Source organism: Planococcus maritimus (genome assembly GCF_001687625.2).
Taxonomy (GTDB): domain Bacteria; phylum Bacillota; class Bacilli; order Bacillales_A; family Planococcaceae; genus Planococcus; species Planococcus maritimus.
In genome coordinates, this window is sequence record NZ_CP016538.2 from 1,885,338 (window position 1) to 2,000,680 (window position 115,343).

108 protein-coding genes and 2 pseudogenes (2 of these 110 cut by a window edge) are annotated in these 115,343 nt (G+C 47.2%); 6 read left to right on the forward strand and 104 right to left on the reverse strand.

Translation table 11 applies throughout. The features are described from left to right. A protein-coding gene (locus BBI11_RS09530) for a hypothetical protein (RefSeq protein ID WP_068462733.1) crosses the window boundary here: on the forward strand, window positions 1–317 show its 3' portion. The gene continues 100 nt to the left of window position 1, outside the view; only the last 317 of its 417 coding nucleotides appear in the window; the start codon falls outside the window, past its left edge; it ends in the stop codon at window positions 315–317. Between the two features lie 58 nt (window positions 318–375). On the opposite strand, the gene BBI11_RS09535 is transcribed toward BBI11_RS09530, so the two are convergent. The 4 genes and pseudogenes from BBI11_RS09535 to BBI11_RS09545 form a co-directional block, all read right to left on the reverse strand. Continuing rightward, the gene (locus BBI11_RS09535; protein ID WP_068462735.1) at window positions 376–1,851 is read right to left on the reverse strand and encodes a flotillin family protein; all 1,476 of its coding nucleotides are present in this window, start codon (window positions 1,849–1,851) and stop codon (window positions 376–378) included. Between the two features lie 107 nt (window positions 1,852–1,958). Beyond that, a complete protein-coding gene (locus BBI11_RS16365; protein WP_156889058.1) occupies window positions 1,959–2,138 on the reverse strand; it encodes a hypothetical protein in 180 nt (59 codons plus the stop codon). 415 nt (window positions 2,139–2,553) lie between these two features. Then, complete coding sequence (locus BBI11_RS09540) at window positions 2,554–2,760, reverse strand: DUF3886 domain-containing protein (protein WP_068462738.1); 207 nt, start codon at window positions 2,758–2,760, stop codon at window positions 2,554–2,556. Between the two features lie 12 nt (window positions 2,761–2,772). After that, window positions 2,773–3,956 (reverse strand): annotated as a pseudogene (locus BBI11_RS09545) (acetyl-CoA C-acetyltransferase). 74 nt (window positions 3,957–4,030) lie between these two features. Here BBI11_RS09545 and BBI11_RS09550 point away from each other — a divergent pair. Then, window positions 4,031–4,930, forward strand: a complete 900-nt coding sequence (locus BBI11_RS09550; RefSeq protein WP_068462739.1) for a hydroxymethylglutaryl-CoA lyase — start codon at window positions 4,031–4,033, stop codon at window positions 4,928–4,930. A 12-nt stretch (window positions 4,931–4,942) separates the two neighbouring features. Continuing rightward, on the forward strand, window positions 4,943–5,902 hold the full coding sequence (locus BBI11_RS09555; RefSeq protein WP_068462742.1) for an alpha/beta hydrolase: 960 nt from the start codon (window positions 4,943–4,945) through the stop codon (window positions 5,900–5,902). Between the two features lie 88 nt (window positions 5,903–5,990). Here the strand turns inward: BBI11_RS09555 and BBI11_RS09560 are convergent, their stop codons facing one another. The 5 genes from BBI11_RS09560 to yneA form a co-directional block, all read right to left on the reverse strand. Next, window positions 5,991–6,224: a YneF family protein gene (locus BBI11_RS09560; RefSeq protein ID WP_058380516.1), complete on the reverse strand. Its 234-nt coding sequence runs from the start codon at window positions 6,222–6,224 to the stop codon at window positions 5,991–5,993. Between the two features lie 306 nt (window positions 6,225–6,530). Next, complete coding sequence (gene tkt / locus BBI11_RS09565; RefSeq protein ID WP_068462744.1) at window positions 6,531–8,531, reverse strand: transketolase; 2,001 nt, start codon at window positions 8,529–8,531, stop codon at window positions 6,531–6,533. Between the two features lie 85 nt (window positions 8,532–8,616). Continuing rightward, entirely contained in the window at window positions 8,617–8,850 is a 234-nt protein-coding gene (locus BBI11_RS09570) for a DUF896 domain-containing protein (protein WP_068462747.1), read from the reverse strand. Window positions 8,851–8,908: 58 nt separating this feature from the next. Then, complete coding sequence (locus BBI11_RS09575) at window positions 8,909–9,562, reverse strand: YneB family resolvase-like protein (RefSeq protein ID WP_068462749.1); 654 nt, start codon at window positions 9,560–9,562, stop codon at window positions 8,909–8,911. Beyond that, window positions 9,559–9,876, reverse strand: a complete 318-nt coding sequence (yneA, locus tag BBI11_RS09580) for a cell division suppressor protein YneA (RefSeq protein WP_068462752.1) — start codon at window positions 9,874–9,876, stop codon at window positions 9,559–9,561. Before yneA ends, BBI11_RS09575 begins: the two co-directional genes overlap by 4 nt. Before the next feature lie 167 nt (window positions 9,877–10,043). Here yneA and lexA point away from each other — a divergent pair, with 167 nt between their 5' ends. After that, window positions 10,044–10,664, forward strand: coding sequence for a transcriptional repressor LexA (lexA, locus tag BBI11_RS09585; protein ID WP_068462754.1), 621 nt, complete (start codon window positions 10,044–10,046; stop codon window positions 10,662–10,664). 154 nt (window positions 10,665–10,818) lie between these two features. On the opposite strand, the gene BBI11_RS09590 is transcribed toward lexA, so the two are convergent. From BBI11_RS09590 to BBI11_RS09610, 5 genes are all read right to left on the reverse strand, one after another. Next, entirely contained in the window at window positions 10,819–11,022 is a 204-nt protein-coding gene (locus BBI11_RS09590) for a hypothetical protein (protein ID WP_068462756.1), read from the reverse strand. A 60-nt stretch (window positions 11,023–11,082) separates the two neighbouring features. Next, window positions 11,083–11,616, reverse strand: coding sequence for a hypothetical protein (locus BBI11_RS09595; protein WP_068462758.1), 534 nt, complete (start codon window positions 11,614–11,616; stop codon window positions 11,083–11,085). Window positions 11,617–11,807: 191 nt separating this feature from the next. Further along, window positions 11,808–13,142, reverse strand: coding sequence for a type I glutamate--ammonia ligase (gene glnA, locus BBI11_RS09600; RefSeq protein WP_068462760.1), 1,335 nt, complete (start codon window positions 13,140–13,142; stop codon window positions 11,808–11,810). Window positions 13,143–13,179: 37 nt separating this feature from the next. Next, the gene (locus tag BBI11_RS09605) at window positions 13,180–13,566 is read right to left on the reverse strand and encodes a MerR family transcriptional regulator (protein ID WP_068462762.1); all 387 of its coding nucleotides are present in this window, start codon (window positions 13,564–13,566) and stop codon (window positions 13,180–13,182) included. A 114-nt stretch (window positions 13,567–13,680) separates the two neighbouring features. Continuing rightward, window positions 13,681–14,901 (reverse strand): methionine gamma-lyase family protein, encoded by a 1,221-nt coding sequence (locus tag BBI11_RS09610; protein WP_418312515.1) that lies wholly within the window; start codon window positions 14,899–14,901, stop codon window positions 13,681–13,683. A 122-nt stretch (window positions 14,902–15,023) separates the two neighbouring features. Here BBI11_RS09610 and BBI11_RS09615 point away from each other — a divergent pair, with 122 nt between their 5' ends. Next, window positions 15,024–15,632 (forward strand): trimeric intracellular cation channel family protein, encoded by a 609-nt coding sequence (locus BBI11_RS09615; protein ID WP_058380504.1) that lies wholly within the window; start codon window positions 15,024–15,026, stop codon window positions 15,630–15,632. A gap of 38 nt (window positions 15,633–15,670) precedes the next feature. Here BBI11_RS09615 and BBI11_RS09620 read toward each other — a convergent pair whose 3' ends face one another. The 80 genes and pseudogenes from BBI11_RS09620 to BBI11_RS10020 all read right to left on the reverse strand — a co-directional run bounded on the left by BBI11_RS09620 (window position 15,671) and on the right by BBI11_RS10020 (window position 104,219). Next, window positions 15,671–15,967: a rhodanese-like domain-containing protein gene (locus BBI11_RS09620; protein ID WP_068462765.1), complete on the reverse strand. Its 297-nt coding sequence runs from the start codon at window positions 15,965–15,967 to the stop codon at window positions 15,671–15,673. 29 nt (window positions 15,968–15,996) lie between these two features. Next, window positions 15,997–16,221, reverse strand: coding sequence for an RNA chaperone Hfq (gene hfq, locus BBI11_RS09625; RefSeq protein ID WP_058380502.1), 225 nt, complete (start codon window positions 16,219–16,221; stop codon window positions 15,997–15,999). An 18-nt stretch (window positions 16,222–16,239) separates the two neighbouring features. After that, window positions 16,240–17,184 carry a tRNA (adenosine(37)-N6)-dimethylallyltransferase MiaA gene (gene miaA / locus BBI11_RS09630; RefSeq protein ID WP_068462767.1) on the reverse strand — a complete coding sequence of 315 codons (945 nt, stop codon included), beginning with the start codon at window positions 17,182–17,184 and terminating at the stop codon, window positions 16,240–16,242. Then, window positions 17,177–18,097, reverse strand: coding sequence for an alpha/beta fold hydrolase (locus tag BBI11_RS09635; RefSeq protein ID WP_068462769.1), 921 nt, complete (start codon window positions 18,095–18,097; stop codon window positions 17,177–17,179). Before BBI11_RS09635 ends, miaA begins: the two co-directional genes overlap by 8 nt. 80 nt (window positions 18,098–18,177) lie before the next feature. Then, window positions 18,178–20,025 (reverse strand): DNA mismatch repair endonuclease MutL, encoded by a 1,848-nt coding sequence (gene mutL, locus BBI11_RS09640; protein ID WP_068462772.1) that lies wholly within the window; start codon window positions 20,023–20,025, stop codon window positions 18,178–18,180. Window positions 20,026–20,029: 4 nt separating this feature from the next. Then, window positions 20,030–22,555 carry a DNA mismatch repair protein MutS gene (gene mutS / locus BBI11_RS09645; RefSeq protein WP_068462774.1) on the reverse strand — a complete coding sequence of 842 codons (2,526 nt, stop codon included), beginning with the start codon at window positions 22,553–22,555 and terminating at the stop codon, window positions 20,030–20,032. Between the two features lie 408 nt (window positions 22,556–22,963). Continuing rightward, a complete protein-coding gene (locus BBI11_RS09650; protein ID WP_068462776.1) occupies window positions 22,964–23,392 on the reverse strand; it encodes a YlbF/YmcA family competence regulator in 429 nt (142 codons plus the stop codon). 233 nt (window positions 23,393–23,625) lie between these two features. Continuing rightward, window positions 23,626–24,423: a TIGR00282 family metallophosphoesterase gene (locus tag BBI11_RS09655; RefSeq protein WP_068465719.1), complete on the reverse strand. Its 798-nt coding sequence runs from the start codon at window positions 24,421–24,423 to the stop codon at window positions 23,626–23,628. A gap of 67 nt (window positions 24,424–24,490) precedes the next feature. Further along, complete coding sequence (gene rny / locus BBI11_RS09660; protein WP_068462777.1) at window positions 24,491–26,050, reverse strand: ribonuclease Y; 1,560 nt, start codon at window positions 26,048–26,050, stop codon at window positions 24,491–24,493. 227 nt (window positions 26,051–26,277) lie between these two features. Then, complete coding sequence (gene recA, locus BBI11_RS09665; RefSeq protein ID WP_068462779.1) at window positions 26,278–27,345, reverse strand: recombinase RecA; 1,068 nt, start codon at window positions 27,343–27,345, stop codon at window positions 26,278–26,280. Between the two features lie 175 nt (window positions 27,346–27,520). Beyond that, the gene (locus tag BBI11_RS09670) at window positions 27,521–28,774 is read right to left on the reverse strand and encodes a competence/damage-inducible protein A (RefSeq protein ID WP_068462781.1); all 1,254 of its coding nucleotides are present in this window, start codon (window positions 28,772–28,774) and stop codon (window positions 27,521–27,523) included. Window positions 28,775–28,798: 24 nt separating this feature from the next. Continuing rightward, the gene (gene pgsA, locus BBI11_RS09675) at window positions 28,799–29,377 is read right to left on the reverse strand and encodes a CDP-diacylglycerol--glycerol-3-phosphate 3-phosphatidyltransferase (RefSeq protein WP_068462783.1); all 579 of its coding nucleotides are present in this window, start codon (window positions 29,375–29,377) and stop codon (window positions 28,799–28,801) included. A 49-nt stretch (window positions 29,378–29,426) separates the two neighbouring features. Further along, window positions 29,427–30,290, reverse strand: a complete 864-nt coding sequence (locus BBI11_RS09680; RefSeq protein ID WP_068462785.1) for a helix-turn-helix domain-containing protein — start codon at window positions 30,288–30,290, stop codon at window positions 29,427–29,429. Between the two features lie 17 nt (window positions 30,291–30,307). Beyond that, complete coding sequence (locus BBI11_RS09685; RefSeq protein WP_068462786.1) at window positions 30,308–31,108, reverse strand: YmfK family protein; 801 nt, start codon at window positions 31,106–31,108, stop codon at window positions 30,308–30,310. A gap of 87 nt (window positions 31,109–31,195) precedes the next feature. Then, window positions 31,196–31,915 (reverse strand): elongation factor P 5-aminopentanone reductase, encoded by a 720-nt coding sequence (gene ymfI, locus BBI11_RS09690; protein WP_068462789.1) that lies wholly within the window; start codon window positions 31,913–31,915, stop codon window positions 31,196–31,198. Continuing rightward, window positions 31,912–33,213 (reverse strand): EF-P 5-aminopentanol modification-associated protein YfmH, encoded by a 1,302-nt coding sequence (gene yfmH / locus BBI11_RS09695; protein WP_068462790.1) that lies wholly within the window; start codon window positions 33,211–33,213, stop codon window positions 31,912–31,914. The genes ymfI and yfmH overlap by 4 nt, the downstream gene beginning before the upstream one ends. Next, window positions 33,206–34,480 carry an EF-P 5-aminopentanol modification-associated protein YfmF gene (gene yfmF, locus BBI11_RS09700; RefSeq protein WP_068462792.1) on the reverse strand — a complete coding sequence of 425 codons (1,275 nt, stop codon included), beginning with the start codon at window positions 34,478–34,480 and terminating at the stop codon, window positions 33,206–33,208. The genes yfmH and yfmF overlap by 8 nt, the downstream gene beginning before the upstream one ends. A gap of 267 nt (window positions 34,481–34,747) precedes the next feature. Then, complete coding sequence (locus BBI11_RS09705) at window positions 34,748–35,707, reverse strand: ABC transporter permease (RefSeq protein ID WP_068462794.1); 960 nt, start codon at window positions 35,705–35,707, stop codon at window positions 34,748–34,750. 1 nt (window position 35,708) lies between these two features. Next, window positions 35,709–36,758: an ABC transporter permease gene (locus BBI11_RS09710; RefSeq protein WP_068462796.1), complete on the reverse strand. Its 1,050-nt coding sequence runs from the start codon at window positions 36,756–36,758 to the stop codon at window positions 35,709–35,711. Then, window positions 36,748–38,289 carry an ABC transporter ATP-binding protein gene (locus BBI11_RS09715; protein WP_068462798.1) on the reverse strand — a complete coding sequence of 514 codons (1,542 nt, stop codon included), beginning with the start codon at window positions 38,287–38,289 and terminating at the stop codon, window positions 36,748–36,750. The genes BBI11_RS09710 and BBI11_RS09715 overlap by 11 nt, the downstream gene beginning before the upstream one ends. A gap of 166 nt (window positions 38,290–38,455) precedes the next feature. Next, window positions 38,456–39,535: a BMP family lipoprotein gene (locus BBI11_RS09720; protein WP_068462799.1), complete on the reverse strand. Its 1,080-nt coding sequence runs from the start codon at window positions 39,533–39,535 to the stop codon at window positions 38,456–38,458. Window positions 39,536–39,581: 46 nt separating this feature from the next. Then, window positions 39,582–40,310 (reverse strand): GntR family transcriptional regulator, encoded by a 729-nt coding sequence (locus tag BBI11_RS09725; protein ID WP_068462801.1) that lies wholly within the window; start codon window positions 40,308–40,310, stop codon window positions 39,582–39,584. 176 nt (window positions 40,311–40,486) lie between these two features. After that, window positions 40,487–42,796 (reverse strand): FtsK/SpoIIIE family DNA translocase, encoded by a 2,310-nt coding sequence (locus BBI11_RS09730; protein ID WP_237150257.1) that lies wholly within the window; start codon window positions 42,794–42,796, stop codon window positions 40,487–40,489. Between the two features lie 185 nt (window positions 42,797–42,981). After that, a complete protein-coding gene (locus BBI11_RS09735) occupies window positions 42,982–44,649 on the reverse strand; it encodes a ribonuclease J (protein WP_068462805.1) in 1,668 nt (555 codons plus the stop codon). 247 nt (window positions 44,650–44,896) lie between these two features. Then, the gene (locus BBI11_RS09740) at window positions 44,897–45,907 is read right to left on the reverse strand and encodes an aspartate-semialdehyde dehydrogenase (RefSeq protein ID WP_068465721.1); all 1,011 of its coding nucleotides are present in this window, start codon (window positions 45,905–45,907) and stop codon (window positions 44,897–44,899) included. Between the two features lie 106 nt (window positions 45,908–46,013). Beyond that, window positions 46,014–47,225 (reverse strand): M16 family metallopeptidase, encoded by a 1,212-nt coding sequence (locus BBI11_RS09745; RefSeq protein WP_068462807.1) that lies wholly within the window; start codon window positions 47,223–47,225, stop codon window positions 46,014–46,016. 75 nt (window positions 47,226–47,300) lie between these two features. Further along, window positions 47,301–49,409 carry a polyribonucleotide nucleotidyltransferase gene (pnp, locus tag BBI11_RS09750; protein WP_068462809.1) on the reverse strand — a complete coding sequence of 703 codons (2,109 nt, stop codon included), beginning with the start codon at window positions 49,407–49,409 and terminating at the stop codon, window positions 47,301–47,303. A 140-nt stretch (window positions 49,410–49,549) separates the two neighbouring features. Continuing rightward, complete coding sequence (rpsO, locus tag BBI11_RS09755; protein WP_068462811.1) at window positions 49,550–49,819, reverse strand: 30S ribosomal protein S15; 270 nt, start codon at window positions 49,817–49,819, stop codon at window positions 49,550–49,552. Between the two features lie 134 nt (window positions 49,820–49,953). Continuing rightward, entirely contained in the window at window positions 49,954–50,895 is a 942-nt protein-coding gene (gene ribF, locus BBI11_RS09760; protein WP_068462813.1) for a riboflavin biosynthesis protein RibF, read from the reverse strand. Window position 50,896: 1 nt separating this feature from the next. Then, window positions 50,897–51,826: a tRNA pseudouridine(55) synthase TruB gene (truB, locus tag BBI11_RS09765; RefSeq protein WP_068462815.1), complete on the reverse strand. Its 930-nt coding sequence runs from the start codon at window positions 51,824–51,826 to the stop codon at window positions 50,897–50,899. Between the two features lie 92 nt (window positions 51,827–51,918). Continuing rightward, entirely contained in the window at window positions 51,919–52,272 is a 354-nt protein-coding gene (gene rbfA / locus BBI11_RS09770; protein ID WP_068462817.1) for a 30S ribosome-binding factor RbfA, read from the reverse strand. Window positions 52,273–52,290: 18 nt separating this feature from the next. After that, the gene (locus BBI11_RS09775; protein ID WP_068462819.1) at window positions 52,291–52,569 is read right to left on the reverse strand and encodes a DUF503 domain-containing protein; all 279 of its coding nucleotides are present in this window, start codon (window positions 52,567–52,569) and stop codon (window positions 52,291–52,293) included. Then, complete coding sequence (infB, locus tag BBI11_RS09780) at window positions 52,566–54,866, reverse strand: translation initiation factor IF-2 (RefSeq protein ID WP_068462821.1); 2,301 nt, start codon at window positions 54,864–54,866, stop codon at window positions 52,566–52,568. The genes BBI11_RS09775 and infB overlap by 4 nt, the downstream gene beginning before the upstream one ends. Before the next feature lie 14 nt (window positions 54,867–54,880). Further along, the gene (locus BBI11_RS09785) at window positions 54,881–55,189 is read right to left on the reverse strand and encodes a YlxQ family RNA-binding protein (RefSeq protein ID WP_058380471.1); all 309 of its coding nucleotides are present in this window, start codon (window positions 55,187–55,189) and stop codon (window positions 54,881–54,883) included. Further along, window positions 55,186–55,467, reverse strand: coding sequence for an RNase P modulator RnpM (gene rnpM / locus BBI11_RS09790; RefSeq protein ID WP_068462823.1), 282 nt, complete (start codon window positions 55,465–55,467; stop codon window positions 55,186–55,188). The genes BBI11_RS09785 and rnpM overlap by 4 nt, the downstream gene beginning before the upstream one ends. Before the next feature lie 19 nt (window positions 55,468–55,486). Beyond that, complete coding sequence (nusA, locus tag BBI11_RS09795) at window positions 55,487–56,614, reverse strand: transcription termination factor NusA (protein ID WP_068462826.1); 1,128 nt, start codon at window positions 56,612–56,614, stop codon at window positions 55,487–55,489. 25 nt (window positions 56,615–56,639) lie between these two features. Further along, window positions 56,640–57,119 carry a ribosome maturation factor RimP gene (gene rimP, locus BBI11_RS09800; RefSeq protein ID WP_068462828.1) on the reverse strand — a complete coding sequence of 160 codons (480 nt, stop codon included), beginning with the start codon at window positions 57,117–57,119 and terminating at the stop codon, window positions 56,640–56,642. 126 nt (window positions 57,120–57,245) lie between these two features. Further along, window positions 57,246–61,553 (reverse strand): PolC-type DNA polymerase III, encoded by a 4,308-nt coding sequence (locus tag BBI11_RS09805; RefSeq protein ID WP_068462830.1) that lies wholly within the window; start codon window positions 61,551–61,553, stop codon window positions 57,246–57,248. An 80-nt stretch (window positions 61,554–61,633) separates the two neighbouring features. Beyond that, entirely contained in the window at window positions 61,634–63,337 is a 1,704-nt protein-coding gene (locus BBI11_RS09810) for a proline--tRNA ligase (RefSeq protein ID WP_068462832.1), read from the reverse strand. 86 nt (window positions 63,338–63,423) lie between these two features. After that, a complete protein-coding gene (rseP, locus tag BBI11_RS09815) occupies window positions 63,424–64,683 on the reverse strand; it encodes an RIP metalloprotease RseP (RefSeq protein WP_068462835.1) in 1,260 nt (419 codons plus the stop codon). A gap of 44 nt (window positions 64,684–64,727) precedes the next feature. Next, complete coding sequence (gene dxr / locus BBI11_RS09820) at window positions 64,728–65,870, reverse strand: 1-deoxy-D-xylulose-5-phosphate reductoisomerase (protein ID WP_068462837.1); 1,143 nt, start codon at window positions 65,868–65,870, stop codon at window positions 64,728–64,730. 18 nt (window positions 65,871–65,888) lie between these two features. Beyond that, window positions 65,889–66,680, reverse strand: a complete 792-nt coding sequence (locus BBI11_RS09825) for a phosphatidate cytidylyltransferase (RefSeq protein ID WP_068462839.1) — start codon at window positions 66,678–66,680, stop codon at window positions 65,889–65,891. Next, the gene (locus tag BBI11_RS09830; RefSeq protein ID WP_068462841.1) at window positions 66,677–67,471 is read right to left on the reverse strand and encodes an undecaprenyl pyrophosphate synthase; all 795 of its coding nucleotides are present in this window, start codon (window positions 67,469–67,471) and stop codon (window positions 66,677–66,679) included. Before BBI11_RS09830 ends, BBI11_RS09825 begins: the two co-directional genes overlap by 4 nt. Before the next feature lie 152 nt (window positions 67,472–67,623). Continuing rightward, on the reverse strand, window positions 67,624–68,181 hold the full coding sequence (gene frr / locus BBI11_RS09835) for a ribosome recycling factor (protein ID WP_068462843.1): 558 nt from the start codon (window positions 68,179–68,181) through the stop codon (window positions 67,624–67,626). Beyond that, window positions 68,181–68,906 carry a UMP kinase gene (gene pyrH, locus BBI11_RS09840; protein WP_068462845.1) on the reverse strand — a complete coding sequence of 242 codons (726 nt, stop codon included), beginning with the start codon at window positions 68,904–68,906 and terminating at the stop codon, window positions 68,181–68,183. Before pyrH ends, frr begins: the two co-directional genes overlap by 1 nt. 79 nt (window positions 68,907–68,985) lie before the next feature. Then, window positions 68,986–69,870 (reverse strand): translation elongation factor Ts, encoded by an 885-nt coding sequence (gene tsf / locus BBI11_RS09845; RefSeq protein WP_068462847.1) that lies wholly within the window; start codon window positions 69,868–69,870, stop codon window positions 68,986–68,988. A gap of 88 nt (window positions 69,871–69,958) precedes the next feature. After that, entirely contained in the window at window positions 69,959–70,675 is a 717-nt protein-coding gene (gene rpsB, locus BBI11_RS09850; protein ID WP_068462849.1) for a 30S ribosomal protein S2, read from the reverse strand. Between the two features lie 584 nt (window positions 70,676–71,259). Continuing rightward, a complete protein-coding gene (gene codY, locus BBI11_RS09860; RefSeq protein ID WP_058380457.1) occupies window positions 71,260–72,039 on the reverse strand; it encodes a GTP-sensing pleiotropic transcriptional regulator CodY in 780 nt (259 codons plus the stop codon). A 95-nt stretch (window positions 72,040–72,134) separates the two neighbouring features. Further along, the gene (gene hslU, locus BBI11_RS09865; RefSeq protein ID WP_068462854.1) at window positions 72,135–73,532 is read right to left on the reverse strand and encodes an ATP-dependent protease ATPase subunit HslU; all 1,398 of its coding nucleotides are present in this window, start codon (window positions 73,530–73,532) and stop codon (window positions 72,135–72,137) included. Next, window positions 73,529–74,077, reverse strand: coding sequence for an ATP-dependent protease subunit HslV (hslV, locus tag BBI11_RS09870; RefSeq protein WP_068462856.1), 549 nt, complete (start codon window positions 74,075–74,077; stop codon window positions 73,529–73,531). Before hslV ends, hslU begins: the two co-directional genes overlap by 4 nt. A 16-nt stretch (window positions 74,078–74,093) precedes the next feature. Further along, complete coding sequence (xerC, locus tag BBI11_RS09875; RefSeq protein ID WP_068462859.1) at window positions 74,094–74,987, reverse strand: tyrosine recombinase XerC; 894 nt, start codon at window positions 74,985–74,987, stop codon at window positions 74,094–74,096. Between the two features lie 69 nt (window positions 74,988–75,056). Then, window positions 75,057–76,367 carry an FADH(2)-oxidizing methylenetetrahydrofolate--tRNA-(uracil(54)-C(5))-methyltransferase TrmFO gene (gene trmFO / locus BBI11_RS09880; RefSeq protein WP_068462860.1) on the reverse strand — a complete coding sequence of 437 codons (1,311 nt, stop codon included), beginning with the start codon at window positions 76,365–76,367 and terminating at the stop codon, window positions 75,057–75,059. A 21-nt stretch (window positions 76,368–76,388) separates the two neighbouring features. After that, on the reverse strand, window positions 76,389–78,458 hold the full coding sequence (topA, locus tag BBI11_RS09885) for a type I DNA topoisomerase (RefSeq protein WP_068462863.1): 2,070 nt from the start codon (window positions 78,456–78,458) through the stop codon (window positions 76,389–76,391). 109 nt (window positions 78,459–78,567) lie between these two features. After that, on the reverse strand, window positions 78,568–79,455 hold the full coding sequence (gene dprA, locus BBI11_RS09890) for a DNA-processing protein DprA (protein ID WP_068462866.1): 888 nt from the start codon (window positions 79,453–79,455) through the stop codon (window positions 78,568–78,570). An 83-nt stretch (window positions 79,456–79,538) separates the two neighbouring features. Then, window positions 79,539–80,285: a hypothetical protein gene (locus tag BBI11_RS09895; RefSeq protein ID WP_068462868.1), complete on the reverse strand. Its 747-nt coding sequence runs from the start codon at window positions 80,283–80,285 to the stop codon at window positions 79,539–79,541. 153 nt (window positions 80,286–80,438) lie between these two features. Next, window positions 80,439–81,341 (reverse strand): succinate--CoA ligase subunit alpha, encoded by a 903-nt coding sequence (gene sucD, locus BBI11_RS09900; RefSeq protein ID WP_068462870.1) that lies wholly within the window; start codon window positions 81,339–81,341, stop codon window positions 80,439–80,441. A gap of 18 nt (window positions 81,342–81,359) precedes the next feature. Continuing rightward, on the reverse strand, window positions 81,360–82,520 hold the full coding sequence (gene sucC / locus BBI11_RS09905) for an ADP-forming succinate--CoA ligase subunit beta (RefSeq protein ID WP_058383573.1): 1,161 nt from the start codon (window positions 82,518–82,520) through the stop codon (window positions 81,360–81,362). Window positions 82,521–82,647: 127 nt separating this feature from the next. After that, entirely contained in the window at window positions 82,648–83,412 is a 765-nt protein-coding gene (locus tag BBI11_RS09910) for a ribonuclease HII (RefSeq protein WP_068462872.1), read from the reverse strand. A gap of 55 nt (window positions 83,413–83,467) precedes the next feature. Continuing rightward, window positions 83,468–84,343: a ribosome biogenesis GTPase YlqF gene (gene ylqF, locus BBI11_RS09915; RefSeq protein WP_068462874.1), complete on the reverse strand. Its 876-nt coding sequence runs from the start codon at window positions 84,341–84,343 to the stop codon at window positions 83,468–83,470. An 11-nt stretch (window positions 84,344–84,354) separates the two neighbouring features. Next, the gene (lepB, locus tag BBI11_RS09920) at window positions 84,355–84,912 is read right to left on the reverse strand and encodes a signal peptidase I (protein WP_068462876.1); all 558 of its coding nucleotides are present in this window, start codon (window positions 84,910–84,912) and stop codon (window positions 84,355–84,357) included. Window positions 84,913–85,096: 184 nt separating this feature from the next. Then, entirely contained in the window at window positions 85,097–85,441 is a 345-nt protein-coding gene (gene rplS, locus BBI11_RS09925) for a 50S ribosomal protein L19 (protein ID WP_068462878.1), read from the reverse strand. Between the two features lie 136 nt (window positions 85,442–85,577). Continuing rightward, entirely contained in the window at window positions 85,578–86,306 is a 729-nt protein-coding gene (trmD, locus tag BBI11_RS09930; RefSeq protein ID WP_068465724.1) for a tRNA (guanosine(37)-N1)-methyltransferase TrmD, read from the reverse strand. Beyond that, window positions 86,306–86,820 (reverse strand): annotated as a pseudogene (gene rimM / locus BBI11_RS09935) (ribosome maturation factor RimM). The gene trmD and the pseudogene rimM overlap by 1 nt, the downstream one beginning before the upstream one ends. A gap of 64 nt (window positions 86,821–86,884) precedes the next feature. Further along, window positions 86,885–87,118, reverse strand: a complete 234-nt coding sequence (locus BBI11_RS09940; protein ID WP_068462879.1) for a KH domain-containing protein — start codon at window positions 87,116–87,118, stop codon at window positions 86,885–86,887. Window positions 87,119–87,130: 12 nt separating this feature from the next. Then, window positions 87,131–87,403, reverse strand: coding sequence for a 30S ribosomal protein S16 (gene rpsP / locus BBI11_RS09945; protein WP_058383567.1), 273 nt, complete (start codon window positions 87,401–87,403; stop codon window positions 87,131–87,133). Window positions 87,404–87,495: 92 nt separating this feature from the next. After that, complete coding sequence (gene ffh, locus BBI11_RS09950) at window positions 87,496–88,854, reverse strand: signal recognition particle protein (protein ID WP_068462881.1); 1,359 nt, start codon at window positions 88,852–88,854, stop codon at window positions 87,496–87,498. A 13-nt stretch (window positions 88,855–88,867) separates the two neighbouring features. Further along, a complete protein-coding gene (locus BBI11_RS09955; protein ID WP_058383565.1) occupies window positions 88,868–89,191 on the reverse strand; it encodes a putative DNA-binding protein in 324 nt (107 codons plus the stop codon). Between the two features lie 67 nt (window positions 89,192–89,258). After that, window positions 89,259–90,275, reverse strand: a complete 1,017-nt coding sequence (ftsY, locus tag BBI11_RS09960) for a signal recognition particle-docking protein FtsY (RefSeq protein ID WP_068462883.1) — start codon at window positions 90,273–90,275, stop codon at window positions 89,259–89,261. An 11-nt stretch (window positions 90,276–90,286) separates the two neighbouring features. Next, a complete protein-coding gene (smc, locus tag BBI11_RS09965) occupies window positions 90,287–93,835 on the reverse strand; it encodes a chromosome segregation protein SMC (RefSeq protein ID WP_068462884.1) in 3,549 nt (1,182 codons plus the stop codon). Window positions 93,836–93,837: 2 nt separating this feature from the next. Continuing rightward, complete coding sequence (rnc, locus tag BBI11_RS09970; RefSeq protein WP_068462886.1) at window positions 93,838–94,593, reverse strand: ribonuclease III; 756 nt, start codon at window positions 94,591–94,593, stop codon at window positions 93,838–93,840. 139 nt (window positions 94,594–94,732) lie between these two features. Continuing rightward, complete coding sequence (locus BBI11_RS09975; protein ID WP_068462888.1) at window positions 94,733–94,969, reverse strand: acyl carrier protein; 237 nt, start codon at window positions 94,967–94,969, stop codon at window positions 94,733–94,735. A gap of 40 nt (window positions 94,970–95,009) precedes the next feature. Then, window positions 95,010–95,756, reverse strand: coding sequence for a 3-oxoacyl-[acyl-carrier-protein] reductase (gene fabG, locus BBI11_RS09980; protein ID WP_068462890.1), 747 nt, complete (start codon window positions 95,754–95,756; stop codon window positions 95,010–95,012). Beyond that, a complete protein-coding gene (fabD, locus tag BBI11_RS09985; protein ID WP_068462892.1) occupies window positions 95,753–96,691 on the reverse strand; it encodes an ACP S-malonyltransferase in 939 nt (312 codons plus the stop codon). The genes fabG and fabD overlap by 4 nt, the downstream gene beginning before the upstream one ends. Continuing rightward, on the reverse strand, window positions 96,688–97,680 hold the full coding sequence (plsX, locus tag BBI11_RS09990) for a phosphate acyltransferase PlsX (protein ID WP_068462893.1): 993 nt from the start codon (window positions 97,678–97,680) through the stop codon (window positions 96,688–96,690). Before plsX ends, fabD begins: the two co-directional genes overlap by 4 nt. Next, on the reverse strand, window positions 97,677–98,261 hold the full coding sequence (fapR, locus tag BBI11_RS09995) for a transcription factor FapR (protein WP_068462895.1): 585 nt from the start codon (window positions 98,259–98,261) through the stop codon (window positions 97,677–97,679). Before fapR ends, plsX begins: the two co-directional genes overlap by 4 nt. An 89-nt stretch (window positions 98,262–98,350) precedes the next feature. Next, a complete protein-coding gene (gene recG, locus BBI11_RS10000) occupies window positions 98,351–100,393 on the reverse strand; it encodes an ATP-dependent DNA helicase RecG (RefSeq protein WP_068465726.1) in 2,043 nt (680 codons plus the stop codon). Beyond that, window positions 100,383–101,282, reverse strand: a complete 900-nt coding sequence (sdaAA, locus tag BBI11_RS10005; RefSeq protein ID WP_068462897.1) for an L-serine ammonia-lyase, iron-sulfur-dependent, subunit alpha — start codon at window positions 101,280–101,282, stop codon at window positions 100,383–100,385. The genes recG and sdaAA overlap by 11 nt, the downstream gene beginning before the upstream one ends. Window positions 101,283–101,298: 16 nt before the next feature. Continuing rightward, window positions 101,299–101,961: an L-serine ammonia-lyase, iron-sulfur-dependent subunit beta gene (gene sdaAB, locus BBI11_RS10010; RefSeq protein ID WP_068462899.1), complete on the reverse strand. Its 663-nt coding sequence runs from the start codon at window positions 101,959–101,961 to the stop codon at window positions 101,299–101,301. 224 nt (window positions 101,962–102,185) lie between these two features. Then, window positions 102,186–103,838: a DAK2 domain-containing protein gene (locus tag BBI11_RS10015; RefSeq protein ID WP_068462901.1), complete on the reverse strand. Its 1,653-nt coding sequence runs from the start codon at window positions 103,836–103,838 to the stop codon at window positions 102,186–102,188. A gap of 18 nt (window positions 103,839–103,856) precedes the next feature. Then, complete coding sequence (locus BBI11_RS10020; protein WP_058383552.1) at window positions 103,857–104,219, reverse strand: Asp23/Gls24 family envelope stress response protein; 363 nt, start codon at window positions 104,217–104,219, stop codon at window positions 103,857–103,859. A gap of 220 nt (window positions 104,220–104,439) precedes the next feature. Between BBI11_RS10020 and rpmB the strand changes: the two genes are divergently transcribed. Further along, window positions 104,440–104,628: a 50S ribosomal protein L28 gene (gene rpmB / locus BBI11_RS10025; protein WP_058383551.1), complete on the forward strand. Its 189-nt coding sequence runs from the start codon at window positions 104,440–104,442 to the stop codon at window positions 104,626–104,628. A 57-nt stretch (window positions 104,629–104,685) separates the two neighbouring features. Here the strand turns inward: rpmB and BBI11_RS10030 are convergent, their stop codons facing one another. The 10 genes in view from BBI11_RS10030 to coaBC are tightly spaced (at most 32 nt apart) and all read right to left on the reverse strand, a layout consistent with a single transcriptional unit that may run on beyond the window. Further along, window positions 104,686–105,324 (reverse strand): thiamine diphosphokinase, encoded by a 639-nt coding sequence (locus tag BBI11_RS10030; protein WP_068462904.1) that lies wholly within the window; start codon window positions 105,322–105,324, stop codon window positions 104,686–104,688. Further along, window positions 105,321–105,986, reverse strand: a complete 666-nt coding sequence (gene rpe, locus BBI11_RS10035; protein ID WP_068462906.1) for a ribulose-phosphate 3-epimerase — start codon at window positions 105,984–105,986, stop codon at window positions 105,321–105,323. The genes BBI11_RS10030 and rpe overlap by 4 nt, the downstream gene beginning before the upstream one ends. Then, complete coding sequence (gene rsgA / locus BBI11_RS10040; protein WP_068462908.1) at window positions 105,979–106,875, reverse strand: ribosome small subunit-dependent GTPase A; 897 nt, start codon at window positions 106,873–106,875, stop codon at window positions 105,979–105,981. Before rsgA ends, rpe begins: the two co-directional genes overlap by 8 nt. A gap of 32 nt (window positions 106,876–106,907) precedes the next feature. Then, a complete protein-coding gene (pknB, locus tag BBI11_RS10045) occupies window positions 106,908–108,884 on the reverse strand; it encodes a Stk1 family PASTA domain-containing Ser/Thr kinase (RefSeq protein WP_068462909.1) in 1,977 nt (658 codons plus the stop codon). Between the two features lie 2 nt (window positions 108,885–108,886). Beyond that, window positions 108,887–109,636 (reverse strand): Stp1/IreP family PP2C-type Ser/Thr phosphatase, encoded by a 750-nt coding sequence (locus tag BBI11_RS10050; protein ID WP_335645507.1) that lies wholly within the window; start codon window positions 109,634–109,636, stop codon window positions 108,887–108,889. Window positions 109,637–109,654: 18 nt separating this feature from the next. Beyond that, on the reverse strand, window positions 109,655–111,010 hold the full coding sequence (rsmB, locus tag BBI11_RS10055; protein ID WP_068462912.1) for a 16S rRNA (cytosine(967)-C(5))-methyltransferase RsmB: 1,356 nt from the start codon (window positions 111,008–111,010) through the stop codon (window positions 109,655–109,657). Then, window positions 111,007–111,939, reverse strand: a complete 933-nt coding sequence (gene fmt / locus BBI11_RS10060; RefSeq protein ID WP_068462914.1) for a methionyl-tRNA formyltransferase — start codon at window positions 111,937–111,939, stop codon at window positions 111,007–111,009. The genes rsmB and fmt overlap by 4 nt, the downstream gene beginning before the upstream one ends. Then, a complete protein-coding gene (gene def / locus BBI11_RS10065) occupies window positions 111,936–112,442 on the reverse strand; it encodes a peptide deformylase (RefSeq protein ID WP_068462916.1) in 507 nt (168 codons plus the stop codon). Before def ends, fmt begins: the two co-directional genes overlap by 4 nt. A gap of 18 nt (window positions 112,443–112,460) precedes the next feature. Then, window positions 112,461–114,857 (reverse strand): primosomal protein N', encoded by a 2,397-nt coding sequence (gene priA, locus BBI11_RS10070; RefSeq protein ID WP_068462918.1) that lies wholly within the window; start codon window positions 114,855–114,857, stop codon window positions 112,461–112,463. After that, window positions 114,854–115,343, reverse strand: partial view of a bifunctional phosphopantothenoylcysteine decarboxylase/phosphopantothenate--cysteine ligase CoaBC gene (gene coaBC / locus BBI11_RS10075; protein WP_068462920.1) — the 3' portion only. 710 nt of this gene lie beyond the right edge of the window; 490 of the gene's 1,200 nt are visible here — the last part of the coding sequence; its start codon lies off the right edge, out of view — the gene reads right to left on this strand; its stop codon occupies window positions 114,854–114,856. Before coaBC ends, priA begins: the two co-directional genes overlap by 4 nt.

Sequence of the window (115,343 nt, forward strand, 5' to 3'; positions counted from 1 at the left end):
GATCCCTTGGACAGGAGTTTAAAAATCATAAGCTGGCATGGGAAACGGAAGACAGCTGGCTGCTTGCAGACGCCCCGGAAAAAATCACACGCATGCCGGATGGCTATCAACGTTTCGAAATTTCAGAGCCTGTGTTCGCTTCTTTACGCTTATTGGCGGAAACTCAGCCCAAGGAACTTCATACCTTGACGCCTTTTTCTACAAATCGGACGTGTGAAACTTTTAACGAACAGCATCCGCAAGCGACAAAAGAATTTCACTTCAACGATGTTGCAAAAAGCCTCAAACAGATTGTCAAAGATATTATGACGGTCTAAACTTGTCCACAAAAAAGACGGAGAACCTTTTGGGTTCTCCGTCTTTTTTATGTGGCTGTTATAGTTGTTCCGGGTCTTCTTTTGGCACATCGTCTACAGCTTGATTGCTCACTTGCGGGCTGAGCGGTTCAATGGCTTGCTGTTTTTTAGATGTGTAGGATTTTAGCATTTCGGCAATATCGATACCTGTCATTTCCTTCAATGGCTCCTGCATATCAACCATTGTCTGGGTAACGCTTCTGCCAAACGATGGGACACCTTGGCCGTTGCCTGAATCGATAATTTTCACAGAGTCGATATTATTAAGCGGCTGTGCCACTTTTTCCGCAAATACCGGCAACATGTCAATCAGTTTTTCCGCAATGATGACGTCGCCATGCTCTTCCATAGCTTCCGCGAGCAATTTGCGGGATTCCGCTTCCGCTTTACCGCGTTCGCGGATGACTTCCGCTTCGGCAGCCCCTTCATCGCGTTTGATCTTCGCTTTTGCTTCCCCGTCGATGACAGAACGTCTCGCTTCCGCTTCAGCCGTTCGTGTCGTTTCGTAATAGCTCGCATCGGCTTTCGTTTTGCGCACTTTGCTTTCCTCTTCTTCGAGGCGCACGGCCCGTTCACGTTCCATGAACTGCATATTCAATTCTTCTTCTTGGATTTCCATCGCGAGTTTTGCCTTTTCCAGTTCATACGATTGCTCGGACTTGGCACGTGCGCGTTCGGTTTCTTCCTTGAAGGCCGCATCTTTCAAGTCTTTTGATTTACGGGATTCAGCAATGGAAATTTGGCGCTTGTACTCTTCTTCTTTCGCTTCCTGATCGGTTTGCGCACGGTGAATGCGGGTTTCCCGCTCTGTATTTGCCTCTGCGATTTCCGCTTGTTTGCGGACTTCAGCGATTCGCGGGCGACCCAGGTTCTCGAGGTAACCGTTGTCTTCATCGGCATCCCGAAGATCCGTGAGCCCGAGTGAAGTAATTTTAAAGCCCATTAAGTCAAGTTGCTTTTGAGCAATTTCCTGAACATCTGTGTTGAATTTCTCTCGATCGCTATTGATGTCCTCCACGGTCATCTTCGACAGGATGGCACGCAAATTACTGCCGAGCACCTCGATGATCTCACGTTCTATTTCATCTTGCTTTTTTCCGAGGAATTGCTCGGCATAATTAGCGATGCCGTTTAAGGTGTCTGCTACTTTGACCATCGCAACAGCATCAGCAACAATTGGCACCCCAGCGTTTGTGTAAACGCGCGGTGTCGACAGCTTTAACTGGAACGAGGTCAGATTGACAGGTGTCGAAGTCTGGAAGCGTCTTAGCAAATAACCGCCCCCGCGGATGATCTTCATGGAACGCCCTTCGTCATCGGTGAAAATATTTGTATCTTTCTTCGGATCTCCAAGTTTCGGCCCCGTAATGATTAAGGCTTCGTTCGATTTGGCGGTACGGTAGCGGATCTTCATCCAGAAGAAATACCCAGCACCTGCAATAGCCGCCAAAATCAGTATGACAATCAATATTGAAATAATTCCAATCGACTCCATCTTATCCCATCCTTTTCCCTAAATTGTATGTTCCCTTCTCTATTATATACGGATGGATCAGCCAGATGTTTCAAAAAAAGGGAAACTATATCCATTCAATTCACAATTTAATCTGCCATGACTTTAATTAATGAAAAAACGACTGATAATATCGTTAATACGAGCACGAAATAACCGAAATGAATAAGCGTCTTTGTGTGTGGGGCGACTGGCTTTTGTTCAATTGGTGATGGATTTGGCTCTAGTTCAAGTTCTGGGCTTGCGGGCACTTCTTCAGCTTTCATCATCTACTCCTCCTGCAGTTAAATTTAAAGAAATATTCGCTGATGGTTCGTGATAGTTTATGGATCTTTATCTATTATATCAATTGTCGGTAAATGGAATATAAAAATTTATTGGTAAATATTAGCTTTACCAGTAAACAGCGACTGTCCTTTCTCGCATTTTTTGATAAGATAGAATAAATGGATATTTATTGGCAATGGATGACGTTCTGTGAGAGGAGAAGAAAGGCCATGAAACTGATTGATGATTTGGCAGGGGCAATTTACGATGTCTTGAGTTTGATGTGATGGGGATTTAGTTATCTTGCTGCTGGGGCTATTCTCGTGGGTGCCCCAGTGTATCTCGTCTCTTTTTTGTTCGAATGGCTATATTGAATGACGAACCCCCTGTCACGAAATGTGACAGGGGGTTTTGCCTTCAGTATTTTTTTCCTGATTCATGACGCTCCAGCAGTTCCGCAAAGGACATGTTTTTTTCGCGTTCTTTGCGTTCAAACTGTCGTTGCGCTTCTTTTTCCTCTTCAATTTTTTGCTGGTCTTTTATAAGCTCTTTTTTCGTGGATTGCAGTTTCGCTAGCTGGTCTTCTGAAAACAAGCCATTTTCATTGATTTTCTCTTTCGCCATTGCTATCTCTCCTTATGGCCGTTTGACAATTGTGGCAACACCTTGGCCACCGCCGATGCACAATGTCGCAAGGCCTGTCTTGGCATCGCGTTTCTTCATTTCATGAAGCAGTGTCACGAAAATACGGGTTCCACTCGCGCCGATCGGATGCCCGATGGCAATAGCCCCGCCGTTGACATTAAGCTTATCATGATCAAATTTCAATTCACGGTCGACCGCAATCGATTGTGCGGCAAATGCTTCGTTTGCTTCGATCAAATCGATCTCATCAAGCGTCATGCCGGCTTTTTTCAATGCATTTTTCACTGCCTGCACAGGGCCGATGCCCATGACAGCAGGATCGACACCCGCATTGCCGTTTGCAGAGATGACAGCAAGTGGCTCAATGCCAAGCTGCTCGGCCTTCTCTTTCGTCATGACGATTACGGCTGCCGCACCGTCATTGATGCCCGATGCGTTGCCAGCAGTAACTGAACCGTCTTTCTTGAATGCAGGACGCAACTTCGCAAGTTTTTCTTCAGTTGAAGAAGCCTTGACGTATTCATCCGTTTTAAAGATAACTGGATCGCCTTTGCGCTGTGGAATTTCCACTGGCACGATTTCCTCGTTAAAACGACCGCTCTCGATAGCCGCTGAAGCCCGGGCTTGTGAACGTGCCGCAAAGCGGTCTTGGTCTTCACGCGAAATGTCATAACGGTCGCAAAGGTTCTCAGCTGTCACGCCCATATGATAATCATTGAAAGCACACGTCAGACCGTCATGGACCATACTATCGACCACTTTCTGGTCGCCCATGCGGTAGCCATCTCTTGCACCTTCTAGTAAGTATGGCGCGCGGCTCATGTTTTCCATGCCGCCAGCTACGACGATTTCCGCATCTCCCGCAAAAATCGCTTGATACGCCAAGTGGATTGATTTCAACCCAGACCCGCATACTTTATTGATGGTCATCGCCGGCACCGTTTCCGGAAGGCCTGCTTGGATGGAAGCTTGACGCGCCGGATTCTGGCCTAGTCCCGCTTGCAAGACATTGCCCATGATGACTTCCGATACTTGATCGCCCGCCACCCCTGCGCGCGATAAGGCTTCTTTAATAACGATGGCTCCGAGGTCAGTTGCCGGCACATCTTTTAGCGCCCCTGGAATGATCCAACTGCAGTTCTGACAGCGCTTGCAATTACAATTTCCTGTGACATTTCTTATGTCCCCCTTGTCTGCTTCTTGCTCTTTTATCCCCTCTATCGCTACAATAAAGCTAAGGGGGGATAGTATGTTTAGTTTACCAAAAACCGCTACAATTATCGAGGTCGGGCCGCGTGATGGCCTGCAAAATGAAGCTCGAATCGTCAATACCGAGGACAAACTTGACTTTATCAAAGCCTTACAGCAATCAGGTATTCAGGAAATGGAGCTGACCTCATTCGTATCACCAAAATGGGTGCCGCAAATGGCTGATGCACGGGATATCGTTGCCGGCGCGAAAAAGACCGGGCGGCAGTTTGTCTTGACGCCAAACGAACGAGGCATCAACTCCGCGATGGAAGCTGGTGCTGAGTCAATCGCTGTCTTTGTCGGCGTGTCCAATTCATTCAATAAAAAAAACATCAACAAGACGACAGACCAATCAATGGAAACTTTAAAACCATTGATTATAAAAGCGAAACAAGACGGCGTATTTGTCCGTGCCTGTATTTCAACGGCATTTCACTGTCCGTTCGAAGGAAAAATCGACCCACAGAAGACAATCGATTTATGCCAACAATTCGTTGATTGGGGAGTCGATGAATTGAGCGTTGCCGATACGATTGGCCTCGCGAACCCGCAGGAAAGCCATGAGTTGTTCAGCCGATTGAAAAAACAATTTCCAGATGTTTTGATCGCTGCGCATTTCCATGATACGAGACGCATGGCACTTGCTAATGCATATGCTGCTTTGCTTGCTGGCATCGATCGCTTCGACTCCTCAGCAGGCGGTCTTGGCGGCTGCCCGTTTGCACCGGGTGCGACCGGTAATGTCGCAAGTGAAGATCTTATCCATATGTTCCATCGCATGGGTATCGATACGGGCGTCGATCTTGACGAGCTTTGTAAAGCGATTGCGCTAATCGAGCCCCATGTATCCAACGAGCTGCAAACGGGTATGTATACTTTGTATAAAAACAGAAAATGAGGTATGTGGGCCATGAAAAAACGATTCTTAGTGGCGACCGCCATTGTTTCTAGCACATTGACCGCTTCTTTTGCCGCATTGGGTTTTGCCACCAGCAACCGTCTGATGTATGTAAAGAATAAAGACGCAGCCTTGGTTTTGGAAAGGGAAACAAACGCCAAACGCTACGATGAAACTTGGTATGCCAAGGTAAAGAAAAGTGAACAATGGATTGAATCTGCCAATGGCTATCCGATCAAAGCGATTTTCCTGGAGCCACACACCACAAATCGTTACGTCATCATTTGCCATGGCGTCACGGAAAGCAAAATGAATTCGTTTAAATATGTCCGCATGTTCGAACGCCTCGGGTTTAACTCGGTCGTCTATGACCACCGCCGGCACGGAGAATCCGGCGGCAAGACGACGAGCTTCGGCCATTACGAGAAGCTGGATTTGCAAGCAGTCGTGAAAGCATTGAAAGTCCATGCCGGGCCTTCTTTGTTCTTTGGCATACACGGGGAATCGATGGGCGCCGCGACGACGCTTCTGTATGCTGGAATGGAAGACTCAGCGGACTTTTATATTTCCGACTGCGCCTATTCCGATAGCAGCGAACAGATTTTACACGTCATGCGCACAACAACGCCGATTCGTACATCATTGGCTTTGCGCCTTGCGAATGTGTTCCTGAAACTGCGGGACGGCTATTCCATCACGACCGTGTCGCCCCGGGAAGTCGTGAAGAACATCATGAAGCCTGTGCTATTCATTCACAGCCTACCAGATGAGTTCGTCTTGCCAGAAATGACGAAGGAATTATTCGAATTGAAACAAGGTCCCAAAGAGCTGAAATTATTCGAACAGGGCGAACACGCTCAATCATTCAATAAAAATCCTGACGAATATGAAGGAATGGTTAGAGAGTTCTTGACGGCGCATGACCTGTTGGCACCGAAACCTCTTGTAGGCGTTCCACAAATCCCCAGCTGACTTAAAGGCCAAAAAAGAACCACCGTTCATAAGCGAACGGTGGTTCTTCTTGTATTCATCACCTATGGGCGAATAATTGCATAAGCGTTTATTTTTTGCCCGGTTTTGTCGAGGCTTTGTTCATTTGAGCCATCATTTGGTTGATTTTCTTTTGAGATGGTTTTTGTCCCATTTGCATCATCATAATCCGCAGCATCTCTTCGTTGATCGGCGGGTTGTCTTGCAAATATTTCATCATGTATCGACGAGCGATAAAGAATCCAAGTGCAACACCTGCGAGTAAAGCCACAATAACGATAACAATCCAGATCCATGTATCCATACAAATTACCTCCTTCGTGTTGCCAATTAAATCATGCACCAAAAAGGATTATACTATAAATTTCAAGACGTGACCATATGAACGGCATGAAATTTACAGAGAAACAAAGACTATTCTTTATCCCATCATAAGTGGCGACGGCATTGCCCATGCTGGGGACATTGCCAGCCCAATTGGCAAAAAACCAAATCCCTAACAAGAGTAGATGGAAATTCACACATAGAAAAGCCGACAGAAAATAATTCTGTCGGCTTTCACTCTTTCGTGACTAGCATTCAATGGTCATGAATCAAATCAAGCAAGTGATTACCCGTTGATCAATTGTTTCACTTTGGATGCTACATTTTCAGGGGTGAAACCAAATTCTTCCATGATTTTCTCACCAGGAGCGCTTGCGCCAAAGTGATCGATTGCAAGAATATCGCCTTCAAATCCTGTATAGCGGTCCCAACCGAATGATGAGCCCATTTCGATAGCAAGACGTTTTGTGATGTGTTTTGGCAAGACGGATTCTTTGTACGCCTTGTCTTGTTGTTCGAAGCGATCCCATGATGGCATCGATACAACAGACACCGAAATGCCTTGTTCTTTCAATTGCTTCTGCGCTTCTACTGCTAGGCTAACTTCGGATCCAGTCGCAAGAAGCAAGGCTTGTGCGTCATCTGCAGGAGATACAACGTAAGCACCTTTCTCAACGCCTTGTTCCGCTTTTTCACCTGTCGTTTCAAGGACCGGCAAGTTTTGGCGGGACAATACGAGCAAGGTCGGCTTGTCTTTAGATGTAAGCGCCAAACGCCATGCCGCTTTTGTTTCGTTCGCGTCAGCTGGGCGGATAATGCCCAAGTTTGGCATAGCGCGTAGTGAAGCAAGCTGTTCAATCGGTTCATGCGTCGGGCCATCTTCTCCAACTGCTACACTGTCATGTGTGAACACATAGGTAACTGGAAGACCCATCAAAGCGCCTAAACGGATAGCTGGACGGACGTAGTCACTGAACACGAAGAATGTACCGCCGAAGACATGCAAACCGCCATGAAGCGCCATGCCGTTAAGGGCAGCGCCCATTGCGAATTCGCGAACGCCAAACCAGATATTGCGCGCTTCTGGATGTTCAGCATCAAAGTCTCCGCCATCTTTAATATTTGTTTTATTGGATCCTGCAAGATCAGCACTTCCGCCGAAGAACGAAGGAACCGTTTTGGCAATGGCATTTACCATTTCGCCAGATGAAGCACGCGTCGCTTGTTTTTTGCCGACTTCGTATTGCGGGAACTGTGAATCGAAATCTTCCGGCAAGTCACCACGGATCGCAGATTGTAGCTGTGAAGCAAGTTCTGGGTGTTGCTCTTCGTACTGCTTGTACAACTCATTCCAAGCAGTTTCTGCTTTCACGCCCAGTGTCTCTGTCGCTTCTTTGAAAGTCTCATAGACTTCTTCAGGCACATGAAAATCTTCTTCGAATGTCCATTGATAATACTCTTTCGTCAATTTCATTTCATCTTCGCCTAGCGGGGCACCGTGCGAGTCCGCTTTACCGGATTTGTTCGGTGAACCGTAACCGATAACAGTCTTGACTTCCACCAATGTCGGCTTGTCCGTCGATTGTTTTGCTTGTGCGATTTTTGCAGACAAGTCGTCCATGTCGTTTCCGTCGTCTACGCGGAGGTAGTTCCAGCCATACGACTCGAAACGTTTTTGAATGTTCTCTGAGAAACTCATCGACAAATCGCCATCTAATGAAATATCGTTGCTGTCGTATAAGACGACCAATTTATCCAATTGAAGGTGACCAGCAAGCGAAATCGCTTCACCAGCTACGCCTTCCATCAAATCACCGTCTCCGCAAAGTGCGAATGTGTGGTGGTCGATGATGTCGAGCCCTTCTTTATTGTATGTAGCTGCTAAATGGCGTTCTGCCATTGCCATGCCGACTGCCATGCCGATCCCTTGGCCAAGCGGGCCAGTAGTCGCTTCAACGCCAACTGTGTGCTTGTATTCAGGATGCCCCGGTGTTTTCGAATCCCATTGGCGGAAGTTCTTAATTTCCTCCATCGGCAATCCATAGCCGCTCAGGTGAAGCAGGCTGTAAAGCAGCATTGATCCATGACCTGCTGATAGCACGAAACGATCACGGTTGAACCAGTTCGGATTGCTTGGGTTATGGTTCATATGTTTTGTCCAGAGTGTATACGCCATTGGAGCGGCGCCCATTGGAAGTCCCGGATGACCGGAGTTTGCTTTTTCAATAGCATCGATAGAAAGTGTACGAATGGTATTCACTGCAAGTTGATCTACATGATTTGACATAGTGACATCCTCTCTGAAACTAAATTTAATCCTATTCTAGTTTAGTCAACAATAGGCGAGAATACAACGAAAAAGAGAATAAGTATTAATTCAAATACTTATTCTCCCGTTTATTTTTGATTTTATCTGGTGTAACGTCTTTTCCTTCCGGATCGATGACGGTAACATTTTCGATTGTGCCACGCATCGACTTGCGGAAACTTTGCAGATATTCTTGACGCAATGCCGATTGTTCTTTTGCCTCTTCTTGAGTCAGCCCGTCACGCTTAGACTTTTTGGATAGTTCATTGATACGTCCAATCTTATCTGGAGATAGCATATAAAGTCCCCCTTCCTACTGCTTCATGGTACAAAAAAAGGCGGGACTGTGCAAGGTTTCAGCTTTCTTTCATTTGCTGATACTCGCGGAAGCGGCGATGCACCGTCGCTTTGCTCGCTTGATAGCCGAAGCCTTGTAGCGTAACGGCGATTTCATGGAAGGTCAAGCCACTAGCTTTCAAGCTGACGATTTGGTCTACAGGCAAGTCAAGCCGTTCACGTCCGTCTGGGTTGCCTTTTCCTTTTAAGTTGCGTTCTGGTTTATAGCCATTTTCCACCGCTCTCTTCATGCCACGCTTGATTTTGGCATTATGAATTTTGCGCTGATACTCTTCAACGACAGCCAGGATTTCCAGTACCATATCGTCCATATCGTTCAAGGCAATGGGTCCGTGATCGGATAAAGTATAAACATCCACTTCGTATTTTTTCATGACGTGCAATAAAGCAATGCGGGCGTGGCCCCTGCCTAAACGTGTCTCGTCTTGAATGAAAACAGCATCGACCTTTTCATTTTTGACTTGGTTGAGCATTTCAAGAAGTCCTTCCCGGTCCATCTCGTAGCCGCTATATTGGTCGCTATAAACCTCTTCGACTAGATAGCCTTGCTCGAATGCAAATGACAATAATTCTTCTTCCTGCCGTTCAAGTGAAGTTTCTTGCTCGTCTTTAGTGGTACTAACACGGCAGTAAACTAAAGCCTTTTTCTTCATTCTGCATCACCTGCATAGTATTTCGTTTCATCTGGAGAAAAGTTCAGCTGATCGGCAGGAATCTTCAATGATTGCCCTGCCACGATTTTCGTTGTCTTCATATTGTTCACTTCCATAATTTCTTCAATCCAATCATGATGGGGAGTTTCACCACTGAAAGATTCAGCTAGTTCCCATAGCGTATCACCTTTTTCGACTTGAAGCTCGCCCAACTGCTGTTTTTGTACATTATGGCTAATCACCGCGTAAAACGTAAACACCACTATGAGTGAGAAAAAGAAAACCAAATATGAGTTCTGTCGAAAGAATGTCATCAAAACCGCCTCCTATAGAATATTCGTTCGGAATGTATGTTCTCATATTAAAGCGAACAGGCGTTTCTTGTCAAGATTAAATTCGAACCTATGTTTGCATTTCAATGCCCGAGTTGCTATACTATAGATAGTTAATCTTGAATAAATCCTATAAAGAGGTGAAACTGGTGAAAAAAGTATCTAAGCGTCAGGAAGACATCCTGAATTTCATAAAAGATGAAGTCCGTGCAAAAGGCTATCCGCCATCCGTTCGTGAAATCGGCGAAGCGGTCGGTCTTGCATCCAGTTCGACTGTTCACGGCCATCTAGCGAGACTCGAAAGTAAAGGCTTGATCCGCCGTGACCCAACTAAACCAAGAGCCATCGAAATTATCGGCTCCGAAGAAGCGCTGATTGATAAGAGCCCGGTCCTTCATGTACCGCTCATCGGGAAAGTTACAGCCGGAATGCCGATCACTGCGATCGAAAACGTTGAAGAATATTTCCCACTGCCGCAAACATACGGCACGGAAGAAGACCATATTTTCATGCTTGAAATCATGGGCGAAAGCATGATTGAAGCCGGTATTTTAAATGGTGATTACGTTGTAGTCAAACAACAGCAAACGGCAAACAATGGTGATATCGTTGTTGCCATGACAGAAGAAAATGAAGCGACAGTTAAACGGTTCTTCCGTGAAGACAACTACTTCCGGTTGCAGCCTGAAAATTCATCGATGGACCCGATTATCGTTGACCAGGTAAGCATTCTTGGGAAAGTCGTCGGCGTCTACCGTCAAATTCATTAAACACTCAGCTTCAATTCAAAAAACGATAGAAAAAAGGAGGAAAGCATGACTTCCTCCTTTTTTCTATCGTTTTTCATGTTTTATAATCATCTTATGTAACCTAATTATTAATAAAAACAGCTGGAAGCTTCTAGCCCCCAGCTGCCCAAATCGTTTAATTCGATGGTTTTTCCGTTACAACAATGTATTTTACCAGGTTGATGGTGATGCGATATATCTTGCCATTTGCTTCATCCGTCAATTCGTAAGTGCCGTTTGATGGCACTTGGCTTATGGCGGATTCCTTATCGATTGCTTTGACTGTATGCAAAATGGTGTTTCCTTGATCAAAGAAGAATTCTACTTGAAACGTTTTCACCAAGATTCCTCCCTTCAGCATGAATGGATATGCATTTATCAGTGTAGCATAAATAAAGCCTTAATTTCGGTTTTGCCATTCCTTGAAAATCATCACTTTCAGGGCCAGCATTTCTTCCTCATTTAAATCGTCATCAAGTTCGTTCATGACTTGTTCGGCTGTCATTGTATCGTTTTCAACTGCGTTCTTCATTTTCAGCAAGTTACGGAAACCGACTTTTTCCATCATAACGCTAGCTGCGTCTTCTTTGGTTTCAAAAGCCAGTTCTTCTTGACCGGCCTCAGGCGCAGCAGTGTCGGCTTCTATGTCTGCTGTGTCATCCGTAAACTCTTCTTCAAGCTGTACATCCATGCCGCTATCTTCTACTTCATCTGACAATTCGCCTTGTCCTTCTAGTTCCTCCATGTAACGTGAAACAGCGGGATCGCTCTCTATCTGCCTGATCATGTCTTCCATCTTGCCGCTCCGCTCGAGTTCCGTAAATGCCTTTTGCGCCACTGCCTCCGATGATAAATTCGGCCCTATGGCGTATAAGGCTATTCCGCCAAACGAAAAAGCAATGAGAAATACAATGATGATGTTCAAAAATCGCATTTTATCCCTCCACTAATTAAAAGTTCTTTCATATAAGTAAAATCTTACCACGTTTAGGCGGAGCAGCGTATATGTGAAAGGGCGCAATCTTCACACTGATCGTCATAAGCTTGCCTAATGACTGTCATCAGAAGTCCTAGATAGGCTCCCCATATAAAAAAACCGGAGCACTCGGCTCCGGCTTTCTGCTATTAATACATTTTCAAATATTGCTCGCGCTCCCACGGGTGGACGCTAGTTCTGAACATATCCCATTCAATTTCCTTCGCTTCCACGAAGTTGTTTAAGATATGCGAACCAAGAGCTTTTGTCATGACTTCATCGCCTTGCAACTCTTCTAATGCTGCATACAATGTGCCTGGCAAGTCCTCGATGCCGACTTCTTTGCGTTCTTTGCGGTTCATCGCGTAAATGTTGCGGTCCACTGCTTTTGGTGGAGTCATGTCACGCTTGATGCCGTCAAGACCCGCGCCGAGCAATACAGCCATAGCCAAATATGGATTTGCTGCAGGGTCTACAGAGCGAACTTCAACGCGTGTTGACAAGCCACGTGAAGCCGGGATACGGATCAACGGGCTACGGTTTTTACCTGACCAAGCGATATAGCAAGGTGCTTCATAACCTGGAACCAAACGCTTATAAGAGTTGACTGTTGGGTTAGTAACAGCTGTAAAGGCTTTAGCATGCTCGATGATGCCTGCCATGAACTGGTAAGCAGTCTTGCTCAACTTCAAGTCGCCATCTTCATCAAGGAATGCATTTTCGTTGCCTTTGAACAAGGAAACGTTCATGTGCATACCTGATCCGTTGACACCGAACAATGGTTTCGGCATGAACGTTGCATGAAGACCGTGTTTGCGTGCAATGGTTTTAACAACGAGTTTAAACGTTTGGATGTCGTCACATGCTTTGATGGCATCCGCGTATTTAAAGTCAATCTCGTGTTGGCCTGGAGCCACTTCATGGTGGGAAGCTTCGATTTCAAAGCCCATTTCTTCCAGTTCAAGAACGATATCGCGTCGGCAGTTTTCGCCAAGGTCCATCGGTGCCAAGTCAAAATAGCCGCCGTGGTCATTCAGCTCAAGCGATGGTTCGCCGCGCTCATCCAATTTGAACAAGAAGAATTCCGGTTCAGGTCCTAGGTTAAAGTGAGTGAATCCAAGTTCTTCCATTTCTTTCAAGACACGTTTCAAGTTTGTGCGTGGATCTCCTGCAAACGGCGTTCCATCTGCATTGTAGATGTCACAGATTAGACGGGCAACTTTTCCTTTACCTGTAATCCAAGGGAATACAACCCATGTATCAAGATCTGGGAATAGATACATATCCGATTCTTCGATGCGCACAAAACCATCGATAGACGAACCATCGAACATCATTTTATTGTCGAGTGCTTTTTCAAGCTGGGATGTCGGAATTTCCACGTTTTTGATAACGCCGAGAATGTCGGTGAATTGCAGGCGGATAAAATTGACGTCTTCTTCTTTAACCAAACGAATAATGTCTTCTTTTGAATACTTGCTCATGAACTGTTCACTCTCCTAGTTATATTATGTAGCCCGCTTATTTAAAGAAACGGGATAAATCACCATGTCGTTGTGATGCTTGGCTAAACGGCCGCGCCTGATGCTTCATCTCTTCGCGCAGCAAGCTGCGAAGCTCTGCGTCGCTCAGTGTTTTCGGCTCGGCTTGGTCGTTAAGCGGCATTACTTTTGTTTCATACAATTTTCTGATGCCCGCGACATTGAGTCCCTGCTCCAGATAATCTTTGATCTCGAGCAGCGCGTCGACATCATTCAATGAAAACATGCGCTTATTGCCTTCTGTCCTGGCCGGACTGATCAGCTGTTGCTCTTCGTAATAACGAATTTGCCGTGCTGTCAAATCCGTCAATTGCATTACGATGCTGATCGGGAGAATGGGCATAGTGCGGCGAACCCGATTTGTCATAAGTTTCACCCATTTCACTAATTACTACGTTTTCAGTTTATTACATGTCAGATTATTTGTCAAACAGATGTTAGATTTTCTAACATTAAATTTTAAATAGCTTTTCGAACGGTTTTACAGTAATTTTTCTTTTTCCAAGGTTTTTAAAGCATGGACCACTGCTAGTTTCACATGTTCATAGGTTAACCCGCCTTGCACAAAGGCTGTAAACGGCGCGCGGATCGGGCCGTCAGCCGTCAACTCAATGCTCGCCCCTTGTACAAATGTGCCGGCTGCCATGATGACGTTGTCTTCATATCCAGGCATATAAGCCGGTTCCGGCAAAAATTGTGCATTGACAGGAGAGTTCGCTTGGATTGCTCGGCAAAATGCCACCATTTGTTCAGCAGTTTGGAAAGACACCGATTGGATGAGGTCTGTCCGGGCTGCACTGTAATGAGGACTGGTTTTCATACCCGCATTCTCTAGTAAGGCTGCGGTAAAAACTGCCCCTTTTAACGCTTGCGAGACGATGTGCGGGGCCATAAAAAACCCTTGATACATATCAGCGAGCGCATTGAGCGAAGCTCCAGCCTCCCCTCCTATACCCGGAGAGGTCATTCGGTAAGCGCATTTTTCGACAAAAGCTTGTTTACCTGCAATGTAACCTCCGATTTTAGCGAGGCCACCTCCAGGATTCTTGATCAGCGAGCCAGCGATGAGATCTGCTCCCGCTTCGATGGGTTCTTCGGTTTCTACAAATTCGCCGTAGCAATTGTCGACAAATATGACAGCGTCCGGCTTGAGTTTTCGTATTTTTTCAACCATGCTTTTGATTTCATTAATGGTGAAAGAAGGCCGGTTATCATACCCTCTCGAGCGCTGTATCGCTATCATTTTGGTGTTGTCTGCAACGGCTTGTTCAACAGCTGGCCAATCCACTTTGTCTTCTTTGTTTAAATCCACGTGCCGATAGGAAATATTGAAATCCTTTAGCGAGCCTGTATCTTCATCTCCTCCTGAAACAATTGAAGCAAGCGTGTCATAAGGCTGTCCTGTGATATATAGAAGTTCATCTCCTGGCCGCAAGATGCCGAACAAGGAAATTGTGATGGCGTGCGTTCCAGAAATAATTTGAGGGCGGACAAGCGCCGCTTCCGCTTTAAAAACGTCGGCATAGACCCGCTCCAATGTGTCTCTCCCTTCGTCATCATAGCCATAGCCTGTAGACGGGTGGAAGTGGTTATCACTGACTTTTTGGCGGTGGAATGCTTCGAGTACTTTTTGTTGGTTAACTAAGGCGATATCATCGGCAGCTTGTAGCTGAGGGCGAATCATATCTTCTGTTTTTTTCATCAAATTTAACATTCGGAATCTCCATTTCTCTGTGGTGTTTGATTGCTCGTTTGGCTATTTGAAAATGACTCCAATTCTGCTACAATTCATAGAGTTGTTTAAGTTAAGGAGGGCGTCGAATAATGGCTTGGGAAGTACTAAGCGCCATCGGGACCATTGCATTTGCGGTATCCGGGGCGATCATCGCCATGGAAGAAGAATACGATATTTTCGGCGTCTACCTGCTCGGCGTTGTGACTGCATTCGGCGGAGGGGCTATCCGCAACCTATTGATTGGGGTCCCAGTATCCGCTTTATGGGAACAGGAATTCATGTTCCAACTGGCGCTCATCTCCATCACCATCGTGTTTTTGTTTCCCCACAAGACACTTGGTCATTGGAATCGCTGGGGCCATTTTTTTGATGCCATCGGCTTGTCCGCTTTCGCGGTGCAAGGGGCTTTGTTTGCAGTGGAGCTGGGCTTGCCGGTCTATGCAGCAGTCGTAGCTGCCGTGTTGACGGGATCCGGCGGCGGCATGGTGCGAGATCTTCTCGCTGGGAGAAAACCTCTAGTGTTGAAAGCAGAAATATACGCTGTTTGGGCAGCGATTGCTGGATTATTAATCAGCATTGATGTAATCCGGACCGATTTCATGCTTTACGCATTGTTTTTGGCCATTACCTCATTAAGAATCTTATCCTATACGTATAAGTGGAAATTGCCAACACGTAAAATTCTCACGACATCATAAAAGCCGATCGGCAAATGCCGATCGGCTTTTTCTCATTCTCACACTTTTTCGCCGCGCCATGACGACATGCCGCCGTCGACATTGACAGATTGGAAGCCATTCGACTCTAAATGCTCTGCCGCTTTTGCACTGCGTCCACCAGCCTGGCAAACAAGGTAATACTGTTTTTCGGGATCGAGTTCTGCTGTACGCTCCGGCAATTCACCGAGTGGCATATGCTTAGCACCAGGAATCATGCCAGTTGCGACTTCGTCGTCTTCTCTCACATCAATGATATGGAGCTCGTCTCCTGCCACAACTTTCTCGTTCAGTTCATCTGTACTGATTGTTTTCATCTATTATTCCTCCTGCTGTTTTAAACTGTTTATTCTTGGTGTTCGATCGATACTGGTTTTGCTGGTGAAAAGGTGGAAATCGCGTGCTTGTAGATCAATTGTTGCTTGCCTTCTGTTTCCACCAATACCGTAAAGTTATCATAGGATTTGATGGTTCCTTTTAATTGGAAGCCATTTAACAAAAACACTGTGACGAAAATATTATTTTTGCGTAGCTGGTTTAAATAGACATCTTGGATATTAACCGGTTTCATGGAACTCCCCCTGTTTCTCTAGCGTATAGTTTTGGCCATTTGTTCAATTCGACGATTACGGTCACTTTCCTGCCAGAAACGCTTAATTTCTTCCAGATTGTTTTCCGGGCCAGCCCCTGAGGCCAACCAAAGAATTGGCATTTTGTTGCGGAAATATGTAAATTGGCGTTTCGCATACTTTCTCGAATTGCGTTTCAATTGAACAACGGCATCTTCTAATGGGTAGGCGCCGTCAAAATAGCCATACAGCTCTTTATAGCCGATCGCTTTAATGGATTGAACATCTCGTAGTCCGCTGTCATATAAGCCTCTGACTTCGTCGAGCAAACCGGCGTCCATCATCTTGTCGACACGTTTGTCGATGCGGTCGTATAATATGTCCCTTGGCACATCGAGGCCGATAATCAGCTCATCGTACATCGGCGACTGCGCTAAACTACCGTCTTCTTTTTCTTCACCACTGATTAAGATTTCCAGCGCACGCAATACGCGGCGTGTATTGTTCGGGTGAATATCAATTGTCGGATCCAATGCCGTCAATTTGCGATGCATCGCGTCTGGCCCGAATCGCTCAAGCTCCTCTTGCAGCGCCTGCCTTAATTGTTCGTCGACTTGCTGCTTTGGGAAGCGGTAATCAAATAGTACTGATTGAACGTATAGCCCTGTACCGCCGACGATGATCGGCAACTTGCCGCGCTGCTGGATTTCTTTGATTTTGTCACGGACCAGCAGTTGATAATCAGCCACTGAAAACGATTCATCCGGGTCTAGGATGTCTAGCAAATGATGTGCAATACCGTCCATTTCATCCGAACGAATTTTAGCCGTTCCAATATCCATTCCCCGATAAACCTGCATTGAATCCCCATTGATGATTTCCCCGTTAAACTGTTTGGCCAATTCGATACTAAGTGCAGTCTTGCCGGAAGCTGTCGGGCCAACAATCGCAATCACTTCAACCATATTCATTAATCCAATCAAGAATGACTTGCTGATAGATTTCAGCGTTCACTTCGTGCAGCACTTCGTGTCGGCCTTCTTCCGCCATATAGACTTTCACGTTCTCGATGCCCGCTTTATCGAATTGGGCAGCCGCTTGAAATACGCCGCTTCCTTTCGCACCGACCGGGTCCATTGATCCGCTGATGAATAACACAGGAAGATTTTTAGGGATTCGGGCAACTTCGTCCATTTGGTGGATGATGCCCAAGCCTTCGAATAAGTCGACATAAAATTGATTGGCCATTTCAAATCCGCACCAGGGATCGGCTTCGTATTGTGCGACTGTTTCGGCTTTGCGGCTTAACCAGGAAAACTTGGATGGCTCATCCAGGAAATCCTTATTGTAACTGCCAAATATCAATTTCCCGAGAATCGGGTTGATGGATGCCTTTCCTTTTAGCCTGCTGAAGCTCTTTGCAGCTGCGATGCCTGCAGACAGCGAAACTCCCGGGTGTCCGCCAGTGCCGGATAAAACGGCACAGTCCACATCTTGGCCGTGAAGTTGCAAATAACGCCTAGCGACAAATGACCCCATGGAATGCCCCAGCAATGTAAACGGCAGTTCGCCGATTTCCGCTTGCATAGACTGAATGATTTCCCGCGCATCTTCGACTACCCGCGAGAAGCCATCCGTTTCTGCAAAATACCCCGTCTCTCCGTTGCGCTCTGCCGTTTTCCCATGCCCTCTTTGATCATGGGTAGAGACGGTGAACCCTTGCCCGTTCAGCGATCCGATAAAATCTTCGTAACGGCCGCTGTGCTCAGCCATTCCGTGAATGATGTGCACATGGCCTTTTGGCTTGTCCACTGTGTACAGACTGCAGTACAGTTCGTGTCCATCCGAAGCTTGTATATAGGAACTGGTCCTGTTCATCGATTCACACCCCTTCTAAGTAGTCTAATAATGAAGCGTCTTTTTCTATTCCCCGCGTACCCTTTAGATAACCCCGATAGTCAATTCATCACGCGCTTGAACATTTTTTCAATATCGTAAGTTTTAAAATGGATAATAACCGGACGGCCATGAGGGCAAGTAAATGGCTGTTCTGCCAGCTTTAAGTCGACCAATAAACGCTCCATGTCGTGTTTTTGCAAAAAATGATTCGCTTTGATCGACCGTTTGCAACTCATCATAATGGCCGCATCTTCGCGCAATTTTTTAATATCGACTTTGCGCTCAGACAATACTTGTTCGATCAAATCTTCAATGACTTCTTGCTCCACACCTTTTGGAAACCAGGTCGGGTACTCCCGGACAATGAATGTGGTATCGCCAAACTCTTCAAGGAACACGCCACTTTCTTCTAATGCAGCTAAATGCTCTTTTAAATGCAGCGCTTCGTCCCGGCTGTAATGAAAGGTCAAAGGCAATAGCAGAGATTGGCGTTCATTGGAATCGATGTCGCCAACCTTGTCGCGGAAAAATTCATATTTGATGCGCTCTTGCGCTGCGTGCTGGTCGATCAAATAAAATCCGTCTGAGCTTTGAGCTACGATATATGTTCCATGGATTTGGCCGACCACTTCGAGCTCCGGAAATTGCGGGCTGTCATCTAGGTCTTGCAGGCTTACCGGTTCATCGTAAGGTCCCCGAACTTCTTCTACTGGTTCGCGCGCTGGCTCAACAACCGGTTCAACTTGTTTTTCTACATGGAAATCTTCTAGTCGTTCCTGTAACTGATCGTGCTTCCAATCCATCGTAGGCTTGTTCTCCGGCTGACGCTCCCGCGGCATTTCTTCAACCGGGCGTTTCCACAAATCCAATTGACGGCTAGGGGCTTGCTTGATGGGCTTTGGCTTTTCGATGATAGGTGCGCGAACAGCGGTTTGAATCGCTCGACGAATCGTTTCGTGGACCAATTCGAGCAATTCTTTTTCTTTGCTTAATCGAATTTGTTGTTTAGCTGGATGCACATTGACATCTGTCAAATACGGGTCCCCTTTAATATTCAAGACGACAATCGGCTGACGCTCAAGTGGCAAGAACGTATGATAGGCCTTGTGCACCGTATTGGCGATGGCGTAGTGCTTGACCCATCGACCATTAACAAATAACGAAATATAGTTTTTGTTGGCACGCGTGATTTCAGGCAGCGAAGCAAATCCTTCGATTTGATAATCGGCGGACTCTCCTTCAAACGCAATCATCTTTTTGGCAATGGCCACTCCATAAATATCCGCCAGCACGCGGCGGATTTCCCCGCTGCCAGCCGTCTGAAGAAGCTGCTTGCCGTCATGGACAAGACGGAATGAAATCCTTGGATAACTGAGCGCAAAGCGGTTCATCAAGTCGATCGTATGACCGAGTTCCGTCTGCAGGGTTTTCATATATTTTAACCTCGCTGGTGTATTAAAAAACAATTGATTAATGCGGACATCTGTTCCTTGGCGCAATGCTCCTGCCCGTTGTTCAGTAAGTCGGCCGCCTTCCATTTCCAAATGCGTTCCTGAGGTTCCATCGGAAGTATCCAGCACAACTTTCGACACGGAAGCGATACTCGCAAGCGCCTCTCCGCGAAAGCCGAGCGTACGGATGCGAAACAAATCGTGTTCGTTTTCGATTTTGCTCGTGGCATGTCTCGAAAAAGACAATAATGCATCTTCTTCATCCATTCCAGCGCCGTTATCAATAATGTGAATGGAGGTCAGCCCGGCTTCTTCGAGCAGTACTTCAATGGCTGTACTGCCGGCATCGATGGCGTTTTCCACTAATTCCTTGACGACAGAAGTTGGCCGTTCGACAACTTCCCCTGCTGCAATTTTATTGGACAGCGGTTCGTCCATCAACCGGATTTTGCCCATAACATCAACCTCCCCCGCTTATTTTCTCCTGTAGATCGTTAATCATTTGTAGCGCCTCGAGCGGCGTCATGCGTGAAACGGATGCGTCTTTAATCGATTGCAGCACTTCTTCATTTACTGTGTCGCGTTCATCGAAAAATGATAATTGTTCTGCCTGCTGCTGCGTTTTGCGGTTATCCGCCTCGAAACTCAGCAATAGCTCGCGCGCACGGCGCAAGATCTCTTCCGGCAAATTGGCCAGTTCCGCCACATGCACACCGTAGCTTTTATCCGCTGGCCCTCGCTTCACTTTGTGCAAAAACACTACTTTTCCAGACTGTTCCATGGCGGAAACGTGGACATTGCTCAGATTCGAAAGTGTATCTTCCAATGCCGTCAATTCATGATAATGCGTGGAGAATAGGGTATTAGCACCTATATGTTCGTGAATGTATTCAATCATCGACTGCGCTAGCGCCATGCCGTCATACGTCGAGGTGCCGCGCCCAATTTCGTCGAACAACAGCAAACTGCGTTCGGTCGCGTGGGTGATGGCGTATTGCGACTCCATCATTTCTACCATAAATGTACTTTGCCCGGAAACAAGATCGTCCGCCGCTCCGATGCGCGTAAAAATCTGGTCAACAATTGGCAGTTCTGCAGAAGCTGCCGGAACATAACTGCCGATTTGCGCCAAAACAATCGTCAAGGCCACTTGGCGCATATAAGTGCTTTTCCCGGACATGTTCGGGCCTGTGATTAATAACATATTGCCATCGTCGCCAAGTTCACAATCGTTCGGTACGTAATGCTGTTTATTGAGCATTTTCTCAACGACCGGATGACGTCCCTCACGAATGGAGATCTTCCGGCTGTCATTAAAAGCAGGTTTAGTGAATCGGTATTTTTCGGCAACTTCCGAAAAACTGATATAGACATCGAGTGCACTGACCTCTGATGCCAATTGCTGAATGCGTGTAATGTACTCTTTGACTTGCTCGCGGACACTGACGAATAATTCATATTCCAGCGTCAAACTTTTCTCTTCAGCCGTTAAAATTAAGGTCTCTTTTTCTTTCAATTCTGGTGTAATATAACGTTCCGCATTGGCCAATGTTTGTTTTCTTTCATATCGTTCAAGGTCCGCCAAGTGCATATTGGCTTTAGAAATTTCAATATAATAGCCGAAAATTCGGTTATAGCCGATCTTCAAGGAACGGATCCCGGTTTTTGCGCGTTCTTTTTGCTCGAGTTCCGCAATCCAGTCTTTGCCGTTTCTTGAAGCATCCCGGTATTCATCCAATTGTGCGTTAAAGCCATCGCGGATGATACCACCTTCTTTCGCGGATAAAGGCGGGTTGTCGCTGATTGCCGACAGCAAGTCGCATACTTCCGGGCAAGGATCCAACCCGGTGCTGAATTGCTCGAGCGAAGCATGCCCCGACTCCTCCAGCTCGCGCACGAGTAGTGGAATTTTAGCTAAAGAATTGCGCAACTGCGCCAAATCCCGCCCGCTCGCGCTGCCGAATGCGACGCGACCGGACAAACGCTCCAGATCATAGACTTCTTTCAATAATTGCTGCAATTCTACCCGCACGAAATAGCGATCCATCAGAGCTTCGACCATTTGCTGGCGCGCTTCAATTGCAAATCGGTCCGCCAAAGGCTGATGCAGCCATTGCTTGAGTTTCCGGCTGCCCATCGCCGTGACCGTTTCGTCCAGCAGCCATAATAAGGTGCCTTTATTGTCTCCGCCACGAATCGATTCGATCAATTCCAAATTGCGTTTCGAATAATAATCAATGCCAAGGATCCGTGTATTTTCGCGGAATGCAAACGGCTGGATATGGCCAAGTGATTGCTTTTGTGTCGCTGCGATATAGGCCAGCAATCGCTTGCCGCACATTTCCAATTCGCTTGGGCAATGGACGAATAACGCAGCTTGCGCTTCAAAAGGTGCTTCCATATGCTCGACCGATAAGATCAATTGCTGGTCTTCTTCTGCCAGCAATAAGCGCAATTGTTCTGAAACGACCAATTCTCGAATATGCAATGCTTGCAGTTCATTCAGCAATGCTTTTTCATTGCCAGCTATGTAGGTCGCGGTTGATTCGCCTGTTGAGATATCTAAATAGGCCAGGCCGAAACCACCTTTCACTTCATCCGCCGCGGCGATAAAGTTATTCGCTTTGGCGTCGACACTTTTGCCTTCGGTATGCGTGCCGGGAGTGATGAGACGAACGACTTCGCGTTTAACGACGCCCTTGGTCGTTTTCGGATCTTCCACTTGTTCGCATACCGCAACTTTATGACCTTTTTGAATTAATTGATCGATATAGTTTTTCGCGGAATGATGCGGGACCCCGCACATCGGAATGCGGTCTTCCCCGTTGCCGCCACGACTTGTTAAAGTGATTTCTAAAAGTTGGGAGGCTTTGATGGCGTCATCGTAGAACATCTCGTAAAAATCGCCTAACCGGAAAAACAAGAATGCGTCTTGGTATTCGGATTTCACTTGCAAATATTGTTGAATCATTGGTGTCGGTGCCATTGTTTACCCTCTCTCATTCAATCAATTGTACGTTCCCCCATTATAACAAACTCGCAGGCAGAAACGAAAAAACTGAAAGAGCTGGGCTCTTTCAGTTTTTATCAGGCTGTCGAGAAAGTAAAAAACTCGTATTTTCCGAAGCTTATCGCTCGCTTTCCATGGGGCGGGTATCGAGCCTCCTCGTCACTTCGTTCCTGCGGGGTCTCTCAAACCCGCTAATCCCACAGGAGTCGAGCGAACGCTTCTCCAAATACTTAGAGAGTTTGTTGATTTTTTTATTGTGGACTATCTCATTCTCTTTTCATTAATAGACGATACTAGACTTGTTCAACACTCTGGAAAAAACTGAAAGAGCTGGGCTCTTTCAGTTTCTATAAGATCACTGCGTAAATCGTTTTGCGTGGTGGATTATGAGCAGCTTCCGCCGCCATCGTTTCTTACTTTGGATCCGGTTTCGCCACGCAATAAGTCGCCACCGGTATCGGTGATGATATTGTTCGTCACTTGGTTGGCAATCGCCGTTGATACCATCTGCAAGAGAGAATTGACGTCGCTTTGTGATTGCTTGAATTCCTGTACAATCGGCACAGCATCGATTTCTTCTTCGATTTTCTGGATTTTCTTCTCGATCAAGTCAAGTGCGCGTTCTTTCCCGTAATGCTGGAAGTTGACCGCTTGTTTTTGAAGACTTTTCAAGCTGGCAATTTTTTCGCGAATTTGCTGATTTTCATTGATTTGCGCTTCTGCGCGCTTGAAGAAATCGACTTCTTCTGTTTCAGCGATCATGTCCGCTACTTCTCGCGCTTTATCGACGATTTGCTGTTTTGTATAAGTCATTTCCGTAGACACCCATTTCCTGGTCCAGTGCCAAAATCCGGCATCAGACGCTGTATTTTGATTTTCTTTATCTGTCAGAACATGTTCGCTTACGATTGTACAGTGAACCCGATAAACCCGACAACCATTTTGTCTCAAAGCCGGGAGTTTGTTCATCTTTACTCATTATACTGAACGGATAGGGCTAGATACAAGCTGTCTGGGCAATTGTCGCTAATTCGACAAGGTCTGGCTCACGCTTGGAAAGGATAATCTTCGTTGATGTAAATTCTCTCACAGCTTAGGGCTTTGCCTGTATTGTCATCGATTTCCGTGAAAAACCCGCTGACGACTGAACGGCCTGATTTCGGCACTTCAAAGCGCGTCGGCATATTGGTCTTGAAACGATACAACACAGAGTCACGCTTCATGCCTAATATTTCATCGTACGGTCCTGTCATTCCAACATCTGAGATATACGCTGTCCCGCCTGGCAGCACTCTCGCATCCGCCGTCTGAACGTGGGTGTGCGTCCCGACAACAGCAGATGCACGGCCATCCAAATGCCAACCCATCGCAATTTTCTCACTTGTCGCTTCAGCATGGAAGTCGACGAAGACGAGCGGCGATACTTGCTTGGCTTCTGCGATCAATTCATCTGCCATCTTAAATGGATCGTCATGTGCCGGTAAGAAGACACGGCCATGCAAATTGATGACCGATAAGGTTTTGCCATTTTTCGTCACGGTTGCCATGCCACGGCCGGGTGCTTCTTCGGAAAAATTCGCCGGGCGAATCAGATAATCCACGTCGTCGATAAAGTCAAAAATCTCTTTTTGGTCCCATGTGTGGTTGCCCATCGTTACCATGTCGACCCCCATGAACAGCAAGTCTTGGTAGATGGATTTGGTAATGCCTCGCCCTGCAGCTGCATTTTCGCCATTCGCTATGACGACATCCGGTGCGTATTTACGCTTGAGCCTCGGCAAATACGATTCCAGCGCCTCTCTTCCCATTGATCCAACAATGTCCCCGATAAATAAAATTTTCATGCAATCACCTTTCTCCATAAGAAAAAGGCTTCTTTGAATGGATATTCAACGAAGCCTTTTTCGTTTTTTATTTTGCGTATTCAACGGCTCGCGTTTCGCGGATGACCGTCACTTTGATATGTCCTGGATAATCCAACTCTTCTTCGATGCGCTTGCGGATATCGCGCGCGAGGCGATGAGCTGTCATATCATCAATCTGTTCCGGGCGAACCATGATCCGGATCTCACGTCCTGCTTGAATGGCGAACGACTTCTCGACGCCTTCGTAAGACTCTGAAATCTCTTCCAGCTTTTCAAGCCGGCGGATGTAGTTCTCGAGCGTTTCGCTTCTGGCACCTGGACGGGCAGCGGAAAGTGCATCTGCTGCTGCGACGATGACCGAAATGACCGAAGTCGCTTCCGTATCCCCATGGTGAGAGGCGATGCTGTTGATGACAACCGGATGTTCTTTGTATTTCGTTCCAAGTTCAACACCGATCTCCACGTGGCTGCCTTCGACTTCATGGTCGATGGCTTTCCCAATATCGTGGAGAAGCCCTGCACGTCTTGCCAGGGTTACATCTTCTCCAAGCTCTGCTGCCATAAGGCCTGACAGGAACGCCACTTCAACTGAGTGTTTCAGGACGTTCTGCCCGTAACTTGTACGGTAGCGGAGTCGGCCGAGTATTTTGATCAAGTCTGGATGCAAGTTATGTACACCTACGTCAAATGTGGTTTGTTCCCCAATTTCACGAATTTGCTCATCGACTTCACGTCTGGACTTCTCGACCATTTCCTCGATTCTCGCTGGATGGATGCGCCCGTCAGACACCAATTTCTCAAGTGCTAGACGCGCTGTTTCACGGCGGATCGGATCAAATCCGGAAAGAATGACCGCTTCAGGTGTATCATCAATAATTAAATCGATGCCTGTCAAGGTTTCGAGCGTGCGGATATTGCGTCCTTCGCGCCCGATGATGCGGCCTTTCATCTCATCATTCGGTAAATTGACTACTGACACGGTCGTTTCCGCTACATGGTCTGCAGCAAAACGCTGCATTGCCAATGACAAGATGTTCTTCGCTTTTTTGTCCGATTCTTCTTTGGCGCGGGCTTCTGATTCTTTGACCATGACTGCGATATCTGTCGACAGCTCATTCTCCACTTGCTCGAGGATGATGCTCTTCGCTTCTTCGCGTGTCAAAGAAGAAATCCGTTCCATTTCGGTCTGTTGCTGCTGAACCAAATCCTCAGCTTTGCTTCCCATCTGTTCAATATGCTGTTGTTTTTCGGCAAGTGCCTGATCCTTACGTTCAAGGCCGGCCTCGCGTTTGTTTAATGCATCATCCTTGCGATCCAAATTTTCTTCTCTTTGCAACAACCGATTTTCATGTTTTTGCATTTCCGATCGGCGTTCGCGAATTTCAGATTCAGCTTCAGTACGCAATTTATGATTTTCGTCTTTCGCTTCCAGCAAGGCTTCTTTTTTCAGCGCCTCTGCTTCCCGTTTTGCATCTTCGACCACTTGCTCTGCGGAATGTTTGGCTCCTGCCATTTTGGAATCGTTTGCCTTTTTCAATGCAAAATACCCAACAACTACACCGACGATGATACCAAGCAAAGCGAAGATGAACTCAGTAATACCCATTCGGACACCTCCTCTTGCTATTGATTTTTTACATTTTCAAAGGATGAATCAATACATTCTTTGTCTTTCATCATTCGTTTAAAAATTAGTAAATAATACAATTTTAATTGTATAGATGGACCTATGCCCTGTCAACCCTGCCAAACCAGCGCCCTCGCTTGTAAAAAGACTGCGAAGCATTCGCTTCGCAGTCTTTACGGAAAGCCTTTATGAAGTTACAGGCGAACCTATTCCTCTTCGTCGACAAGCAAGTTGAAATCTTCTGCTTCTTTCTTGTCGTCTTTAGGTACAGATACGGAATAAGATGCTGCTGTCATACCGTAATGTTCACGGACTTTGCCAGCGATCTCATTACGTATACCTTCATGCTCACGCATGAATTGTTTAGCGTTTTCACGGCCTTGCCCAACGCGTTCGTTGTTATAAGAATACCATGAACCGCTTTTTTGGACGATGTCGAGGTCTGCACCAAGGTCGACGATTTCGCCTTCACGCGAGATCCCTTGCCCGTACATAATGTCAACTTCCGCTGTGCGGAACGGCGGAGCTACTTTGTTTTTGACGACTTTGATCTTCGTGCGGTTACCGATGATGTCATTGCCAGATTTTAATGCTTCTGCACGACGCACTTCAAGACGGACAGAGGAATAGAATTTCAATGCGCGTCCACCCGGTGTTACTTCTGGATTACCGAACATTACGCCAACTTTTTCTCGGATTTGGTTGATAAATACAGCAATGGTGTTTGATTTGTTGATGGCGCCCGAAAGTTTACGGAGAGCCTGTGACATGAGACGAGCTTGCAAACCGACGTGAGAGTCGCCCATTTCACCTTCGATTTCAGCTTTTGGCACAAGTGCCGCTACCGAGTCAATAACAACGATGTCTACTGCACCACTGCGCACAAGCGCTTCTGCGATTTCAAGTGCCTGTTCGCCTGTATCTGGCTGAGACAACAATAGTTCATCCAAGTTAACGCCCAGTGCTTTTGCATAGACTGGGTCAAGTGCATGCTCTGCATCGATAAATGCAGCCGTTCCGCCAGAAGCTTGTACTTCAGCAATAGCATGAAGTGAGACGGTCGTTTTACCCGAACTTTCAGGTCCGTAAATCTCAATGACCCGTCCGCGCGGATATCCGCCTATACCGAGTGCGATGTCGAGTGACAATGACCCACTTGAAACAGTTGAGACATTATGGCCCGTACTTTCACCCAATTTCATGACAGAACCTTTACCGAATTGCTTTTCTATTTGTTTTAGCGCCATATCCAACGCTGCTTTACGATCGCTCAAAAGAAATCCTCCTCTTATGTGAAAACCAATTTTCTAACTGATTTCAGTATACTAGTTTATTGAGAAATTTACAAGAAAAAAGCGAACGTTTATTCGTGTTCGTATAATTGTTTACCGAATTTAACCCTCGCTATCTTTTCATTCCCCTGAAATGGGCATATAAAAACACGCAAAATTAAATTTTGCGTGCATCTTCATCTGTTAGTGTTCGTATCAGGTAATGCAGCGCCAGTTTTACAGCGCGAATACGGTTGGTGTTTCTTAGGCCCGATAGTTCAAGCCGGTAAGTCTCGGCGCCTTGATCGCTTGCAATGCCGATCCATACCGTGCCGACCGGTTCTTCACCATGGGCATCGGGTCCAGCCGCACCGGTAAGGCTCACGGCAATATCTGTACCGAATTTTTCCAAAGCAGCCGTTGCCATTACTACAGCCGTTTCTTTACTCACAACAGAATGTTTGTCAAAAAACTCAGGCGCTATGCCGAGCTGCTGGACTTTCATTTGTTCGTTATAAGTGACAACTCCGCCACTAAGTACGGCGCTTGCCCCAGAGACAGAAGCGAGCTCCGACTGAAACAGCCCGGCAGTCAAACTTTCTGCTGCTGAAATCGTTTTACCCTGCTGTTTCAATAAGTCGATCGCTTTCGACGCGAGAGAATCATCGTCATAGCCGTATAGATAGTCGCCAACACGCTCTAAGATTTGTTCTTTTGCGCCCCCGATCAATTTCCATGCCTCATCTGTGGTATCGGTCTTTGCCGTAATGCGCAGCGTTACTTCCCCAGCTGAAGCCAGTGGGGCAATCGTCGGGTTGGTTTGCTGATCTAAAATGTCTTGCAGGCGGTCTTCAAGTTCCGCTTCCCCGATACCATAAAAGCGCAGTACGTGTGAAAGAATGATATTTTCTTGATTGAGCATGCGCACCAATTTCGGTTTTGCTTCGAATTGGAACATCGGCTCTAGCTCATGCGGCGGTCCCGGCAGCAGCATATAGAGATGATCGCCGTTTTGGTACATCATTCCCGGCGCCATGCCGTTGTCATTGGCTAGCACATCGCTGCCCTCAAGCACGAGCGCTTGCTTTTTGTTGTTTTCAGTCATCGGGCGGCCGACACGATCGAAATATGCCGCAATCGATGTCATCGCTGCATCGTCCATGGAAAGCGTCGTCCCGAGGTGATTAGCGATGGTCTGTTTCGTTAAATCATCTTTTGTTGGTCCAAGTCCGCCAGAAAAAATGATTACATCTGCCCGGGACTCGGCGATGGCAATTGAATCTTTCAACCGTTCTGGGTTGTCGCCCACCACGGTATGGTAATAAACATTGATGCCAATTTCAGCAAGGTGCCCGGATATGAACCGGGCATTCGTATTGGTGATTTGGCCGAGCAGAAGCTCTGAGCCAACTGCGATAATTTCAGCGTTCATAACGATCTTCCTTTCATGTGGCGCTTATTTGGATGTCATAAGTCCTTTTCGGTTGGCATAGAAATAATCCCAGCCGGACCAAACTGTAAATAGCAGCGCGATATAGAGCATAATCTCGCCGAATGGAATGCCAACTAGCGCGAAAACCATATTGTAAAGCAAGAGCGAAATAATCGCGATCAATTGTGTCACCGTTTTGATTTTGCCTAAATTTCCGGCTGCCACGACTTCTCCTTCACCCGCTAGCACTAAGCGCAATCCGGTAACCGCGAATTCGCGGCTGATGATAACAATAACGACCCATGCCGGCGCGAATCCGAGCTCGACCAGTATGATCAAAGCTGCAGAAACAAGAAGTTTATCCGCTAGCGGGTCCAGAAACTTGCCGAAGGTGGTCACTAAATTGTATTTTCGTGCATAATAGCCATCAACCCAATCCGTGGCGGATGCAAAAATAAAGATCAATGCCCCGATTAGATGGGCGACAGGCAACGTCGTTCCGAGAAGCGAGATTTCTCCCCAGCCGAAATCGATGAGCATGAATGCCATGAAAATCGGGATGAGCAAGATGCGAGAAATGGTAATTTGATTTGGTATATTCATTGGGTTTTCTCCTTTCAATGCTTGCAGAAAAATAGCCATCAGGTGATGGCTATTCAGCATCATCAAAACGAATGATGATGTTTTGCGGTTTTCGCTCTTGTTCGTACGGCACGATTTCGCCGTTCAGTTCAAGTGTGAGCATCATATAATCCCCGATGCGCATAAAGACTTCCGTTTCATTCGATAGATCCACGGCTTCTGTTTCTCCTGCTTCAAAGACGCGGGCGAGGCTCAATAATTCAGAACCGCCTTCATCTTTAACGCTCAGCCAAGAAGCGCCATCCGCCGAAAACTCGAGTTGTCGATCGGATGGGCCAGAAAACGTATAAGTCGTTGTTTCACCCGAAACGCTCTCTAGCTCCAGCTGGGCTTCCGGTTCTTGCGGTTCTGTTGATTCTTCGGATTCTGCAGCAGGCGATTCTTCTTCCGCTGCTTCTGGCTGTTGCTCTGCTTGCGGTTCAGACGGCGACTCGTACTCCACATCCCCGCCTTCTTCCTCTTGCTGCAGATTGTTCCCTGACGTACTGAGCAAATAGAAATACCAAATGACCAATAGAATGAAGACAATGAATAATGCTACCAATACTTTCGGCATTGATTCCGAGACGGAGCCGTTGCTGCGTTGTTTCTTGTCGGGCCTGCGTGTTAAATGCTCAGCAGGAGATGCTTGCGGTTGCTCTTCAGGCAATTCACCTTGATGCTCCCTTAACAAAGCTTCGCCATCCAAACCGACCGCTTGCGCATAACGTTTAATAAAAGCACGCACATAAAAAGCGCCTGGAATGGCTGAATAATTCCCTGTTTCGATTTCTTCTAAATGATGCTTTTGGATTTTCGTTCTCTCATTGAGCTGTTCGAGACTCAGGCCTTGGTCAAGCCTTGCCTGCTTCAGCTTGTTGCCCAATTGTCCCATCGTCTTCACCTGCCCGGTTAAAAATTGAACCCGTCGCCGAACATATCCATCTGGTCTTTATTGTCCATAAACGTGTTTTTTTCCAATACTTCATACGTGATTTTTTCTTCTGGATGATGGCGCAATTCAATAATGTAATCGAAATCATCGATGCTGTATTCGGAATGCTCAACAAATTTATCCGGATGCTCGACCACTTTAATGTTTGGCATGCGCATCATTTCCCGCACAAGCTGAAGATGCCGCTCATCAGCTGAACGCCTCGTGACGATGCCGTCTAGGATGAAAATATTGTTGTCGTTGTGTTCATCGCCCATCAATTGATTACGGACGGTTTGTTTGATCATGGTTGATGACAGGAAAATCCATTTTTTGTTGGCACTGACGCTAGCAGCAACAATCGACTCAGTCTTGCCAACACGCGGCATTCCCCGCAGTCCGACCAGTTTATGGCCTTCCTGTTTGAAAATCTCCGCCATGAAGTCGACGAGCAAGCCAAGTTCATCCCGCACGAAGCGGAAGGTTTTACGGTCATCAGCATCTCGCTGAATATACCTGCCATGCCGTACGGCGAGAATGTCCCGCAACTTCGGTTCACGGAATTTCGTCACCGCAATCGTTTCGATCGTCGATAGGATCTGTTCGAAACGTTCGATCTGCACGTCATGTTCTGCACGCAGCAGCATTCCGCGCCTCCCCTGATCTACGCCGTTGATGGTAACAATATTGACACGCAGCATCCCAAGCAGCGATGCGATGTCCCCGAGTAAGCCCGGGCGGTTTACTTGAATCTCGTATTCAAAATACCATTCTTTCATGCTCCACTCACCCTTCCCCTGCATTCATCATTCTCCGCCATTGCCTTTATGATAGCCTACATTAACAATGATGAAAAGGTACCGCATTCAGATGAGCCAGCCGCCATTGACGCGGATCGTCTGGCCGGTGATATAATCCGCTTTGCCGCTGGTTAAAAATGAGACAGTATGGGCAATATCTTCAGGAGATCCTGCCCCAAGCGGTATCTCTTCTTCGAGTTCCCGCCATTCTTCGGCCGTTAACTCGTTGTTCATTTTCGTGCGGATCAATCCCGGCGATACCGCATTGACACGTGTGCCTGATGGCGCCATTTCCTTGGCATATGCCTTCGTGAATGCCAGTTGCGCACCCTTTGCGGCCGAATAAGCCGTTTCCATCGAGGCGCCGGTCTCGCCCCAGATCGAAGCGATGAAAATGACGTAAGATTTCGCATGTCTCCTGAAATAAGGGGACACGAAGCGCACCGTATCAATCGGATTCTTCACGTGGGCGCGCCATAAAGCGTCAAAATCAGCGGGACTGGTGTCTTCCAATAAGCTGTAGAGAGCATGGCCACTGGCGCAAACGATACACGAACAGTCAAAGATTTGATCTGCCACTTGCTGTGCCCCGCCATCTTTCATGAAATCGCCCTGGACGATGACGAATTCCTGCTCTGTATAACGACCGCTGAGCTCGTCTGCAAATGCTGCCAGTTCCGTTTTATGGTAATGAAGGTAAAGCGACCAGCCATCGTCTGCCATTTGTCTTGCGATGGCACTGCCGATGCCTCCTGAAGCACCCAGGATTAAGGCAAACCGTTTCATGCCTGTTGTTTTTCCGGTGATTTAATCGTAAAGACAGATTGTTGGCTTTCCGCACTGACCGCAGCGAAGGCCTCTTGTAAATCAGCCACTTCGATCTGTTCAAGCACCGGTACGACATCAAAAAGATTCATGCCATTAAACGCGTATTGCGTAAACTGGTTGGCGATGTATTCAGGCGAATTCAACGCGCGCATGAAAAAGCCGATTTTCTTGCGGCGCACACGGTCCAAGTCTTCTTGACCGAATGGCCATTTCTCTACCGCTTGGTGAATTGTTTTTTTGACTTCTTCTGCAAACGTTTCAGGGTGATTGGTATCTGTTCCGATGAGCGCGTAGCCAAACCCACTTTCGAGTGAATAATCGAACGAATACGATTCATCGATCCAGCCACTTTCGTATGATTCATGGTAAAACTTCGAGGTTCTGCCAAATAATAATTCATATGCAAGTTGTGCGGACAATTCGTGTTTGAGCATTTCAGGGCCGTATAGATCGAGTCGCTCGGGTTTGATGCCGACAAACACTTTCGGCTTTTGGACTGCCATTTCAAGTGTTCGTTCCTGCACGGCTGCTTGTTTCGGCTCGTCTGGGAAAATGCGCTCAATCGGCGCGGGCGCATCGAATGTTTTTGCTTCCTGGTTGTCTTTGACAAATTGCATCATGCTTTCAGGTTCAACGTTTCCAACAATGAACAAGGTCATGTTCGACGGATGGTAAAACGTTTGGTAGCACGTGTATAAATGCTCTGCAGTGATGTGTTGGATGGATTCGACCGTACCCGCGATATCGATTTTGACCGGATGATTTTGGTAGAGATTTTCAATCATGCCAAAATACAAGCGCCAGTCCGGCTGGTCGTCGTACATCGTAATTTCTTGTGCAATGATGCCTTTTTCCTTTTCTACCGTCTGTTCAGTGAAATAAGGGCTTTGAACAAAATCCAGCAAGGTCGTGACGTTTTCCTGAATGCGCCCTGTTGCTGAAAATAAATACGCTGTTCGCGTAAATGATGTGAACGCGTTCGCGGAAGCGCCGTTTTTGCTGAACTCTTGGAAGACATCGCCTTCCTCTTTTTCGAACATTTTATGCTCCAGAAAATGGGCGATGCCATCTGGTACTTGAACCGCTTCTGTTTCACCCATTGGCACGAAATGGTTGTCGATCGAGCCATATTTAGTTGTGAAGGTTGCATATGTTTTGGAGAACCCTCGCTTCGGCAGGATGTAAACCGTCAAGCCGTTCGGTAGCTCCTCGTGATACAGTGTTTCTTCAAGTTGAGTGAATTCCATTTTATTCATCGCTTGCATCCTCCTTGCCAGACAAGAAATACGTCAATTGCAGGCTCATGTTCTTCGCTGCCTGCGCAATCTGCTCTTTTGTCACTTTTTCCCACCGTTCAATCAAATAAGCAGGTTCGAAATCTTCTGCGAGCTCCATGTATTGATCGTAAATGTCGATTTGGCCTCTCGCCGAATCGAGCGCTTCTTTTAATTGGTTGCTCAGTAATGCCTTGGTTTGCTCTACTTCGGTATCGGTAATGTGCCCTTGTTTGATTTCATTCAATTGATCGAGAATCAACGACACTGCTTTTTCTTCGAGTTTGCGGTCGATTCCGGCCAGGACGAACATCAAACCGAATTGTGAAGCATAAGAACTTGAGACATAATATGCCATGCTTTCTTTTTCACGGATATTGGCAAACAACTTCGAATGCGCGTAGCCGCCAAAAACCCCGTTCAGCACTTGCATGACCGGGAAATCCTCATCGCGGAAAGTGACCGGCGTGAAGAACATCATATGTAATTTCCCTTGTTTCATATCCTCGTATTCCAGCACGCGTGACTGCTCGGGTGTTTGTAATTGGCTTTGTGTTTTTTCTGGCAATTGCTTACGGTTAGAAAAACGGAAATAATCGCGGATATGGGAAGTGATCACTTCTGGCGCAACATCCCCTACCACATAAATTTCTACTTCATTTGTTTCCAGCATATTTTTATATGCCGCGACAAGCGATTCATTCGTCACTTGTTTCACCTGTTCAATCGATCCGTTGGAGTTGATTGAAGCGGGATGGTCCGGAAGTCCGAGTTCCATCATGCGCTGCTGTGCGTAGCGGGTTTTATCGTCAATTATAGATTCGATGCGCTGAACGATGGACTCTTGTTCACGCTTGAAAATGCTTTCCTTGAACAGTCCGTTCTCTAAATTCGGCTTGAATAAAGCGATATACATCAAATTCAATACTTTTTCGAGAACGCCTTTATCCGACAAATATTGATCATTAACGGTTTCGACATTTAAATTGACGATGTGGTCGTCTCCGCGTTTGGTGGAATCTATGTATAGTGATGTTCCGTATAAATCATCCAGCACCATGCGTAATGCCGTATGGGATGGGTATATTTCGTTGCTGTGTTGCAATACATTCGCCAGGATCGCGCGCTCTGAAGCATTTTTCACGGTAAGCCGGTCCTTGAAGCGGATCGAAAAATTTATTGTTTTGAATTGCGTCGTTTGATGTACATGAACATTGACGCCTTGTGCAATCTTATTGGTTTCAAACATATTGGATCCCCTCTCGTGATTCTTACACTAACTATACCGGACTTTTTCCTTTAATTGCAATGAAACAGGAGGCACCACTGGAAAAAAGCGGGCGAATATTAAGGGATTTTTCAGTTTTTACGGATTCTTCATAAAATCCATGCAAGCACCGTTTCTTTAATGAAGCAATTTCTCGAGGCCCTATCATAGCCCTTAGATTTTGCCATCAAAAAACCGGCGGGAGCTTTCCCGCCGGTTTTGAAGCCGCTGATTTGCGGCGCAGTTTTTTTAACGTTGTCCTTTGATATACGGTTTTCCGTTCGCCTTTGGAGCATTGGCACGGCCGATAAAGCCGGCTAATGCAAAAATCGTTAAGACGTAAGGAAGGATCAACAAGAAGACATTCGGTATTTCCTGAATATAAGGAATCGAGGAACCGACGATGCTCAGCGATTGTGCGAAGCCAAAGAACAAAGCTGCGCCCATCGCGCCAAGCGGATGCCATTTTCCAAAGATCATCGCGGCAAGTGCCATGAACCCTTGGCCGTTGATCGTCGAGTGACCGAAGTCACCAGTAATCGTTTGCGCGTAGATTGCGCCGCCGATTCCAGCCAAAGCCCCGGAAATCATAACCGCCACATAACGCATTCTTGTTACGTTGATTCCCATCGTGTCAGCTGCCATTGGATGCTCGCCGACCGCACGCAAGCGCAAGCCGAACGGCGTCTTATAGATGACAAACCACGCTAGGACCGCAACGCCAATCGCAAAAAACGATGTGTTGTAGACCGAAGTGAAGAACAATGGGCCGATGACCGGAATATCGGACAAAAACGGAACGTTATAGCGCGCAAAACGCTCACTGATGAAATCCGTCTGGCCTTTGTCGAAAATGCTTTTTACTAAGTAAAGCGCAAGGGCGATTGCCAATAAGTTAATGGCCACGCCAGATACAACTTGGTCAGCACGGAAAGAAATCGATGCAACAGCGTGCAGCAGCGATAATAGAAGCGCCGCCACCATCGCGGCAATTAATGCCAGCCATGGCGTCATTCCGCCGAATGTGTCCGCAAACAGCAAGTTGAACAAAATCCCGACAAATGCGCCGATAACCATCAAGCCTTCGAGGCCGATATTAACTACGCCGGAGCGTTCAGAAAACACCCCGCCGATTGCGACCAAAATAAGTGGTGCTGCATAGAAAATCGCTGAAGGGACGATGAAATATAGGATATCCATAAAGCTCATATCACTTCGCCTCCTTCTTTTTGCCGGCCGCTCGGAGCAGCAGCAAACGAATGATATAGCCAGATGCTACAAAGAAAATAATAACGGCAATGACAATTTCAACAATTTCAATCGGAATGCCCGCAGCATTCGGCATGTTCAATGCCCCGTATTTCAAGGAACCGAACAAGGTTGCGCCGAACACGACACCAAGCGGCGTATTCATGCCGAGAAGTGCAACCGCGATGCCATCAAAGCCAATTCCTGTGAAACCGCCTTTAGACGAGACATATTCAAATGTCCCAAGAGCTTCCATTGCACCGGCAAGCCCAGCAAACGCACCCGAAATGACCATCGCAAGAATGATGTTTTTGTTAACGTTCATCCCAGCGTATTCAGAAGCATTCTGGTTAAAGCCAACTGCTTTCAACTCGAAGCCAAGCGTCGTTTTTTCCAAGATCAACCACATGACACCAACCATGATGAGTGCCAGCAATAATCCAAGGTGCAGACGGGAAAATTCCGTCAAATTCTCCAAGAACTCGGAACGAAGAGAGGCACTGGCGAAAATCCGCTCTGTTCGGTCTCCGCCTTCTGAAACGGTCTTGATCAAGGCGTTCGTTACGTGAAGCGCGATATAGTTCATCATAATCGTCACGATAACTTCGTGCACGCGGAACTTGGCTTTCAATAGCCCTGGAACAAAGCCCCATAAAGCTCCTGCCACAGCTGCTGCGATAATCGCCAGCGGCAAATGAATGATTTTTGGCAATTCAACCGCTACGCCAACATAAGCGGCAGCGAACCAACCGACGATCAATTGCCCTTCTACTCCAATGTTAAAGAGCCCTGAGCGGAAAGCGAATGCGACCGCTAGACCAGCCAATAAATAAGGTGTGATTTGGCGAAGTGTTTCGCCGATGGTGTAAAGGTCTCCAAAAATACCGTTCCATAATGCTGCATAGCCTTCAATCGGGCTATAGCCGCTGACGAGCATAATAATTGCTCCGACAATCAGGCCGAGCACGACGGAAACGATCGGGACCAGCAAATTGGTCACTCTATTCGACACTGTGCTTCCCGCCTTTCTTGTCTTTTTCCGCATGGCCCGCCATAAGAAGACCCAGTTGTTGTTCAGTCGTTTCTTCAGGAATCACCACATCGACGATTTCGCCGTCATGAATAACAGCGATGCGGTCGGAGACGTTCATGACTTCGTCCAATTCAAATGAAATCAATAAGACCGCTTTGCCATTATCACGCTGCTCAATCAAGCGGCTATGGATAAATTCGATGGCACCCACGTCCAATCCGCGAGTCGGAAGGGCTGCAATGAGCAAGTCTGGATTGCGGTCTACTTCACGGCCAATGATCGCTTTTTGTTGATTTCCGCCGGACAATGCCCGTGCAGGTTCATGAGGCCCTTGCGTACGCACATCGTAATCTTTAATGATCTGCTGTGCTTTTTCTGTAATCTTGTTATAGTCCATAATCCCGGATTTTGAGATTGGCGCTTGGTAATAGGTTTGCAAGGCGATGTTATGCCCAATCGGAAAATCGAGTACTAAGCCATGTTTGTGACGGTCTTGCGGAATATGGCCAACGCCAGATTCTGTTACTTTACGCGGTTTCATTCCAGTGACGTCCTTGCCATGGATCAACACTTTTCCACTCTTGACTTTTCTGAGTCCTGTAATCGCTTCGATCAATTCTGACTGTCCGTTTCCGTCGATTCCCGCAATTCCGACAATTTCACCTTTGCGAACGGTCAGATTCAAGTTTTTCACCTTAGCGATGCCACGGTAGTCTTCCACAACGAGATCTTGGACTGTTAAGGTTTCTTCTTTCGGATATGCAGGACCTTTTTCAGTTTTAAACGTTACTTGGCGTCCGACCATCAAGGCTGCCAAATCATTCGGGTTGGTTTCTGAAGTCGTCACCGTGCCGATGCCTTGCCCTTTACGGATGACCGTCACGCGGTCTGAAACGTCCATGATCTCTTTCAATTTATGCGTGATCAAAATGATCGATTTGCCTTCTGCGATCAAACGCTTCATGATTTGGATCAGTTCTGTAATTTCCTGTGGCGTCAGTGAAGCTGTCGGCTCATCGAAAATCAAGATCTCTGCTCCGCGGTATAAAGTTTTAAGGATTTCCACACGTTGCTGCATACCGACTGAAATGTCTTCGATGATGGCGTAAGGGTCGACATTGAGTCCATATTGTTCCGATAATTCCGCTACTTTTTGGGCAGCATCTTTTTTATTGGTAACACCCATCTTTGTCGGCTCACTGCCGAGGATAATGTTTTCAGTGACACTGAAATTCTCGACGAGCATAAAATGTTGGTGCACCATGCCGATGCCAAGATCGTTCGCTACATTTGGGTTGGCAATGTCTACTTTTTTTCCTCTGACGCGAATTTCTCCGCCTTCTGGTTGGTATAACCCAAACAAAACATTCATCAAGGTGGATTTCCCTGCTCCATTTTCACCGAGCAGTGCATGAATTTCGCCTTTTTCAAGTTGCAAGGTGATGTTGTCGTTGGCGACAAAATTCCCGAACTCTTTGCGGATATTCAGCATTTCAATAACATATTCCACGATTCTCACTCCCTCGGAGACTGGTTATTTCTTTTTAAATGAATTAATACATGAAAGGCTTCTATTTGTCAGAAACCTTTCATCTATTAATCTTTCGAAAAATAGGCGAAAAAAAATCATAAAGACCGGATACCCGGTCTTTATGATGACCGTATTTGACTACAGCTTATTCAGAAAGTGTTTCCGGAACTTCGATTTCTCCGCTGATGACTTTCTCTTTGAATTCTTCGATCTGGCTCATCACATCTTCTGGGATCGCACCGCGTGAATCGGCAAGCGCCACTCCATCATCAGACAAACCGTAAGTGACCGTTTCGCCACCTGGGAATTCCCCGTTCATGGCTTGCTCAGAAATATTGATTACGGCTGTGTCGACACGTTTCAAGACAGATGTCAATGTAACGTTTACATCGCCAGCTTGTCCTTCTTCGTATTGGTCAGCATCAACGCCGATAACCCATACTTTTTCATCAGGGTTAGAATCGATGCGCTCTTTAGCTTCTGTGAATACGCCGTTTCCAGTTCCGCCTGCTGCGTGGAAAATGATATCTGCTCCAGCACTGTACATGCGGTTAGCAGTTGTTTTACCTAATTCTGCTTTATCAAAAGCACCTGTGTATTGAACATCGACTTCGATTGAATCGTCAACAGCTTTTACCCCTTCGAGGAAACCAGCTTCGAAACGTTCGATAACCGGAATTTCCATGCCTCCGACAAAACCGATTTTATCCGTTTCTGTCATCAATGCTGCTGCAACGCCTGCAAGGAACGCGCCTTCTTGTTCTTTAAACAAAACGCTTGCAACATTTGGAGCTTCTACTACTGCATCGATAATGGCAATTTGTGCATCTGGCTGCTGTTCAGCAATTTCTTTGACAGCGCCTTCCATCAAGAAGCCGATTCCGAAAACGACATCGAAGTCACGGCGGATCAAGTTATTCAAGTTGGTGTTGTAATCAGCGTCGGAAGCGGACTGGAGGTAATCAAACCCACCGTCGCCCTTTTCAAGGCCATTTTCTTCACCGAATTGCTGAACGCCTTCCCATGCAGATTGGTTAAAGGATTTGTCATCAACGCCTCCAACATCCGTAACCATCGCTACAGAAAAATCGCTTGCTTCTTCAGTGCCTTCTCCGCCTTCAGCAGACTCGCCGCCGTTTGAAGTATCTTCGTCGCTTCCGCATGCTGCAAGAACGCCAGCCGCCAGCATTAATGATAAACCTACGCCAAATTTACGTTTAATCAATGTAATAACCCCCAAGGTTTTTTTGATAATAGCAGGAATCAGATGTTTACAGACGTTTGCGAACTACATGGAAACTGAATTTATCAGCCCGGAAGTAGTTCTTTGAATACAGCACCAGCCGATCGTTCTCATCGTAATGATGCTGTTTTAATACAAGCAATGCAGTTTCCGGATCGCATTCAAGGATCGGCGATGCCTCTTCGTGATATCCCGTTGGGTCAATAAAAGTGACCGCATACGAGATACGGATATCGCCGGATTCTTCAAGCGCCGAGAAAATGGAGCTTTCTTTGCGTCCGAGAAAATCTTCAGGCATATAGACAGATGGAACTTTGTCGATGCAATAAACGACAGGCTCCCCATTAGCCGTTCGGACGCGTTCAATGGAAATGACAGAATCATCCGGATTGCAATGAAAGCGGTTAACATCTTCTTCAGAACAAATGGACTCTGAAGTGCTCAAGTAGACCACTCCAGGTTCCATTCCCGCCCGTCGGATCATATCCGAGATGCTTGTCAATTCCTCAATGCCCGATGAAAAGACCGGTTTCGAATTGACAAACGTTCCGACACCGTGACGTCTGACGATGACATTATCTTCTTCCAACAGCCGCAACGCCTCGCGTAGAGTCGCACGGCTCACTCCAAGTGATTTTGATAACTCGAATTCAGAGGGCAATTTCTCTTTCTCTTTGTAAATACCCGAAGCAATATCCTGCTTCATTCGATCGATCACTTGAAGATACAATGCACGGTGATCCGATTTGATTGTCATACGATTCACCACCCATGACAGAGATCAGACATCTGATGTAAAACATTCCTACTAATCAGAATTACTATACCATTTAATAGTAGTGAAATAAATAGCAATTTGTCGAATTCTGCGAATTTTCCTAAACAAGTTTTCTCAAATACTAAACATTTTGTCACAAATCAGCTAGTAAATGATCAATAATCGTCCTGCTTAGGAACCAGAACATGACGTGGCTTACTGCCTTCATAAGGGCCGACCACCCCGCGCTGCTCCATTTGGTCTATGATTCGTGCTGCTCTGGAATAGCCGACGCGGAATCTGCGCTGCAGCATCGACACGGATGCGGTCTGCATTTCGGTCACCAATTGCACCGCTTCGTCGTAAAGCTCGTCCGTTTCCTGGTCGATGCTCACTTCTTCAACATCAGACGGGATCATGTCTTCCTGATATTGTGCTTTTTGCTGTTCAATTGAGAAGTCGACGATTTTTTCTACTTCGGCATCCGATAAAAATGCGCCCTGTACACGGACCGGCTTTGATTGCCCAGCCCCAAGGAATAGCATATCGCCACGGCCGAGCAATTTCTCTGCCCCGCCCATATCCAAAATGGTGCGTGAGTCAATGGCGGACGATACTGCAAAAGCAATGCGCGATGGAATATTTGCTTTGATAACACCGGTGATGACGTTGACACTTGGGCGCTGCGTCGCGATGATCAAATGAATGCCTGCCGCACGCGCCATTTGAGCGAGCCTGGTGATGGCGTCTTCGACTTCGTTCGATGCGACCATCATCAAATCTGCTAACTCATCGACGATGACGACAATGAATGGCAATTTGGGATGCTTGTCGTCATTTTCTGCGTTAAATGTATCGACATAATCGTTATAACCTTCGATATTGCGGGTGCCGGTATGGGAAAACAGCTCATAGCGCCGCTCCATTTCCGAAACGATTTTCTTCAAGGCTTGCGCCGCTTTGCGCGGATCCGTGACAACTGGCGCGAGCAGATGCGGTATTCCGTTATAGACATTCAGTTCGACCATTTTTGGGTCAATCATCATCATTTTTACTTCGTGCGGCTTGGCGCGCATGATGATGCTCGTGATGATGCCGTTGATGCAAACGGATTTCCCGCTGCCTGTCGATCCTGCTACGAGCAAATGGGGCATTTTATTGAGTTCTGTCATGACTGCCTGGCCCGTAACATCGCGTCCAAGGCCGAATAAGAGCTTCGAATTGGGGCGATTGTTTTCTTCAGAGTCCAGTACTTCTCTCAAGCTTACGACTGCCACTTCCGTATTCGGCACTTCAATTCCGATTGCCGATTTTCCAGGAATCGGCGCTTCGATGCGGATATCCCGCGCTGCAAGCGCCAAAGCTAAATCGTCGTGGAGACTGACAATTTTGCTGACTTTCACACCGACGTCCGGCAACACTTCATATTTTGTAACAGCCGGCCCCATATGGACTTGCGTCACTTTTGCACGGACACCAAAACTTTGGAAGGTTTTTTCGAGTTTCTTGGCATTTTTTTGAATGCCCGAATATTCCCCGCTTTGGTCGCTATGTGGCGGCAATGTCAATAAATCGATCGGCGGCAAGGAATAATCTTCGTTTTCCGCTTCTTCTTTCATCGACATCACTGGCTCTTTAAGGATTTCACCCGTTTCAGGGTCAACGCGGCGGGTTTCTTCAGAAGGCTCAGTGGCCACTTTTTCATTTTCCGCCTCTTTGGACTTCGGCTTGACCTTTTCAGTAAAGGCTGAAATGATTGGTTCTTTTTCAGCGTCGTCTTCTGTTTCCCGCTCGGTTTCTTGATCAAAAACCAACGTTGTCTCTGTTTCTTCTAATGCATCGTCATAAGCGAGTTGTTCGTTCATTTCCAATACCTTTTCAGGGGCATTTTTCTTGCGCGGCTGTTTTTTCGCCGGTTTTTGTTCCGGTTTAAAACGTATTGCCAAAGATTTCATTGCTTCGCCGACTGCTGGCAAGCGCTCTGCAATAACCGGGGCAGCTGTTTTGCCTGTTAAGATAATGGCACCAATCGACAGCAAGATGATGGCAATCACCCATGTCCCGGCAGTGGCAAACAGGACGTGGAGCAGCGCATACAATACCGCGCCGAAAAAGCCGCCGCCTGTCGCTTCATAATTGCCCCAGAGCGTTCCCGTCATCTGCGTCATTTTAGAAGTTTCCGACATGACGTTTGCCGAAGTGATCGGCAGGATAGAACTTGCCGACCAGATTAAATGGCTGATCAACAAAGCGCCCGCAAACAAAAACAGCGATCCTGCGGCAATTTTTGCACGGATTTTCGGCAATCCTCGCTTGACCATGATATGTAGAGCTATTGCCGTCAATGCCAAGGGTGCAAGAAAGGCCAGATAGCCGAACAGATACTCTGCCATATTGTTGAACATGCGGCCGATTAACCCGAGACGGAAGACCATTAAGATCGCGATGCCGATCATGATAAGCCCCGTTACTTCATAAGCGATCATCGGCACTGGTTGCCGTTTCTTTTTTGTTCTTGGTTTAGCTTTTGGTTTGGTGCGTGGTTTGGTCCGCGGCTTAGCGCTAGGTTTTTTAGTCGTACGGCTTGGCGCCATGAGATTCCCTCTTTTCTTACGTAATGAAAAAGGATTCCTGCCGATAACATCGGTATGGAATCCCTTTACTTGTATTCTTAGTATTCCATGATGATTGGAATGATCATCGGACGTCGCTTCGTTTGCTGGTACAGATACGAATTCAGCGTATCGCGGATTTCCTGTTTGATATTGTTCCATTCAAATGCATCGCGCGTCACGTATTTATCGACGACTTTGCGCACCAATTGACTCGACTCCTCAAGCAATTGCTCCGACTCGCGGACATAGACAAAACCTCTGGAAATGATTTCAGGACCTGATGCAATGCGTTTTTCCTTACGGTTCAAGGTAACGACGATAATAAAGATTCCATCCTGCGACAAGAGCTTGCGGTCACGCAGGACGATATTGCCGACGTCCCCGATGCCGATTCCATCGATCAAGACATTGCCTGTCGTCACACGGCCGCTCATGCGGACTTTCTCTTTTCTGTATTCGACGATATCGCCTTTATCGGCAATGAAGATATCCGATTTTGCGATTCCGACCTGCTGAGCCAACTTGGAATGAGCAATGAGCATTTTATATTCTCCTTGAATCGGCACGAAATACTTCGGCTTCATCAAGTTCAGCATCATTTTTAAGTCTTCCTGGCTGCCGTGCCCGGAAACGTGGACTTTCTTATTAGACGTCAATACTTTCGCGCCAGCTTTAGCCAATTTGTTCATCGTCTGGAACATTGGCACTTCCATGCCTGGCGACGGCGTGAACGTGATCAACACCGTATCCGTTTCGTTAATGCGCACGTCTTTATGCTGGCGTCTGACCATTTTGTCAAGCGCTTCTAACGGTTCACCTTGGTTGCCTGTTACGATGATGACCACTTCATCATCGTTGTATTTTTCCATATCTTTCAGAGAAATGACGGTCTCTTCATCCACTTCAAGATAACCAAGGCGCAAGCCGACTTCATAGCTCTTCTCTAGGCTTTTGCCGATGACAGCTACTTTTTTACCGGTTTGTTGCGCAATGTCGAACACTTGCTGGATGCGGATGAAGTTGGATGAATAAAGCGATACAAGAATTCGGCCCGGCGCTTGGTGGAATGCCGTCAAGATATGGTCAGCTACGACTGTCTCAGACGTCGTGTAGCCTGGGCGTTCCGCTTCAGTGGAATCCGACAAGAGCATCAATACCCCGTCTTCACCGAGTTTTGCCATTTTGGCATAATCCGGGCGGTAGCTGCCTTGCATCGACTGGTCAAATTTGAATTCCCCAGTATGGACAATCGCGCCTTCTGATGTATGGAAAACAATTCCGAGTGCATCTGGAATGCTGTGTGTCGTATGGAAAAAGGTGACGTGTGTTTTGTCAAAATTCATGCGGCTCTTATTGGTGACTTCAAAGAATTTATGATGTTTGAGCGAGCCAAGCTCTTTTACGTGCTCTTTAGCAAGCGCAATGGTCAGCTTCGAGCCATAAACCGGCGCTTGGACTTTCTTTAATAGATAAGCAATCGACCCGATTGCATCCTCGTGGCCATGCGTCAGGAAGATCCCTTTCACACGGTCTTTGTTTTCTTCAAGATAAGTGACGTCCGGAATGACGATGTCGACGCCAAGCATCTCATCTTCCGGGAACATCAACCCGCTGTCGACAACAAACAAGTCATCATCGATATCGATGACGTACATGGCTTTGCCGATTTCTCCTACTCCGCCAAGCGGAATGACTCTAATGACTTCGTTTTTAATTTTACTCAATTGATTTCCTCCTAAAAATATTTCACCCGTACAGATCCATAGATTTCATTATACGGTAATCACCGGTAACAGTCCAAAGAAAAAATAATCCCTACCCTCCACCTTCTGCTCCAGCAGCTAAAGTGGTCGCTCGCAAAAAAAAGCCACCCGCCTGTGTCAGAAAGAAAACGACTTTCTGCGATCGGCGGATGGCTATGGGTTTTACTCGCGCTGGTCGTTAATCGAGGCAGAACGATTGGTTACCAGCTTACAGCAATTGTTCTTCAATAAGCGCTTCAGCAATTTGCACCGAATTCAACGCGGCGCCTTTGATCAAGTTATCGGAAACGACCCATAAATGATAGCCGTTCGGGTTGTCGAGGTCTTTGCGGATGCGGCCGACAAATACTTCATCTTTCCCAGCTGCCATCAAAGGCATCGGGTATTCCTGATTGGCAGGATCGTCCTGCAAGACAACGCCTGGCGCACCACTTAGCGCCTCTCTCACTTGTTGGACGGACGGTGCATCGCCCAATTCGACGTAGACAGATTCGGAATGTCCTGTGACGACTGGCAGCCTTACACAAGTCGCCGCGACCGCCAAGCTTTGGTCACTCATGATCTTTTTGGTTTCGTTGATCATCTTCATTTCTTCGAGCGTATAGCCGTTATCAGCGAATTGATCGATTTGCGGCACTGCATTAAAAGCGATCGGATAATGGCGATCGGCTGATTTTACAGGTAAGACTTTCGCTTCGGCCGTCGCAGCGTTATCAAAATCCGCTGATTGATCTTTCAATTCGTTGATGGCATCGATCCCGGCACCTGACACCGCTTGGTAGGTGGAAACAATAATTTTTTGCAAGCCGAATTGCTCTTTTAGCGGCTGCAATGCGCACACCATTTGGATGGTCGAGCAATTCGGGTTGGCTATGACGCCGGAATGGCCTTTTAGCGCTGATTTGTTCACTTCAGGGACGACGAGCGGCACATCTTCATTCATGCGGAAGGCACTTGTATTGTCGACCACGACTGCGCCGCGTTTCACAGCTTCAGGCGCAAATTTCTCTGAGATGCTGCCCCCTGCGCTGAACAGAGCGATGTCGACTCCCTCAAACGATTCTGGCACCGCTTCTTCTACGGTGTAAGTTTGTCCATTAAAGTTGATTTCTTTGCCGGCAGAGCGGGCAGAAGACAGGAATTTGATATCCCCGACAGGGAAGTTGCGCTTTTCCAGCTGGTCTTTCATTTGCTGGCCGACAGCACCGGTTGCGCCCATGATCGCTACATTATAGGTTTTCACTCGACTCTCTCCTTCTTAACTAATTTGCGTTATTGTATCACAATTTAACGCTTTAGCGGGACAAAATGTCGCGATTCGTCTTTCATTGTGAACGGATGATGGAGACAGCGGGTGCAGCAGCAGTTAATTGCATCAAATCAAGGACGTGATCCCGTTCGACCCCATCAATCAAGCGAATGATGTCATCTGCGGACTGGTGCTTGCCGTGAAGCAATTCGTATTTTCCGTTGCGGCTCATGCGGGATCCTGTGCTTTCGAGGCCAAGCAGCAAATTGCCTTTTAACTGCTCGCGGGAATCCGAAATTTCCAACTCGCTAATATCGCCTTCTCGCATGCGCTGAAGCGATGTGCGAATCAACTCCTCCACTTCCCCGACTTGATGATCGGCAGTTCCCCCGTAGATCGCTAGCGTGCCGTGATCGGAGTAGGCAGAATGATACGAGTAAACGGAATAGGCAAGGCCGCGGTCTTCGCGAATTTCCTGGAACAGCCGAGATGACATCGAACCGCCGATGATATTGTTCAGTACCGCAAGCGAAAACAATTGATCGTCCTGCAGCGACAATCCAGGATACCCAAGGCAGATATGGGCTTGCTCGGTTTCTTTATGCTTGATCGATTGACCAGGCACAAACAGTGGCAAGACGTGGGCATTATCCGGACTTTTGCGCTCGAACGAGCCGAATAACGATTCAATTTGGCTCAGCAACTTGTCGTCGATATGGCCAGCTACAGAAATGACTGTGTTCGACGGGGTATAGTGGCGTTCCATATAATCCAAGATCTGCTGTCTTGAGAAGCGGTCCAGCGTTTCGTTGGTGCCTAAGATCGGTGCGCCAATTGCATTATCTGGATACATGACACGCCATAATTGTTCATGGACATCATCGTCCGCCATATCTTCGGTCATGCTGATTTCCTCTTTAACAACGAGCCGTTCTTTATCGATTTCCACAGGGTCCATCACCGAATTGAAGAACATATCGGCCAATACTTCAACCGCGAGTGGCGCATGATGATCAAGCACTTTAGCGTAATAGCATGTATATTCCTTTGAAGTGTAGGCGTTCAAATCGCCGCCGACGCGATCGAATTCACGTGCAATATCCTTGGCGCTGCGTTTCTCTGTGCCTTTGAACAACAAGTGTTCGATAAAATGCGTGATGCCGTTTTCTTCCGGCCGCTCATCGCGTGATCCCGTATTGACGAATACGCCGACCGCCACGGAACGAAAATGCGGGATGTGTTCAGAAACGATGCGCAAGCCATTTTGGCAAGTATATGTGGTAACCATTAAAAGCCCTCCTGGATATGAAAAAAATTGCCGGCGAATGCCACCGGCAATTTTCCCATTTTTTTATTTAACGTTTTATGCCTTTTCAGCTGCTTCTTTTTCTTCTTTCAAAACCGTTTTACGGGACAAATTAACGCGTCCTTGACGATCGATTTCGATAACTTTTACTTTCACAACATCGCCCATTTTCAAGACATCTTCCACTTCTTTTGTCCGTTCTTCCTGGATTTCTGAAATGTGGAGAAGGCCGTCTTTTCCTGGGAACAACTCAACGAATGCGCCGAATTTTTCGATGCGCTTAACGGCGCCCTCGTAATATTCGCCGACTTTTGCTTCGCGCACGATGTTTTCGATCATCGCTTTCGCTTTAGCGTTCATTTCTTCATCAACAGAAGAAATGAAAATCGTACCATCTTGTTCGGTATCGATCTTAACGCCCGTTTCATCGATGATTTTATTGATGACTTTGCCGCCCGGTCCGATGACGTCGCGGATTTTGTCTGGATTGATCTTCACCATGATAATCTTCGGCGCAAATTTGGACAATGTCGTGCGCGGTGTGTTGATTGTCGCAATCATCGACTCCAAAATGTGCAGACGCCCGATTTTCGCTTGTGTTAATGCTTCTTCGAGAATTTCACGGGACAAGCCGTCAATTTTAATATCCATTTGAAGGGCAGTGACACCATCTGCTGTTCCGGCAACTTTAAAGTCCATATCGCCGAGATGGTCTTCCATTCCTTGGATGTCAGACAGAACCGTATAGTTCTCGCCTTTTTTCACAAGGCCCATTGCAATGCCGGCAACCGGTGCTTTAATCGGTACACCCGCGTCCATCATCGCCAAAGTCGAAGCACAGATACTTGCTTGCGATGTTGAACCGTTCGATTCCAACACTTCGGAAACGAGTCGAATCGTATAAGGGAAATCTTTTTCATTTGGAATAACCGCTTCAAGAGCCCGTTCGCCTAGTGCCCCGTGGCCGATTTCGCGACGGCCAGGGCCGCGCAAGAAGCCAGTTTCCCCGACAGAGAACAACGGGAAATTGTAATGGTGCATAAACCGCTTCGTCTCTTCCAAGCCAAGGCCATCGATGATTTGAACATCACCAAGTGCGCCAAGGGTACAGATGCTCATTGCCTGCGTTTGGCCGCGCGTGAAAAGGCCAGAACCGTGAGTACGTGCAAGAACGCCGACTTCAGAAGAAAGTGCGCGGATCTCGGATGGGCCGCGACCGTCTGGACGGATTTTTTCGTCCGTGATCAGACGGCGGACTTCATCTTTAACCATTTTATCGAGCACTTGGCCCGCTTGCTTTTTAATATCGTCTTCTGAATCTGCATAGGCTTCAAGCGCACGTTCGCGAACAGCGGCAATGGCTTCATTGCGCGCTTGCTTTTCGTTTACTTGAACAGCTGCATTCATGTCTTGTTCCACAGCCGTTTTCAGTTCAGCCGTCAAGTCCGCATCCAATTCGTATAATTGGACTGCCGATTTCTCTTTAGCCACTTCTGCAGCGATTTCTTCTTGGAAAGCGATCAATTTCTTGATTTCTTCGTGGCCGAACATGATCGCTTCAAGAATAGCCTCTTCAGACACTTCTTTCGCACCGGCTTCTACCATATTGATGGCGTCTTTTGTACCGGCAACCGTCAAGTTGATTGAGCTTTTCTCCAGTTGTTCGCCTGTCGGGTTGATAACGTACTCGCCATCAATCATGCCGACGATGACGCCTGCGATTGGGCCATCGAATGGAATATCTGAAATCATCAAAGCGAGTGACGATCCAAACATCGCAGCCATTTCAGATGGGCAGTCCTGATCGACTGACATAACCATGGAAATGACTTGTACCTCGTTGCGGAAACCGTCAGGGAATAGCGGACGCAATGGACGGTCAATCAAGCGGCTGATCAAAGTCGCTTTTTCAGACGGGCGCCCTTCGCGTTTGATGAATCCACCCGGGATTTTCCCGACAGCGTATTGGCGCTCTTCATAGTTCACCGTAAGCGGAAAGAAATCCAAAGGTTTTGGTGATTTTGATGCCGTAGCAGTGGATAGTACTGCTGTATCGCCGTAACGGATTAACGCCGCTCCGTTCGCTTGTTTAGCCAGTTGACCGACTTCGACCTTTAGTTCGCGGCCAGCCCAGTCAAATGAATAGGTTTTTTTTGTTTGCTCCATAGTCGAGCTCCTCTCTTACTGTGTTTCGTTGTAGTATGTATCTTTCAATAGTGTATCAAAAAAGCACATCAAGTGCGATTCAATGATATGTTTTAAGCATAAAGAAAAAGCGGGACGAATCCCGCTTTCTCTGCTTGCTATTATCGGCGTAGGCCAAGTCTTCCGATTAACTCACGGTAGCGTTGTACATCGTTCTCGCGTAGGTATTTAAGCAAGTTACGACGGCGTCCAACCATTTTGAATAGACCACGACGTGAATGGTGATCTTTCTTGTGGGTACGCAAGTGCTCGTTCAAGTTGTTGATGTCTTCTGTAAGAATGGCGATCTGAATTTCTGGAGAACCAGTATCAGTGTCATGCACTTTGTATTCATTGATCAATTCATTTTTACGTTCTTGTGTGATTGCCATGCTGTTCCACCTCCTAATCTCTGATAGCCCCTATTACCTAGCAAACGTTGGTGATTCGATGTGCCAAGCAATGGTTAGTACGTTCAGTACTTTGATATCATAGCACAGTGATTTCTTGAAATCAACTGTCCTACTTATACTTTGAAATATTGCGTAGCAGTCTCTTTATCCAGTCCGATTTGTTCTTTCAATTCATCGATACCTGAAAATCTCTGCTCATCTCGAATGCGTTTATGCCATTCGACAATGACTTTTTCGCCGTAAATAGACGTATCAAAATCGAGAATATGGACTTCGATAACTAAGTTTTTAACATCCGGATTGTTGAATGTCGGCTTGTATCCGACATTGCAAACACCATTATAATACATGCCTTGCACTTCGATCCGGACGGCGTAGACACCCCGTTTTGGAACGAATGTGCCAAGTTCCGGTTCGACATTGGCGGTTGGAAAACCGATTGTCCGCCCGCGTTTGTCGCCATTTACGACAGTTCCGGAAATTCGGTAAGGCCTGCCGAGCAATTGATGGACCGATTCCACCATTCCATCTTTTAATAAATGGCGAATGCGCGTCGAACTGATTTTTTCATCTTGCGCTTCGATTTTGCCGACCGTGGTGACCTTATAACGTTCACGGCCGATCGACTGCATCAATTCCATATCTCCGCCGCCTTTATTACCGAAAGAAAAATCAAATCCGGCAACGACTTCCTTAACGCCTAAGCCGTCAATGAAATGCTCGACGAATTGTTCAGGCGACAGTTGAGCGAATTGGGAAGTGAAGCGGACGATATAACAAATATCTACACCCATCTCCTGCAAAATGTCCATTTTCTGGCTAAGTGGCGTGATATAAAACACTTCTTCTTTCCGGCCGCCGAGTACGAGCGATGGATGTGGATCGAAGGTCATAACAGCCGACTTCATCCCAGTTGATCGCGCTTTGTCTATAGCCGTTCCGATCACTCGCTGATGCCCCTTGTGAACGCCGTCAAAAAAACCGATCGCCATGGACAATGGCCCATGTTCTTGTGCTTTCATGTCGTGAGGATAACTCAAGTGAATGATTTTCATATTACACCTCGTCCGTTGGAGGAAATCCAAACATTTTTTCGGGTTTCATTTTGCCAGCCTTTTCAGGATGCCTTTTGTATAACGCTGCTGGTTTGCCATGATAGGTGAAAACGACAAACGGTTCCGTTTTCAAGATTGGATGTGCTTCGAGCACTTGTCCATTCTTGATGCTGAACAGCAAATCCGCTGCAATTTCCTCAAAAGGGAAAATACTCAAGCCATATGACAATGGCTGCAAAATAGAATCGATATCCCCATTTTGCGCAATTTCCTCTACTTCGGCAAGCGTCACACATTGTTCTTTTGTAAAACTGCCGGATTGTGTGCGCGTTAGCTGTGACATATGTGCTGGATACCCGAGCGCTTCACCGATTTGGACAGCGAGCGTTCGAATGTAAGTCCCTTTGCCGCAACGGATACGGATGCGGAACTGGATGTTCTGCCCTCTCCACGCGGTTGCCTCGTCCAATAATTCAATCGAGTCAATGTGTACCGTGCGTACCGGACGTTCTACTTGTTCCCCTTTACGGGCATATTCGTAAAGCTTTCTGCCGTTCACTTTGACCGCCGAATACATCGGTGGAATCTGTTCTATATCGCCCGTCAAGCTTGCCAACACCGTTTCCAATTGCTTGCGCGTTATTTCCTTGTCACTGCTGTCTTGCTCGACGATTGCCCCTTCCGCGTCTTCTGTTTCTGTGGAAAAGCCAATTGATACTTGTGCTTCATACGTTTTTCCTTGATCTGTGATGTATTCGGCCACTTTGGTCGACCGCCCTAAACAAATCGGCAAAACGCCATCCACTTGCGGATCGAGCGTTCCGGTATGACCGACCTTTTTCGTTTTCAGGATTTTTCGCAGTCGGAAAACGCAGTCGTGTGATGTCATGCCTGGTTCTTTCCATAACGGAAGAATTCCATTCGGTTCCATGGCCAATACCCCTTTCTTTATCGGCTGTCACACCGATCGGTACTATGTAGAAAAAAGCCTGCTGTCTAAAAATAGACGGGCAGGCTTTCGGTTTATTCTTCTGTTGGATCTTTGATATCCCGCAGCAATGATTCAATCCGATTGCCGTACGCGACAGACGAATCGATTTCAAACGCCAATTCGGGAGTTTTGCGCAGGCGGATTCGTTGCCCGATTTCCGAGCGAATGAATCCTTTAGACTTGGCAAGGCCGAGCAAGGTTTGCTCTTTCTCTTTGTCGTCGCCCAACACGCTGATGTAGACGGTTGCCTGCTGTAGGTCGCCCGTCACTTCGACATCTGTCACTGTGACAAAGCCGATGCGTGGATCTTTCAATTTTCTGCCGATAATTTCGCCAAGCTCTTTTTTCATCTGCTCAGCTACACGATTCGAGCGCATTGATGACATTTCGAATCCACTCCGTTCTTACAAATATTCGTTCTCTATTTCCATGCATTCCCACGACGGATTGCTTTCAAGAAAGCGCAGCACATGAGCCATTTCACGTTCCGCTGCTTCTTTTGAAGAAGAGACCGTGACAAATGCGAGGCGCGTGCGCTGCCAAACTTCCTGATGATCGACTTCCGCCGCCGACACATTGAATCTCTGTTTCGTACGGGTCACCATGCTTTTGACGATGGCCCGTTTATCTTTCAATGAATGCGCGGTCGGGATAAAAAACTCGCATTCCATTGAAAGGATCATTTTCTTTCGATTTCTTCCATGATGTAAGCTTCGATGATGTCGCCTTCTTTGACATCGTTGAAGTTTTTGATCGTCACACCACATTCATAGCCTTTGGCAACTTCTTTTGCGTCATCCTTAAAGCGTTTCAATGTATCGATTTCGCCTTCGAAGACGACAATGCCATCACGGATGACACGCACGCCGCTATCGCGTGTAATTTTGCCTTCTGTTACATAGCTTCCGGCAATCGTTCCGACTTTAGATACTTTGAAGGTGCTGCGGATTTCTGCTTGGCCGATGATTTTCTCTTCGAATTCTGGGTCCAAGAGGCCTTTCATTGCGGCTTCGATTTCTTCGATTACTTTGTAGATGATGCGGTGCAAGCGAATATCGACGCCTTCTGCATCTGCTGCACGCTTGGCGTTGACATCCGGGCGTACGTTAAAGCCGATGATGATGGCATTAGAAGCTGCCGCTAGGGATACATCAGATTCTGTGATTGCTCCAGCACCCGTGTGGATGACTTTTACGTTAACGCCTTCTACATCGATTTTCAAGAGAGAAGCAGCCATAGCTTCAACTGTTCCTTGAACGTCTGCTTTGACGATCAAGTTCAACTCTTTCATTTCGCCTTGCTTCAATTGATCGAACAAGTTATCAAGTGTTACGCGGTTCTTTTCAGAACGCATTTCCTGTAAGGCAGTAGCCGAGCGCGCTTCACCGATTTGACGGGCTGTTTTCTCATCTTCAAAGACAACAAAACGGTCGCCTGCTTGTGGCACATCACTTAGACCGGTAATTTCAACTGGCGTCGAAGGCCCAGCAGTTTTCACACGGCGGCCAAGGTCGTTGACCATCGCACGGACGCGTCCGAATGTATTGCCGACAACGATTGGGTCTCCAACATGCAAAGTACCATCTTGTACGAGCAATGTCGCGACCGATCCACGGCCTTTGTCGAGTTCTGCTTCAATGACCGTACCGATTGCACGGCGGCCAGGATTCGCTTTTAGTTCTCCAACTTCAGAAACAAGCAAGATCATTTCAAGCAATGTATCAATACCTTCTCCGTTCAAAGCGGAAAGCGGCACGAAAATGGTCTCGCCACCCCATGCTTCAGGTACCAAGCCATGCTCGGTCAATTCCTGCATAACGCGGTCTGGGTTAGCAGACGGTTTGTCCATTTTGTTGACTGCGATGATGATCGGAACTTCAGCCGCTTTTGCGTGGTTGATTGCTTCTACTGTTTGTGGCATTACGCCGTCATCAGCAGCTACGACGATAATCGCGATATCAGTTACCTTCGCACCGCGAGCACGCATGGTTGTGAATGCTGCGTGTCCTGGTGTATCGAGGAACGTGATTTTCTTGCCATCTTCTTCGACTTGGTACGCACCAATATGCTGTGTGATTCCGCCTGCTTCTCCAGCAGTGACTTTCGTGTGACGGATTGAATCCAGCAAAGTCGTTTTCCCGTGGTCAACGTGGCCCATGATCGTAACGACAGATGGACGTTCTTCTTTTTTGGCTTCTTCTTCAGGTTCGAAGTAGACTTCCAAATCTGTTTTGTCGATCAAGATCTCTTCTTCTACTTCTACATCGTATTCTGCACAGACGAGTTCAATGGCATCTTTATCCAACTCTTGGTTGATCGTTGCCATAACGCCGAGCATGAACAATTTTTTGATGATTTCTGAAGGCTCGCGGCCTAGTTTTTTCGCCAAATCGCCTACAGTCAACGATTCACTGAATGTGATTTTTGACGGCAATTCTTTTTCGCGTTTCGGCATTGGCGGCATCGGGTTTACCGGACGCTGCTGTTTGCCTTTACGATTGCGGTTTTGGCCGCCTCGGCCTGGTCCACCAGAACGGCCGCGTTGGCCTGGTCCTGGAGCTGGTTTAGCGGCTTTTGGCGTAAAGTTTGATCCGCGGCCTGCTTGAGCGTTCGCTCCTGTTCCTGTGCCTTGCTGCGACGATTGTGAACGGTTTTGACCACCCTGTGTGCGGTTTTGGCCGCCTTGGCTACCTGTACGGTTCTGGCCTTGACCGCCTTGAGGACGGCTTTGCCCACCTTGGCTGCCTTGTCCACTTTGACCGCGGCGCTGGTTTTGGCCTTGCGGGCGGGATTGTGAACCTTGTGCACGGTTTCCTTGTGCAGGTTTTTTATAAATGCCGTCCAATTTCGTCACAGCAGTATCTTCTAGTGTTGCCATATGATTATTGACTTTGATGTTCATTTTCGACAATTCATCGATGATATCTTTGCTCGGTTTATTTACTTTTTTAGCGTATTCATGTACTCGAATTTTGGTCATCTGCTCACCCCCGGTTAGTTTTCATCAAACAAGCTCGTCATTTTCTTGGCAAAACCGTTATCGGTAATCGCCAGAACGACGCGTGCTTCTTTTCCTATAGCATGGCCAATTTCATAGCGACTCGCGCCTATGCGCACTGGAACATTATAGGAATTGCATTTATCATGCAGTTTTTTTCTCGTGTTTTCGGATGCATCTTCAGCCACGATGACCAATTTTGCATTGCCGCGCCGCACTTCGCTAATCACCAATTCTTCGCCGGTGACCAATTTGCGTGCCCGCGTGGCAAGTCCCAAAAACTGCAGGATTTTTTCTTTATTCATGATTTCAGCTGCTCTCTGCGTACGGCATGGACGAGCTCTTCGTAAATTTCGCTTGGAACTTTCACTTCAAGTTGCTTGTCCAATACCTTCTTTTTACGCGCTAGTTCGATGGCATCTTCCGATTTGGAAACATAAGCGCCTCTTCCTGATTTTTTACCTGTCAGGTCGACGAACATGTCTCCTTCTTTGGAGCGTACTACGCGAATCATGTCCTTTTTCGGAAGCATTTCACCAGTTGCGACGCATTTTCTTAGTGGAATCTTCTTTTGCATAGCCAACGGATATCACCTTCTCAGCTTATTCTTCTTCGTCGTAAAAATCAAAGCCATCCGCATCTTCATCTGCGCTTGTATCGGCAGAAGCTGACTCAGCAGACGGATAAATTCCCAGTTCACGGGCATCCGTTTCACTCTTGATATCGATTTTCCAACCTGTCAATTTCGCTGCCAAACGCGCGTTTTGCCCGCGCTTGCCGATTGCAAGAGACAATTGGTAATCAGGAACGACGACTGTTGTCGATTTATCGTCATCGCTCACTTGCACGTCCAATACTTTAGACGGGCTGAGTGCATTTGCGACAAAAACAACCGGATCTTCCGACCATTCCACGATGTCGATTTTCTCGCCGCCCAATTCATTGACGATGGTTTGTACACGGCCGCCTCTTGAACCGACGCATGAGCCCACTGGATCTACTTCTTCATCCGTCGCATGGACAGAGATTTTCGAACGGTCTCCCGCTTCACGGGCAATCGATTTGATTTCTACAATGCCGTCGTAAATTTCAGGCACTTCGTTTTCAAACAAACGGCGTAAAAGCCCTGGATGTGTCCGTGAAACGAATACTTGCGGGCCACGTGTTGTCCGTTCAACTTTAGTGATATAGACTTTGATGCGGTCATGCGGCTGGTAGTTTTCGTTAGGCATTTGTTCTGTCTGCGGCAATACCGCTTCGACTTTCCCAAGACCGACATACAAATTGCGGGCATCCATGCGTTCTACGATGCCGTTGACGATGTCATCTGCACGGTCCACATATTCTTCAAAAATCAATCCGCGTTCGGCTTCACGTACACGCTGCGTGACAACTTGTTTTGCTGTTTGTGCAGCAATGCGGCCGAAATTACGCGGTGTAACTTCTTCTTCTACAATATCGCCAATTTCATAAACCGGGTTCAATGCATGCGCATCTTCCAATGAAATCTGCAAGCGGTCATCTTCGACTTCTTCAACGACATCTTTGCGCGAATAAACCAGCATCGTCCCCGTATCTAAGTTTAAATCGACACGGACGTTTTGCGCTTGGTTGAAATTGCGTTTATAAGCGGTGACAAGCGCTGCTTCGATCGCTTCGATCAACACATCTCGCGAAATTCCTTTTTGTTTCTCCAACACTTCTAAAGCATCCAATAGCTCACTGCTCATGTTATTCACTCCTAAATTCTTCTATTCAGCTTGCAGAAAAATCGATTGCCAAACGAATCACGGCAATTTTCTTTCTCGGGATGCTGATGGTTTTTCTGCGAGTTTTGATTTTGACCTCAATCTCTACTTGTTCTTCATCATACGACTTCAAATAACCTTCGAATTCTTTGACATCTTCAATCGGTTCGTACGTTTTGATGTAGATGAAGTTTTCCAAAGCTTTTTCGAAATCCTTCTCTTTCTTCAACGGACGTTCCGCTCCTGGTGATGAGACTTCCAGGAAATAGTTCTGCTCGATTGGATCAGTTGCGTCCAACTCTTCGCTTAAACGCTCGCTGACAATTGCGCATTGATCGATATCGATCGGCTCTTGTGGATTGTCCACATAGACGCGCAAGAACCAGTTCTTGCCTTCTTTCACAAACTCGACATCGACTAGCTCAAGTTCCAGTTCATCGACGATTGGTTGTGCCATTGCTTCAATTTGTTCTGTAATTTTGCTCATAAAATGCCTCCTGCCAATAATATGCCATAACAAACAGAAAAGAGCGGGAGAACCCACTCTTCTGCGACAGAGCTATCAGTAAATGTTATTACAATAATACCATGCTTAGCGGTGCGGCGCAACTGACTAGAACAAGGACAGCTGATTGGCATCAGGCATTCCCTCTAGGCAACCGTGATCATCCATATACTCGATGATTGTTTTTGAGACGCGCCCGCGCTGCTGCAAATCTTCCTTCGACAGGAATTCACCCTCTGCCCTTGCTGCAACGATCGATTTCGCGGCATTGGTGCCAAGTCCTGGAATTGCGTTGAACGGCGGAATCAAGGTATTGCCTTCAATTAAAAATTCATCTGCGGAGGATTTATACAAATCGACTTTTTGGAATGTATAACCGCGCTCGACCATTTCAAGCGAGAGTTCCATAACCGTCATCAAGTTCTTTTCTTTTGTCGAAGCTTCCAATCCTTTTGAATTGATTTCGTCTACTTTGGCACGGATCGAGTGAGATCCTTTCGCCATGGCATTGACATCGAAATCTTCTGCCCGCACCGTGAAATACGCGGCGTAATAGAGGACCGGGAAATGCACCTTGAAATAAGCGATCCGGACTGCCATCAAGACGTAAGCCGCGGCGTGCGCTTTCGGGAACATGTACTTGATTTTCTTACACGACTCGATATACCAGTTCGGGACCGCTTGTTCTTTCATCGCCGCTTCCATTTCCGGCGTCAAGCCTTTCCCTTTCCGTACCGATTCCATAATCTTGAACGCCAAGGAAGACTCAAGCCCTTGATAAATCAAGTAAACCATGATGTCATCCCGGCAGCCGATCACGTCGGACAGCTGGCATGTGCCGTTATGGATCAATTCTTGGGCATTGCCGAGCCAAACATCCGTACCGTGTGACAATCCCGAAATCTGTACGAGTTCAGAGAATGTCGTCGGTTTTGTATCTTCGAGCATCTGGCGGACAAAGCGCGTGCCAAATTCCGGGATGCCGAGCGTTCCGGTTTTGCAGCCGATTTGCTCTTTCGTGACGCCAAGCGACTCAGGCCCTGCGAAAATCTTCATCACTTCCGGGTCGTCGGTCGGGATCGTCTTCGGGTCGATGCCGGATAAATCCTGCAACATGCGGATCACTGTCGGGTCATCATGCCCGAGAATATCGAGCTTCAATAAATTATCGTGAATCGAGTGGAAGTCAAAATGAGTCGTCTTCCATTCAGAATCCTGCGCATCTGCCGGGAACTGAATCGGCGAGAAATCATAGATGTCCATATAATCAGGCACAACGATGATACCGCCCGGGTGCTGCCCTGTGCTGCGCTTAACGCCGGAGCAACCCTGTACCAAACGGTCGATTTCAGCACCGCGCATGGTCATATCGCGGTCATTGGCGTAGCCGCGCACATACCCATAAGCGGTTTTCTCAGCTACTGTCCCGATCGTGCCGGCCCGGAAGACATTGTCTTCGCCAAACAGCACTTTCGTGTAATTATGAGCTTGCGGCTGATATTCGCCACTAAAGTTTAAATCGATATCGGGAACTTTATCGCCTTTAAATCCGAGGAAAGTTTCAAACGGGATATCCTGACCGTCTTTTTTATAGGGAATGCCGCAGTCCGGACATTCTTTGTCTTTCAAGTCAAAGCCGGAGCCGACAGAACCGTCATCAAAGAACTCGGATTTTTTGCATTTTCTGCACACATAATGGGGCGGCAAAGGATTAACTTCCGTGATTTCAGTGAGCGTCGCAACAAGTGAAGAGCCGACCGACCCACGCGAACCGACGAGATAGCCGTCGTCCAGTGATTTTTTTACCAGTTTATGTGAAATCAAGTAAATAACCGCGAAGCCGTGTCCGATAATCGATTTCAGTTCCTTCTCGATGCGCGCTTCGACAATCTCCGGCAAGTCATCGCCATAAATCGAGCGAGCCATCGTGTAACTGAGCTCCCGAACTTCCTCGTCTGCTCCTTCAATTTTCGGTGTATACAATTCATCTTTAATCGGTTTTACAACATCGATCATATCTGCGATTTTCAAGGAATTGTCGACGACGAGTTCACGTGCCGTCTCTTCGCCAAGAAAGTCAAAGGCATCGAGCATTTCATTGGTTGTCCGGAAATGCACTTTCGGCAAGGTCGACCGGTTCAACGGGTTGGCCCCGCCTTGTGAACCGATCAGTACCTGGCGGAAGATGGCATCCGTTTCGTCTAAATAATGGACATTCCCAGTCGCGACCAAAGGCTTATCGAGTTTACGGCTTACTTTGACTAGCTTTCTAATGATGTCTTCGAGATTCCATTCATCGCGAATCAATTCCCGATCGATTAATGGTTGATATACTTCTTTCGGATGCACTTCCAAATAATCATAGAATTGCGCAGTCCGTTCGACTTCTTCCATTGATTTTTGCATGACTGCCTCGAACACTTCACCTTTATCGCAACCCGAGCCGACAAGTAAGCCTTTCCGGTGACGCTGCAGGAGCGAACGCGGAATACGTGGCACGCGGTAAAAATAATTGATGTGGGACGCTGATACGAGCTTGAACAAATTCTTCAAGCCTTCCTGGTCTTTGGCTAGCAAGGTGCAATGAGTCGGACGCGAACGTTTATAGGAATCTCCCGTGCCGACGTAATCATTCAATTGATCGTGGTAGAGAATGCCTTTATCATCCGCTTCTTTCAACAGATGCGTTAACAGGTAAGCGGTCGCTTCCGTATCGTAGATGGCGCGGTGATGCTGCGTAAGTTCGATATTGAACTTTTTAGCCAAGGTATTCAGTCGGTGATTTTTCATTTCCGGATGAAGCATGCGGGCAAGTTCTAGCGTATCGATGGTGGCATGGGTTTGATCGATGCCGTATTTTTTATAGGCAACATACAAAAAGCCCATATCAAACGAGGCGTTATGCGCGACCATAATATGGTCTCCTGCCCATTCATGGTATTCGCGAATGACTTCCTCGACTTCCGGTGCATTGCGCACCATATCATCTGTGATGCCGGTCAAATCAATGGTTGTTGCCGACAAGGGATGGTGCGGGTTGGCGAAGCGCTCGAATTTATCGACGATATTGCCGCCTTTGATTTTCACCGCCGCGAGCTCGATGATCGTATCGTAAACGGCGGATAGTCCGGTCGTCTCCAAGTCAAAGACCACAAAAGTCTCTTCTTCAAGCAATGCGTGGCGTTCTTCGTAGGCAATCGGCACACCGTCATCGACTAAATTCGCTTCTAAGCCAAATATCGCTTTGATGCCATGCTTTTGACTCGCGGCATACGCGTCTGGAAATGCTTGCACCCCTGCGTGATCCGTGACGGCAATCGCTGGATGCCCCCATTTCGCCGCTTGTTCGACTAATGAGCCAATCGAAGAGACCGCATCCATTTGGCTCATGGGCGAATGCAGATGCAGTTCTGCCCGCTTCACTTCAGCAGTATCTTTGCGGACCGATGGAGTAATTTCGACCATGTCGTTCGACATCATGACCAAGTCTCTAACGAAGGTGTCGGTTTGAATCGAGCCTCTCGCTCTCAGCCACATGCCTTTTTTCGCCTGTGCCATCAATTCCGCATCTTCTTTATCGCGAGAGAACATTTTGACAAGGATGGAGTCGGTATAATCAGTCATCTTGACCGTCAATAGCGAACGGCCGCTGCGCAATTCGCGGACTTCGACATCAAACACGAAGCCTTCAATGGTCACGCGGCGTTCTTCATCGACAATCGAACGGATTTCGACAATCGGCTCATCAGGTTTGATGGCAGAGCCCATTTGAAACGGCCCAGACGGTGCGCCATTTTCTTTGCGTTCGGTTTCCCGTTTCTTCATATCCGCGACAGCTCGTTTTGCCATCGCTTCTTCCTCGACTTTGCGCTGTTCCATAAAAGCAGCGCGTGCTTCTTGCTGATCTTCTGCGGATAGCTGAAAATCGATTGAAAATGCTGGAAATCCGAATTGCTGAAAGACTTGGCTTAGCTTTTCGGTATATTTTGATTTCAACGCCATCATTTCATGTTCGTGGCAGCAATCGATAATCAGTTTATTGCCGTTCCATACCGGCGCTTGAGACAATAGTTGCTCACGTAGCGGCGGTGCCATATCTGCCAATTCATCAACGACATGCCGCCAGTAGGCGGAAACTTGCTCACCGTCAGCTTGTTGTGCGGGTGTTTCTATGTGTACTTGAACGCTTGCAATCGATGAAAACTTGGCTTGCAGCCGCTCACGGAAAATAATAAATAATTCAAGCGGCAGTACTTGCTTGAGTTTGACGATAAATCGCCATGCCCGGTCTTTCTTGTGGACAGTCATGCGCGTCAATTCAGCCTCTTCAAAATAAGGCATGTGGACATCGTCCGTTAACTCTAGATGCTGCAGCAGCAACTTAAATCTCATCTTGGCGTCTTGCTCATTTATCATGATTATCCCCTTCGCCATTTATTTCAGAAAAAGAAAGGAAAGTACGATTGTACTTTCCTTTTATCATATCAGATTATTATTTATTTCTTAAAGAATTCGCGTACCTTGTCGAGCACTTCATTTTTATGCCATTCGACGGTTTCATTGGTTTCACGGATTTTCACTTCCAAAATTCCCTCTGCGGCCCGTTTGCCAACCGTGATGCGAAGCGGCAAGCCGATCAAATCGGCATCTGCGAATTTTACCCCAGCACGCTCTTTGCGGTCATCGAGCAGCACCTCGAATCCTTGTGCTTTCAATTGTTCATAAATTTCTTCACCCGTTTCACGCTGGACATCGTCTTTGACGTTGACCGGCACGACGTGGATTTCATACGGCGCCACCGCACTTGGCCAAGTAAATCCAGAATCGTCCTGGAACTCTTCAGCGACAGCCGCGACGATACGTGAAACGCCGATTCCGTAGCAACCCATGATATAAGGCATCGCTTTGCCCTGGTCATTGAGGAACGTTGCTTTCATCGGTTCACTGTATGTCGTGCCCAATTTGAAGATATGCCCGACTTCAATGCCTCTGGCAAATTGAATGGTGCCTTTGCCATCTGGCGACGGATCTCCTTCTTTTACAAAGCGCAAGTCTCCATAAGCTTCTACGGTAAAATCTTCACCTGGTGTGACATTTTTCAAATGGACGCCGTCTTCATTGGCACCCGTTACACCGTTGACGATTGATTGAACAGCATTGTCTGCGAATACGCGGACATCTGCCGGCAAGCCCACAGGCCCAATGGAACCGATATCGCAAGACAGCAATTCGCGCACTTCTTCAGGCGTCGCCAATTCGATCAACTTAGCACCTGAAATGTGCTTGGCTTTTACATCGTTCACTTCGTGGTCGCCGCGAGACAATACGACGATTAACTCATCGTCCGCTTTGAACACTAAGGTTTTGATGCAGTTTTCAGGCGTCGTCTCAAGAAATTCCGCCACTTGTGAAATAGTCTTTTGGTCAGGCGTCTCCACTTTTTCGACTGGAAGAGCCGATTCGTCGGATACTGGGTAATCCATTTGAACTGCCGCCATTTCGATATTGGCAGCATATGGTGAGCTGTCCGAATAGGCGATTGTATCTTCACCGATTTCCGACAGTACCATGAATTCGTGATTGTCTTTGCCGCCGATTGCTCCCGAATCCGCAATGACAGCGCGGAAATTCAATCCAAGGCGGCTGAAAATATTGCTGTAGGCTTGCATCATATCGTCGTAAGTTTGATCGAGGCTATCCGTCGTTGCATGGAAAGAATAGGCGTCTTTCATAAGGAACTCGCGTCCGCGCAACAAGCCGAAGCGTGGACGTTTTTCATCGCGGAACTTCGACTGGATTTGATACAAAGTCAGCGGCAGTTTTTTATAGGATTTGATTTCATCACGCAATAGGCTCGTGATGATTTCCTCATGTGTCGCCCCAAGTGCAAACTCGCGGTCGTTACGGTCTTTTAAGCGCATCAATTCATCGCCATAAGAGTACCAACGCCCCGTCTCCTGCCAAAGTTCAGCTTGCTGCAAAGCTGGCATGAATACTTCGACGCTATTGATCGCTTCCATTTCCTCACGAATGATTTTTTCGACTTTGTGCAAAACGCGTTTGCCGAGCGGAAGAAACGAATAAATTCCACTCGTGTTTTGGCGGATAAATCCTGCGCGCAGCAATAATTGATGCGACTTTACTTCCGCATCAGCCGGAGTCTCTCTTAATGTTGGGATAAAACTTAATGTTTGTCTCATATCCGAATACACCTCAACTGGTCATTGTATTTGTAAATCTCTATGTAGCAGAGAAAGGAAAGCGATAGACGCTTTCCTTTCATCAATTAAAAGAAAAATCGCTGGATGTCATTCCAGGTCACGACGATCATCAACAGCATCAATAGCATGATCCCTACAAAATGGACCATTCCTTCTTTTTGCTTGTCGACTGGTTTGCCACGCAAAGCTTCGACAACGAAGAACATGAGGCGGCCACCGTCAAGAGCAGGAAGCGGCAATAAGTTCATGATCCCCAAGTTGATGCTGAGCATGCCAGCCCAGCTCATAAGCGTAAAGATACCGTACTGTGCGACTTCTTCAGTCGTTTTATAAATGCCTACAGGCCCTGACAAGGCATCAATTGTGAACTGTCCAGTCACGAGCATGCCGAGCAAACGGAAAATTTCCTTGAACCAAAAAACCGTTTGTTCCGCGCCGTAAGCAAATGAACCGAAAAAGTCTTTTTCTACAGGACTTTGGTACAGCACGCCGATGACGCCGACTTCTTCTGCCGTTTGATCAGACAATTCTGGGGTGATCGTGAAACTTAGCGATTCGCCGCCGCGCTCTACTTGGAAATCAAGCGCTGTTCCGGCACTGCCTTGCACGGATTCTACGAGTTCATCCCATGTGCTGATCGATTGGCCTTCAATTTCTGTCACCAAATCGCCGTCCTGCATGCCTGCCTGTTCAGCAGGACTGTCTTCTGTAACTTCCGAAATGACTGGTTCGAACGTTGGCACGCCTTGCATCATGCCGATCGCGGTAAAGATGAAAAATGCCAGGATAAAGTTGAAAAACGGACCTGCAAAAATCGTCATGAAACGATTCGGCAAATTTTTCGCATCAAATGTGCGATCGTAAGGCGCCAAGATCGTTTCACGGCCGTTTTCTTCCACTACGGCATTGCGAGCAACTTTAATATTCATCAATTGTTCATCTTCGTCATACCCTTTGATAAAAAGGTCTTTTTCAAGATCTGCTTGTTCCACTTCTAGGAACAAAATATCGGGATAGACATGCTTTTGATTGAGTATGATTTTCTTTGCCTGTCCCTGTTCGTCAAGTAGCAATCCGATGCGGTGGCCTGCTTGCAAATGAATAGCATCCATTTCTTCGCCCGCCATGCGGACGTAACCACCGATCGGAAGCAATCTGATCGTATACAGCGTCTCGCCTCGTGTGATGGCCAAAATCTTTGGGCCCATCCCGATAGCGAATTCACGAACGAGAATCCCAGCCCGCTTAGCGAACAAGAAATGGCCCAGTTCGTGGAAAAACACTAAGGCGCCGAAAATGATAATGAACGCTAATACTGTCTCCATTTTGAACCCATCCTTCATAAACCTTATTCGGTTTTAATCTGTCGCTATTTTAGCATGTTTTCTACAGTTTTTCTCGTTTCAGAATCTGCAGCCAAGATCGTCTCCAAATCGGGAGATGCGATCGTTTTATGCGCCAGCATCGCCCGTTCAATGAATTCCTCTATTTGCAAAAAGCCGATTTGGCGGTTTAAGAACATTGCTACTGCCTGTTCATTAGCAGCATTCAAGACAGTTGTCATTGTGCCGCCTTCACGGCCGGCGTCAAATGCCAGCTTCAACGCACGAAAGCGTTCGTAATCCATCGCCCGAAAATTCAATTGGGCGATTTCCGCGAGATCTAATCGTTTAGCAGACGGGCGCGGCAGTCGGTCCGGATAAGAAAGGGCGTATTGGATCGGCACTCTCATATCCGGCGTGCCGAGTTGTGCCATGACACTCGTGTCTTGGAACTCGACCAACGAATGGATAATGCTTTCTCTGTGCAGCAAGACATCGATATCGTCATAAGCAAAATCGAACAATACATGCGCTTCAATGACCTCGAGCCCTTTATTCAGCATCGTCGCAGAGTCAATCGTGATCTTGGACCCCATAGACCAGTTCGGATGATTGAGCGCGTCTTCCACTGTGACGTCGGCGAGCTCTTCGCGTGTCTTGTCACGGAAGCTTCCGCCAGAAGCGGTCAAAATCAGACGACTCGCCTGTTCGATTTTTTCACCGTTAAGTGCTTGGAACAAAGCCGAATGTTCACTATCTACCGGCAAGATGTCTGCACCGTATCGTTTCGCACTTTGCATGACGAGGTGGCCAGCTGTCACGAGCGTTTCTTTATTGGCAATGGCGATCGTGCGGCCCAGTTTAATCGCTTCCAAAGTCGGCTCAAGTCCGACACTGCCGATCACTGCATTGACCAAAACATCCGCATCATAGGTCGAAGCTTCAATTAGGCCATGGCTGCCATGAACGAATTGAATGCCCGTAAATTCCTGTTGCAACTGCTTTGCATCTTCAGCGAGCTGAACACAAACGATTTCCGGACGAAATTCCTGTATCAGTTTTCGAGTAACTTCCATGTTTTTACCAGCTGATAAACCGACAAGCGAAAATTCTTCGGGATGTTCCCGGATGATATCCGCTGTCTGGACGCCGATTGATCCGGTCGCCCCAAGCAATATGATTTTTTTCATCAATGAAACAATCCTCTCTTAAATAAAATGCAGGAAATGCAAAAGCGGCATAACAAACAGAATGCTGTCGAATCGGTCCAAAATGCCGCCATGCCCCGGCAGCATCTTTCCAGAATCTTTGACATTGAAATGGCGCTTTAATGCCGATTCCACCAAATCACCCAACTGGCCAAAAATCGAAGCGACGATCGCCACAACGGCAACGAGTACTAGCGACTGCTCCATACCAGCAAAATAGGAGAAGATTAAGCCGATGCCTATAGCCCATATGATGCCTCCGACAAATCCTTCGATGGTCTTGTTCGGCGAAATTTCAGGCCATAGCTTGCGTTTGCCGATTTTGCGGCCGGTAAAATAAGCGCCGGAATCGGTGAACCAAACGACCAGCAGCGCAAAAACCAGCACAGCAAGCCCCGATTCCCGAGTTTCGATTAAGTAATAAAACCCTAAGCCCACATAAAGGGTACCCAGGATGGCGAACGCAGCGTCATCAAATGTAAAACTGTTTTTAACAACAACTGTATGTATGAGCAACAAAATAACTGCCATAAAGACAAATTCCACTTTTAAATAGCCGGTCCATTCGTATACTTCCTGAGACCAGTCACCCGGCAGCATAAAGGCATATAGAGCGACCAGAGAAATAAGGCCGGGCACACTCATGAGGCTCCGGCCTTTCATTTTAAGTAATTCTTGAAAACCGATTGTTGCAAGGACATATACCAAAAGAATAAACGGAATTCCGCCGATGATGACAAACGGAATGAATAAAGCAGCTGCTATAGCTCCTGTAATAATGCGTTGCTTCAATTTACTTCTTCCCCCTTCAAGCCACCAAATCGACGATTTCGTTTCTGATAAACTTCGAATGCCTCAAGCAAACAATCTTCACCAAAATCCGGCCATAAGGTATCGGTAAACCATAATTCCGTATAGGCCAATTGCCACAACATAAAATTGCTCAAACGAACCTCCCCGCTCGTTCGGATCAATAAATCGGGCTCCGGCAAAGCGCTCGTCATCAGTCGGCTTGTAATCATCTCTTCGGAAATCTCCGATGGATCCAGCTCTCCTGCCTTTACTAGCGCCGCTAAGTTTTTGACAGTATCGACGATTTCCGCCCGGCTGCCGTAATTCAATGCAAAATTTAACACCAATCCATCGTTATGCTTGGTTGCTTCTTTCGCTTTTTTAATCGCTTGAAGCGTATGGGCTGGTAAATTGTCTGTATAGCCCATCATTTCCACGCGAACATTCTCCTCAATGAGTTCCGGCAAAAAGCTGGTGAGGAATTCTTCCGGTAAACGCATCAGAAAGTCGACTTCCATTTTCGGACGTTTCCAGTTTTCCGTCGAAAAGGCATACAAAGTCAATACATCCACACCAAGATGACTTGCAAGCTTGGTGATTTTACGGACAGTCTTCATGCCTTCGTGATGTCCGGCGATTCTCGGCATGGACCGCTTTTTTGCCCAGCGGCCATTGCCGTCCATAATGATCGCGACGTGAGACGGCACACCTGCACCCGCTACAGCCATTGCACGCTCACCGTATTCCACCACTACCGGCTCTATATTTCTCTTTAATAGTTTATTGAACATAATTAATCCTCCACTTGTAACCAATCGGAATGTCTATTGCTTATCATATCAAAAAAATGGCTGTTGTGCGTGAACTTTCAAGTCACTCCCAAAATTTTGGCATGAAAAAAGCGTCCTGTTAAACAGGACGCCCAGAAACAGATGAAGTTCGCTTAAACTGCCATGATTTCAGTTTCTTTGTCTTTAGTCATGTCGTCGATCTTAGCGATATGCGTATTCGTCATATCTTGCACATCGTCCGAGTAGCCGCGCAAATCATCAACTGTGATTTCGCTCTTTTTCTCTAACTTTTTCAACTCGTCATTAGCATCGCGGCGAATGTTGCGGATACCCACTTTCGCCTCTTCCGCTTCTTTTTTCACTTGTTTAACCAAATCTTTGCGGCGCTCTTCTGTAAGAGCCGGGATCGCAAGACGGATAACATTGCCGTCATTTGAAGGGCTGAGCCCAAGATCTGATTTCATGATTGCTTTTTCGATTTCAGGCAATACTGTTTTGTCGTAAGGCTGGATCATGATCAAGCGCGCTTCCGGTACGGAAATACCCGCTACTTGGTTGATCGGTGTTGGAGCACCATAATACTCGACTGTAATTTTGTCGAGCAATGATGGGGTTGCACGCCCCGCTCGGATAGAAGCCAAATCACGCGAAAAAGCTTGAATGGCATTGCTCATTTTTGTTTTCGTGTCGTTCATGATTGTTTTTGGCATTATAATGTTCTCCTCACAACTGTCCCGATCTTTTCACCCAGAACAGCTCGTTTTATGTTTCCTTTTTCCATTATAGAGAATACTACGAGTGGAATATCATTGTCCATACATAATGTGGAAGCTGTCGAGTCCATCACTTGAAGTCCTTGTTGAATGACTTCAAAATACGATAGTTCATCGTATTTGACTGCTTCAACATCGGTTTTCGGATCAGCGGAATAAACGCCGTCCACATTGTTTTTCGCCATCAAGATGACATCAGCCTCGATCTCTGCCGCACGCAAGGCAGCCGTCGTATCTGTCGAGAAGTAAGGATTTCCAGTTCCGGCAGAGAAAATAACCACACGTTTTTTCTCGAGGTGGCGAATCGCTCTTCTGCGGATATACGGCTCAGCAACTTGGCGCATTTCAATAGAAGACAATACGCGTGTTTCCACGTCTTGTTTCTCTAAAGAATCTTGCAAGGCTAGTGAGTTCATGACGGTTGCAAGCATGCCCATATAATCTGCCGTTGCACGGTCCATGCCCATTTCAGATCCGACTTTACCACGCCAGATATTCCCACCGCCGACCACTACAGCTACTTCAACCCCAAGGTCTACGATTTCTTTCACTTGCGCAGCGACAGATTTGATGATTTCAGGGGAAAGACCGAAACCTTGTCCGCCTGCCATCGCTTCTCCACTTAATTTCAGTACAATGCGTTTGTATTTTGGAACACTCATCGGTACCCTCCGTTACACGTTTATTGAAAAACAGGGAACACAACATTGTGCTCCCCGAATGACTCATATAAAAGTTGAATTATTTTTTGTTGACTTGGCTCATAACTTCGTCAGCGAAGTTGTCTTCGCGTTTTTCAATGCCTTCGCCTACTTCATAACGGATAAACTCTTTTACAGAACCGCCAACAGATGCTGCGAAGTCGCGGACTTTCTGGTCAGAGTTTTTAACGAATGCTTGGTCAAGCAAGCAGATGTCTTCAAAGTATTTCCCAAGGCGGCCTTCAACCATTTTTTCAACGATTTTTTCTGGCTTGCCTTCGTTCAATGCTTGCTCAGTCAATACAGTACGCTCGCGCTCTACTTCGTCAGCAGAGACTTCGTCGCGTGAAATGTATTTCGGGTTTAGGGCAGCGATGTGCATAGCGATATCGCGTGCAGCTTGTGAATCAGCAGAGCCTTCCAATACGACTAGAACGCCAATGCGTCCGCCCATGTGCAAGTAAGGGCCGAAAGCATCGTTGTCTGCTTTTGTACGGATTTCAAAGCGGCGCAATGTGATTTTTTCGCCGATTTTAGCGATGGCATTTGAGATGTGATCTGCTACTGACAAGCCGTTAGACATTGTCGAAGCGTTCGCTTCATCGATTGTTGCCGGTTTAGTTGCAAGCAAATGCTCGCCGATTTCTTTAACCAAAGTTTGGAAACCTTCGTTTTTCGCAACGAAATCAGTTTCAGCATTAACTTCATAGATGACTGCTTCGTTTCCTTCTTCAAGGATTGAAGTGATCCCTTCAGCTGCGATGCGGTCTGCTTTTTTAGAAGCGCTTGACAAGCCTTTTTCGCGAAGGAAGTCTAGTGCTGCGTCAATATCACCGTCAGTTTGTACCAATGCTTTTTTGCAATCCATCATACCTGCGCCTGTTTTTTCGCGCAATTCTTTAACCATTTGAGCTGTAACTGCCATGATTAAGTTCCTCCTTCAATTTGTCTGTGTTTTCTCAAAAAAAGGTGATAAGTGGGGTTGGCCGCTTATCACCTGTAAACATTGCGAATTACTCAGCAGATTCTGCTGATACTTCTTCGTCTTCTTCTGGCTTAGACTCAAGAAGAGCGTCTGCCATTTTGCCAGTCAATAGTTTGACCGCACGGATTGCATCGTCGTTTGCAGGGATTACGTAATCGATTTCGTCCGGATCGCAGTTTGTATCAACGATACCAACGATTGGAATGTTCAATTTCATAGCTTCTGCTACTGCAATGCGTTCTTTACGAGGGTCTACAACGAACATTACATCCGGAAGACCGTTCATGTCACGGATACCGCCTAGGAATTTCTCCAAGCGTTCGTGTTGTTTTTTCAATTGGACTACTTCTTTTTTCGGAAGGACATCGAAAGTGCCGTCTTCTTCCATACGCTCGATCTGTTTCATGCGGTTAACACGTTTTTGGATCGTGCCGAAGTTTGTCAAAGTACCACCCAACCAGCGTTGGTTGATGTAGTAGTTGCCAGAACGTTCTGCTTCTTCTTTGATAGCGTCCTGTGCTTGTTTTTTTGTTCCTACGAACAAAACTTTACCGCCTTCTTCGCCCACTTGTTTCATGAAGTTATAAGCTTCCTCAAGTTTACGGACCGTTTTCTGAAGGTCGATGATGTAGATGCCGTTACGTTCCACGAAGATGTATTTCTTCATTTTCGGGTTCCAGCGGCGAGTTTGGTGGCCAAAGTGAACACCAGCTTCAAGCAATTGTTTCATTGAGATTACTGCCATGATGTGTTTCCTCCTAATAGGTTTTTGTTTGCCTCCGCATTCTTCGCTTCTGAACCGTTACCCATTCAGGCACCAGCGGAACAGATCGGAATGCGTGTGTATTTAACACCATTTGAAATTATACCACGCTCTTGCTGGTGCCTGCAACTGATATTTTAAAAAGCTAGCGAAAGCTTGGAAAAGGTATAGAGGCTTTTGAGAAACCTCGGCAATTTTTTCGTTCCGCTCCAGCCGGTCGCTTTCGGGCCCACAGGATATGGGTCATGCAGCTGGCGCGACAGGACGTCGCGTTGCCAGCTGCCAGGGCACGATTCGTCGAGTAAGCCCCACATTGAAAACCGCTGCTCCCACATCTGCTCAACCCTCACTATGTTCGGGCTTCGCATATTCATTAGTCGCCGGCTTCCGCTACACTAACGCCGAAGAATTATTTACTCAACACCCTTTTACATTCCCTTAATTATAAACAGGAAATGGAACAGACAATTTGTAATGAAAAGCTGCAACTTCTTCGACATTCTGAGGTAGTACAATACACAAAAGCCGCCCCAGAACTATTGAATAGTCCGGGGCGGCACATAAGATTAATTCATTTTCAATTGTTCGAGCTCAGCAAGGAATTTCGTATTCAATACTTTGATATACGTCCCTTTCATGCCGAGAGAACGGGATTCGATAACGCCAGCACTTTCAAGTTTACGAAGTGCGTTGACGATGACCGAACGCGTAATGCCGACACGGTCAGCGATTTTAGAAGCAACAAGCAAGCCTTCGTTGCCGTCAAGCTCTTCAAAAATATGCTCGATTGCTTCAAGTTCGCTGTACGAAAGTGAGCTGATCGCCATTTGCACAACTGCTTTGCTGCGGGCTTCTTCTTCGATGCGGTCGCCTTTTTCACGAAGGATTTCCATGCCGACAACTGTCGCACCGTATTCGCCAAGGATCAAGTCATCATCGCCGAACTGGTCGTTGACGCGGCCAAGCAATAATGTGCCAAGGCGTTCGCCGCCGCCGATAATTGGAACGATTGTCGTCAAACCGTTTTTGAATAGTTCGCGCTCTTCTACAGGGAAGATTGTGTGCTCACTGTTCACATCCATATTAGCGGACGTTTCTGTAACGTTCGAAAGGTTTTGTGTATATTCGACCGGGAACTGGCGTTCTTCAAGCATGTTCTTCATGCGGTCGTTTTCGATCTGCTGGTTAACAGCATAACCAAGAACCTTCCCTTTGCGGCTGACAACGAAGACATTTGCTTCGATGACTTCGCTCAATGTCTCAGCCATGTCCTTAAAGTTAACCGGCTTGCCGGCTGCTGCTTGCAGCATAGAGTTAATGCGTCTTGTTTTTCCCAATAAATTCATAATAATGAACCTCCTACATGATTCGTACGTATTTCGCACCGTTTATTCAATATTCTAAAGGTTTTTACACTTTAATGAAACCAATATGACTCGTTCTACAAGATAAATTGTGACAAATCTTTATTTTTCGCCACATTTTCAAGCTTTTCGTTAACATATTGGGGGGTAATATCGATTTGAGCAGGTGAAATCTCAGATGCCTCAAATGATAAATCTTCCAATAAGCGTTCCAATATTGTATGAAGTCGGCGAGCGCCGATATTATCCGTCTGTTGATTTACTTCATAAGCAATTTCCGCAAGTCTGACGATTGACGCATCAGTAAAGTGTACCACAACTCCCTCTGTTTCGAGAAGAGCTTTATACTGATTGAGCAAGGAATGTTTCGGTTCTGTCAAAATCTTCACGAAATCATCTACTTCTAACTTGGTCAGTTCGACACGAATTGGGAAACGGCCTTGTAATTCTGGGATTAAATCGGATGGTTTTGACATATGGAATGCTCCGGCTGCAACAAATAGCACATAATCTGTTTTCACCGCGCCGTATTTGGTCGTTACAGTCGAACCTTCGACAATTGGCAAAATATCGCGCTGAACGCCTTCTCTCGATACATCAGCAGAGGAACTGGAGTTTTTGCTTGCAATCTTGTCCATTTCATCGATAAAAATGATGCCGTGCTGTTCAGCGCGGCGGATCGCCTCCATCGATATCTCTTCGCTATCCACTAGCTTTTCCGATTCTTCTGCCGCCAACACGCGGCGTGCATCTTTTACTTGCATGCGGCGCTTTTTCTTTTTCTTCGGCATCAAAGAAGACAAGGCATCTTGCATGTTCTCGCCCATCTGCTCCATCCCCGAACCTTGGAAAGCATCAAACATAGAAGCGTTACTCTCGGTCACTTCTACCGTCACCCATTCCTCTTCAAGCTTGCCGGCTTTCAAGTCAGCGGCAATTTCCCGGCGCTTGACGCGCACTTCGACTTCCGCTTCCGGGTCTTCTTCTTCCTGTTCTTGCTTTTGGCCAAAGAACATTTCAAGTGGATTTTGCGCAGACTGCTTTTTCTTCATCGACGGCGCCAGCAATTTTACGAGGCGGTCGTTGGCAGAGGATTCTGCGCGCTCTTTTACGGCTTCGTACTTTTCTTCTTTGACGATGCGCACAGAAGCTTCGACCAAATCACGTACCATCGATTCCACATCGCGCCCGACATATCCAACTTCCGTGAACTTCGTCGCTTCAACTTTAATAAATGGCGCTCCTGTCAGTTTCGCAATGCGGCGCGCGATTTCCGTTTTCCCAACACCGGTCGGACCAATCATCAAAATATTCTTCGGAATGACTTCATCCTGCATCTCTTCATCTAGTCGGCTGCGACGGTAGCGGTTGCGTAGCGCAATCGCAATCGATCGTTTGGCATCTTTTTGTCCAACGATGAAGCGGTCCAAGTGATCGGTAATCTGCCTCGGAGTCAAATCGGTTTGCGTTTTCATTCGGACAACTCCTCCATAATGATTTGATGATTTGTATAGACACAAATGTCCGCAGCCGTTTCAAGTGCGGATTGGGCGATTTCCCCTGCTGTCATGTGATCGCCGGCATAAGTCTTCAACGCACGGCCTGCTGCGAGTGCGTAATTGCCGCCTGAGCCGATTGCCAGGATCCCATCATCGGGTTCGATGACCTCACCGGTGCCTGATACTAATAAAAGTTCGTCTTTGTTCATGACGATGAGCATCGCTTCCAATTGGCGCAGCATTTTATCACCTCTCCATTGCTTGGCGAGTTCGACTGCGGCGCGCTGCAAATTACCGTTGAACTCAGTGAGCTTGCCTTCAAACATTTCAAACAGCGTAAAAGCGTCAGCTACAGAACCGGCAAAACCAGTCAATACTTCGTTGTTATAGAGCCGGCGAACTTTTTTGGCGGTATGCTTCATGACAACGGCATTACCGAATGTCACTTGGCCATCACCAGCCATTGCCGATTTGCCTTTATGCTTCACTGCAAAGATTGTGGTTGCATGAAATTCCTGCATGGTATTGGTTTCCTCCTTATGCCCTTGGATGGGACTTTAAATACGTGTTGCGCAAATGGTCTTTCGTTACGTGCGTATAAACTTGCGTAGAACTGAGATGGGTATGGCCAAGCAGCTCTTGGACTGTACGCATGTCCGCCCCATTGTTCAAAAGATGGGTCGCAAAAGTATGGCGGATCATATGCGGATAGATTGCGGAATTGAGCGACGCCTTTTTCATGCATTCATTCAAAATGTGGCGGATGCCTCGGTCCGTCACTCCATCGCCGCGACTGTTGACAAACAACATGTCGTGCTCTTTCGACTTCATCAATCGAGGACGAGAACTATCGATATAAAGTTCCAGCGCATCATGAGCAAATTGGCCGTAGGGGATGTAACGCTCTTTCCTGCCCTTGCCGAGCACTTTGACGATTTGCATATGACGGTCTAAGTCTTTCATTTTTATTGATACACATTCACTGACACGCATGCCGGTCGCATAAAGCAATTCGAGCATAGCACGATTGCGCAGCGATAATGCGTCTTCACCTGTCAGTGAAGCAAACAGCTGCTCAAGTTCTTCCTCATAAAAAAACTGTGGCAGCCGCTCTTCTTTTTTCGGATGAAACAGCGAACGGAACGCGGCTTCGCTGAGTCCAAACTCGCGGTTGCCATAACGGAAAAACGATCGGATGGCAGAAATTTTTCGCGAGATGGACGTTCTGGATAATTGGGCTTCATATAATTTCGTTACATAATTTCGCGCATGAAGGTATTCGACTTCGTGCAGATCACTCACGCCTTCTTGTTCCAGGAACAGAAAAAAACCCTCCAGATCCTGTAGGTACTGGTGGACAGTGTGGGCGGAATAATTCTTTTCCAACTGGATATAGCTCATGAACGATTCGAGCATTTGTTCTTTCGTCATCTGGCACGCCGCCTTTCAGGCATTTAAAAAAGCCTCTAAAGTATACCAATACTTAGAGGCTTTTTTCAATTAAACCGTCACTGAATTCATATAATTTTGAATTGATTCAAGCGCACGGTTGGCGTGGCGCTCAGCGCGCTCTTGCTTCGACTTGATACGTTCGCCGAGATCTGGGAACAAGCCGAAATTAATATTCATCGGCTGGAAGTTCTTCGAATCTGCTTCGGTGATGTAACGTGCCATGCTGCCAAGTGCCGTTTCTGCAGGCAAGACGACCAGCTCTTCACCTAATGCGAGCTTCGCTGCGTTGATGCCAGCTAATAAGCCGCTTCCTGCAGACTCCACATACCCTTCAACGCCTGTCATTTGGCCGGCGAAGAAAATATTCGAATCAGCTTTCAATTGATAGGTTGGTTTTAAGACATTCGGCGAATTGATAAACGTGTTGCGGTGCATAACACCATAGCGGACAATTTCCACGTTCTCAAGTCCCGGAATCATGCGCAAGATTTCTTTTTGCGCCCCCCATTTCAAATGCGTCTGGAACCCAACAATGTTATAAAGCGTTCCCGCTGCATCGTCTTGGCGCAATTGCACGACTGCATATGGCCGTTCGCCGGTTTTCGGGTCTTCGAGCCCGACCGGTTTCATCGGCCCGAACGTCAAGGTTTTGTCACCTCTAGCAGCCATCACCTCGACAGGCATACAGCCTTCGAAATAAATTTCCTTCTCGAATTCTTTAAGCGGCACGACTTCCGCTTCAACTAAAGCTGTATGGAAGCGGCGGAACTCTTCTTCTGTCATCGGGCAATTCAAATAGGCTGCTTCGCCTTTATCGTAACGCGATTTCAAATAAACTTTATCCATGTCGATGCTGTCTTTCTCGACGATTGGCGCTGCCGCATCATAGAAATACAAGTATTCTTCTCCAGTCAACTTGCGGACTTTTTCAGCAAGTGCAGGGGATGTTAACGGTCCGGTGGCGATGATTGTGATACCTTCCGGAATTTCTGTTACTTCCTCGTTGATGACTTCAACGAGCGGGTGGTTGCGGACATTTTCTGTGACCATGCCAGCGAACTCATGACGGTCCACTGCAAGCGCGCCGCCAGCCGGTACCGACGCTTTGTCGGCTGCATCGATGATGACCGAATCCAGTTTGCGCATCTCTTCTTTGATGACGCCAACGGCATTGGTCAATGAATTGGCACGCAACGAGTTGCTGCAAACCAGTTCTGCAAATTTATCTGTATGATGCGCCGGAGTCTGTTTTACCGGACGCATTTCATATAGCCTTACATTGACGCCACGTTTGGCGATTTGCCATGCCGCTTCGCTTCCTGCAAGTCCGGCACCGATTACATTTACAATTTTCGTCATGATCAAACACCTCTATATGATTTATTGAACTTCTTCTTTGTAGTCACAAGCAGTACAGTTGATCTGCACGCCTTTTTTCACTTTCTTTTCGACCATCAAGCTGCTGCATTTCGGACAAGGACGTTCGATCGGTTTGTCCCATGAGACGAATTCACATTCCGGATAACGTTCGCAGCCGTAGAATATGCGGCGCTTTTTGCTTTTCCGTTCCACGATCTCTCCTTCTTTACAAGTCGGGCATTTGACGCCGATATGCTTGACGATCGCTTTTGTGTTACGGCAATCCGGGAAGTTGCTGCAAGCCATGAACTTGCCATAGCGCCCAAGCTTGAACACCATTGGCGAACCACATTCTTCGCAATCTTCTCCTGCCGGCTCGTCTTTAATTTGAACTTTTTCCATTTCGTTTTCAGCCACTTCAAGGTCTTTCGCAAACTCTTTATAGAACACATCAATGATTGCTCGCCAATCGACTTCACTTTCTTCGATGCTGTCCAAATCGTTTTCCATCTTCGCGGTAAACTCGATGTTCAAAATATCTGGGAAGAAATCACGCACCAATTGATGGACGATTTCACCGAGTTCAGTCGGGATAAACCGCTTGGCATCCAAAGCGACATAGCCGCGTTTTTGAATCGTATCCAAAGTTGGCGCGTAGGTCGATGGACGGCCTATGCCGAGCTCTTCCAAGGTACGCACTAGGCGTGCTTCCGTAAAGCGCGGAGGCGGTTGAGTGAAATGTTGGTTCGGCGTAATGTCGGTCGCTTTGACTTTATCGCCCTCCTTCATTTCTGGAAGGATATTGTCTTTTTCTTCTTTTTTATCGTCGGTCCCTTCAATGTAAAGCTTCATGAAACCAGGAAACTTCACTTGAGAACCATTCGCCCGGAAAATCGCTTCGCCGTTTTGCAATTCTGCCATCACCGTATCAAGAACAGCAGATGACATTTGGCTGGCTACAAAACGGTCCCAGATTAATTTGTACAAACGGTAAAGGTCGCGCGACAAAATGCTCTTCAGCGATTCCGGCGTGCGGTGGACACTCGTCGGACGGACCGCTTCGTGGGCATCCTGAGATTTTTGAGATTGTTTTGCTGCAGGCTTTTGCGTGACATACTCTTCGCCATATTTATCGAGAATATAACCGATTGTATCTTGCTTAGCCGATTCCGAAATTCGTGTCGAATCGGTACGCATATACGTGATCAAACCGGTTACGCCTTCTTTTCCGACCGAAATCCCTTCATAAAGCTGCTGGGCAAGCATCATCGTTTTCTTGGCACGGAAATTCAACTTACGCGCTGCTTCCTGCTGGAGAGAAGATGTGGTGAAAGACGGAGAAGGATTGCGTTTGCGCTCTTTCTTCACTACGCTCTTTACTAAGAAATCCTTGCCTTTCATTGTAGCCAATACAGCTTTGACATCTTCTTCAGTGGAAAGCTTCAACTTTTTCTCTGGCGTTCCATAAAATTGTGCCTCGAATACTTTCTTAGCCTTTTCGAACTCGCCCGTGATCGACCAATACTCTTCGGGTTCGAAATTTTTGATTTCGTTTTCGCGGTCAATGATAAGTCCAAGCGCAACCGATTGAACACGGCCGGCCGACAAGCCTTTTTTGACTTTTTTCCACAGAATCGGGCTGATGCTATAACCAACAAGACGGTCTAAAATTCGCCGAGCTTGTTGAGCATCAACCAAATCCATGTCTAGTTTGCGCGGTTGCTTGAATGCGTCTTTTACTGCATCTTTCGTAATTTCGTTAAATACGACACGGCAATCCGAATCGACATCTACTCCGAGCGCATTCGCCAAATGCCAGGCGATTGCTTCTCCTTCTCTGTCGGGGTCAGCCGCGAGAAAGACTTTTTTCGCTTTTTTCGCTTCTTTTTTTAGGTCTTGTAAAATCGGGCCTTTTCCGCGAATCGTGATATAGCGGGGCTCGTAATTGTTCTCAACATCTACACCCATCTGGCTGCGCGGCAAATCACGCAAATGGCCAAGAGAGGCTTTCACTTTATACTTTTTACCCAAATACCGTTCAATTGTCTTTGCCTTTGCGGGCGATTCGACAATCACCAAATAATCCGCCATTCATACTCCTCCTCATAGAGGTCTCTTCAAATTGTGTAAAGAATCACCTGATGCAAAATGTATAACAGTTTTTGGTTGATTGCAAGGTTTTTCGTCGAAGCGACTGTTTTCAGCTCCTTAATTGGCGGTATTCTTCAAGCACTTGACCCCCGTCCCACACCGGTTTTGCGCCTTCTGCAATTAATTTATGCGGACCGGCGGAAAGCGGGGAAAAGATATCTCCAGGAACAGCGAAGATATCTTTTCCATGGTCTAAGGCATGCTCAATCGTACTCAATGTGCCACTTTTCACTTCCGCTTCCGTGACAATGATGCCTTTTGACAAGCCGCTGATAATGCGATTGCGCATTGGGAAATTCCACTTTCTAGGTGGCATATACGGTGGATACTCGCTTAGCAGCAATTGAGTTTCTTCTATTATAAAGAACAACTCCTCGTTCATTTTCGGGTAGCGATGCAAGAAGCCGCTCCCTATGACAGCAATCGTTTTTCCGCCGAAATCGATCGCGCATTGATGCGCCATTGCATCGGCGCCTTTCGCCAATCCACTAACAACGACAAAGCCTTCTGCCAGTAAAGGCGGGAGTAATTCTTGAATGACCGATCGCGAATAGCCCTGGGCTTTCCTAGAACCGATGACAGCTATTTTTTCAGGTGCTTCAAGTAAAGCGGAATCGCCTTTCAAATAAAGTGCCGCGGGCGGATCGATCAACTCATGCAAAGAGGATGGAAAAAGAGGGTGGCGGTAAGAAATGGCGTGGATTTGCTGTTTGTTGTAAATTTCCATAAAGGGGGTATTGGCGTAGGTGAGGTATGAGCGCTTCAAGGCTGTTGCCTTTTCCAGAGGGATTTGGAGCGTTTCCGAGAGATCGATAGGACTTCGACAATGCAGGTATTCAAGTTCTGGATCGTCTTTCATTAATGGAGCGATGCGGTTTAAAGCTTTCGGGTATACGTAATGCAAGGCAAGCAGGCGTTGCGTAAATTCTTCGTTCATGACAGTCCTCCTCTATTAAAGTTCAGTGCAATAAAGCTGCACCTTACTTAATCATAGAGCTTCAAACACAATCCGTAAATATATTAAAAACGGATTAATTTTTTGTTCCGTTGAGTATACTGCTTCTTGAAATGTTCATGAAATTGTTCGATTGCCTCTAGCTCCACTAGCCCTTGAGCATTGTTTTCAAAATCCTGGAAAATAATGCGCACAAAATTTCCTCGCCGTTCGTTTCGCAGTTCATCATCCGCCATCATTTCCCGAAAAACCCCCGTTTCCATTTCCTTCAATACTCCAGCAAAATACGAACTGTAGTGAATCAACTCAAGTACGCTGTCAGGGGCATCCATACGCAATTCTTCATGACAAATACACCAGACCGCGAATTGTTTTTCAAGCAGCATGGCTTCCCGTATTAAGAAATTAGTTTCCTCCGGCACAGCTTCTAATATGCCATTTGAATAATCGAGATACCAAAAAAGAAACTTTAATAGCTGTTGCTGGTCTTCTTTTGCTGTTGCACCTAATTCTTGCAAATGAATGAGCGCTCCATTGCGGTCAAATCGCTGATACGTTTCTTGACTGCTGAGACTGCATATGGCTTGGAGCAGCTTTTCGCTATCTACAACCGAAAAAGGATCTTTTCCTAACACTTCCAAATGATAAAAGCTCATGACTTCAGGTAAAAAAGGCAACACAAACTCATTCATAATCGCCCGTTTTTGCACTTCCAACTCCTTGTTTTTCGTTCTTTTCTTGATGATTTTCATTCCGAAAAACGCAGCGATAGGCGCTGCCGCTAGCCCCCAAAATATCCATTCTGCTGCCATTCCATGCCCTCCTACATACGCTTGTTGCTGTTCATTCTATTATAAATGACAGCTGTCCCCAACTGCTGCATAATCGTTCAAAATTTATGTTCTAGGTCGTTAAAAAGAAAAAAACCCCGAAGCATCTAAAAAGATGCTTCGGGGTTTTGTGGATTAATGTGTTTTACAAGCGTCGTAAAGGCCTTTTTCTTTGATCACGTTGATCAAAGTTTCGCCAATAACTGAAGGGGTATCTGCAACTTCGATTCCAGCAGCGTTCATTGCTTTAATCTTGTCTGCAGCTGTCCCTTTGCCTCCGGAAATGATCGCACCGGCGTGGCCCATGCGTTTTCCTTCTGGAGCTGTTTGACCGCCGATAAAGCCGACAACAGGTTTCGTCATGTTCGCCTTAACCCATTCTGCCGCTTCTTCTTCAGCAGTCCCGCCGATTTCACCGATCATAACAACTGCATACGTGTCTTCATCTTCGTTGAATTCTTTCAAGACGTCGATGAAGTTCGTGCCGTTGACCGGGTCTCCGCCGATACCGACAGCTGTTGACTGGCCGATACCTTCTTCAGACAATTGGTGAGTCGCTTCGTACGTCAACGTACCAGAACGTGATACGACGCCGACATGTCCTTTTTTGTGAATGTAGCCAGGCATGATGCCGATCTTACATTCGTCCGGAGTGATAACACCCGGGCAGTTTGGTCCGACAAGACGCGTTTTCTTGCCTTCCATATATCGCTTCACTTTGACCATATCGAGTACCGGAATGTGCTCAGTGATGCAGATTGCCATATCCAACTCAGCTTCTGTTGCTTCAAGAATTGCATCAGCAGCAAAAGGAGCCGGTACATAAATTACAGATACATTGGCACCTGTAGCTTTTACGGCATCTTGAACTGTATTGAATACAGGTACGCCTTCAACTTCAGTTCCGCCTTTGCCTGGTGTTACACCCGCAACGATTTTCGTTCCGTATTCAAGCATTTGCTTTGTATGGAAAAGGGCAGTTGACCCTGTAATTCCCTGTACAAGCACTTTAGTGTCTTTATTAATGTATACGCTCATTATTGTCCCTGCCCTTCTTTAGCCTACAAGTTCTACGATCTGTTTCGCGCCATCTGCCATAGTGCCAGCAGCTACGATGTTCAGACCTGATTCGTTCAGCAGTTTTTTACCGATTTCTACGTTTGTTCCTTCAAGACGGACGACTAATGGCACTTCCAGGCTAACTTCTTTCGCTGCTTGGATAACACCTTCCGCAATGATGTCACACTTCATGATTCCGCCGAAAATGTTAACGAAGATTCCTTTGACATTCTTATCAGAAAGAATGATTTTGAATGCTTCCGTTACTTTCTCAGCGGTGGCACCGCCCCCAACGTCAAGGAAGTTAGCGGGTGAGCCGCCGTAATAGTTAATCGTATCCATTGTTGCCATAGCAAGGCCGGCACCGTTAACCATACAGCCGATGTTTCCATCCAAAGAAATATAGCTCAAGTCATACTTGGAAGCTTCGATTTCTTTTGCATCTTCTTCATCGTAATCGCGCATTTCCATGATGTCCTGATGACGGTATAGTGCGTTGGCATCGAAGTTGAACTTCGCGTCCAAAGCCACTACTTGTCCGTCGCCTGTAACGACCAATGGGTTGATTTCAACGATTGCTGCGTCTTTTTCCACATAAGCCTGGTAAAGGCCTAGCATCAATTTCGCTGCTTTGTTGACAAGTTTAGCTGGGATGTTCATGTTGAACGCCATGCGACGAGCTTGGAAACCAGTCAAACCAACAACAGGGTCGATTGCTTCGTAGAAGATTCGCTCTGGAGTGTTTGCTGCTACTTCTTCGATGTCCATGCCGCCTTCTTCTGATCCCATCAAGTTGACTAGGGACGTTTCACGGTCAAGAACCAATCCAAGATAGTATTCCTTCTCGATGTTGCTGCCCGCTTCGATGTAAAGGCGTTTAACTTCTTTGCCTTCTGGGCCTGTCTGATGCGTTACGAGGACCTTGCCAAGCAATTCCTTCGCATATTCACGCACTTCGTCCAAGTTTTTCGCCAGCTTGACGCCGCCTGCCTTGCCTCGACCACCTGCGTGGATTTGGGCTTTAACAACGACAACATCCGAACCAAGTTCTTTCGCTGCTTTGACTGCTTCTTCAGGTGAAAAAGCAACATGGCCTTCTGGAACTGATACGCCATATTGTTTCAGGACCTGTTTTCCCTGATATTCATGGATATTCATCTGTCATCCTCCAATCAAACATCTGTCTCTTAATTTTATTGCCTCTACCATTGTATTAAAGTTGCCATGGAATGTCCACAGCTGACAGCCACTCTGCATAAAACTTCGAATTTTCCGTCTCTTATCGTTATCGGACCATCGATTTCACCGGTTCGAAGGTCTTGCGGTGGATTGGGCAAGGGCCGTGCGTATCGAGTGCGGTTAAGTGTTCTTTAGTGCCGTATCCTGCATGCTTCGAAAAACCGTATTGTGGATATAATCGTGCGTATTCGTCCATCAAATCATCTCTGCCGGTCTTTGCTAGAATTGAGGCAGCAGCGATACATAAACTTTTCGCATCACCTTTAATGATCGCCTCAGAAGGCATGGCAACGGTTAATTTCATCGCATCCGCCAATACGACATCAGGTGCTGTAGCCAAACTGTTTGCTGCCGCTTCCATCGATTGTTTCGTCGCCTGGTAAATATTCAGCCGGTCGATGGCTTCAGGCGGCTGGATGTGGACCGACCAGCTAACGGCTTGTTCTTTGATCAGTTGCGCTAATTCATTGCGCTTTACTTTTGATATCACCTTCGAATCATCTAAGCCGATAAATGCACTGCAATCTTCAGGCAAGATGACAGCTGCTGTCACCACTGGTCCAGCGAGCGGTCCCCGTCCCGCTTCATCGATTCCGCAGACGAGAGAGTGGTTCTGTTCCTTGAACTGCCGATCGAAGGCTTGTTTTTCTTCCAGCCGGCGAAGCAAAATAAGTTTTTTGTCGTAACGCCGCTGCCAAGAAGCGAGCGCTTGCTGAACGCTTTTGCGCGAATCGTCCTTGAGGTCTTCCATCCAGGGTTCGAGTGTTTCAGCCTGCTGTAATCTTTCTTTGATCGATGCTGTTGTTTCCATATCGCCACTCCTTTTTCGCAAAGAAATAGCGGGCCCTATTGAAGGACCCGCTGCCTTATGCCAATTCGTCTTGTTCTGCAATCATTTCATCGCGGTAATCGAATGTGATGCGGCCGAGATGCTGATTGCGGATATCGCGGACAATGATTTCTGCTGTCATTTCATAATCAACTTCGTTGTCGGGGCCGATCATATAACGTTTTTTGCCGATATGATCGAAAGTCTTCACCAAATCTTCATCGATATGGTCAATACCGTAGCGTTCCATCAAACGGTCCGGATAGCGCTCTTCCAAGAATTTCAGTGCGTAAATCGCTAGTTCTTGCATTTGAATGACCGAATCCTTGATTGCTCCAGTGACCGCAAGTTTTTGCCCGGTTTCCTGGTCTTCAAATTTCGGCCAGAGAATGCCTGGCGTGTCGAGCAATTCGATTTCTTTGCCGACTTTGATCCATTGCTGGGCTTTCGTGACCCCCGGCATATTGCCAGTTTTCGCCAAGCTTTTTTTCGCCAGTCGGTTGATCAATGTCGATTTCCCAACGTTCGGAATGCCGACAATCATGGCACGGATGGCGCGCGGCTTAATACCTTTCGCTTCCATGCGGTCCCATTTTTCTTTCAGAATCTCTTTCGAGGCTTTGGTGACCGTCTGCAGCCCTTTTCCTTCTAAGGAATTGATCGCCACTGCCCGGGTCCCTTCGTTCTCGAAGTGTTGGATCCATTTTTTCGTTTCCCGCTCGTCTGCCATATCCATTTTATTGAGGATAATCAGTCGTGGTTTTTGCTGGATCACTTGGTCGATCATCGGATTGCGGGATGATAGCGGCAATCGCGCATCCACCAATTCAAAAATGATATCCACCAATTTAAGTTTTTCTGTTACTTCCCGGCGCGCTTTCGCCATATGGCCAGGAAACCATTGAATCGTCATGCCATCACTCCTTAATTTACAATGCCGGCTTCATCGACCGGCCAAAAAACAAAATTCGTATTGCCGATGACTTCGTCGATCGATACCAACCCGATGTGGCGGCTGTCCTTGCTCGCTCTCCGATTATCTCCCATAACGAAAACATAACCTTCTGGAATCGTGGAATAGCTAGTTTTATCCTCGAGCGTAAAGTCTTCCGTCAAGGTACCGGAAATGCCCGTTTTGTATTGATCTAAATAAGGTTCTTCTACTGCTTCTCCATTTATTAATAGCTGGTCTTCCTCATAGGCAATGTGGTCGCCTGGTAAGCCGATGACCCGCTTGATATAGTCTTTTTGTTCCGGTGCATGAAATACGATGATATCGAACCGGTCTGGCTCGCCGATATCGTAGCCGATTTTATTGACGATCATCCGATCTCCGTGTTCAAGAGTGGGCATCATCGATTCGCCGTCCACCACAATAGGCGTAAATAAGAAAAATCGAATAATTGCTGCAAGGCCGAACGCAATCAACAGAGCTTTGGACCATTCCCATACTTCATTTTTCTTTTTCCCTTCAGCTTCCATGCGTGTTCCTCCCCGCGCTTAATGCTTTAATTGTACAGCGAAACAAGGTGTTTAGCAAAGAAAAGAAAAGCGCCGTCATAGCTATTGGCGATCAAAAAAAGCACAATAAAAGGCCTAGGCAATCAGCCCAGGCCTTTTGAATGCAAAAGAAGAAGGTAATAAGCCTTCTCCTGTCCTTGCAATATTAACGGATTTCTTTGATACGTGCTGCTTTACCGCGTAGGTTGCGCAAGTAGTACAATTTAGCACGACGTACTTTACCACGGCGAGTAACTTCAAGCTGAGCAATTTTCGGCGTGTGCACAGGGAATGTACGTTCCACACCTACACCGTAGGAGATTTTACGAACAGTGAATGATTCACTGATTCCGCCTCCGCGACGGCTGATAACGACTCCTTCGTATACCTGGATACGTTCGCGAGTACCCTCGACAACTTTCACGTGGACGCGAACAGTGTCTCCTGGACGGAACGCTGGGTGATCCTCACGAAGTTGTTCTTTAGTGATTTCAGTAATGATGTTTTGCATGTTTTTTTCTCTCCTTCTACAGATGCTCTTGCAGTTCTTGCTTGTTGCAGCGGAACACCGTGATTCGTGTACTTTACATAAAAGTACATTCTCCATGTTATCACTTTGCACCTATGTCTGCAAGAGCTATCTTGATTTATTTTTCGGCTTTTAAACGCGCCAATACACTTTTTTGCTGTGCGGTAAGTTCAACATGCTCAAAGAGGTCAGGACGGCGCTCGAACGTCCGCTTTATCCCTTGCTCTTCTCGCCATTCCTCAATTTTAGCATGGTTCCCCGAAGTTAAGACGGCAGGAACTGTCATGTCTCTAAAATTCGCTGGCCGCGTGTAATGAGGATGCTCCAACAGACCAGTCGAAAAAGAATCACGGACTGGAGAGTCGCTATTGCCGAGGACGCCAGGCAATAAGCGAACGACACTGTCGATGACCGTCATGGCCGCAAGCTCCCCGCCAGTCAGCACAAAATCGCCGATGGAGATCTCATCCGTGACCAAATGTTCGCGAATACGTTCATCATAGCCCTCGTAATGACCGCAAATAAAGACCAATTCCTCTTCACGGGCAAGTTCTTCGGCCTTCTTCTGCGTAAAGCGTTCGCCTTGAGGGCACATCAAGATGACACGCGGCTTTTTACCTTCGTTTGTGATGCTCTCAACTGCATTGAAAACCGGTTCAGGCTTCAGCACCATGCCGGCGCCTCCCCCAAACGGGTAGTCATCCACTTGGCGCTTATTGTCGGCAAACTCACGGATATCGACGACCCCTAAAGATACCGCACCTTTGTCCTGCGCTTTTTTCATGATCGAGTGCTGGAAGACCCCATCGAACATGGGCGGAAAAAGAGACAATACTTGGATGTTCATCATGACAGCAAGCCGTCCAAGACATCGATAGTGATTTTCTTTTCATCGATGTCGACTTCCTTGACGACGTCTTCGATATACGGGATGTAATGCTTTTTGCCTGTTGCTGGCGTCACTTCCCAGACATCATTGGCACCTGTCTCCAAAATTTCCGTTACTTTCCCGATTTCCTCGCCTTCAACAGAAACCACTTGGCAACCAAGGATTTCGTGATGGTAGAAGGCGTCTTCTTCCAAATCTCCGAGATCATGTTCAGCGATCTTCAAATAGCCTTCTTTGAAAGCTTCGACATCGTTAATGGTCGGATACCCTTCGAAAGATAAAAGGTTGAAGTTTTTATGAGTACGGTGGCTCGCCACTTTGACCATGATCGGCTTTTTCGCACCGACTGTAAACAAGCCGAGCTTATTGCCGATGGCGAACCGCTCTTCTGGAAAATCAGTGCGTGACATCACGCGCACTTCCCGCGGATCCCGTGAGTATTGACTATTTTCCCTACGTTAAACCATTCCACGCAAAAACACCCTTCCTCTAATTTTTTCCTGAAAAAAAAGGAAGGAACCGGGGCTCCTTCCTTTTCAATCCACAATATCGAGATACGTTTTTTTCTTATGATAATTTCCTGCTGCTGAATAGACGACAGAGCGTACGGCTTTCGCCACACGTCCTTGCTTGCCGATTACTTTCCCTGTATCGCTCGGATGCACGGAAAGCTTGTAGACGACGCGGTTAGTGTTTTCGTCTTTTTCAATACGAACTGCTTCCGGATAATCAACTAGCGGCTTGACGATCGTTTCAATCAGCTGCTCCATAAGAACGCTCCCTTACTTGTTTAGTTTTTCGTTATGGAATTTCTCCATAATGCCGTTCTGAGAGAACAAGTTGCGTACTGTGTCAGATGGTTTAGCGCCATCGTGAAGCCATTTCAACGCCAATTCTTCGTCGATTTTAACTTCAGCTGGAACTGTTAGCGGGTTGTAAGTACCCACTGTTTTGATTTGACGGCCGTCACGTGGAGCACGTGAATCAGCGACTACAATACGGTAGAAAGGAGATTTTTTAGCTCCCATACGTTTTAAGCGAATTTTTACTGCCATTTTATAAAGCACCTCCGAATAGTTTCACACAAGATATTATATTAGCAAGCTTTAAAAGGTTTGTAAAGTATTTTTTCTTAACACTACTAAATTTACTTAAAAAGCGAGTCCAGGCCTGGCATCGACATCTTTTTCTTGCCCTTTTTGCCGGCCATTCCGGACATTTGTTTCATCATTTTTTTCATGTCTTCAAACTGCTTAAGCAGCCTGTTGATATCTTGGATGGACGTTCCGGAACCACGCGCAATCCGTTTTTTACGGTTTGCATTGATGATTTCGGGAGTCGTCTTCTCCTGGATCGTCATCGAGCGGATAATCGCTTCGACGCGTCCCATTTGGCTCTCGTCCACTTTAGCGTTTTCGAGACCTTTGATTTTACCCGCGCCTGGGAGCATCTTCAAAATTTCATCAAGCGGCCCCATTTGCTTTACTTGATCCAATTGTTCAAGAAAATCATCGAACGTGAACGAAGACGTGCGGAATTTCTCTTCCAGTTCTTTCGCCTTCGCCTCATCGACGTTCGTTTGCGCTTTTTCGATTAAGGACAGCATATCGCCCATGCCGAGTATGCGGGAAGCCATACGTTCTGGGTGGAATGGTTCTAGCGCGTCCATCTTCTCGCCTGTACCGATGTACTTGATTGGCTTTTCCGTGACGGCGCGAATTGATAATGCTGCACCACCGCGCGTGTCGCCGTCAAGCTTCGTCAAGACGACCCCTGTAATGCCGATTGCATCATCAAAGCTTTGCGCTACATTGACCGCATCCTGACCAGTCATCGAATCGACGACAAGGAAAATTTCATCCGGCTCTTTGATCGACCGGATGTCTTTTAGTTCCTGCATCAATTGCTCATCGACATGCAACCGCCCTGCCGTATCGATAATGACTGTATCCAAATGTTCCGCTTTTGCGTAATCAATCGCTTCACGGGCGATATCGACTGGATTCGCGTCCGTCCCTTTCGAGAATACCGGCAACGATAATTGTTTGCCAATCGTCTCAAGCTGATTGATTGCAGCTGGGCGGTAGACGTCCGCTGCAACTAGCAATGGCTTGCGGTTATTCTTCTTGCGCAGCACTCCTGCAAGCTTACCGGTCGTCGTTGTCTTACCGGCCCCTTGCAAGCCGACCATCATGATAACCGTTGGCTGTCGCGTCGAAAAGTCAATTTTGCTTTGCTCTCCGCCCATCAACTCCGTCAGTTCATCTTTAACGATTTTTACGACTTGCTGCCCTGGCGTTAAGCTCTCCATAACTTCAAGGCCAACCGCACGTTCACTGACTTTCTTAATGAACGACTTGATCACTTTCAAGTTGACATCCGCTTCAATCAAGGCAAAGCGGACTTCGCGCATCATCTCTTTTACGTCTGCTTCGGACAATTTCCCTTTGCCTTTGATTTTGGTCATCGTTCCTTGCAGGCGTTCAGATAATCCTTCAAATGCCACTATATACCGCCTCCTAGTCCCATTCCTTCAACTCGTCCAAAAATTTCTGGACATTGTCATCTGTGAATGGCTGTTTTTCAAAAGTCGAGACGAGTTGCTGACGCCGTTGAAACTTCTCGAACAGCTGCAACTTCTCCTCGTATTCTTCTAGCATCGCTTCGGTCCGGCGGATATTATCATACACCGCTTGGCGCGTAATTTCATACTCTTCGGCAATTTCACCGAGCGAATGGTCATCCAGGTAATACAAGCTCATATAGCTGCGCTGTTTGGGCGTCAGCAGCTCTTGATAAAAATCAAAAAGATAGTTCATTCTGGTCGTTTTTTCTAGCCCCATCAATGACGCTCACCCCATTCATACTCCTGTATACCATACTGAATCACGGCGACTCCGTCAAGTAATTTTACTTGTCTGCATTTATTTCCTGTTGTTCTTCACGGTCTAAACCTTCGGCAAACAATCCGTAAACGTATTTCTGCGGGTCGAACGGCTGAAGGTCATCCAGTTTTTCACCAAGTCCGACGAATTTCACTGGAATATTGAGCTTGTTGCGGATTGCGAGGACGATACCGCCTTTTGCCGTTCCGTCAAGCTTTGTTAAGACGATGCCTGTTACTTCGGTTACTTCTTTAAACGTTTGTGCTTGAATCATGGCATTTTGGCCCGTTGTCGCGTCTAACGCAAGCAACACCTCATGCGGTGCCCCGGGAATTTCTCGGGCAATGACGCGATGCACTTTCTGCAATTCATTCATCAAATTGACCTTGTTTTGCAAACGGCCTGCCGTGTCGCAAATCAAGACATCGATATTTCGTGATTTCGCAGCACGCACAGCGTCGTACATGACCGCTGCTGGATCAGATCCTTCGCTTTGCTTGATGGTTTCAACACCCACGCGCTGCCCCCACACATCGAGTTGATCGATGGCACCGGCGCGGAATGTATCACCTGCTGCCAGCATGACGGATTTGCCTTCGTTTTTCAGGCGCTGGGCCAGTTTGCCAATCGTCGTCGTTTTGCCGACACCGTTGACGCCGACCATCAAAATAACAGTCGGACCGGATTCGGCGAACGTCAATTCACTTAGCTGCTGGTCACCCGACTCGTAAATCTCAACCAATTTTTCGGAAATGACCGATTGCACGTTGGAGGTATCTTTGACATTTTGTCGCTGTACTTCAAAACGCAATTCTTCCATCAATTCGATAACGGTTTCAAAGCCAACATCTGCTTGCAATAGCACTTCTTCAAGTTCTTCGAAAAAGTCTTCATCGACTTTCCGGTAGCGCGCGACCAAATCATTGATTTTAGATGTGAAGCCAGTCCGCGTCTTGCTTAAGCCTTCGCGGTATTTTTCGGTTGACTGTTCTTCCTCAACGTTATTGCTGAATTTATCTTTTAATTTCTTAAAGAAACTCATAGACTCACTCCTTATTTAATGTCTTCTTGCAATTTGACGGAAACCAATTTGGAAATACCGGACTCTTGCATGGTGATGCCATATAGCACATCCGCGCCTTCCATTGTTCCTTTGCGATGGGTAATGACGATAAATTGCGTATCTTCGCTGAATTTTTTCAAGTACTGACTGTACCGCACGACATTCGATTCATCAAGCGCCGCTTCGACTTCATCGAGAACACAAAACGGCACAGGACGCACTTTTAAGATAGCAAACAGCAAAGCAATAGCCGTCAAGGCCCGTTCGCCACCTGATAACAGACTCAAATTCTGTAATTTTTTGCCCGGCGGCTGAGCGATGATGTCCACTCCCGTCATCAATAAGTCTGACGGCTTGGTCAAGACCAAATCGGCTGAACCTCCGCCGAACAATTCTCTGAAGACGTGGCGGAAATGACTGCGGATGGCGTGGAAGGTTTCGTCGAAACGCAAAGTCATTTCTTCGTCCATTTCCTCGATCAAACCGCGCAGTGTATCTTTCGCTTCATTCAAATCGTCGCGCTGCTCGCTCAAGAAGCGGTGGCGCTCGGCTACATGTTCGTATTCTTCAATGGCACTGATGTTGACGCTGCCAAGTTCATCGATCGATTGCTTGAGAAGTTTCACTTGTTTTCTGACGGCTGCTTCTTCCCCTTCAAGCGGGTAGCGGCTGGCCGTCTCCAGGTCCATTTCGTAATGATCTACGAGCTGGTCGAGCAAGCCTTGCAACTGCACTTCAAGGCGGGTCGCTTTCACTTCACAGATACGCACAGCTTCTGTAAATCCTTTATGAATACGGCTTTGCTCGCGCAATTGTTGCTCTTCTTCATCAAGTGTGTGCTGCAGCTTTTGGCGTTCATTACGAGACGCATCAACGGTTTTGCTTGCTGATTGCCGCGCATTCGACCATTTTTGGATTTCCGCTTCGATTTCTTCATCCGAAAAGCTTTTGGATGCTTCTTCTGATTGAATCCACTCGAGCTCCCGTTCAAGCTCCGCAAGACGATTGAGACTTGTCGTGTGACGCTCTACTAATTCGCTGACTTGCGCAGTGAGTTGCTGAATCCGTTCTTTGCGGACCGCCATGTCTGACTTGAATTCTGCAAGCTTCGCGAGCAATTCACCTCTTGCGGTTTCTTTCTGTTGTTTGAAGCCGGTCAATTCTTCGATTTCGTCGTTCAAGCTTTCGAGCTCTTGCACAATTACACCCATGCGCTCGGCTGCCGTCTGCTTGCGGTTTTCAAGGCCAGAGAGATCTTGTTTGGTTTGCTGTTCTGCACGGAATAGCGTGAAACGGCTATCGGTTGTTTTCCATACCGCTTCAATTTCCCGCAGATGGATGGCACTTTCCGCTTGTAGCTCGCGGTAGCGCTCACCTTCTGTCCGAAGCTGCTCTAATTGCTGTTCGGCGATTTCTGCACGCGATTGCAATTCACGGACTTTTCCTTCGGCTTCCGCGATGGTGCCTTGAAGTTCAGCAGCTTGCTGTTGCAATTGTTCAAGTTCTGCCTTTCTGGTGAAGAACGAGGCCTGGTTTTTCGTCGCCCCACCCGTCATGGAACCGCCCGCATTGATGACATCGCCTTCTAATGTCACGACACGGTAGCGGTGGCCAATCGCTTTGGCAATGGATGTCGCCCCTTCAAGATCTTTTGCGACCAGCACATGGCCAAGTAAGTTTTGGAAAATCATCGCATATTGTTCATCGTAACTGACGAGTTGAGAAGCGATATCGACAAATGCCGGATGCGCAGAAACCGTTTGCACCACTTGCTGGGAAATCTGTCTTGGCTTTATGACCGTCATCGGCAGGAACGTGGAGCGCCCTGCGCGTTTTGTCCTTAAGAAACGGATCGCTTCGCTGGCACTTTTTTCGTCGCTCGTGACGATATGCTGGCTGGCTGCGCCAAATGCTGTTTCGATGGCTTTAGCGTATGGCTTTTGAACATCCGCCAATTCAGCTACTGCGCCGATAATGCCGCTCAGTTCGTTGCGTTCTCTTGCCTGCAAGACTTCACGTACCCCGTGGAAGAACCCGGAATAATCTGCTTCTAGATCCTGCAGGGTATCGATGCGGGCAGTGAGTTGTTTATGGGATTGATACGCCTGGAACAATAAAGTTTTTTTATGGTCGTAATCTGCTGTGAGTTGCTTGGCGCTAGCTTCTTGTTCTTTGAAATGCTGGCGTTTCTTGTCCAGGTCTGCATGAATTTCTTCGTATGCTTTTTGCGCTTGCTGCTTTTCTTTCAACAAACGGTCAAGTTCTTTCTCAAACGACTCTTCTTGTGCGGCAATGCGGCCACTCGACTCGGTCATTTGCTGCTGTTGGAAATCAATATTTTTCAGTTCGTTTTTCAACCCTGCCTGTTCGTTCATCAATTCGATATAGAGTGATTTTTTCATTTCTATTTCATTATCGATATCGGCAGGCGTCAAGTTCAATTGCGCTTCTAGCTGATGGACCGACTTGCGTATGTTTTGCTGCTGGATTTTTTGTTGTTCGAGAGCCTCGCTTTGTTGTGCATGGCGCTGTTCTAACTTAACTGTTTCCTCGCGTTCGACCTTGATCGAATCTTCCAATGCCTGACGCTGACGATCCGCATTATGCTTTTTCTCGGACATTAGCAATTTGCGGCCTTCCCATTTCTCGGATTCCGAACTCGCTTCGACTAGTGCCACTTGTGCCGCATCAATTTTTTTATCCAGTGCATGCACCGATTTTTTCGAAGCGGCAATCAACCGTTCTGTCTCTGAAATCTCAGAAGCAAGTTGCTGCTCTTGTGCTCCGTGCTGCTTTGCTTCTTGTGATAGCTCTGACAGTTGTGCTTTCAGGGCATTTGCGTCGTGAGCCAATAGCGCGATGTCTGCATCTTTCAGCTGCGCACTCATATCGAGGTAGTCACGGGCTGAGGAAGCCTGCATTTGCAAAGGTTCCATGCGCCCATCCAGTTCGTGGAGAATATCTAGCACGCGGTTCAAGTTTTCGTCTGTTTCGTTCAACTTAAACTCAGCTTTACGTTTTCTTTGCTTGTATTTCAATACACCGGCAGCTTCTTCAAAAATCGACCGACGTTCGTCTGCTTTACTATTGAGTATTTCATCTACTCTCCCTTGGGAGATGATTGAAAAAGCTTCCTTGCCAAGCCCTGAATCCATGAACAAGTCGGTAATATCTTTTAAACGACAAGCCTGCTTATTTAATAGATAAGCGCTTTCTCCACTGCGAAAAACCCTTCTCGTTACGCTGATTTCGCTGTAATCGAGAGGGGCTTTGCCGTCTGTGTTATCCAATACTAAAGTGACTTCTGCAAAATTCAGCGCTTTTCTTGAATCGCTCCCGGCAAAGATGACATCTTCCATTTTTGCACCGCGTAGTGATTTCGCAGATTGCTCACCGAGAACCCACCGAATTGCGTCGGTTACATTGCTTTTGCCGCTGCCATTTGGCCCGACCACGGCGGTAACGCCCGGGACAAAATCGATGCCAACTCGATCGGCGAACGATTTAAACCCAATTACTTCCAATCTTTTCAAAAACATGTTCAATCCTCCGCTGTCTCCTGCAATTTAAGGATGGCAAGCTGTGCTGCCTTCTGCTCCGCTTCCTTTTTGGAGCGCCCGTCGCCTAGACCTAATTCTTGGTCTCCCAGGGAAACGCGCGTCACAAAAATACGGCTATGTGCAGGACCCTTTTCTTCGATGATTTCATAATTCAAGGTACCGGTATTTTTTTGCTGTACCAGCTCCTGCAATTGGCTTTTGTAATCCATCGCATGAGAAAAAGCACCGACTTCCACTTTCGGGAATAGCACAACCTCTAAAAAGGCTACGACCTTTTCCAAGCCCTGATCCAAATATAGCGCGCCGACAAATGACTCGAAGACGTCCGCAAGGAGTGCAGGGCGTGTTCTGCCGCCTGTCAGTTCCTCGCCTTTGCCGAGCAAAATGTATTTGCCAAAGCCTAGTTCATTAGCGAAAAGGACGAGAGATGGCTCACATACAATCGATGCGCGCAATTTGGTCAGTTCGCCTTCAGCCATTTCGGGATATTTCATATAGAGGAAATGCGATACCGACAATTCCAACACGGCGTCACCTAAAAACTCCAGGCGTTCATTGTCCGTAAATTGTCTTCTTCGATGCTCATTCACATAAGATGAATGGGTAAATGCCTGCTGCAAAAGGGCAGGCCGTTCAAACTGGATGTCCAGCTCTTTTTGCAATTGCTCAAATGCCAATTTCGCGCTTTCTTTGAGCGCTATTTGTTTGGTGTTTTTCGGTTTTCGTTTCATCGCCATTTTTATCTGCCTTCCTCTAATGTTCTCTTGTTGATTTTACCTGTTTTTCAGGCATTGTGCAAAAAGAGAATTGACGCACAGCTAGGCTGTGCGTCAATCTTGTGTGCTATCAAGCTGGGACGAATCCCGTTTATTCAACTTAAGCTTGTTGTTTTTCGATGTAAGTTACTGCGTCGCCTACTGTTGCCATTCCTTCTGCATCTTCATCGGAAATTTCCATATCGAATTCGTCTTCTAGCTCCATGACCAATTCAACTACATCCAATGAATCCGCTCCAAGGTCGTTTGTGAAAGATGCTTCAGGTTTCACTTCGCTTTCTTCCACACCAAGACGATCTACGATTACTTTGGTTACGCGTTCCAATACTGTTGACAATGCCGTCACCTCCCCTCAAATCAGTATACATAATTGTTGACTACATGACCATGCCGCCGTCCAAATGCAAAGTTTGGCCGGTTACATAATTGGCTTCATCCGAAGCGAGGAACAATGCCGCATTTGCCACATCTTCCGGCGCGCCGAAGCGAGCAAGAGGAATTTGGGCGAGCATGCTCGATTGCACATCGTCGCTGAGTTTTTCCGTCATATCGGTCGTGATGAATCCAGGCGCCACAGCGTTAGCAGTGATGCCACGACTCGCAAGTTCTCTTGCTGTTGTCTTTGTTAAGCCAATTACGCCCGCTTTTGCTGCTACATAATTCGCTTGTCCCGCATTGCCCATGACGCCAACAATCGATGCGATATTGACGATACGGCCCGCACGTTGTTTCATCATTTGACGTGTAACAGCTTTCGTGCACAAGAAAACACCTTTTAAGTTCGTGTTGATCACGTCATCCCATTCGTCTTCTTTCATGCGCATCATCAAATTATCGCGTGTGATGCCAGCGTTGTTAACGAGAATATCGATCGAGCCAAATTCCTTTATCGCCGCATCCGCCATCGATTTTACCGCATCTGCGTCTGCCACATTGGCCTTAACCGCAATGGCTTTGCCGCCCGCTTGTTCAATCTCAGCTACGACGGCTTCTGCCTTGTCCTGACTGCCACTGTAGTTGACGACAATATTTGCACCTTCTTCAGCAAAGCGCCGGGCGATAGCGGCCCCAATGCCGCGCGATGCTCCTGTAACGATGGCTGTTTTTCCCGTAAGTTTACTCATTTGGTCAACTCCTCTACCGCTTTTTCAAATGACTCCAAATCATATACCGGAATCACTTTTACAGAACGGTCGATTTTCTTCACCAAACCGCTCAGTACTTTGCCAGGTCCGACTTCAACAAAGGTCGTAACCCCAAGCTCAATCATTTTTCTCACCGATTGTTCCCAAAGCACAGGAGAATACAATTGATGGATCAACATGTCCTGCAATTGTGTCGCGTTTGTTTCCGGCTCTGCTTTAAAGTTCGTGACGACGGGAACTTTAGCGTTGAGCAAGAATGAATCACTCAGTACCTTTGCCAAGTCATGTGACGCTGCGCGCATTAATTCTGAATGGAACGGGCCACTGACATCAAGTGGAATGGCACGTTTGGCACCGCGTTCTTTAGCCAGCTCACAGGCTTTTTCTACGCCCGCTTTCGTACCGGAAATAACGATTTGCCCTGGGCAGTTCAAGTTAGCCAATTGAACCACACCGGCGCTATTTGTCGCATCATCTGTTACTTCTTCGAGCTTGCCTGCATCCATGCCCAAAATGGCAGCCATTGCGCCTTCGCCTGCAGGGACCGCTTCATTCATGAACAGGCCGCGCTTATGAACCACTTCCACCGCTTTCGGAAATTCAAGCACATTTGATGCGACAAGCGCACTGTATTCACCGAGGCTATGGCCCGCTGTATAATCCGGACGCACACCAGCACGGATCAGTCGTTCCGTAATCATCGAGCTAACGGTCAAAAGTGCCGGTTGCGCGTGATATGTTAAAGTCAATTCTTCCTGAGGGCCCTCGAGCATCAATTTCGACAATTCCATTTCAAGCACTTGGTCGGCGCTATCGAAAAATTGTCGGCTTTTATCATCTTCTAGAAAGCTTTCGCCCATGCCCACTGTCTGCGAGCCTTGCCCAGGATAAATAAATGCGATTTGCTTTCTCATGATGATTGTTCCTCCTTCAAAGTGCTGTAAATCTTACCGGCTACGTCATACTCAACCATTGTCCGAGCCTGGCGGATGGCATTGTAGAATGCGGTACCGTTGGATGAGCCGTGCGCTTTAATGACCGGCGCCTTTAAGCCGAATAATCCTGCACCGCCATATTCACTGTAATCCAACATGCCTTTTAACGCGCTTAAATCATTTTTTACAAGCATTGCTGCAATTTTGGTTTTGGTCGAAGCCATGAAAACGTCTTTGATCATGGCGAATACATTCATCGCGGTTCCTTCAATCGTCTTCAACACCATATTGCCGGTAAAGCCATCGGTAACGACTACATCCGCCGCACCGTTTAGCAAGTCGCGCGACTCCACGTTGCCGATAAAGTTGACAGGTGCTTCTTTAAGCAAAGGAAATGCTGATTTTGTTAGCTCATTGCCTTTTTTCTCTTCTGTTCCAATGTTCAATAAGCCGACTGTTGGGTTCTCGATGCCTCTCACTTTTTCGGCATAAATGCTGCCCATGATGGCGTATTGTACAAGATGCTCTGGTTTGGCATCGGCGTTCGCGCCGAGGTCCAGCATCAAAAAGCCTTTGCCGTCCATCGTCGGTAAAGTCGGCGCCAGTGCCGGTCGGTCGACTCCGTCAATGCGGCCGACAATAAACAAGCCAGCGGACATAAGTGCCCCTGTATTTCCTGCAGATACCGCCGCATCCGCGATGCCTTCTTTAACGGCTTCTGCCATGCGGACCATCGATGCATCTTTTTTTCGGCGCACCGAACGGACCGGATCGTCTTCCGATTCGATCACTTCCGTACAATGGATAATAGTCAATCGGTCTTGCGTTTTTATGTATTCGTCGATTTTATCTTGCTGCCCGTAAAGTAAAATTTCCACGTCGCTAAACGCTTCGAGCGCTTGTTTGACACCTTCGATAATTTCTTTTGGGGCGTTGTCCCCGCCCATTGCATCAATCGCTATTTTCACGAATTGTCACCTTCACTTTGTTCAGTCATGCGGTACATTTCGAATGTACCGATAAAAACTACTGCCTGATCAACCGTCGATACTACTTTGACGAACGCACGGTGCTTTTGTGGCTGTCTGTCGGTCACTTGTGCTTTCGCTACGACACGCTGCCCAGCTTTAACCGGCTTCAGGAATTGCAATTCCGATTTTACGGTGAGCGCCAATTCTTCATTCATCACCGCTACCGCCAAGGAATTGGCTTGCGCAAACAGATGATGCCCTCTGGCTATCCGGTTACGCTGGAAAACATGTTCCGGTTTGACGTCAAAAATTGAAATGGCTTTATTGTCCAGTTCTATGTCGATTATTTCGCCGATCACTTCGTCAATTGGCAAGGATTTCACTTCGTCGTCAAAAGTTTTCTCGGCGACATGCTTAATGCGCTCCCGAAGTTCGGGAATCGAAAGCTCCATCCGGTCGAGACGGATCGTCTGCACACTGACCCCGAACTCGATCGATAATTCTTCATCGGTCACGAACGGATTGTCTTTAATTGAGGATTTCAGCGCTTCCTGTCGCTCTTTTTTAGGTCTTCTCACTATGTCACCGCCCGCTATTAGCACTTGGTACTAATATGAGTATATAAACAACAAAAAAAGAATGCAAGGAAAATCGGTCCCCTTGCATCCTAATCAAGTCTTCCACCTTCCAGAATACCGGAATCTTCGAGCATCGCCCGCAAACATTTCGTCTCATCCGAAATCCAAAATGAGTCACTGGCGATCAACGCCTCGGCGTCTTTTCTCGCCGCTTCAAGTGCCCGGTAATCATGTACCAGGTCCGCCATACGGAATTCGGGTATACCGCTTTGCTTGCGTCCAAAGAAATCACCAGGCCCGCGCAGCTCCAAATCCTTTTCAGCCAGGATAAAGCCGTCATTGGTTTCCGTCATCGAATTCATGCGCTCTTTGCCGATCTCCGTTTTCGGGTCCGCCAATAACACACAATAGGATTGGTCACTGCCGCGCCCGACCCGCCCGCGCAATTGATGCAGCTGAGACAAGCCAAATCGCTCAGCATCATAAATAAGCATGAACGATGCATTCGGGACGTTAACACCTACTTCGACGACAGTGGTCGACACCAGCACAGCAATTTCTCCTTCTGCGAATTCACGCATCGTTTGTTCTTTTTCGTCCGGGTGTAGCCGGCCATGCATCAATCCCACCGTATGGCGCCCTTCGAAATACACCGTTAATTGCTGGTACAGTTCGACGGCATTTTGATACTCCAAGGTTTCGGATTCTTCAATCAGTGGAGCGATGACATACGCTTGTCGACCGGCAAGAAGTTCTTTTTCCATGCGGCCGACGATCTTGCCAAACATCTCTTTTTTCATCCAATACGTTTCGATTTCTTTTCGCCCAGCCGGCATTTCATCAATGATTGACACATCCATTTCACCGAAAGCCGAAATCGCGAGCGTTCTCGGAATTGGCGTCGCTGTCATAAACAACACATCCGGATTTAATGCTTTATCTTTCAATACTCTGCGCTGGTCAACGCCAAAGCGGTGCTGCTCATCCGTGATAACAAGGCCCAAGCTTTTAAACAACACTTCCGGTTGAATCAACGCATGGGTCCCGATGAGGATATCGATTTCGCCATCCACTAACCGCTTTAGTACTTCTTTGCGCCTCTTGCCTTTAACGGACCCCGTTAACAAGGCCACACTAACCCCAAAGGGCCGGAACCATTCTTCAAGCGTATTGGCATGTTGCTCCGCTAGAATTTCGGTCGGTGCCATGAGCGCCCCTTGTTTACCTGCTGTTACGGCAGCATATAAAGCAATTGCTGCAACCACCGTCTTGCCGGATCCGACGTCCCCTTGCAATAAACGGTTCATCCGGAACGGTTCTTTCATATCGCGACAAATTTCGTTGACGACGCGCTTTTGCGCACTGGTCAAATCGAACGGCAAGTCATCGATAAATGCTTTTAAGCGCTCCAAATCATAATCGATAAACGATCCACCCTCGGCTTCACGATTTTTCTTGCGCAGCGCCTGCATCTTCAACTGGAATTGCAGTAATTCTTCGTACACAAAGCGACGTCTTGCTTGTTTGAGCGAGGATGCATCTTCTGGAAAATGGACGGTCTCGAGTGCTTGCTCAAACGGCAGTAATTGGTACTCTTCCCGGATAGAAGCGGGCAGGCAATCCGAGAGCTCGCCTTTTGTAGAGTCTAGCGCCTGCCGCATCAACTTACGGAACGTTTTTTGGTGCATGGAACCTTTCAAACTATACACCGGTTCAAAATCTGCACCGCCTGTCCGCGGTCCGATCGAATGGCTGGACACCGTGATCAATTGGCGGCCACGGTCCCATTTACCGGTCAAGGTAACGACCGCCCCGATTTGAAGTTTGGCTTTCACATAGTGTTGGTTGAAAAAAACCGCCTTGACCAGATGGCGGCCAACAAGCACCGTCACAGTCGTCCGCGATTTATTTTTCCCTAAAAAAAGGACGGAAGGCTCGTTTTCGACCCTTCCCTCCACCGTTACCCGTTCATTATGGGGCGTCTCAGCCAGGTCTTTGAGCTGAAAATCCTCGTGGCGATACGGAAAGGTCATGATCAAGTCTTCAAGACTTTCGATTTTCATGTCCCGCAGGGTTTCAGCCGCCTGTTTTCCGACCCCTTTCAACGAAGAGACCGGTGCTTTATTGTCCACTGCCAACTACCGAGCCACCGAAAATTTTGGATTCCAGCCATTTGCCTGTCGGTGTCGCGGCCAATCCGCCTTTCGCTGTTTCACGGAACGCGCTAGGCATTGCTTGGCCAATTTCAAACATGGCGCTGATGACTTCGTCGCACGGGATGCGGCTGGTTACGCCAGCGAGGGCCATATCTGCTGCAACGACTGCATTGGATGCACCCATCGCATTGCGTTTCACACATGGCACTTCTACGAGCCCCGCCACAGGGTCGCAGACTAGACCGAGCATATTCTTTAAAGTGATAGCAAAGGCTTCCGAACTTTGCTGAGGTGTGCCGCCAGCCATTTCGATAATGGCCGCAGAAGCCATTGCAGCTGCAGAACCAACTTCTGCCTGACACCCGCCAGCTGCTCCTGAGATCGAAGCGTTATTCGCTACGACAAATCCAAAAGCACCCGAAGTGAACAAATAACGGATCATTTGCTCACGCGTCGGATTCAGTTTATTTTTTACGGCAAATAATGTTCCCGGCACAACCCCTGCAGAGCCCGCAGTCGGCGTCGCACAAATGGTACCCATCGCCGCGTTCACTTCATTGGTCGCCACGGCTTTACTGACCGCATCGAGCAGTAGATCACCAGACAAGCTATTGCCTTGCTGCATGTATTTTTGCAACAGCACCGCGTCTCCACCCGTCAAACCAGAAACGGAGTGCACGCCTTGCAGGCCTTTTTCAACCGCTTCTTCCATGACCGTCAAATTACGGTCCATTTGTTGCATAATATCTTCCCGCGAACGGTCTGTGATAAGCATTTCTTGCTCAATCATGATTTCAGAAATGAGCTTGCCTTCTTTTTCTGCCCGTTCAACGAGTTCCCTTACATTTCGGAATAGAACATCCATTTCTCTTACCTCCTGTTTAGTCGGCGATGCGCGTAACTTGCGTAATATTCGGCAACTCGCGCAATTCATCCATAACTTCTACGTTTACCGTTTGATCGACTTCAATGACCATCAATGCCATGTCGCCACGTTCTTTGCGGGACACTTCCATATGGCCAATATTAATGTCGTATTTATATAAACAATTCGCTACGTTTGCGATACAACCCGAACGATCGTCGTGAACGACGAGAATCGCCGGATGGTTGCCAGAGAGCCTGAGCGGGAAACCATTCAGTTCCGTAATTTCGATTTTGCCTCCACCGATCGAGATGCCCATCATCGACATTTCGGATTTGTCATCCCCAATGACGATGCGCGCCGTATTCGGATGGTCGACATTACCTGTTTCCGGGATAAATTCATAGCTCATGCCAAGCTTTTCCGCTTCTTCAAATGCGGTTTTGATGCGTTCGTCGAACGTATCGTAATCTAGTAAGCCACCAATAATCGCTACATCGGTCGAATGCCCTTTATAGGTTTCGGCGAAAGAACCGTACAAATGGATCTTCGCCCATGATGGCTGCCTACCGAATAAATCTCGCGCTACTCGACCGATACGCGCTGCCCCCGCTGTATGCGAAGATGATGGCCCGATCATGACCGGGCCGATTATATCAAAAACAGATTTGAACTTCATGCTCAAACCCCTCACTTTCCGTCTCGTATAATTTCATTTTACATGAAAAGTGCACAGGAAACAAAGATAATAAAGCGCATACATTGTCTTAACCATGGGCTTTTCTCACCAGTTATGAAGACTCTTTCTGTTGCGCATCGTTTTGCCCTTCAGCTAAAACTTTTCTATTTTGGAAAAATAAAAAGCGGAAGCCCGGTGTCTTATTCCCGGACCTCCGCCTAACATTATTCAACTGCCAGAATATAAGGATAAAGTGGCTGCTTGCCGTTGTGGATTTCCACTTCGACATCGCCATTCAATGATTCGATAAAGGCCCCGAGCTTTTCAGCATCGGCTTCTTCGACATCTTCTCCAAAGAGAATGGTGACGATTTCTGCATCCGCATCGACCAGTTTTTTGCACAATTCTTCAGTGACTTTTTCCAGGCTTTCATCCGACACAACAATCTTGCCTTCGGAAATCCCCATGAAATCGTCTTTTTTAATAGAGATGCCATCGATCGATGTGTCACGGACTGCAAAAGTGACCGATCCCGACTTGACATGCTGGATTGCCTCTCCCATCGCTTGGCGGTTATCTGCGACGCCAGCTTCTGGATTGAAGGCTAACAGCGCCGACATGCCTTGCGGGACATCTTTTGTCGGCACAACAGCCGCTTCGATATCGAGAAGCTCTGCCGCTTGTTCCGCTGCCATGATGATGTTTTTGTTGTTTGGTAGGATCAAGACGCGCTCAGCACCGATCGACCGAACTGCATTGACAATGTCTTCTGTTGACGGATTCATCGTCTGGCCGCCTTCAATTACATAGGAGGCACCGATTGAACGAAGCAGTTCCGCTACGCCTTCACCCATTGCGATCGTGACGATTGCGTATGGGTGTTTCGTTTCTTCCGTTGGAGCGGCTTTTTTATGGCCTTCCCCGACAATATCGGTATGCTGCTGGCGCATATTTTCGATCTTCATGCTGATCAGGCTTCCGTATTCTTGGCCGTATGTAAGAACTTTCCCCGGCTCTTCAGAGTGAATATGGATTTTCGCAATTTCGTCGTCTGAAATAACTAATAACGAATCGCCATAAGCGCTCAAGTCCGTTCGAAATGCAGCTTCGTTGAACGAGCGTTTATCGTCTTCGAATTTAACCATAAATTCTGTACAATAGCCGAATTCGATATCTTCCGTGTTCATGAAGCCGGCAATGTTTTTGTGATGCTCAGCACTGACCAAATCATCCATCGAATTATCGACATGCTTCTCAGGTAGGGCTTCGCCTTTCAATGAGGCAAGAAATCCTTCGTAGACATAAACAAGACCTTGCCCGCCACTGTCAACAACACCAACTTCTTTGAGTACCGGCAATAGATCCGGAGTTCTCTCAAGTGATGCTTTTGCTTCTGTAACGACCGCTTCAAACAGTACGATGATATCTTCTTCGCTGTCTGCTAAGGTCATGCCTTTTGCTGCCGCGTCTTTTGCGACTGTTAGGATTGTCCCTTCAACTGGTTTCATGACGGCTTTATAAGCCGTCTCGACCCCATGTTGCAAAGCTTCTGCCAATTTTTTCGCAGATAGTTCCTGCTCGTCAGCAATGAACTTGCCGAATCCGCGGAACAATTGGGATAAAATGACGCCCGAGTTGCCGCGCGCTCCCATTAGGAGGCCTTTCGATAAAGCACTTGCTGTTTTTCCGATATGTTCTTGTGCATGAGATTCCGTCTCTTTAGCACCGGATGTCATCGATAAATTCATGTTCGTCCCAGTATCGCCATCAGGCACAGGGAAAACGTTCAATGCATCTACATAATCCGCATTTTGGTATAGATGGTGCGAACCCATCTGTACCATCTCAGCGAATTTCACTCCGTTTAATGACTTCATAACCGAATTTTCCTCCTCTTACGGGTTCGTCACACGAACACCCTGGACATAAATGTTTACCGCACTAACCGGCATGCCCAATGTTTTTGTTATCGTATATTTCACTTTTGATTGGACTTGATACGCCACTTCCGAAATTTTTGTTCCGTAGCTGATGATTACATACATATCAATGACCAAATCGCCATCTTCCTGGCGCACAAGGACTCCTTTGGCAAAGTTTTCTTTGCGGAGAATATCCGTGAGGCCATCGCGGATCTGGTGTTTAGTTGCCATCCCTACGATACCGTAGCATTCGATCGCAGCGCCGCCGGCTATTTGGGCTATCACATCATTAGAAATATCGATTTGACCATATTCATTATTCAACTCAATCGACATTAAAATTCCTCCTCGAGTCCTATTTCACTCTTTTCATTCTACATGAAAGCCCTTTATAAGAAAAGCCAACGTTTTAGGCTGTAAAGGTTTTTTTCTTGAAAGGCTGTGATTTTCACTTGCGCCCCTCTTTTTTCTATGGTAAATTATTAAAGTATGTGAAACGAAAAACGAACTGAAATTCTATTATAATTTTCAGCTTCACTTGTGAGGAGGGACTTACATGCCAAAAGTATGTGCAGTATCTGGACGTAAAGCTCGTGCAGGAAACAGCCGTTCACACGCGTTGAACTCGACAAAACGTACATGGGGAGCAAACCTTCAAAAAGTTCGCATCCTTGTAGACGGCAAGCCGAAACGTGTATGGGTTTCCGCGAGAGCATTGAAATCAGGAAAAGTTGAGCGCGTCTAAACCGCTCATGAATAATGCCAGGTCTGACAATTGTCAGCCTGGCATTTTTTCGTGCGTTCAATCGGAACTTTCGATGACGATCAAGTCTCCCTTTGTAAATGAGACCGTTCCATCGCCTGCTAATTCATTGCTGGTGAAGCGTGTCGAACCGAACGAAATCCGCTCATCTTTCACTGGATATTTAAATCCTTTTATCGTAAAACCGCTCACTTCTTCTGAAAATGGATAAAAGGATATATAGGTGAAGTCATTATCCGCCTTCATTTGATATGTACCGGGTTTCATGAAACGAATGCGATTCTGCTTGTTTAACACCCTAAAGTCGACAAGCGGATAGCTTTTTTGATAAGCAAACACAATTTGCAAGGCTGCTAAATAATGGTCAAGCCTCCCGCCAGTCACCCCTGCAACGATAACAGTTTCCGGATTGTAATCCATCGCTTTTTTCAAGGCAAGTTCCGTATCCGATTCATCTTTTTCCGAAGGCGATCGCTCCAGCTCCGGAAAAGCTAAGCGAATTTTTTCATATTCGCTGTCCGTCACCGAATCAAAATCCCCCACAGCCTCCGCCGGCTCAATGCCACGCTCAAGCAGTGTCATGACGCCCGCATCCACCCCAATATGCAGTGCCCCTTCATATAAAGAAAGGTCCGGCAATTCATCTGCCGGACCTCCTGCTGTGATGACGACTATCACGAGATAACTCCTAGCCCCGCTTTTTTAATCGCCTGCAACGCTTGTGCGCGGTCTTCTTTACCGAAGATGGCAGAACCGGCCACAAAGACGTTCGCCCCTGCTTCTGCGCATGGAACAATTGTTTCTTCGTTAATGCCGCCGTCGATTTGGATCTCGACCGACAAGCCTTTGTCGTTGATCAGCTGGGATAAGGCTGCAACTTTTGGGACGACTGAATGGATGAATTTCTGTCCGCCAAAGCCAGGGTTAACGGTCATGAACAGTACCAAGTCGATATCTTCCAAAACATGCTGAATCGTTTCGATGGGTGTATGTGGATTCAAGACAACACCCGGTTTCACGCCGAACGAGCGAATCAATTGAATGGTACGGTGAAGATGCGGGCACGCTTCAACATGGACCGTAATATAATCCGCTCCAGCCTTGGCAAAATCCTCGATATACCGGTCCGCATTTTCAATCATCAAATGGACATCAAGTGGAAGCTTTGTCAACGGGCGAAGCGCATCGACTACAATGGGCCCCATCGTAATGTTTGGAACGAAATGGCCGTCCATAACATCAATATGGATCCAATCCGCCCCAGCTTTCTCGACTTCCTGTACTTCTTGACCAAGCTTGGCAAAATCTGCTGCTAAAATAGACGGTGCGATTTTAATCATGTGAATACCTCGGCTTTCGATTCATTATTTCTTCCAAAAATTTCAAATAATGCTTATAACGATACTCAGGAATATCCCCGGTTTCCACTGCTTTTTTGATGGCGCATTTCGGTTCATTTAAATGCAGGCATTCACGGAATTTACAACCTCCTGAACGTTCCTCCATTTCGGGGAAACATGCCGATAATTGCTCTTTATCCAGTTGTTCGAAATCAAAAGAACTGAACCCTGGAGTATCAGCAAGCAAGCCCCCGTTCACACTAATCAATTCGACGTGGCGCGTCGTATGCTTACCACGGTTTAAGGCTTGCGAAATGTCATCGGTCTTTAGCTTCAACGACGGCAAAATGGTATTCAGTAAAGTTGACTTGCCGACGCCCGATTGTCCGGCAAGAACACTCGTTTTGCCTTCAAGCACCGGCATTAGCCGTGCCTGCAAGCTCGGATCGTCGATAAACGATTCAATGACCTCGTAGCCGATTGTCCGGTACTCATCCGCATAACGGTCTAGCGCTGTTCGCTCTGATTCGGACATTAAATCGGTTTTTGTCAGGCAAATAACCGGTTGAATATCGAACGATTCAACCGCTACGAGAAAACGGTCTAATAGCAATGGATGAAAATCAGGCTGCTTTGCTGAAAACACTAAAATTGCCTGGTCGATATTGGCGATTGGTGGACGCACTAGTTCGTTTTTGCGTTCTTCGATATCGAGTATCGTTCCTTCTCGGTCATTATCCGCTTTATACTCGACGAAATCCCCAACAAGCGGCGTGATTTGGCGGTTGCGGAAAACACCCCGGCCACGGCATTGCACATAACGATGCCCGTCTTCATCCAATACATAATAGAATCCGCTCAAGGCTTTTCTGATCTGACCTTTCGGCATAGCACCACTCCTTATCCCATACATATAATTGTTTAATCTGCGTCCTCATAACTCACAGTCTTTTCTAAGATGATTGTGGCGTCCCGAACGATTCGGTAAGAAGCACTGCCGCCTTCAACGATTTGCATATCAAGCTGGTGATCAGTGGCTTCTGTAATGGTGAACTCCTCAACCGGCTCAACCATGCTTTGGTTCTGGTCTTCGATATAGACGCGAATCGTCTGCTCGACCGGCTCTTCACCTTCTTCTGCTGGTTCTGCCGGCTCATAAGGAATTTCAACCGTTTCGACATAGGTCTTCACCGGCAGCTCTGCACTGCCCGATGATAAGACGACTTCAATCGTACTACCGACTTCAAGCATCTCGCCACCTGCGACATTTTGCGACAGCACCAATCCCGCTTCCACAGAATCCGACTCTTCTTCACGAACGATGCGGATATTGAACCCCGATGAACGGGCATATTCATTCAACTCTGCTTCCCCGTAACCGCTTAAATCTTCTACTTCACGCAAGTCAGGTCCTTTACTGACGACAAATTCGACAGCTGTTTCACTGATAACGACTTCTGTTCCAGCTGCTGGGTTTTGGCTAAGGATGGTACCGGGCGGTTCATCGGAAAATTCCTCTCGCACATCCGGCGAGGCAAAATTTGTGCCTTCTAGCACCTGCTGTGCTTGTTCAAGCGAACTGCCGACAAAATCATCGAATTCAGCTGTTTCTTTGCCCTTGCTAATAAATAAGCTGATGCTTGATTCCAAATCACGCATTTTTCCAGCTTCGGGGATGGTACGAATAACATGATTTTCTTCAACTTCTTCTGAAAACTGCTCGGATTCTTCCGCAACGACAAAACCAGCAGCGGTCAACTCTTCATGCGCGGCTTCTCTTTCCATTTCGGAAACATCCGGAACGGCTACTTGCTTTGGCTCAAACAATCCAGGAAACGCAAAAACAGTAATCAACCCAGCCAATACCAAAAAAGCGACAATTGACAAAATAATTGGTGTTTTTTTACGTTTTTTCTTTTTAGCTGATTTTTTCGGTTCTTGTTTTTCTTCTTTGATAGGAAGCGCCATCGTCTTGGTCGCATCGGCTTGTTCGTAAGTACCCGAATCTTTGATGGCCGGCATTGCCCGGGTCTCCCCTTCATCTACAGGCACCGCAAATTTCGGTTCGCTCAGACGTTCTGGTGTCAAAGCTGTCGCAAGGTCTTGTGCCATTTCATCGGCTGATGCATAGCGATACTGCGGATTTTTGGCGGTTGCTTTCAACACGATATTTTCCAAGCTTTGCGGCAGGTCGGGAACGCTAGCCTTTAAAGAAGGCGTATCCGTCTGCAAATGCTTCAAAGCGATCGCTACAGCCGACTCCCCTGAAAACGGAAGCTTTCCTGTCAACAATTCATACATGACAATGCCCAGCGAGTAAATATCGGACTTTTTATTGGCCATGCCGCCTCTTGCCTGCTCTGGCGATAGGTAATGCACGGTGCCGAGCACGGAATTGGTCTGCGTATAGGAAGTAGCGCTCAATGCCATGGCTATACCGAAATCAGAAATTTTAACATTGCCATCTTCATCGACCAGTACATTTTGCGGCTTGATATCCCGGTGGACGATATGATTGTGATGGGCATGTGCGAGAGCCGAGGCCAATTGCGACATGATTTCCACTGCACGTTCCGGTTCGACTGGGGAATGTTTAATGATATATTCCTTCAATGTATCGCCCGGTACATATTCCATAACGAGATATGGCAAGTCATTGTCTTCCCCAACATCGAAAATACTGACGATGTTCGGGTGCCCAAGGCTTGTCGAGGACAATGCCTCACGTTTAAAGCGGCGCCGCAATTCTTCTTCATTGTTGAAGTCATAGCGCAGCACTTTAATGGCGACATCACGATCTAGGATCATATCATGTGCTAAATAGACATTGGACATGCCTCCGCTGCCGATCGCTTCAAGTACTTTATAGCGGCCATTGATTCGTTTTCCGATTAACATCGCTACACCTCCTCACCAAGCGCCGTCAACAATACGAATGAAATATTGTCTTCACCGCCGAGGTCATTGGCCAGCGCGACCATAGCTTTGCCTTTTTGAGACAAAGAAGCTTTGGAACGGACGATTGACGAAATGTCCCGTTCACTCAATTTATTGCTGAGACCATCCGTACATACCAGAAAATAAGAAATGCCGGCAAGCGAAAAATGATGCATTTCCCGTTCGATATCCGGCTCTGTCCCCAAAGAGCGCAGAATCCAGTTTTTCTTGGGATGATCCTCTGCCTGCTCTTGTGTGATTTCGCCATTATCGACCAAGACGTTGACATAGGAATGGTCACGGGTCACTTGAGCCATCGATTCTCCAATCATATAGGCACGGCTATCGCCGATATGGCATAACACGCAATCTTCTCCTTCGATTAATGCGGCAATCAAAGTGGTGCCCATGCCCTTGCATTCGCGATGGGTGATGGAATGCTCGTAAACAGCTCGGTTTACCTGCAACACTTGTTCAGACAACCAAGCTGTTTTCTCGTCTGCTGAACGAAATTGTTCAGCGTTGGCATCCATGAATCTGGCACCGAGTTCATCGACTGTCATTCGACTCGCGACATCGCCAGCATTATGGCCGCCCATGCCATCTGCGACGAGGACGAGCAACAATCCATCGGAACGTCTATGCACAGCGACGCGGTCTTCATTGATTTCTCTTTTTCTACCGGTATCGCTTTCAATTACATACTGCAACAATAGTGGACACCCCGCTTTTTAGCTTTCGGCACGTATGCCGTCGATTTTTCTAAAGCTTGCGATAAAAAATCCATCACTCCCGAAATCCTGCGGGAATACTTGGACCAGTCCTTGCCCTTTGCTTTTGAATGCTTTAGGCAAATCAGCTGGAATTTGTTCCATTTCTGGATGAGTATTCATGAATTTCTCAGCAGTTCCACGATTTTCTTCGGTATCAATGGTGCACGTACTATAAACTAGAATGCCTCCTGGCTTCAATAGTTTCACCGCTTCATCGAGCAGCGACAATTGAATCGTCTGCAATCGCTCGAAATCATCCGGTGTTTTTGTGTATTTGATATCCGGCTTGCGCTTGATGACACCAAGGCCGCTGCACGGTGCATCCACTAAAACGCGGTCGAAACTTTCCAAACCGAAACGCTCACTGCTTTCGCGCCCGTCACCGACTGTGGTGTCGATAATTTGATGGCCTAGGCGCTTAGCTGTTTCTTCAATCAGTTTGACTTTGTGAGCGTGCAAGTCCATCGCTAGCACCGTGCCTCGTCCTTCTAGTTTTTCAGCAATATGGGTCGTCTTTCCACCAGGTGCCGCACACATATCTAAGACCTTCATGCCCGGTTCGATTTGCAGCGCATAAGCCGGAAGCATCGAACTTTCATCTTGTATGGTAATAAAGCCTTTTTCAAACGTCTGTGTGCGCACTGGCTGTCCGCCTGTAACGATCAGGCATTCCGGAATAATTTTACTCGGTTCGGCACTGAGCCCTTCTGATTCGAGCATTTCAATGACTTGTTCTGGCGTCGCCTGGACGGTATTGACACGCACTGTCTGAAGCGGTGCTTTATTGTTTTCGAGCGCCATTTCACGGGCTGTCTGCATTCCGAATTGTTCAGACCAACGCTTGATCATCCATTCCGGGTGGCTTGTTTCGATGGATATTTTCTTAATTGGATCTGCAATTTCATTAAATGAACGCACGCCTTGTCGCTGAACGGAGCGCAAAATGCCGTTGACGACCGACCCAATGCCGCCATGCCCGCGCCGTTTGGCAATTTCTACGGCTTCGTTGATGACAGCGTGGAACGGGATACGGTCCAAATAGACGATTTGGTAGAGCGATAAGCGCAAAAGCGTCCGTACCCATGGATCGAGCTTTCCTTTAATATACGGTTCTAAATAATAATCCAAGGTCATTTGATGTTGCAGCGTACCGTATGTGATTTCCGTCAGCAAACCTTTATTTTTCGCGGAAATGCCATAGCTGTCCATCGTTGTATTCAGTAGGAGGTTGCTGTATGCCTGTTTGTTTTCCACAGCATAGAGAATCGACAATGCTGCATCTCTCACATTGCCGTGGATTTTCTTGTTTTTCATTCGAATCGATCTCCTACCTGTAATTTCGGGCCGCGCAAATAATCTTCAGCCGTCATGCGTTTTTTTCCAGCAGGTTGCAATTCCTTGATGGCAAGTGTCCCGTCACCAGTCTGAACAATGATGGCGTCTTTTGCTAGTTCGACAATTACACCCGGTGCTCCGCCTTTTTGGCTGTCAGAGATTTCTGACCACCATACTTTGATATTGGCGCCGTCAAACGTTGTGAATGCGACTGGCCATGGGTGCAAGCCGCGCACTTGGTTATAGATTTCATATGCGGATTTGTCCCAGTCAATGCGTTCTTGTTCTCTTGAAATATTGCGGGCAAACGTGACGCGCTCTTCGTCTTGCGGAATCCGTGGATTGGTGCCATCAATAATCGATGGCAAAGTCTCTTTCAACAAATCCATTCCCGCTGTACTCAGTTTTTCGAACATACTTCCCGTATGATCTGTATCTTCGATCGGCACAGTCGTTTGCGAGATAATATCTCCCGCATCCAAGCGGTCGACCATATACATGATCGTGACACCGGTTTCTTTTTTTCCGTCGATAATCGCTTGATGAATCGGCGCGCCGCCGCGGTATTCCGGAAGCAGCGAGGCGTGCACATTAATCGCGCCAAGTGTTGGGGCTTCGAGTATGGCGGTCGGCAAAATCTGCCCAAAAGCCGCCGTCACGATCAAATCCGGCTCAAGGTCAAGAATTTTTTGTGCCTGCTCAGGGTCTTTTAGTTTTTCCGGCTGATAGATTGGCAAGCCCAGTTCTAGCGCCTGTTCTTTCACCGGTGTCGGCGTTAGGATTTTCTTCCGGCCAACAGGGCGGTCAGGCTGTGTCACAACCGATACAATTGTATGCCCTTCTTCGACGAGCATTTTCAGAATAGGAGCCGAAAATGCCGGCGTCCCCATGAATACGATTTTGGTCAAAGCACATCCTCCTCTTCTTGCTGGCGGATCAGTTCATCCAATTCTTCCTGGGTCACGTATTTGTCGATTTTGCTCGTGAATAACACACCGTCCAAATGATCCATTTCATGGAGAATGGCACGTGCTTCATAACCTTCCGCTTCTAGTTCGTACCATGAACCATCGCGTTCTTGCGCTTTGATCTTGATCCGGCCGTGGCGTTCCACTTCACCGAATATGCCTGGAAAGCTCAAGCAGCCTTCGATATCCGTTTCCGTTCCTTCGAATAACGCCAGTTCCGGGTTGATCATTTCAATCGGTTCTTGCCCTTCCTGAAAATCGACGATTGCTACTCTCAACGAGACTCCTACTTGCGGCGCGGCAATGCCGACACCGTCTGCTTCAATCATCGTATCGTGCATATCGTCCAGTAGAACAGCAAGCTCACGGTCGAATTCAGTGACCTTCTTGCACGCTGTTTCCAATACTTCGTTCGGATGTTTCACTATTTCACGGATTGCCATTATGATTCCTCTTTTCTCTTACATGACTGCGGTCGGATTCATGTCGATGGACAAGGTCGCCCCCGTTTTAATCCAGTCGCTGCGGTAAATTTTAATTAATTGCTGCAGCACTTCAGCCAGCTTCGGTTCTTTTTTGTATTTTATCAAACATTGATAGCGATATCTATTGTTCACGCGGGCGATGAGCGAAGCGGATGGCCCGATAATGATGGTTTTAGGCGATAAGCGGTGACGCAAGTATTCGGTCATTTGCTCCGCATAGCCCGATACCGTCATCAAGTCCTCGTGGGTGAACTGGATATTGACGACATAATAATAAGGCGGGTAGCCGCTCGCACGCCGCATGGCCATTTCCTGCTCATAAAACGGCACGTATAATTGGTCTTTTGCGAGTGTAATGGCGTAATGCTCCGGCGTATAGGTCTGTACATAGACTTCGCCCGGCAGCACGTCGCGTCCTGCGCGCCCGCTCACTTGCGTTAGCAATTGGTATGTCTTTTCCGCTGCGCGAAAATCGGGCAAATGCAAAGTCGTATCCGCCGACAAAACGCCGACTAAGGTGATGTTCGGAAAATCCAGGCCTTTGGCAATCATTTGCGTGCCGAGCAGTATATCGGCCTTGCCTTCGCCAAACGCTGACAGGATTTTTTCATGTGCCCCTTTATTGCGGGTCGTATCGACATCCATCCGCAAGACGCGGGCATCCGGAACAAGCTTTGCGAGTTCTTCTTCTACTTTTTGAGTTCCTGTTCCGAAAAAGCGGATATGGTCACTTTCACATTCCGGACAAGTCGTCGGCACAGGTTCATCATAGCCGCAATAATGGCATTTCATCCGTTCGCTCGCCCGGTGATAAGTCAGGGAGATGTCGCAATTCGGACATTGCAACACCGTTCCGCAATCTCGGCATAAGACAAACGATGAGTAGCCGCGTTTGTTCAAGAACAACACCACTTGCTCTTTTCGTGCAAGGCGTTCGCGTATCGCTTCCGCCAATTCCACCGAAAACATGGACCGGTTGCCGGTCCGCAATTCTTCGCGCATATCCACAATATGGACTTCCGGCAATGGCTGGTTTTTCGCGCGGTTTTTCAGTGCCAGCAATTCATAGACTCCTTTTTTTGCACGCGCAAAAGATTCCAAAGAAGGCGTCGCACTGCCGAGTATGACCGGGCATTGATGTTGCTGGCTGCGCCAAATGGCCACATCCCGTGCATGATAACGGGGCGAATCATCTTGTTTATAGCTCGACTCATGCTCTTCATCGAGGATGATCAAGCCAAGATTTTGAAACGGCGCAAAAATCGCCGAACGCGCCCCTACGACTACTTTTACTTCGGCGCGCTGGATTTTCCGCCATTCATCGTATTTTTCCCCTGCCGATAAGCCACTGTGGAGCACGGCGACTAAATCACCGAAGCGCTCTTTAAAGCGGATCGTCATCTGCGGGGTTAGGGAGATTTCTGGAACGAGCATAATCGCCTCTTTGCCTTCTTCAAGCACCTCGGCGATCGTCTGCAAATAGATCTCTGTTTTGCCACTGCCGGTAATGCCGTGAAGCAAAAAGGTTTTTTCGGTATTCAGCGAAGAGCGGATGGCGTCGAATGCCGTTTGTTGCTCATCTGTTAAAGCCAAGGCGTACTTTTGGTCAATCGTTGTTAACAAGGACGGATCTCGATACGATTCCATCGATGAGAAATGAAGCATTCCTTTTTCCGCGAGCGCATTAATGGTCGGAAGCGACACCCCTGCCAATTTCTGCAGCTGGGAAGATTCAAACGTCTGCCCTGGGTGTTTCAGCAAAAATTCTTGCAACTTTAATTGCTGCTTGGCATTCGCCCTGATGGAAATATTTTCTATATCATCTAAAGAATCTGTAATGTGGACCATACGCACTTTTTTCACGCCGGTTTTCTGCTGGATATTGGTATCCGCCACCACTGTGCCTTTATCCATTTCTTTTTTCATCAGGCCGTAGACTTCTTCTGCTTCCTGGGCGCGGACAAAATCGCGTGTGCCAAAATATGGATGCAATTCCTTCGGCAGTTCTTCAATAGCAGCGTTCAACACAAAGCGTTTCTCATATTTGGCGCGCAATGCTGCCGGTACCATAACCTGCAAGGCATCGATTTCAAAGCAGACAGTCTGGCGTTTCATCCATTGCGCAAGTTCGAGCATTTCACGATTCAATACCGGCACGACGTCCATCAATTCATGGATCGGCTTGAGCCGTTTCGGGTCAAATTCGGATGTTTCTTTAATTTGTGTAATAAATCCGAGTACTTTGCGGTTGCCAAAAGGCACTTTTACGCGCATACCCGGCTCTGTAAGCGCCTGGAATTTTTCCGGCACTGCATAGTCAAACGGCCGGTCGATCGGATGTGCGGCAACATCGACGATGACTTCCGCAATCATTTTGCAAATTCCTTATCGGTGATCAAGGTCAATAATTCAAGCGCGAGCTCTTTTTTCGGCATGACCGGGAAGGTTTGTTCGAATTCCCCGCGGCCGTATAGCGTCACCGCATTCGTGTCATGATCAAAGCCTGCTTGGTCTGCACTAACGTCATTGGCGATGATGTAATCGGCGTTTTTTCGCTCGAGCTTCGCTTTGGCGTATTGCGCTACGTGGTCGGTCTCTGCCGCGAAGCCGACCAGGATTTGGCGATCTTTCAGTTGGCCGAGCTGTTGCAGGATGTCTGTCGTGCGTTCCAGCTCAAGAACCGAATTGCCTTCTTTTTTCTTGACCTTCTGCCCGGCAATAGCCGACGGGCGATAATCTGCGACAGCAGCCGTTTTCACGACCATATCTGCGCTGTCGTATTCACTCAGCACTGCTTCTAGCATCTGCTGGGCACTTTCCACTTGGATGCGCTGGACGCCATTTGGAACGGGCAAGGAA

What these genes read in the sequence shown, in the direction of transcription:
- dprA (WP_068462866.1), bottom strand. Translation starts at nt 79,455, where the DNA reads ATGAACGAAGAATTTACGCAACGCCTGCTTGCCTTGCATTACGTATAC.
- def (WP_068462916.1), bottom strand. Translation starts at nt 112,442, where the DNA reads ATGGCAATCCGTGAAATAGTGAAACATCCGAACGAAGTATTGGAAACA.
- BBI11_RS09575 (WP_068462749.1), bottom strand. Translation starts at nt 9,562, where the DNA reads ATGAAGAAAAAGGCTTTAGTTTACTGCCGTGTTAGTACCACTAAAGAC.
- smc (WP_068462884.1), bottom strand. Translation starts at nt 93,835, where the DNA reads ATGTTTTTGAAAAGATTGGAAGTAATTGGGTTTAAATCGTTCGCCGAT.
- BBI11_RS09540 (WP_068462738.1), bottom strand. Translation starts at nt 2,760, where the DNA reads ATGGCGAAAGAGAAAATCAATGAAAATGGCTTGTTTTCAGAAGACCAG.
- BBI11_RS09550 (WP_068462739.1), top strand. Translation starts at nt 4,031, where the DNA reads ATGTTTAGTTTACCAAAAACCGCTACAATTATCGAGGTCGGGCCGCGT.
- rsmB (WP_068462912.1), bottom strand. Translation starts at nt 111,010, where the DNA reads ATGAAAAACAAGAAAATCCACGGCAATGTGAGAGATGCAGCATTGTCG.
- miaA (WP_068462767.1), bottom strand. Translation starts at nt 17,184, where the DNA reads ATGGTTGAAGTGATTGCGATTGTTGGCCCGACAGCTTCCGGCAAGACT.
- rnc (WP_068462886.1), bottom strand. Translation starts at nt 94,593, where the DNA reads ATGGCGATGAAACGAAAACCGAAAAACACCAAACAAATAGCGCTCAAA.
- ymfI (WP_068462789.1), bottom strand. Translation starts at nt 31,915, where the DNA reads ATGAAACGGTTTGCCTTAATCCTGGGTGCTTCAGGAGGCATCGGCAGT.
- BBI11_RS09680 (WP_068462785.1), bottom strand. Translation starts at nt 30,290, where the DNA reads ATGGGACAATTGGGCAACAAGCTGAAGCAGGCAAGGCTTGACCAAGGC.
- pgsA (WP_068462783.1), bottom strand. Translation starts at nt 29,377, where the DNA reads ATGAATATACCAAATCAAATTACCATTTCTCGCATCTTGCTCATCCCG.
- hfq (WP_058380502.1), bottom strand. Translation starts at nt 16,221, where the DNA reads ATGAAACCGGTTAATATCCAAGATGTCTATTTAAACCAGCTACGCAAA.
- lepB (WP_068462876.1), bottom strand. Translation starts at nt 84,912, where the DNA reads ATGGAAGCTGAAGGGAAAAAGAAAAATGAAGTATGGGAATGGTCCAAA.
- sucD (WP_068462870.1), bottom strand. Translation starts at nt 81,341, where the DNA reads ATGAGCGTATACATTAATAAAGACACTAAAGTGCTTGTACAGGGAATT.
- sucC (WP_058383573.1), bottom strand. Translation starts at nt 82,520, where the DNA reads ATGAATATCCATGAATATCAGGGAAAACAGGTCCTGAAACAATATGGC.
- BBI11_RS10015 (WP_068462901.1), bottom strand. Translation starts at nt 103,838, where the DNA reads ATGAAGTCATTAAACGGAGTGAAATTCGCTGAGATGGTACAGATGGGT.
- mutS (WP_068462774.1), bottom strand. Translation starts at nt 22,555, where the DNA reads ATGGCACCGACACCAATGATTCAACAATATTTGCAAGTGAAATCCGAA.
- BBI11_RS09620 (WP_068462765.1), bottom strand. Translation starts at nt 15,967, where the DNA reads ATGAAAACAATCAGTACAGATGAACTGAACGAGAAAGTTGTGGCAGGA.
- glnA (WP_068462760.1), bottom strand. Translation starts at nt 13,142, where the DNA reads ATGAGCAAGTATTCAAAAGAAGACATTATTCGTTTGGTTAAAGAAGAA.
- rseP (WP_068462835.1), bottom strand. Translation starts at nt 64,683, where the DNA reads ATGGAGACAGTATTAGCGTTCATTATCATTTTCGGCGCCTTAGTGTTT.
- rsgA (WP_068462908.1), bottom strand. Translation starts at nt 106,875, where the DNA reads ATGCCGAAAGGTCAGATCAGAAAAGCCTTGAGCGGATTCTATTATGTA.
- infB (WP_068462821.1), bottom strand. Translation starts at nt 54,866, where the DNA reads ATGACCAAAATTCGAGTACATGAATACGCTAAAAAAGTAAATAAACCG.
- trmD (WP_068465724.1), bottom strand. Translation starts at nt 86,306, where the DNA reads ATGAACATCCAAGTATTGTCTCTTTTTCCGCCCATGTTCGATGGGGTC.
- BBI11_RS09955 (WP_058383565.1), bottom strand. Translation starts at nt 89,191, where the DNA reads ATGGGGCTAGAAAAAACGACCAGAATGAACTATCTTTTTGATTTTTAT.
- BBI11_RS09615 (WP_058380504.1), top strand. Translation starts at nt 15,024, where the DNA reads ATGGCTTGGGAAGTACTAAGCGCCATCGGGACCATTGCATTTGCGGTA.
- pyrH (WP_068462845.1), bottom strand. Translation starts at nt 68,906, where the DNA reads ATGAGTGTTCCAAAATACAAACGCATTGTACTGAAATTAAGTGGAGAA.
- frr (WP_068462843.1), bottom strand. Translation starts at nt 68,181, where the DNA reads ATGCCAAAAACAATCATGAACGACACGAAAACAAAAATGAGCAATGCC.
- nusA (WP_068462826.1), bottom strand. Translation starts at nt 56,614, where the DNA reads ATGAGCAGTGAGCTATTGGATGCTTTAGAAGTGTTGGAGAAACAAAAA.
- BBI11_RS16365 (WP_156889058.1), bottom strand. Translation starts at nt 2,138, where the DNA reads ATGATGAAAGCTGAAGAAGTGCCCGCAAGCCCAGAACTTGAACTAGAG.
- priA (WP_068462918.1), bottom strand. Translation starts at nt 114,857, where the DNA reads ATGATTGCGGAAGTCATCGTCGATGTTGCCGCACATCCGATCGACCGG.
- rny (WP_068462777.1), bottom strand. Translation starts at nt 26,050, where the DNA reads ATGGGTATTACTGAGTTCATCTTCGCTTTGCTTGGTATCATCGTCGGT.
- tsf (WP_068462847.1), bottom strand. Translation starts at nt 69,870, where the DNA reads ATGGCAGTTACAGCTCAAATGGTTAAAGAATTGCGCGAAAAAACAGGC.
- sdaAA (WP_068462897.1), bottom strand. Translation starts at nt 101,282, where the DNA reads ATGGATGTTCTATTCCGAAATGTAAGGGAACTCGTTGAACGGGCAGAA.
- BBI11_RS09805 (WP_068462830.1), bottom strand. Translation starts at nt 61,553, where the DNA reads ATGATAAATGAGCAAGACGCCAAGATGAGATTTAAGTTGCTGCTGCAG.
- BBI11_RS09560 (WP_058380516.1), bottom strand. Translation starts at nt 6,224, where the DNA reads ATGGATACATGGATCTGGATTGTTATCGTTATTGTGGCTTTACTCGCA.
- BBI11_RS09705 (WP_068462794.1), bottom strand. Translation starts at nt 35,707, where the DNA reads ATGAGCTTTATGGATATCCTATATTTCATCGTCCCTTCAGCGATTTTC.
- BBI11_RS09650 (WP_068462776.1), bottom strand. Translation starts at nt 23,392, where the DNA reads ATGACTTATACAAAACAGCAAATCGTCGATAAAGCGCGAGAAGTAGCG.
- codY (WP_058380457.1), bottom strand. Translation starts at nt 72,039, where the DNA reads ATGAATTTATTGGGAAAAACAAGACGCATTAACTCTATGCTGCAAGCA.
- BBI11_RS09605 (WP_068462762.1), bottom strand. Translation starts at nt 13,566, where the DNA reads ATGACAAATCGGGTTCGCCGCACTATGCCCATTCTCCCGATCAGCATC.
- rpe (WP_068462906.1), bottom strand. Translation starts at nt 105,986, where the DNA reads ATGATTAAAATCGCACCGTCTATTTTAGCAGCAGATTTTGCCAAGCTT.
- ylqF (WP_068462874.1), bottom strand. Translation starts at nt 84,343, where the DNA reads ATGACGATTCAATGGTTTCCTGGCCATATGGCGAAAGCGCGCCGGGAA.
- BBI11_RS09785 (WP_058380471.1), bottom strand. Translation starts at nt 55,189, where the DNA reads ATGAATAAAGAAAAAATCCTGCAGTTTTTGGGACTTGCCACGCGGGCA.
- pknB (WP_068462909.1), bottom strand. Translation starts at nt 108,884, where the DNA reads ATGTTAATCGGAAAACGAATCAATGGCCGCTATAAAGTACTTGAAGCG.
- BBI11_RS09775 (WP_068462819.1), bottom strand. Translation starts at nt 52,569, where the DNA reads ATGATCCTTTCAATGGAATGCGAGTTTTTTATCCCGACCGCGCATTCA.
- xerC (WP_068462859.1), bottom strand. Translation starts at nt 74,987, where the DNA reads ATGACGAAAGAACAAATGCTCGAATCGTTCATGAGCTATATCCAGTTG.
- yfmF (WP_068462792.1), bottom strand. Translation starts at nt 34,480, where the DNA reads ATGTTTGAAACCAATAAGATTGCACAAGGCGTCAATGTTCATGTACAT.
- BBI11_RS09595 (WP_068462758.1), bottom strand. Translation starts at nt 11,616, where the DNA reads ATGCGATTTTTGAACATCATCATTGTATTTCTCATTGCTTTTTCGTTT.
- BBI11_RS09610 (WP_418312515.1), bottom strand. Translation starts at nt 14,901, where the DNA reads ATGAAAAAAACAGAAGATATGATTCGCCCTCAGCTACAAGCTGCCGAT.
- rplS (WP_068462878.1), bottom strand. Translation starts at nt 85,441, where the DNA reads ATGCAAAACATCATTACTGAAATCACTAAAGAACAACTTCGTGAGGAT.
- BBI11_RS09830 (WP_068462841.1), bottom strand. Translation starts at nt 67,471, where the DNA reads ATGTTCAATAAACTATTAAAGAGAAATATAGAGCCGGTAGTGGTGGAA.
- rpsB (WP_068462849.1), bottom strand. Translation starts at nt 70,675, where the DNA reads ATGGCAGTAATCTCAATGAAACAATTGCTTGAAGCTGGTGTTCACTTT.
- yfmH (WP_068462790.1), bottom strand. Translation starts at nt 33,213, where the DNA reads ATGAATAAAATGGAATTCACTCAACTTGAAGAAACACTGTATCACGAG.
- rpsO (WP_068462811.1), bottom strand. Translation starts at nt 49,819, where the DNA reads ATGGCAATCACACAAGAACGTAAAAATGAATTGATCAATGAATACAAA.
- BBI11_RS09740 (WP_068465721.1), bottom strand. Translation starts at nt 45,907, where the DNA reads ATGGGCGCAACCGGTGCTGTCGGCCAGCAAATGAAAGACCAGCTGGAA.
- yneA (WP_068462752.1), bottom strand. Translation starts at nt 9,876, where the DNA reads ATGACATTCTTTCGACAGAACTCATATTTGGTTTTCTTTTTCTCACTC.
- BBI11_RS09535 (WP_068462735.1), bottom strand. Translation starts at nt 1,851, where the DNA reads ATGGAGTCGATTGGAATTATTTCAATATTGATTGTCATACTGATTTTG.
- rimP (WP_068462828.1), bottom strand. Translation starts at nt 57,119, where the DNA reads ATGAGCAAAATTACAGAACAAATTGAAGCAATGGCACAACCAATCGTC.
- dxr (WP_068462837.1), bottom strand. Translation starts at nt 65,870, where the DNA reads ATGAAAAAAATCATATTGCTTGGGGCGACCGGATCAATCGGCGTCCAG.
- BBI11_RS09940 (WP_068462879.1), bottom strand. Translation starts at nt 87,118, where the DNA reads ATGGAGCAGCTGATTGAAACGATCGTCAAGCCGCTAGTTGATTATCCG.
- ftsY (WP_068462883.1), bottom strand. Translation starts at nt 90,275, where the DNA reads ATGAGTTTCTTTAAGAAATTAAAAGATAAATTCAGCAATAACGTTGAG.
- truB (WP_068462815.1), bottom strand. Translation starts at nt 51,826, where the DNA reads ATGGAACCGAATGGAATTCTTCCGTTATGGAAAGAACCAGGCATGACA.
- ribF (WP_068462813.1), bottom strand. Translation starts at nt 50,895, where the DNA reads ATGAAAATCATTCACTTGAGTTATCCTCACGACATGAAAGCACAAGAA.
- rpsP (WP_058383567.1), bottom strand. Translation starts at nt 87,403, where the DNA reads ATGGCAGTAAAAATTCGCTTAAAACGTATGGGAGCTAAAAAATCTCCT.
- BBI11_RS09810 (WP_068462832.1), bottom strand. Translation starts at nt 63,337, where the DNA reads ATGAGACAAACATTAAGTTTTATCCCAACATTAAGAGAGACTCCGGCT.
- BBI11_RS09655 (WP_068465719.1), bottom strand. Translation starts at nt 24,423, where the DNA reads ATGAAAATTTTATTTATCGGGGACATTGTTGGATCAATGGGAAGAGAG.
- BBI11_RS09555 (WP_068462742.1), top strand. Translation starts at nt 4,943, where the DNA reads ATGAAAAAACGATTCTTAGTGGCGACCGCCATTGTTTCTAGCACATTG.
- BBI11_RS10020 (WP_058383552.1), bottom strand. Translation starts at nt 104,219, where the DNA reads ATGTCGATTGAGTTGAATAATGAATATGGTCAAATCGATATTTCTAAT.
- BBI11_RS09685 (WP_068462786.1), bottom strand. Translation starts at nt 31,108, where the DNA reads ATGAAAGAATGGTATTTTGAATACGAGATTCAAGTAAACCGCCCGGGC.
- fabD (WP_068462892.1), bottom strand. Translation starts at nt 96,691, where the DNA reads ATGAGAAAGCAAATCGCATTTATTTATCCTGGGCAAGGCTCGCAGACA.
- BBI11_RS09670 (WP_068462781.1), bottom strand. Translation starts at nt 28,774, where the DNA reads ATGAACGCTGAAATTATCGCAGTTGGCTCAGAGCTTCTGCTCGGCCAA.
- sdaAB (WP_068462899.1), bottom strand. Translation starts at nt 101,961, where the DNA reads ATGAAGTTCAAATCTGTTTTTGATATAATCGGCCCGGTCATGATCGGG.
- BBI11_RS09730 (WP_237150257.1), bottom strand. Translation starts at nt 42,796, where the DNA reads ATGATCGCTTATGAAGTAACGGGGCTTATCATGATCGGCATCGCGATC.
- BBI11_RS09910 (WP_068462872.1), bottom strand. Translation starts at nt 83,412, where the DNA reads ATGGAAACAACAGCATCGATCAAAGAAAGATTACAGCAGGCTGAAACA.
- pnp (WP_068462809.1), bottom strand. Translation starts at nt 49,409, where the DNA reads ATGGAGCAAACAAAAAAAACCTATTCATTTGACTGGGCTGGCCGCGAA.
- hslU (WP_068462854.1), bottom strand. Translation starts at nt 73,532, where the DNA reads ATGAAAACGCAAACCGATTTGACTCCGAGGCAGATTACCGATCACTTG.
- BBI11_RS09635 (WP_068462769.1), bottom strand. Translation starts at nt 18,097, where the DNA reads ATGAACAGGACCAGTTCCTATATACAAGCTTCGGATGGACACGAACTG.
- BBI11_RS09725 (WP_068462801.1), bottom strand. Translation starts at nt 40,310, where the DNA reads ATGACAATCAAATCGGATCACCGTGCATTGTATCTTCAAGTGATCGAT.
- hslV (WP_068462856.1), bottom strand. Translation starts at nt 74,077, where the DNA reads ATGCAGGAATTTCATGCAACCACAATCTTTGCAGTGAAGCATAAAGGC.
- tkt (WP_068462744.1), bottom strand. Translation starts at nt 8,531, where the DNA reads ATGTCAAATCATGTAGATCAACTTGCAGTGAATACCATTCGTACACTT.
- topA (WP_068462863.1), bottom strand. Translation starts at nt 78,458, where the DNA reads ATGGCGGATTATTTGGTGATTGTCGAATCGCCCGCAAAGGCAAAGACA.
- BBI11_RS09570 (WP_068462747.1), bottom strand. Translation starts at nt 8,850, where the DNA reads ATGCTATCTCCAGATAAGATTGGACGTATCAATGAACTATCCAAAAAG.
- BBI11_RS09745 (WP_068462807.1), bottom strand. Translation starts at nt 47,225, where the DNA reads ATGGTTACCACATATACTTGCCAAAATGGCTTGCGCATCGTTTCTGAA.
- BBI11_RS09895 (WP_068462868.1), bottom strand. Translation starts at nt 80,285, where the DNA reads ATGGCAGCAGAATGGATATTTTGGGGGCTAGCGGCAGCGCCTATCGCT.
- fabG (WP_068462890.1), bottom strand. Translation starts at nt 95,756, where the DNA reads ATGAGTAAACTTACGGGAAAAACAGCCATCGTTACAGGAGCATCGCGC.
- mutL (WP_068462772.1), bottom strand. Translation starts at nt 20,025, where the DNA reads ATGGGCAAAATCCGGTTGATGGACGAACCGCTGTCCAATAAAATTGCA.
- trmFO (WP_068462860.1), bottom strand. Translation starts at nt 76,367, where the DNA reads ATGACGAAAATTGTAAATGTAATCGGTGCCGGACTTGCAGGAAGCGAA.
- rpmB (WP_058383551.1), top strand. Translation starts at nt 104,440, where the DNA reads ATGCCAAAAGTATGTGCAGTATCTGGACGTAAAGCTCGTGCAGGAAAC.
- rbfA (WP_068462817.1), bottom strand. Translation starts at nt 52,272, where the DNA reads ATGTCATCAATGCGCTCGAATCGTGTAGCTGAGCAGATGAAAAAAGAG.